90 protein-coding genes (1 of these 90 only partly in view) are annotated in these 111,780 nt (G+C 54.3%); 29 read left to right on the top strand and 61 right to left on the bottom strand.

The genetic code is table 11. The features are described from left to right. Positions 1-232: 232 nt before the first annotated feature. Together DDZ13_RS09165 and sufT are read left to right on the top strand one after the other, a co-directional pair. The gene (locus DDZ13_RS09165; protein WP_110131144.1) at positions 233-1,063 is read left to right on the top strand and encodes an MBL fold metallo-hydrolase; all 831 of its coding nucleotides are present in this window, start codon (positions 233-235) and stop codon (positions 1,061-1,063) included. An 80-nt stretch (positions 1,064-1,143) separates the two neighbouring features. Continuing rightward, a complete protein-coding gene (gene sufT / locus DDZ13_RS09160; RefSeq protein ID WP_110131143.1) occupies positions 1,144-1,713 on the top strand; it encodes a putative Fe-S cluster assembly protein SufT in 570 nt (189 codons plus the stop codon). Between the two features lie 14 nt (positions 1,714-1,727). On the opposite strand, the gene dxs is transcribed toward sufT, so the two are convergent. From dxs to DDZ13_RS09140, 4 genes are read right to left on the bottom strand one after another with little or no spacing between them, the layout of a single operon-like run. Next, positions 1,728-3,635, bottom strand: coding sequence for a 1-deoxy-D-xylulose-5-phosphate synthase (dxs, locus tag DDZ13_RS09155; RefSeq protein WP_110131142.1), 1,908 nt, complete (start codon positions 3,633-3,635; stop codon positions 1,728-1,730). Positions 3,636-3,652: 17 nt separating this feature from the next. Beyond that, positions 3,653-3,889: an exodeoxyribonuclease VII small subunit gene (gene xseB / locus DDZ13_RS09150; RefSeq protein WP_110131141.1), complete on the bottom strand. Its 237-nt coding sequence runs from the start codon at positions 3,887-3,889 to the stop codon at positions 3,653-3,655. 18 nt (positions 3,890-3,907) lie between these two features. Beyond that, positions 3,908-5,098: a phosphotransacetylase family protein gene (locus tag DDZ13_RS09145; protein ID WP_233246129.1), complete on the bottom strand. Its 1,191-nt coding sequence runs from the start codon at positions 5,096-5,098 to the stop codon at positions 3,908-3,910. A gap of 23 nt (positions 5,099-5,121) precedes the next feature. Continuing rightward, complete coding sequence (locus tag DDZ13_RS09140) at positions 5,122-6,192, bottom strand: phosphate acyltransferase (RefSeq protein ID WP_110131159.1); 1,071 nt, start codon at positions 6,190-6,192, stop codon at positions 5,122-5,124. A 137-nt stretch (positions 6,193-6,329) separates the two neighbouring features. On the opposite strand from DDZ13_RS09140, the gene murJ reads away from it, so the two are divergent. Together murJ and ald are read left to right on the top strand one after the other, a co-directional pair. Next, complete coding sequence (murJ, locus tag DDZ13_RS09135) at positions 6,330-7,901, top strand: murein biosynthesis integral membrane protein MurJ (RefSeq protein ID WP_110131140.1); 1,572 nt, start codon at positions 6,330-6,332, stop codon at positions 7,899-7,901. Positions 7,902-7,988: 87 nt separating this feature from the next. Then, complete coding sequence (gene ald / locus DDZ13_RS09130) at positions 7,989-9,098, top strand: alanine dehydrogenase (protein WP_110131139.1); 1,110 nt, start codon at positions 7,989-7,991, stop codon at positions 9,096-9,098. Positions 9,099-9,117: 19 nt separating this feature from the next. Here the strand turns inward: ald and DDZ13_RS09125 are convergent, their stop codons facing one another. The 4 genes from DDZ13_RS09125 to lepA form a co-directional block, all read right to left on the bottom strand. Next, the gene (locus DDZ13_RS09125) at positions 9,118-10,446 is read right to left on the bottom strand and encodes an amylo-alpha-1,6-glucosidase (protein ID WP_110131138.1); all 1,329 of its coding nucleotides are present in this window, start codon (positions 10,444-10,446) and stop codon (positions 9,118-9,120) included. A 68-nt stretch (positions 10,447-10,514) separates the two neighbouring features. Continuing rightward, positions 10,515-12,044 carry a 4-alpha-glucanotransferase gene (gene malQ, locus DDZ13_RS09120; protein WP_110131137.1) on the bottom strand — a complete coding sequence of 510 codons (1,530 nt, stop codon included), beginning with the start codon at positions 12,042-12,044 and terminating at the stop codon, positions 10,515-10,517. A 192-nt stretch (positions 12,045-12,236) separates the two neighbouring features. Further along, positions 12,237-13,463, bottom strand: coding sequence for a signal peptidase I (lepB, locus tag DDZ13_RS09115; protein WP_110131136.1), 1,227 nt, complete (start codon positions 13,461-13,463; stop codon positions 12,237-12,239). A gap of 99 nt (positions 13,464-13,562) precedes the next feature. Next, positions 13,563-15,374, bottom strand: a complete 1,812-nt coding sequence (gene lepA / locus DDZ13_RS09110; protein ID WP_110131135.1) for a translation elongation factor 4 — start codon at positions 15,372-15,374, stop codon at positions 13,563-13,565. Positions 15,375-15,497: 123 nt separating this feature from the next. On the opposite strand from lepA, the gene purD reads away from it, so the two are divergent. From purD to DDZ13_RS09090, 4 genes are read left to right on the top strand one after another with little or no spacing between them, the layout of a single operon-like run. Next, a complete protein-coding gene (gene purD / locus DDZ13_RS09105) occupies positions 15,498-16,787 on the top strand; it encodes a phosphoribosylamine--glycine ligase (RefSeq protein ID WP_199221092.1) in 1,290 nt (429 codons plus the stop codon). An 11-nt stretch (positions 16,788-16,798) separates the two neighbouring features. Further along, positions 16,799-17,278: an arsenate reductase/protein-tyrosine-phosphatase family protein gene (locus tag DDZ13_RS09100; protein ID WP_110131133.1), complete on the top strand. Its 480-nt coding sequence runs from the start codon at positions 16,799-16,801 to the stop codon at positions 17,276-17,278. Between the two features lie 2 nt (positions 17,279-17,280). Continuing rightward, a complete protein-coding gene (locus DDZ13_RS09095; protein ID WP_110131132.1) occupies positions 17,281-17,628 on the top strand; it encodes a phenylpyruvate tautomerase MIF-related protein in 348 nt (115 codons plus the stop codon). Beyond that, positions 17,621-19,210 (top strand): NAD(P)/FAD-dependent oxidoreductase, encoded by a 1,590-nt coding sequence (locus tag DDZ13_RS09090; RefSeq protein WP_233246128.1) that lies wholly within the window; start codon positions 17,621-17,623, stop codon positions 19,208-19,210. The genes DDZ13_RS09095 and DDZ13_RS09090 overlap by 8 nt, the downstream gene beginning before the upstream one ends. On the opposite strand, the gene DDZ13_RS09085 is transcribed toward DDZ13_RS09090, so the two are convergent. Both DDZ13_RS09085 and DDZ13_RS09080 read right to left on the bottom strand, forming a co-directional pair. Continuing rightward, on the bottom strand, positions 19,207-20,154 hold the full coding sequence (locus DDZ13_RS09085; protein ID WP_110131131.1) for a hypothetical protein: 948 nt from the start codon (positions 20,152-20,154) through the stop codon (positions 19,207-19,209). The two genes, DDZ13_RS09090 and DDZ13_RS09085, sit on opposite strands and share 4 nt — an antisense overlap. A gap of 14 nt (positions 20,155-20,168) precedes the next feature. Continuing rightward, entirely contained in the window at positions 20,169-21,059 is an 891-nt protein-coding gene (locus tag DDZ13_RS09080; RefSeq protein ID WP_110131156.1) for a ParA family protein, read from the bottom strand. 152 nt (positions 21,060-21,211) lie between these two features. Here DDZ13_RS09080 and DDZ13_RS09075 point away from each other — a divergent pair, with 152 nt between their 5' ends. From DDZ13_RS09075 to DDZ13_RS09055, 5 genes are all read left to right on the top strand, one after another. Continuing rightward, the gene (locus tag DDZ13_RS09075; protein ID WP_110131130.1) at positions 21,212-21,934 is read left to right on the top strand and encodes a phosphoadenylyl-sulfate reductase; all 723 of its coding nucleotides are present in this window, start codon (positions 21,212-21,214) and stop codon (positions 21,932-21,934) included. Between the two features lie 115 nt (positions 21,935-22,049). Beyond that, positions 22,050-22,793, top strand: coding sequence for an undecaprenyl pyrophosphate synthase (gene uppS, locus DDZ13_RS09070; RefSeq protein ID WP_110131129.1), 744 nt, complete (start codon positions 22,050-22,052; stop codon positions 22,791-22,793). A 41-nt stretch (positions 22,794-22,834) separates the two neighbouring features. After that, on the top strand, positions 22,835-23,665 hold the full coding sequence (locus DDZ13_RS09065) for a phosphatidate cytidylyltransferase (protein ID WP_110131128.1): 831 nt from the start codon (positions 22,835-22,837) through the stop codon (positions 23,663-23,665). Continuing rightward, positions 23,666-24,823: a 1-deoxy-D-xylulose-5-phosphate reductoisomerase gene (dxr, locus tag DDZ13_RS09060; RefSeq protein WP_110131126.1), complete on the top strand. Its 1,158-nt coding sequence runs from the start codon at positions 23,666-23,668 to the stop codon at positions 24,821-24,823. Then, positions 24,814-26,256: a site-2 protease family protein gene (locus DDZ13_RS09055; protein WP_110131125.1), complete on the top strand. Its 1,443-nt coding sequence runs from the start codon at positions 24,814-24,816 to the stop codon at positions 26,254-26,256. Before dxr ends, DDZ13_RS09055 begins: the two co-directional genes overlap by 10 nt. 307 nt (positions 26,257-26,563) lie before the next feature. Here the strand turns inward: DDZ13_RS09055 and DDZ13_RS09050 are convergent, their stop codons facing one another. Both DDZ13_RS09050 and DDZ13_RS09045 read right to left on the bottom strand, forming a co-directional pair. After that, entirely contained in the window at positions 26,564-27,325 is a 762-nt protein-coding gene (locus DDZ13_RS09050) for an RluA family pseudouridine synthase (protein WP_110131124.1), read from the bottom strand. Between the two features lie 99 nt (positions 27,326-27,424). After that, the gene (locus tag DDZ13_RS09045; RefSeq protein ID WP_110131123.1) at positions 27,425-28,255 is read right to left on the bottom strand and encodes an SDR family NAD(P)-dependent oxidoreductase; all 831 of its coding nucleotides are present in this window, start codon (positions 28,253-28,255) and stop codon (positions 27,425-27,427) included. Positions 28,256-28,332: 77 nt separating this feature from the next. Here DDZ13_RS09045 and hpf point away from each other — a divergent pair, with 77 nt between their 5' ends. Beyond that, positions 28,333-28,698, top strand: coding sequence for a ribosome hibernation-promoting factor, HPF/YfiA family (hpf, locus tag DDZ13_RS09040; RefSeq protein WP_110131122.1), 366 nt, complete (start codon positions 28,333-28,335; stop codon positions 28,696-28,698). Between the two features lie 153 nt (positions 28,699-28,851). Next, positions 28,852-30,279 carry a sulfatase-like hydrolase/transferase gene (locus DDZ13_RS09035; protein WP_110131120.1) on the top strand — a complete coding sequence of 476 codons (1,428 nt, stop codon included), beginning with the start codon at positions 28,852-28,854 and terminating at the stop codon, positions 30,277-30,279. A gap of 72 nt (positions 30,280-30,351) precedes the next feature. Here DDZ13_RS09035 and DDZ13_RS09030 read toward each other — a convergent pair whose 3' ends face one another. After that, positions 30,352-43,842, bottom strand: coding sequence for an Ig-like domain-containing protein (locus DDZ13_RS09030; RefSeq protein ID WP_158279859.1), 13,491 nt, complete (start codon positions 43,840-43,842; stop codon positions 30,352-30,354). Positions 43,843-44,456: 614 nt separating this feature from the next. Between DDZ13_RS09030 and DDZ13_RS09025 the strand changes: the two genes are divergently transcribed. Next, positions 44,457-47,057, top strand: coding sequence for a fused MFS/spermidine synthase (locus tag DDZ13_RS09025; RefSeq protein ID WP_110131118.1), 2,601 nt, complete (start codon positions 44,457-44,459; stop codon positions 47,055-47,057). Positions 47,058-47,060: 3 nt separating this feature from the next. Here the strand turns inward: DDZ13_RS09025 and DDZ13_RS09020 are convergent, their stop codons facing one another. The 3 genes from DDZ13_RS09020 to DDZ13_RS09010 are packed head-to-tail and all read right to left on the bottom strand — an operon-like array spanning position 47,061 to position 53,500. After that, a complete protein-coding gene (locus tag DDZ13_RS09020) occupies positions 47,061-49,955 on the bottom strand; it encodes a sugar-binding domain-containing protein (RefSeq protein WP_110131155.1) in 2,895 nt (964 codons plus the stop codon). Positions 49,956-49,992: 37 nt separating this feature from the next. Further along, positions 49,993-52,152: a glycosyl hydrolase family 28 protein gene (locus DDZ13_RS09015; RefSeq protein ID WP_158279858.1), complete on the bottom strand. Its 2,160-nt coding sequence runs from the start codon at positions 52,150-52,152 to the stop codon at positions 49,993-49,995. A gap of 22 nt (positions 52,153-52,174) precedes the next feature. Next, complete coding sequence (locus tag DDZ13_RS09010) at positions 52,175-53,500, bottom strand: sulfatase family protein (protein ID WP_343192835.1); 1,326 nt, start codon at positions 53,498-53,500, stop codon at positions 52,175-52,177. Between the two features lie 714 nt (positions 53,501-54,214). Between DDZ13_RS09010 and DDZ13_RS09005 the strand changes: the two genes are divergently transcribed. The 3 genes from DDZ13_RS09005 to DDZ13_RS15495 are packed head-to-tail and all read left to right on the top strand — an operon-like array spanning position 54,215 to position 57,092. Next, entirely contained in the window at positions 54,215-55,465 is a 1,251-nt protein-coding gene (locus tag DDZ13_RS09005) for an L-rhamnose isomerase (RefSeq protein ID WP_110131115.1), read from the top strand. Between the two features lie 41 nt (positions 55,466-55,506). After that, positions 55,507-56,925, top strand: a complete 1,419-nt coding sequence (locus tag DDZ13_RS09000; RefSeq protein ID WP_199221091.1) for a purine-cytosine permease family protein — start codon at positions 55,507-55,509, stop codon at positions 56,923-56,925. After that, the gene (locus tag DDZ13_RS15495; RefSeq protein ID WP_158279857.1) at positions 56,922-57,092 is read left to right on the top strand and encodes a hypothetical protein; all 171 of its coding nucleotides are present in this window, start codon (positions 56,922-56,924) and stop codon (positions 57,090-57,092) included. The genes DDZ13_RS09000 and DDZ13_RS15495 overlap by 4 nt, the downstream gene beginning before the upstream one ends. Positions 57,093-57,246: 154 nt before the next feature. Here the strand turns inward: DDZ13_RS15495 and DDZ13_RS08995 are convergent, their stop codons facing one another. From DDZ13_RS08995 to aspS, 5 genes are all read right to left on the bottom strand, one after another. After that, positions 57,247-58,119, bottom strand: a complete 873-nt coding sequence (locus DDZ13_RS08995) for a PIG-L deacetylase family protein (protein WP_110131114.1) — start codon at positions 58,117-58,119, stop codon at positions 57,247-57,249. A 15-nt stretch (positions 58,120-58,134) separates the two neighbouring features. Beyond that, complete coding sequence (locus DDZ13_RS08990) at positions 58,135-59,526, bottom strand: ROK family protein (RefSeq protein ID WP_110131113.1); 1,392 nt, start codon at positions 59,524-59,526, stop codon at positions 58,135-58,137. 8 nt (positions 59,527-59,534) lie between these two features. Then, the gene (nagB, locus tag DDZ13_RS08985) at positions 59,535-61,436 is read right to left on the bottom strand and encodes a glucosamine-6-phosphate deaminase (protein WP_110131112.1); all 1,902 of its coding nucleotides are present in this window, start codon (positions 61,434-61,436) and stop codon (positions 59,535-59,537) included. A 237-nt stretch (positions 61,437-61,673) separates the two neighbouring features. After that, the gene (locus tag DDZ13_RS08980) at positions 61,674-63,059 is read right to left on the bottom strand and encodes an L-serine ammonia-lyase (RefSeq protein ID WP_110131111.1); all 1,386 of its coding nucleotides are present in this window, start codon (positions 63,057-63,059) and stop codon (positions 61,674-61,676) included. Positions 63,060-63,184: 125 nt separating this feature from the next. Beyond that, entirely contained in the window at positions 63,185-64,978 is a 1,794-nt protein-coding gene (gene aspS / locus DDZ13_RS08975; RefSeq protein WP_110131110.1) for an aspartate--tRNA ligase, read from the bottom strand. Positions 64,979-65,086: 108 nt separating this feature from the next. Between aspS and DDZ13_RS08970 the strand changes: the two genes are divergently transcribed. Continuing rightward, positions 65,087-65,557 (top strand): superoxide dismutase [Ni], encoded by a 471-nt coding sequence (locus tag DDZ13_RS08970; RefSeq protein WP_110131109.1) that lies wholly within the window; start codon positions 65,087-65,089, stop codon positions 65,555-65,557. 182 nt (positions 65,558-65,739) lie between these two features. On the opposite strand, the gene DDZ13_RS08965 is transcribed toward DDZ13_RS08970, so the two are convergent. The 25 genes from DDZ13_RS08965 to DDZ13_RS08830 form a co-directional block, all read right to left on the bottom strand. Continuing rightward, complete coding sequence (locus DDZ13_RS08965; protein WP_110131108.1) at positions 65,740-66,117, bottom strand: VOC family protein; 378 nt, start codon at positions 66,115-66,117, stop codon at positions 65,740-65,742. 76 nt (positions 66,118-66,193) lie between these two features. After that, complete coding sequence (locus DDZ13_RS08960) at positions 66,194-66,613, bottom strand: hypothetical protein (protein WP_146209313.1); 420 nt, start codon at positions 66,611-66,613, stop codon at positions 66,194-66,196. A gap of 106 nt (positions 66,614-66,719) precedes the next feature. Continuing rightward, positions 66,720-67,061 (bottom strand): hypothetical protein, encoded by a 342-nt coding sequence (locus DDZ13_RS08955; protein WP_110131106.1) that lies wholly within the window; start codon positions 67,059-67,061, stop codon positions 66,720-66,722. Positions 67,062-67,167: 106 nt separating this feature from the next. Further along, on the bottom strand, positions 67,168-67,374 hold the full coding sequence (locus DDZ13_RS15945; RefSeq protein WP_110131105.1) for a type II toxin-antitoxin system HicA family toxin: 207 nt from the start codon (positions 67,372-67,374) through the stop codon (positions 67,168-67,170). After that, the gene (locus DDZ13_RS08945; protein ID WP_110131104.1) at positions 67,371-67,574 is read right to left on the bottom strand and encodes a type II toxin-antitoxin system HicB family antitoxin; all 204 of its coding nucleotides are present in this window, start codon (positions 67,572-67,574) and stop codon (positions 67,371-67,373) included. The genes DDZ13_RS15945 and DDZ13_RS08945 overlap by 4 nt, the downstream gene beginning before the upstream one ends. 744 nt (positions 67,575-68,318) lie before the next feature. After that, on the bottom strand, positions 68,319-68,576 hold the full coding sequence (locus DDZ13_RS15735) for a hypothetical protein (RefSeq protein WP_233246127.1): 258 nt from the start codon (positions 68,574-68,576) through the stop codon (positions 68,319-68,321). Positions 68,577-69,049: 473 nt separating this feature from the next. Beyond that, positions 69,050-69,481 (bottom strand): hypothetical protein, encoded by a 432-nt coding sequence (locus DDZ13_RS08930; protein WP_110131101.1) that lies wholly within the window; start codon positions 69,479-69,481, stop codon positions 69,050-69,052. A 142-nt stretch (positions 69,482-69,623) separates the two neighbouring features. Next, the gene (locus DDZ13_RS08925) at positions 69,624-69,839 is read right to left on the bottom strand and encodes a hypothetical protein (RefSeq protein WP_110131100.1); all 216 of its coding nucleotides are present in this window, start codon (positions 69,837-69,839) and stop codon (positions 69,624-69,626) included. A 415-nt stretch (positions 69,840-70,254) separates the two neighbouring features. Next, positions 70,255-70,815 carry an AlbA family DNA-binding domain-containing protein gene (locus DDZ13_RS08915; RefSeq protein WP_110131098.1) on the bottom strand — a complete coding sequence of 187 codons (561 nt, stop codon included), beginning with the start codon at positions 70,813-70,815 and terminating at the stop codon, positions 70,255-70,257. A 41-nt stretch (positions 70,816-70,856) separates the two neighbouring features. Then, complete coding sequence (locus DDZ13_RS08910; protein ID WP_110131097.1) at positions 70,857-71,360, bottom strand: hypothetical protein; 504 nt, start codon at positions 71,358-71,360, stop codon at positions 70,857-70,859. A gap of 121 nt (positions 71,361-71,481) precedes the next feature. Further along, a complete protein-coding gene (locus DDZ13_RS08905) occupies positions 71,482-71,745 on the bottom strand; it encodes a hypothetical protein (protein ID WP_110131096.1) in 264 nt (87 codons plus the stop codon). A 13-nt stretch (positions 71,746-71,758) separates the two neighbouring features. Continuing rightward, positions 71,759-72,004, bottom strand: coding sequence for a hypothetical protein (locus DDZ13_RS08900; RefSeq protein ID WP_146209312.1), 246 nt, complete (start codon positions 72,002-72,004; stop codon positions 71,759-71,761). A gap of 398 nt (positions 72,005-72,402) precedes the next feature. Continuing rightward, positions 72,403-72,876 (bottom strand): hypothetical protein, encoded by a 474-nt coding sequence (locus DDZ13_RS08890; RefSeq protein WP_110131093.1) that lies wholly within the window; start codon positions 72,874-72,876, stop codon positions 72,403-72,405. 74 nt (positions 72,877-72,950) lie between these two features. Continuing rightward, on the bottom strand, positions 72,951-73,709 hold the full coding sequence (locus DDZ13_RS08885; RefSeq protein WP_110131092.1) for a PD-(D/E)XK nuclease domain-containing protein: 759 nt from the start codon (positions 73,707-73,709) through the stop codon (positions 72,951-72,953). Between the two features lie 85 nt (positions 73,710-73,794). After that, positions 73,795-74,148 carry a RodZ domain-containing protein gene (locus DDZ13_RS08880; RefSeq protein WP_110131091.1) on the bottom strand — a complete coding sequence of 118 codons (354 nt, stop codon included), beginning with the start codon at positions 74,146-74,148 and terminating at the stop codon, positions 73,795-73,797. A 61-nt stretch (positions 74,149-74,209) separates the two neighbouring features. After that, the gene (locus tag DDZ13_RS08875; protein WP_110131090.1) at positions 74,210-74,656 is read right to left on the bottom strand and encodes a hypothetical protein; all 447 of its coding nucleotides are present in this window, start codon (positions 74,654-74,656) and stop codon (positions 74,210-74,212) included. A 118-nt stretch (positions 74,657-74,774) separates the two neighbouring features. Continuing rightward, a complete protein-coding gene (locus tag DDZ13_RS08870; protein WP_110131089.1) occupies positions 74,775-74,990 on the bottom strand; it encodes a hypothetical protein in 216 nt (71 codons plus the stop codon). 38 nt (positions 74,991-75,028) lie between these two features. Further along, positions 75,029-75,388: a hypothetical protein gene (locus DDZ13_RS08865; RefSeq protein ID WP_110131088.1), complete on the bottom strand. Its 360-nt coding sequence runs from the start codon at positions 75,386-75,388 to the stop codon at positions 75,029-75,031. A gap of 460 nt (positions 75,389-75,848) precedes the next feature. Then, the gene (gene priA, locus DDZ13_RS08860; protein ID WP_110131087.1) at positions 75,849-78,098 is read right to left on the bottom strand and encodes a replication restart helicase PriA; all 2,250 of its coding nucleotides are present in this window, start codon (positions 78,096-78,098) and stop codon (positions 75,849-75,851) included. 17 nt (positions 78,099-78,115) lie between these two features. After that, a complete protein-coding gene (locus DDZ13_RS08855; protein ID WP_110131086.1) occupies positions 78,116-78,478 on the bottom strand; it encodes a TPR end-of-group domain-containing protein in 363 nt (120 codons plus the stop codon). 1 nt (position 78,479) lies between these two features. Beyond that, the gene (locus DDZ13_RS08850; RefSeq protein ID WP_110131085.1) at positions 78,480-78,962 is read right to left on the bottom strand and encodes a Fur family transcriptional regulator; all 483 of its coding nucleotides are present in this window, start codon (positions 78,960-78,962) and stop codon (positions 78,480-78,482) included. A 62-nt stretch (positions 78,963-79,024) separates the two neighbouring features. Continuing rightward, positions 79,025-80,080 (bottom strand): Gfo/Idh/MocA family protein, encoded by a 1,056-nt coding sequence (locus tag DDZ13_RS08845; protein ID WP_110131084.1) that lies wholly within the window; start codon positions 80,078-80,080, stop codon positions 79,025-79,027. 8 nt (positions 80,081-80,088) lie between these two features. Beyond that, a complete protein-coding gene (locus DDZ13_RS08840; protein ID WP_110131083.1) occupies positions 80,089-80,877 on the bottom strand; it encodes a TIGR00266 family protein in 789 nt (262 codons plus the stop codon). 41 nt (positions 80,878-80,918) lie between these two features. After that, on the bottom strand, positions 80,919-81,563 hold the full coding sequence (locus DDZ13_RS08835) for an ABC transporter ATP-binding protein (RefSeq protein WP_233246126.1): 645 nt from the start codon (positions 81,561-81,563) through the stop codon (positions 80,919-80,921). Positions 81,564-81,591: 28 nt separating this feature from the next. Continuing rightward, positions 81,592-82,824 carry an ABC transporter permease gene (locus DDZ13_RS08830; RefSeq protein ID WP_110131081.1) on the bottom strand — a complete coding sequence of 411 codons (1,233 nt, stop codon included), beginning with the start codon at positions 82,822-82,824 and terminating at the stop codon, positions 81,592-81,594. A gap of 119 nt (positions 82,825-82,943) precedes the next feature. Here DDZ13_RS08830 and DDZ13_RS08825 point away from each other — a divergent pair, with 119 nt between their 5' ends. Then, positions 82,944-84,446, top strand: coding sequence for a DUF1800 domain-containing protein (locus DDZ13_RS08825; RefSeq protein WP_110131080.1), 1,503 nt, complete (start codon positions 82,944-82,946; stop codon positions 84,444-84,446). Positions 84,447-84,593: 147 nt separating this feature from the next. Next, the gene (locus DDZ13_RS08820) at positions 84,594-85,820 is read left to right on the top strand and encodes a DUF1501 domain-containing protein (RefSeq protein WP_110131079.1); all 1,227 of its coding nucleotides are present in this window, start codon (positions 84,594-84,596) and stop codon (positions 85,818-85,820) included. 199 nt (positions 85,821-86,019) lie between these two features. Here the strand turns inward: DDZ13_RS08820 and DDZ13_RS08815 are convergent, their stop codons facing one another. After that, positions 86,020-87,384 carry a DEAD/DEAH box helicase gene (locus DDZ13_RS08815; RefSeq protein WP_110131078.1) on the bottom strand — a complete coding sequence of 455 codons (1,365 nt, stop codon included), beginning with the start codon at positions 87,382-87,384 and terminating at the stop codon, positions 86,020-86,022. Positions 87,385-87,583: 199 nt separating this feature from the next. Between DDZ13_RS08815 and DDZ13_RS08810 the strand changes: the two genes are divergently transcribed. After that, entirely contained in the window at positions 87,584-88,357 is a 774-nt protein-coding gene (locus DDZ13_RS08810) for a M90 family metallopeptidase (protein ID WP_110131077.1), read from the top strand. A 291-nt stretch (positions 88,358-88,648) separates the two neighbouring features. Here DDZ13_RS08810 and DDZ13_RS08805 read toward each other — a convergent pair whose 3' ends face one another. After that, a complete protein-coding gene (locus DDZ13_RS08805; RefSeq protein WP_110131076.1) occupies positions 88,649-89,764 on the bottom strand; it encodes a tRNA-queuosine alpha-mannosyltransferase domain-containing protein in 1,116 nt (371 codons plus the stop codon). 261 nt (positions 89,765-90,025) lie between these two features. On the opposite strand from DDZ13_RS08805, the gene DDZ13_RS08800 reads away from it, so the two are divergent. After that, positions 90,026-90,880: a CvfB family protein gene (locus tag DDZ13_RS08800; RefSeq protein ID WP_110131075.1), complete on the top strand. Its 855-nt coding sequence runs from the start codon at positions 90,026-90,028 to the stop codon at positions 90,878-90,880. A gap of 341 nt (positions 90,881-91,221) precedes the next feature. Here DDZ13_RS08800 and DDZ13_RS08795 read toward each other — a convergent pair whose 3' ends face one another. Genes DDZ13_RS08795 through DDZ13_RS08780 form a run of 4 tightly spaced genes read right to left on the bottom strand, consistent with a single transcriptional unit; the run spans position 91,222 to position 94,190 of the window. Next, on the bottom strand, positions 91,222-92,103 hold the full coding sequence (locus tag DDZ13_RS08795; protein WP_158279856.1) for a 3'(2'),5'-bisphosphate nucleotidase CysQ family protein: 882 nt from the start codon (positions 92,101-92,103) through the stop codon (positions 91,222-91,224). Then, positions 92,094-93,095, bottom strand: coding sequence for a phosphotransferase family protein (locus DDZ13_RS08790; protein WP_110131073.1), 1,002 nt, complete (start codon positions 93,093-93,095; stop codon positions 92,094-92,096). Before DDZ13_RS08790 ends, DDZ13_RS08795 begins: the two co-directional genes overlap by 10 nt. Before the next feature lie 19 nt (positions 93,096-93,114). Beyond that, positions 93,115-93,945 (bottom strand): DUF1853 family protein, encoded by an 831-nt coding sequence (locus tag DDZ13_RS08785; protein ID WP_110131072.1) that lies wholly within the window; start codon positions 93,943-93,945, stop codon positions 93,115-93,117. 23 nt (positions 93,946-93,968) lie between these two features. Continuing rightward, complete coding sequence (locus DDZ13_RS08780) at positions 93,969-94,190, bottom strand: VF530 family protein (protein WP_110131071.1); 222 nt, start codon at positions 94,188-94,190, stop codon at positions 93,969-93,971. Positions 94,191-94,419: 229 nt separating this feature from the next. On the opposite strand from DDZ13_RS08780, the gene DDZ13_RS08775 reads away from it, so the two are divergent. The 5 genes from DDZ13_RS08775 to DDZ13_RS08755 all read left to right on the top strand — a co-directional run bounded on the left by DDZ13_RS08775 (position 94,420) and on the right by DDZ13_RS08755 (position 100,184). Further along, complete coding sequence (locus DDZ13_RS08775) at positions 94,420-94,893, top strand: hypothetical protein (RefSeq protein ID WP_110131070.1); 474 nt, start codon at positions 94,420-94,422, stop codon at positions 94,891-94,893. Between the two features lie 208 nt (positions 94,894-95,101). Next, positions 95,102-97,033, top strand: coding sequence for an ATP-binding cassette domain-containing protein (locus tag DDZ13_RS08770; RefSeq protein ID WP_110131069.1), 1,932 nt, complete (start codon positions 95,102-95,104; stop codon positions 97,031-97,033). A gap of 67 nt (positions 97,034-97,100) precedes the next feature. Continuing rightward, complete coding sequence (locus tag DDZ13_RS08765; RefSeq protein WP_110131068.1) at positions 97,101-97,382, top strand: 4a-hydroxytetrahydrobiopterin dehydratase; 282 nt, start codon at positions 97,101-97,103, stop codon at positions 97,380-97,382. A 15-nt stretch (positions 97,383-97,397) separates the two neighbouring features. Further along, the gene (locus tag DDZ13_RS08760) at positions 97,398-99,215 is read left to right on the top strand and encodes an ABC transporter permease (RefSeq protein ID WP_110131067.1); all 1,818 of its coding nucleotides are present in this window, start codon (positions 97,398-97,400) and stop codon (positions 99,213-99,215) included. Positions 99,216-99,359: 144 nt separating this feature from the next. Next, positions 99,360-100,184, top strand: coding sequence for an alpha/beta hydrolase (locus DDZ13_RS08755; protein ID WP_110131066.1), 825 nt, complete (start codon positions 99,360-99,362; stop codon positions 100,182-100,184). Positions 100,185-100,274: 90 nt separating this feature from the next. Here DDZ13_RS08755 and DDZ13_RS08750 read toward each other — a convergent pair whose 3' ends face one another. The 9 genes from DDZ13_RS08750 to pheS all read right to left on the bottom strand — a co-directional run. Continuing rightward, complete coding sequence (locus DDZ13_RS08750) at positions 100,275-101,306, bottom strand: hypothetical protein (RefSeq protein ID WP_110131065.1); 1,032 nt, start codon at positions 101,304-101,306, stop codon at positions 100,275-100,277. 18 nt (positions 101,307-101,324) lie between these two features. Then, the gene (gene gatB / locus DDZ13_RS08745; RefSeq protein WP_110131064.1) at positions 101,325-102,791 is read right to left on the bottom strand and encodes an Asp-tRNA(Asn)/Glu-tRNA(Gln) amidotransferase subunit GatB; all 1,467 of its coding nucleotides are present in this window, start codon (positions 102,789-102,791) and stop codon (positions 101,325-101,327) included. A 62-nt stretch (positions 102,792-102,853) separates the two neighbouring features. Next, the gene (locus tag DDZ13_RS08740) at positions 102,854-103,234 is read right to left on the bottom strand and encodes a GxxExxY protein (protein ID WP_110131063.1); all 381 of its coding nucleotides are present in this window, start codon (positions 103,232-103,234) and stop codon (positions 102,854-102,856) included. A 68-nt stretch (positions 103,235-103,302) separates the two neighbouring features. After that, positions 103,303-104,769: an Asp-tRNA(Asn)/Glu-tRNA(Gln) amidotransferase subunit GatA gene (gatA, locus tag DDZ13_RS08735; RefSeq protein WP_110131062.1), complete on the bottom strand. Its 1,467-nt coding sequence runs from the start codon at positions 104,767-104,769 to the stop codon at positions 103,303-103,305. 119 nt (positions 104,770-104,888) lie between these two features. Next, the gene (gene gatC / locus DDZ13_RS08730) at positions 104,889-105,182 is read right to left on the bottom strand and encodes an Asp-tRNA(Asn)/Glu-tRNA(Gln) amidotransferase subunit GatC (RefSeq protein WP_110131061.1); all 294 of its coding nucleotides are present in this window, start codon (positions 105,180-105,182) and stop codon (positions 104,889-104,891) included. Between the two features lie 96 nt (positions 105,183-105,278). Beyond that, entirely contained in the window at positions 105,279-106,382 is a 1,104-nt protein-coding gene (locus DDZ13_RS08725; RefSeq protein WP_110131060.1) for a GNAT family N-acetyltransferase/peptidase C39 family protein, read from the bottom strand. A 186-nt stretch (positions 106,383-106,568) separates the two neighbouring features. After that, positions 106,569-108,023, bottom strand: coding sequence for a RimK family protein (locus DDZ13_RS08720; RefSeq protein ID WP_110131059.1), 1,455 nt, complete (start codon positions 108,021-108,023; stop codon positions 106,569-106,571). Positions 108,024-108,075: 52 nt separating this feature from the next. Next, positions 108,076-110,535 (bottom strand): phenylalanine--tRNA ligase subunit beta, encoded by a 2,460-nt coding sequence (pheT, locus tag DDZ13_RS08715; RefSeq protein ID WP_110131058.1) that lies wholly within the window; start codon positions 110,533-110,535, stop codon positions 108,076-108,078. 262 nt (positions 110,536-110,797) lie between these two features. Next, positions 110,798-111,780, bottom strand: the 3' portion of a protein-coding gene (gene pheS / locus DDZ13_RS08710; protein ID WP_110131057.1) for a phenylalanine--tRNA ligase subunit alpha. The gene runs 58 nt beyond the window's last position; the window shows 983 of its 1,041 coding nt (coding positions 59-1,041); the start codon falls outside the window, past its right edge — the gene reads right to left on this strand; its stop codon occupies positions 110,798-110,800.

Below are 111,780 nucleotides of genomic sequence, written 5' to 3'. Positions count from 1 at the left end.
CGCAACTCGTAAACATCAGCCTTGCTAGAGACCTCGATCACTTCGTATCCTGCTAGACCTATCTTGTTAATCATCGGGGACATGGTAGCTTAATTGCTCCATGTCCCCAATCTTTGATGGAGAGCGCCAAAGTATGGGGACTGAAGCCTATCCTTTTTGACTTATTTCTTCATGCCGTGCCAATTACCCGGTTGGGTTTGAAATGGTAATGGAAGAAATCTAAGATTACACAATGAATCCGTTACCGCCCATTGAAGATGAATACCACGATGTGCTAGGAAAAGCGATGCGTGGCTTGGACATGAACACGAGTGAACTTGCAGACGCTGCCGGGATGACGACTGTAGAATGCGAGGCCCTTCTTTCTGGAGATTTTTCCGAGGAGGGCACTCGATCCATTGCGCCTGTGCTGGGCTTGAATCCGAACTGCCTTGTAAATCTGGCGAGGGGGGCCGCAGAGCCGGAGACAACTCTGCCGGAAGGGGTCAAACTGCACAATGCTCCCTTCCCGGTGCCCGGTTATGCGGCCATGACGGTCAACAGTTATTCCATCCATCCGCCGGGTGACCCAGCAAGTGTAGCTTTAATCGATGCCGGTTCCGGTTTTGAATCGCTTTCGAATGCTAACCATTGCGCCGCCTCATCCGCTTGGAAACTATTCCTCACGCATACACACCCCGACCACGTGGTTCACTATGATCAGCTGGCTCAAAAGACTGCAAATAACTATGCCCCGGCCGCTGAGCCATATGAAGCTGCGTTACCGGTCCGTGAGGGCGATCACTTTGAACTGGGGTCGTGGCACTTGACTGCGATTGAAACTCCCGGGCATTCGCCGGGTGGAACGAGCTACTTACTGGAGGGGGCGAGTCAACCGGTTGTTTTTGCTGGTGACGCGCTTTTTTGCGGTTCCATCGGAAAGGTAAACAGTGGATACAAATCGGCACTGGATCTGATCCGCGAGAAAATCCTGGGCCTCCCCGACAACACAATCGTTTGCCCCGGACACGGGCCTCCTACCACAGTAGCTTTTGAAAAGGAGCGTAACCCCTTTTTTGCCTGAACAGCATCCATCATTTCTCGGGTGCTAGCTGACGGGTTAACATAGTTTGACAGAGTCACGTTGTTTGCGATGCTCCCAGCATGAGTTTAGACGGTGAGATACAACTGATCCGCGACACCAGCGCAACGATGATTCCATCCGGCGACGAGCATACGCTCCCAGCTGGAACGCGGGTCATTATTTCCCAAGCTCTAGGTGGCTCGGTAACGATTCGCACGGATCAAGGCTTATACCGCATTGACGGCAAAGATTTGGATGCACTTGGAGACACGACCCGGGCAGCACTCAACGAACAGTCCAGTAAAGAGGCCAAGACGCCCTCCGATGAACCATTTAGCGAGGACCATGTTTGGGAAGCGATGAAAGGTTGTTTCGACCCGGAGATCCCCGTCAACGTCGTCGATTTGGGCCTCATCTACGACTTGCAGATAAGTGAGCCCGCTTCGGATGACGGCCGCCACAGCGTGCAGGTTAAAATGACCCTGACCGCTCAGGGGTGCGGAATGGGCCCTGTGATCGCAGAGGATGTCAAAAACAACATCGAGTCACTCAATAAGATTGCTGAGGCTAAAGTGGACATCGTCTGGGACCCGCCCTGGACGCCCCACATGATCTCGGAAGAAGGACGCAAGAAGTTGGGCATCGAGTAGGGCTGTAACTGCCCTCATTTACTGATGTCGACATCAGCTGAACTCATCTTCCTGAGGCGGTGGATAATACGCTCGGTAATGGCTTCATTGTTGAGCCCGTAAGCTTCTCTCAAGCTACTCACGGAACTTCCGTGTTCAACAAATTCGTCGGGCCAGCCAATGCGTAAGACCGGGCAGGACACATCCAAATCCAACAGCGCCTCGGCCAAACCTGTGCCAAAACCTCCGGTGACGACGTGGTCCTCCATGGTGACAATCAGTGAATGAGCTTTGGCCGATTCGCGTAACGCGTCGTGATCAAGCGGCTTGGCAAAGCGGGCGTTCACCACCCCGGCCGTGATTCCATGTTCGCTCAGTCGGGCGGCCACCTTTTCGGCATCCGCCAGCATGGTACCAAGGGCCCAAATATCGATATCGTTCCCGGATTGAATACGTTTTGATTTTCCGACCTCAATGGGTTCGGGGAAGTGCTTCATCGGGACGCCTGCCGCATTTCCACGCGGGTAACGGATGAATGCCGGCCCCTGCCAGCGAAGCCCCGTAGCCATCATGTCAGCAAGTTCGTCCTCATTCGCGGGCGCCATCATCAAAGCGCCGGGCACGCAGCGAAGGTAAGCAATATCAAAGACACCGTGGTGGGTCGCACCATCGTTAGGGGATAAGCCCGCGCGATCCATGCAGAAGAGTACGGGAAGATTTTGCAGGGCAATATCATGGATTATCTGGTCGTATGCGCGCTGCAGGAAGGTGGAATAGATCGCGCAGACCGGGTGTTGTCCATTCGTGGCCATGCCCGCGGCAAACAGGGCCGCGTGCTCTTCCGCGATGCCCACGTCGAAAAATTGTTCCGGTAGCTCTTTTTCCAGGATATTGAGCCCGGTTCCGGAAGGCATGGCCGCGGTTATGCCGACAACTTTTGTGTCTTCTTTGGCCAGTTTAACCAGGGTTTGTCCCATCACGTCCTGATATTTTGGTGGGGTACCTGCCGGTGAAGGTGTCCCGCGGCCGGTTTTCACATCAAATGGGCTGGCACCATGAAAGCGTTCCGGACTCTCCAGCGCGACGTCATATCCTTTGCCCTTTGTGGTCAGCACATGCAGCAGAACGGGCTGTTCCGCTTGCTTGGCGAACTCCAGGTAATGCTCAACTTGTTTTAAATCATGACCGTCGATCGGGCCGATGTAGCGGACATCAAACTTTTCAAAAAGCGAGGAGGATACAAAAAAATCCTTGGTTTCCTTTTTCCACTTGGAGCCGAAGTTGATCAGTGATTCGCCGCCCGGAACCTTATGCAGCAGTTGTTCGATATCGTCGTTAAGACGGTTGTAGACCGGATTGGTGATCAGCTCGTTGAAGTAACGGGGGAGGGCGCCAACGTTTTTCGCAATCGACCATTTGTTATCGTTCAGGATGATGATCATGCGCTTTGTCGTGCTGGCCACGTTGTTCAGCGCTTCCATGGTAATCCCACAGGTAAATGCGGCGTCGCCACAGAGTGCGACCACGTGCTCATCCGTACCGTTTAAATCCCGCGCTTTGGCCATGCCGAGAGCGGCCGAAAGTGCAGTCCCGGCGTGGCCCGCTCCGAATGCGTCATGCTCGCTTTCGTGTCGGGAAAGAAAACCACTAACCCCGTCGTTGAGACGAATTTTGTCAAAAGACTCGCCATTGCGCCCTGTGAGCAGCTTGTGCACGTAGCCCTGGTGGGAAACGTCGAAGACAAACTTATCCTTCGGGGTGTTAAATACCCGGTGCAGCCCAATCGTCAGCTCGACAACACCAAGATTTGGACCGATGTGACCTCCATTCTTCGATGTTGTGGCAATAATTCGCTCTCGAATCTCCTGAGCGAGTGCAGGTAACTCTGCGTAATCGAGCTTTTTTACGTCCTCAGGGGATTGTATCTGTTCAAGCAGTGACATATTAAAATAAGATCGCCCTAGCTTTCCTCCTCCTCGCTGCTGAATGGTTCAGGTTCACCCGTCTTCAAATTGAGCTTTTCGATTTTCAGTTCCGCCTCTTGTAGTTGTGACTGGCATTCCTTCAAAAGCTTAGAGCCTTCCTCGTATTTCGCAACCAATTCGGTCAATGGGGAACTGCCGTCTTCCATGGACTCAATCAGTTCTTCGAGGCGCTGTACGGCCTCCTCAAAAGTTGGTTTGGTTTTTTTTGGCATGATTTTATTGTTATCACGTTAAGGGTTCACATCGGGTCGCGAATCAAATGCATCTTGGATCGCCTGCATATCGATGTTCTTTTTTATCAGGTCCTTAATAATAGGAATTTTATCTTCGTCCTCGGGTTGAGTCTTTACGGTCATGTTATTGACCAGAGAAGCCACTTTATAGCTCTCATCACTGCACACAACGACGGGGATTCTCGTTTTGGCGATCATCTCCATCAGCTTGGGATGGGGGAGGACGTTACGGGTGAGGATAATCCCGGAAATCGTACGCTCTGTGGTCACTCCCTCCGCCGCGATCGCAGATAAAATGATATCCTCACGGTCCCCGGGTGTGATGATAAGTGTGCCCCGTTGCAACAGATCGAGCAGTCCTTTCGCGGCCATAGCCCCGATGATCACCCGGTTGATGCGCTCCCGGTGTCCGTGCTCGTGGCCGTTAATCCAGCGACCGTTCACTTCTTCAACAATCTGGCTTAAGTTCGGGCGGGTCAGTTGTTTTTCCACGGGCAAACATCCCAACAAGGGGATGCCCATCCGATCCAGAGCCTTTTGGCAGTATTTTTGCACGTCCTCCATTTTGCTGGGGAGCACCTTGTTTATGATCGCGCCAATCACCTCGACACCCGCAGCCTTGAATAAGGCGTTGTTCAGGGCAATCTCATCGATGGGTCTGCCGATACCCCCTTTGGCGATAATAATCACCTTGGCATCGAGTTGCCGGGCGACATCCGCATTCGAGAGATTGAAAACGGATCCGACTCCGGCGTGCCCGGTGCCTTCGATAATAATATACTCTTTTTCATAGGCCGCCCGGTCAAACGCCCGGCACATCGTATCGATCAACTTGGCTTGACTCTCATCCGGATTGTCCAGGTATTCTCGGGTAAAGTTGTGATGAATGGCGATCGGGCTCATCGCCTGTATCGGTACCTTTACATCGAAGGTTTGATTGAGAAGAAAAGAGTCTTCGTCAATCTGGTGCCCGTCCAGTTCAACGAACCGCTGCCCGACCGGTTTGATAAAACCGACTTTTTCGGTGATACTCTGAAGTGCGGAAAACAAGGCCAGACTGGTTGTCGTCTTCCCGTCGTTCATGCGGGTCGCCGCAATGAAGATGCGCTTGGTTGAGCTGTTTTTCGGAGCGGTCAGCAGCTCTTTGCGCGATGAGATAACCGCAGGTTTGTTGTCTTGCTCAGGCATACCATTCAAATTCCGTACGGGAATTAATCAATCTTGGTCACGTCCTCATTCAGTTCATCCTGGTCTGTCGGGTAGAGCAGCTTGTGGTCGATTGCCTGTGAGGCCACCATCACGGCAGTACCAAAGATATCGCTGGCAGTGGCACCGCGGCTGATTTCTGCAGCAGGTTTGCTTAATCCGGTCAGAATCGGACCGTAGTTTCTTGCCCGTGTCAGAACGTCGACAAGTTTGGATGCAATGTTTGCCGAATGCAGATCCGGGAAAATCAGCACGTTGGCCTGTCCGGCGACGGGGCCTTCGATCTTCTTGGCTTGGGCCACCGAGCTTTCCAATGCCGCGTCAACCTGTAGTTCACCGTCGATTTCCATCGGGATTCCCAGCTCCCTTGCTTTCCTGCGGGCGAGTTCCGTGGCTGCCTTCATTTTCGCCACGGTCGCGTTTTTACTGGTGACGCTCTTACTGGTGTAACTGAGGAGAGCCACCTTGGGGGGCGTATTCGTCAGGTGGTAGTTGAGTGCCGCGGTGGTGACGGCGATATCGCGCAGTTGCTCGCTGGTGGGATTGGGTACGACGGCACAGTCCGCCAGAAATAATTCCCGGTCCTTTCCGGTGTCAGGGTCTTCCAAATCAAAAATATTCAAAGAGGAGACTGTCGAAATCTCATCCTGAAGAGGGATGATCTGAAGCAATGGTCGTAGTGCGCTCGATGCCGCGCTGGTAGCGCCGGAAACAATGGCATCGGCCTGGGACACCGCCAGCATCATGGTGGCGAAGTAATTGGTATTCTCCAAATACTCGCCGATGTCTTTGCCCTTTAAGTTTTTAAATCGGCGTAGTCCGTGGAATTTTGTGACAAAGGAATCCCACTCATCGCTGCGGCGGGGCTCGATTACGCGTATCTTGTCCAGACTGATGTCGAGCTTCTCGGCGTTCGATTTAATTTTAGCACGGTCCCCCAGCAGAATGGGGATACCAAGCTGACGTGTGGCAAATTTGCGGGCCGCCTGCAGAATGCGGGGGTCGCTACCTTCCGGAAAAACAACGCGTTTTGGGTGGCGCTTCAAGCGCTCTGTTAATTTGGCAATAAGAGGCATAGGTAAAGTGGTTGATTGAAGAATTTGGAAAGCGATGAGCAGTTCCTTAATGAACTGCACAAAACAGACTAAGAGCAGAAAATATACAATTGCCAAAATTATTTGCGAAGTAGTTTCTATCACAGGCTCCGCCAAATATGCTAAAGAATTTCCGTAACATCGCCGTGATTAGCCTGAGTACCATTGGCTCCCGCGTTTTGGGCTTGGTCAGGGACATCATGATCTTCGCGGCACTGGGCACCAGTATCTGGAATTCCGCGTTTATCCTGGCATTCACCCTGCCAAATCTCTTTCGACGCTTGCTCGGGGAGGGCGCATTGACCTCCGCCGTAGTTCCGGTCTTTACCGATGTTTTGAAAAAGCAGGGGAGGCAGGTGGCTTTTCACTTTTTCAATCAGGTGTTACTGCGGGTTTGCGCCATTTTACTGGCCACAGTTACCGGCGGCATCGTGATTCTGGCTGTGTTAAATAGTTTGGGGGTGTTGAAAGGCCGTTGGATGCTCGGGGCGGACCTATCGGTGGTCTTGCTTCCCTACATGATATTCATCTGCTTGGCGGCGATCGTTTCGGCTGGTTTGAATGTGATTGGGCGGTTTGCCGCCGCGGCGCTGACGCCCGTGCTCCTCAATTTGAGCATGATCGGTTCATTGGCGGTGGCGTGGTTCTTCGGGAGTGAACACCAAAAAGTAGTCCATCTTCTCTGCGGCGGCGTATTAATGGGGGGGCTTCTGCAGTTGGCACTTCCGGCCTGGGATCTTTTCCGGCAGGGATGGCGGCCGAAATTGGCTAGAGATTCGTCGGAATCCCTGGATCAGGTGTGGGCTCTCTTTCTGCCCGGCCTGATGGGGGCGGCGATTTTACAGGTCAACATCCTGGTTTCGAGATTACTGGCTTTTAGCCTGGATGAATCATCGGTTTCCGTTCTTTACCTGGCCAGCAGGCTCATGGAGCTCCCGCTTGGCGTGTTTACGATCTCTGTGGTTACCGTGTTTTTTCCTCTGCTGGCAAGTGCCGTTTCCGATCGGGACAAAGACGGTTTTGCCATTTCATTCAACCAGGGAGTACGGCTTATCCTGGCGATTTCGATACCGGCCGGAGTCGGCTTGTTGGTTCTGGCCGAGCCGATTTTGGCGCTGCTTTTCAACTGGGGAAATTTCAATCTCGAAGACGTGGCAGCAACCGCACCGCTGCTGATTATCTATGCAGTCGGGCTTCCGTTTTATTCTCTGGCGACGTTCGCCACGCGGGGGCTTCATGCCTGCAAAGACATGGTCTCACCGGTCCGTGTGGCAGGTTTCTGCCTGGTCATCAACGCGGTTAGCGGTTACCTGCTGATGCAGTTCTTTGGCGCCGCCGGCCTGGCCGCGGCGAACATCATCGCCGCCATGGTGCAGGCCTGTTTGCTCTGGCGGGGGCTCTCACGGAGCGTGGCGGCCATACGTGTGCGTTACATGATGAAGCCGCTGCTGCAGATCGGTTCGGCGGCGATCGTCATGGCCTGCGCCGTCATTGCCAGCATATTACTTTGCCAGAGTTTTATCGTACTCGAGAACGATAAAATCATGAACGCTGTTTTGGTCGTCTGCGGCATACCTGCCGGCGTCATCAGCTATTTGACGATTTTAACGCTCCTTCGTTTCGAGGATATCGGACAGCTTAAGACTCTCCTTCTGCGAAAGACCAAGGCAGATGCACGGGTTGTGCTTTGATCATGGATGTCTGTTGACTCGATTATTACCAGCTATTGGTATTGTACCTGCTGTTTTCGGACACTTTAAACACCAGCAACGAATCCTATGAAGATCGGCGTCGCCAAAGAAATAAAAAAGCATGAGTACCGGGTTGGCTTAACCCCCGCGGATGCGAAATCCTACATGGCCCACGGGCATAGTGTATTTGTGGAAAGTTCTGCCGGGGAACAGGCAGGGTTTTCCGATGCCGCCTACACGGAAGTCGGGGCCAAATTACTGCCCAACGCGGAGGCATTATTTGCAGAAGCCGATATGGTGATTAAGGTGAAGGAGCCACAACCGGAAGAGTGCGCCCTCATGCGGGAGGGGCAGATTATTTACACCTACCTACATTTGGCCGCCGAGGAGAATTTGACGAACCTCCTTCTGGAAAAGAAAGTCAAAGCGGTTGCCTACGAAACCATCGAGGAGCACAAAACGCTGCCTTGCCTGGTGCCGATGAGTGAGATCGCCGGGCGTCTCTCTGTGCAGGAGGGTGCCAAGTATCTTGAAAAGCATTACGGCGGAGGTGGCGTCCTGCTGGGGGGTGTGCCCGGTGTGCGCCGCGGTAAGGTTGCGATTATCGGCGGGGGAGTCGTGGGGACCAACGCGGCAAAAATCGCTGTGGGTATCGGCGCGGATGTTTCTATCCTGGACGTCAACGCCAGGCGCCTGGCCTATCTGGATGATATTTTCGGTTCTTCAATCTGCACATTATACAGCACGGAAGCGAATATCGAACAGGTCCTTTCCGAGTGCGATGTGCTGATCGGTGCAGTGCTAATCCCAGGTGCCCGTGCGCCCCGTCTTGTCCGTCGTGAGCACCTGGCCATGATGCGGCCCGGTTCGGTCATTGTGGATGTCGCGGTTGACCAGGGTGGGTGTATCGAGACGATTCATCCGACTACTCACGATGACCCTGTCTATATGGTCGATAACATCCTGCACTATGGTGTGGCCAATATGCCGGGTGCGGTCGCGCTCACTTCGACCCTTGCGCTGACCGGCACGACCCTGACTTACGGTCTTCAGATCGCAGACTCCGGATTGGAAAAGGCGGTAGCCGGTTCGCGGGCAATTGCCACCGGCGTCAATACCTACGCCGGTAAGGTGACGTGCAAAGCTGTGGCTGAAGCTCACGGTCTCGCATACACAGCAATCAAGGACCTCATTTAACTCGACCGGGGATTCTTGCCTAGTCGCGCAGAGACAAGCGGTGCTTGTCGGTCAAGCCATCCAGCATCATGGTTAAAATGGTGCTGGCCATTGAGTAGTCGGGTACACCCAGCGGCTTCCCGCTGATTGAGTCATAGTGCTCACTCAGTCCGTGTTTGAGGGCATTCGAGACCGTCTTGTCCGCAATCTTTGCGGCCAAGTCGTTATGGCCGTAAGCCGCCAGACCCGATGCGATTTGATAGTTAGTTGAGGGCCAGACATCGCCGCGCCAAAATGCATTCGACTTCCAGCGGGGGTCGGTACGGTCAACCGTAGGCAAGGGGAGTGGGGTCTGCCATGCCGGAGTTGATAGAACCTCCGCCATACGATTCGCCATTGCCTGTGTCGGTACGCCGGCTGTGAGTGGTATCCAACTGCCGATCGTGGCTACCGGGATTTTCTCGAGCGTATCACGTTTGGCAGAGAGAAAGGTCCCGGCTTCTTCATCCCAAAGGTATTTCCGCATGCCCTCGACTCCTTTGTCGACATGTGCCTGTCGTCGCTTCGCCATTGCCTCATCTCCGGCCAGCCTGGCTAAACGTATCAAGCTGCGTTCGCCCATGATGAGATAGGCGTTGTTTCCGGGCACGCAGATATCCCCATACCACGGACCTTCATCCGGACCCTTGCGATAAGGGTGGGGCGTCATCTGCAGGTCGTCCATGTTGCACTCGTAATCGAAGGTCTCCCAGCGAGCGTGCTGGAGCTTCCCGGTGTAAGCGCCGACGGTGATCAGGCCGTTGTTATGCAGGTCTCGTTCGCGCCAATACCAGTCATGCCATTTTTCGAGACGACCGATACATTGGCGAACCAGTTTTTTGTCACCGCTTCTTTGATATACCCGCTCAAGGCCCCATGCGAGGATGGGGATCTGAGAGAATTGCCGTTGCTCCTGGGGCTCTGTTTTAATGGCCACAGTTATCATGTCCCGGGCATAGTCAGGTGCAGTTTGGTTCCAGCGGTCCTGAAAGTCCCAATAATTGTGAAAAACGTCACGGATGACGCCCTTCTTTTCCGGCATCAAACTCATCAAATCGACCACGAACATGGTATCCCAAATCCATTGTCCGAGATAATGCGGACCGCCGGGAGCGATCCAGGTTCGTTCCAGTGGCGGGGTCGGTTCGCGAACCTTGTCGAGGACGCATTTCTCCATCACTCGTTTCGCCAAACCTAGCAGTTGAGGGTTATCACTACGAAAGAGGGCGTCGATACTGGTGCTGGATGCGGAGCGTGACGCGCAGCCTAGGCCCGATAAATGAGCCAGACTAACACTGCCCATACTATGCATGAAGGAGCGTCGTTTCATCTTGTTCTTATCTGCCACCGGTCGACTTTTCGGGCAAACTTAGCTCAGGGACATGATCCGTGCATCAATCAACGACCGTAGCTGGAAAGCAGGTCGCGAATGTTCTGGGCTCGTTCCGCAGACAGCTCATCAAGCTGTTCGGGAAGGTAACGCCACTGCCAATTTCCCGCGGCTGAGCCCGGCTTGTTTAAGCGCGCACTGTCATCGAGCTGCATAAAGTCCTGTAGCGGGACCACCGCCAGGTTTGCCGTCGATCTTACAGCGGCACGAATGAGGTCGTAAGCGATATCATCTCCGGGGATACTGAGATAACGACGAACGTGATCACGGACGGGTTCGGATTCTGATGCATACCATCCAACCGTGGTGTCGTTATCGTGCGTGCCGGTGTAAATGACGCTGTTGGGCGTTACATTGTGAGGCAGGTAGGCATTGTCATCCTCGCCGCCAAAAGCAAACTGTAGAACGGCCATTCCGGGGAGGCCGGTCTTTTTGCGCAGAGCAGTTACTTCGGGAGTAATCACACCCAAATCTTCGGCAACGATCCGCGCATCCAGGCAGGCATCTTTAATCGCATGGAAAAGTTCGAGCCCCGGGCTTTTGATCCATTTGCCATTGCGGGCCGTCGTTTCTCCGGCAGGTACCGACCAGTAGGATTCAAAACCACGGAAGTGATCGATGCGAATGATGTCGTAAAAGGAAAGGGTGGACTGGATTCGCTCAATCCACCATTCGAAGCCGGATGCGACGTGCTTTTTCCAGTCGTAGAGTGGGTTGCCCCAGAGCTGACCGTCTTTCGAGAAATAATCGGGCGGAACGCCGGCTACTGCAGACGGCTGCAACTTATTATCGAGCTGGAATAGTTCCGGGTGGGACCAAACATCCGCACTGTCCAAAGCTACGAAAATAGGGAGATCGCCCAGAATTTGAACGTCGTTTTCGCCAGCGTAGGCCCGGAGCTTTCCCAACTGAGCGTAAAACACGTACTGAAAGAAGATTTGTGCCTCCATCGACGCCTTGAGTGCCTTTGTCTTGCGGCGTTTCCTGGCTTTTTTGTAGTCACGGTCACGCTCGGGCCAATCCAGCCAGCACGCGCCCTTATTTTCTGCTTTGATTGCCGTGTAGAGGGCATAATCCTCAAGCCAGTAGGCCTGTTTGTCGCGGAATGCCGCAATACTGCCGTAATCCAGGAGTTCATCGGCTCCGCTTTGCGCGAATGCCGCATAGGCCGCATCAAGAATGGGCCAAAACTCGGAATAGAGCCAACCGTAGTCGACCTGACCTTGCGGAAGTTCACGCAGGGGAGCTACGTCCCGGTCCGCCAGCAGCCCGGCTTCAATCAGCGGTTCCAGATCAATAAAGTAGGGGTTGCCGGCGAAGGCGGAGAAACACTGGTAAGGTGAATCGCCATAGCCGGTTGGCCCCAGGGGGCATATCTGCCAGATTTTCAATCCGGTGCTTTCCAGGAAATCGACAAATTTGTAGGCACCGGCACCGAGATTACCAATACCTGTCGAAGAAGGTAAGGAACTGACGTGCAGCAGCGCGCCAGCCATTCGTTCGTTCAACCAATTATAGAGGGGAGTGTCTGAATTCATGAATCTTTATGTGTGGTGCTATAAGATCAATGAGGGTTGTGTGCCCGGATAAGTTCGAGTCGCGGGATAGTCGATAGTTGATACCAAGAATGGTTAAACGCGAAAATATAAATTAGACATAATATATATTGTGCGTAAGATATGATGATTTGCGGGCTTGGTTAAGGACTTTCTGCCTGGCGCAGCTGAGTTTCACTCCGCAACGCCCCAGCGTTTGGTGAATGGGAAATAAATAAAGAAAGCCTTCCCGATCACAGCCTTCTCCGGGACAAATCCCCAGTAGCGACTGTCGAGGCTGTTTCCGGAGTTATCTCCCAGGGCGACAAATTTTCCTTCCGGAATTTTCATTTCACGGCCCTCAGCCAGCAAGTCCTGATTGATATACCCCTGGTATTCACCTTCGCGTCGCGCATTGCGACCAAATGCTTCAACTTCGCCGCGCGGTTGGCCATCCACCAGCAGCGTTCCGTCGCGAATCTCCAAGGTCTCACCTGCGACACCGGCCAACCGCTTGATATAGTATTTGTTGGTGTAATCGCCGCTGTGTTTGCCGATTTCCTGCTGAATGTCATCGGTACGAAAAACGAACGGCTCCCCGGCTTTTGGTTTGCGGAAATGATACGTCAGGCGGTCGACAAACAATGCGTCGCCCAAGGTAATATCGAAGCGTAAAAGATCCTCGCCGGCCTCCGCGCGTTGTTGCAGTCGCATGATGGCGTATTTGTTGTTGCCCGGCTGACGCAGCAGCTCATGCCCATCAATGTTGAAGGCGTCACGAATCACCGTGTTCATCTCGGACGCGAATTCCATCGGCACGACAACATGGTGAGGCTCGCCGTCCACAAAGATGAAAAATTTCGCCCGGGTTGTAGGGACCACCAGGAATTTGCGTCCTTTGACTGGTTCGACGTAAAACTGTAATCGTCCGTCCGGTGCAACGGCTACCGGCAGTTCGATTGGACCACTGTTTTTGGCGACGACGGCTTTGTGACGCGCCCCGAGCGTGGCGAGCCGGAAGAGTTTGTTCAAGGCGCCGGGTTCGCCCTCGCCCTTTTCATAAACTTCGGCATTCATCCCGCTGTATGTGGGATACATCGAATTCGTCGGTATGATAAAGGGCTGAAAGAAAAATGTCCGGATGCCGATCACAATGATGGCGGCGACCAGCGCCACCTCGATGTTATCGTTCAAGAAGGTCTTGGGATACATCTTGCCACCAATCTTTTTAAGCAGCGCGTCAAGGCGCTCCATGGCAGCCTTCAGCTTCAGGCTATCCTCGGCCTTGAGTTGCGACTGTACCTCATTCACGGCTTTATCCAGATCATGAAGCCGCGCTTCCGAAATCACGTCCCGCCGGTAATGATAGATCTTGCTGGCTGACTGGAGAAGCTCTTTGGCCGGTTTTCGAAGCTTTTTCATGTACTGGTTTTCGGTAACTCTTTGTGACTAGGCATGAACCGTGATGAAGCGAATCTATAATGCCGGTCCGGTATGATTTTTACGGTGCAAATCCGCTGGTTAAGAACCTCCGTCACTATTTTTGAGGATCTTGATGAAGGCGTCCTGAGGGATGGATACGTTGCCGATGTTTTTCATCCGTTTTTTACCCTCTTTTTGCTTCTCGAGCAGCTTGCGCTTTCGCGAAATATCCCCGCCGTAACATTTGGCGGTCACGTCCTTGCGGTATGCGCTGATCGTCTCCCGCGCGATGACCTGACCGCCAACACTTGCCTGAATCGCGATCTTGAACATCTCGCGCGGCAGAATCTCTTTCAGGCGTTTGCAGAGGGCGCGCCCCCTGCCCTCGGCTTTATCTTTGTGTACAATCGAGGCAAAGGCATCCACCGGCTCCCCGTTGACCATGATGTCCAGACGGCAAAGTTTGGCCTCCTCGTAACCTGCCATTTCGTAGTCCATGGAGCCGTAGCCATGGGTGATGCTTTTCAGGCGGTCGTTGAAATCGACGAGGATTTCATTGAGCGGCAAGCGGCAGACGAGCATGACGCGGGTTCCGTCGATCGTTTCCGTATGCTCGCAGAGCCCCCGTTTCTCCGAAACCAGCGCCAGGACATCACCGATGGAGGTGCTGGGGATATGTATCGAAGCGACAATCATCGGCTCCTCGATGTGGCCGATCTCGGAGGGATCCGGCAGGTAAACAGGATTATGTACCTCCAGCGTATCACCGTCTGTTTTGGTGACATGATAAACCACGCTCGGGTACGTCGAAATGACATCAAGGTCATATTCCCGGCGAATGCGCTCCTGGATAATTTCCATGTGCAGCAGACCGAGGAAACCACAACGGAAGCCGAAGCCAAGCGCGACCGAGTTTTCGGACTGATAGACAAAAGCAGCGTCATTGAGACGCAACTTCCCCATACTGGCCTTCAGTTTATTGTAGTCGCTGGTATCGATCGGATAAATTCCGCTGAAAACCATCGGACTGACTTCCTTATATCCGGGCAGCATTTCCTCGGCAGGCGTTGCAGCCAGGGTGATTGTGTCTCCCAGCTTGATCTCGGCGACGTCGCGAATGTTGGTGACGATGTAGCCCACATCGCCGGCAACGAGTTCGTCCTGCTTGGTCATGGCCGGCGAGAATTTGCCGACTTCTTTGACCTGGGCTTTCATTCCGTCGCTCATGGTCATGATCTGGTCGTTCGTCTTGACGGAACCGGAGAAAACGCGGACGTAGCATATGACGCCTTTGTACGTATCGTAGATACAGTCGAAAATCAGCACGCGCAGGCCGTTCACCTCGGCCCAGCGGGGCTTGGGCACACGCGCGACAGCCGCTTCCATGAGGTCTTCTACCCCGAGGCCGCTTTTACCACTGGTCAGAATTGCCTCTTCAGCCGGAATCGCCAGCACATCCTCGATTTGGTGCTGGATTGCCGGCACATCCGCGCTGGGTAAATCGACCTTGTTGATGACGGGAATGATTTCGAGGCCCTGCTCCACCGCGAGATGGGCGTTGGCCACTGTCTGGGCTTCGACACCCTGTGCGGCATCGATCAACAACATCGCCCCCTCGCAGGCGGCAAGACTGCGCGAAACTTCGTAGGAAAAGTCCACGTGGCCGGGAGTGTCGATCAGATTGAAGGTGTAATCTTTACCGTCTCTGGCGCGGTAGACCATGGATACCGGGTGACTCTTGATTGTGATGCCCCGCTCACGCTCAAGATCCATGGAATCCAGGAGCTGATCCTTCATCTCACGCATTTCAACAGTGCGGGTCAGCTCGAGGATGCGGTCCGAGAGCGTCGTCTTGCCATGGTCGACGTGGGCGATGATGCAGAAATTGCGCGTATGGTTCAGATCGGTCATAGATTGGTGAAACGGGCTAAAATCACGCACCTCAGGAAAAATTCAACCTTCTTCTAAAGGCTTTGAGGATATCAGAGAAAAGCACTTTACCTCCACTGCTGCATCTGGAAACTTCTCCGGCCTATGTCAGACCAATCGAAAATTAATATTTTAGTCATCGGATCCGGCGGGCGTGAACACGCCCTGGTCCAGAAGTGCCGCCAAAGCCCACAGGCGGAACGTGTCATTGCCTCGCCTGGCAATGGCGGGATGGCGGCAGAGATCGACTGTTACGATGTGGCCGTCGAGGACATCGATGGATTGGTCAAGCTGGCCGAAGAGCAGTCAATCGGCCTCGTCGTGGTCGGGCCGGAAGTGCCGCTCAGTCTCGGATTGGTCGATGCTATGCAGGACGCGGGGATTCCGGCCTACGGACCGAATCGGCTCGGCGCCCAATTGGAATCAAGCAAAGCTTTTTGTAAGGACTTCTTTGCCCGTCATTCCATACCGACTGCAGCCTACGCCACTTTTACGGAAGTGGCCCCCGCCCTCGCCTATTTGCAGGAGCATCCGGCACCGATCGTGATCAAAGCCAGCGGTCTTGCTGCAGGAAAAGGCGTGATCATGGCGGAGACCCAGGACGAGGCTATTGCCGCGGTCAAGGATATGCTGGAGGGCGACGCCTTCGGCAGCAGTGGCCAGGAAATTGTTATCGAAGAGACTCTTTACGGCGAAGAAGCCTCCATTCATGTCGTTGCTTCGGGCGAAGATTATCTCTGCCTGCCGCCGAGTCAGGATCATAAACGTGCCGGCGAGGGGGATACCGGACTCAATACGGGCGGCATGGGAGCCTACACGCCCACCAGCAAGATGACTCCTGCGATGCAGGCTGAAATTGAAGAACAAGTCATCCGCCCTACTCTCGCTGGGCTCAAGGCGGATGGTATCGACTACCGCGGCACATTATACGCCGGAGTCATGCTGACAGAAACCGGTGTCAAAGTTCTGGAGTATAACGTCCGTTTCGGCGATCCCGAGACACAGGTCCTGCTTCCCATGCTGGATGCCGACCTCGTGCCCATCCTTTTGGCTTCGGCCAAAGGTCAGTCCCTGCCGAAGGATATTACATTCAAGGAAGGTGCGGCGATCGTTGTCGTTTTGGCGGCCGGTGGTTACCCCGGCAAGTATGCCAAAGGGAATCCGATCACTTTCCCGGATGAGCTGCCGGAAGGTGCCGCCATCGTCCATGCCGGCACCAAGCGCTCCGAGGACGGGACGATTATGACGGCTGGTGGGCGGGTCCTCGGCATCAGCGGACAAGCACCAACACTTCAGCAGGCCGCCGAGATTGCTTATTCTGTTTGCGATCAGATTGAATTTGAAGATAAATACCTTCGTCGTGATATTGGATACCGCGAACTCAACCGCAGCTGATACTTGGATTTATGTCGGAACGTAACCTCATCTTAATGATTTGCACCGGCAATGTCTGCCGCAGTCCGATGGCGGAGAAACTTCTCCAGCACGCCCTGGCCGCGGAAGGTGAGCCCCTGAACCAACTCGAAGTGCTCTCTGCAGGCGTTGCCGCCGGCTACGGCGACCCCGCTTCGAAAAATTCGGTCGCCGCGTTAAAAAAGGTCCAACTTGATCTCACCAAACACAAGAGTCAGCCGCTGACCGATGAGCTGATTGAAAATGCTTTCGCGATCTTTGGAATGACGAGTTCCCATATAGATGTGCTTCATCACTACTATCCCAAACTGCCCGAACGCGTCCACCTGCTACGGGGCTTTATGGATGTGGAGCAAGGCGATCAAATTCCTGACCCGATCGGGCAGGACTTTGCCGCCTACAGCGCTTGCCGGGATGCCATGATCGAGGCTATCCCTTCCGTCGTGCAATACCTCAAAGCTGAATACAAATAACCATGCCACTCATTCAAGTTACATCGAATATTCCGCTGTCTGACGCGGAGAAAAACAACGCGCTCCAAACTCTTTCCAAAGCCGCTGCGGAGCTTTTGGAAAAGTCGGAGGATTACGTGATGACCAGCTGGACGAGTTCTAAAATGACGATGGCGGGAAACAGCGAGCCTACTGTATTTATTAACCTCCACAGTATTCGCCTTCCTGAAGATGCCACCTCCAACCTGAGCAAGGAACTATGCGAGCGGCTCAGCCTGGCGGTCGAAGTGCGGAGGGATCGAGTCTACATCAATTTCCATAACGTCGAACCGAACATGTGGGGATGGAACGGGAAGACTTTCGGTGACTGAGCGGGTCGATGCATCGCCACCGCCGGTGGTCGACGTAGTTCTGCCGCTGGAGGATTCGGAGAGCGCTGAGGCACAGAGAAGTGCCGTCGCGTCAAAGCTGGATATCCCGGTGGATCGGATTCGGGAGCTGCGTCTTCGTAAGCATTCGATTGACGCCCGCCAGCGGCAGATAAAGGTGCAGTTGCGCTACGAAGTCGGCCTTGACGAGCCGCTCGCGCCTGAAGCGGCACCAAGCTGCAACTACCCGGCCCTTTCGGCTTCTCCGGAAACCGTTTTGATTGTGGGTTGTGGCCCGGCAGGAATGTTTGCCGCGCTGGAATGCCTCGAACTCGGCCTGAAGCCGATCGTGCTCGAACGTGGCAAAGACGCCTCCGCCCGGCGCTTCGACCTGGGGCCGATTCTAAAAGAAGGCCGTGTGATCGAAGACTCCAATTATTGTTTTGGTGAAGGCGGCGCCGGGACCTTTTCCGACGGTAAGCTCTACACGCGTGCAACCAAACGTGGTCCGGTGCGAAAGGTATATGAAACCCTTGTGGCCCATGGTGCCCCCGATCGTATTCTCGTCGACGCCCACCCGCACATCGGATCTAACCTCCTTCCCAAAGTTGTGATGGCGATGCGCGAGTCCATCCGCAAAGCAGGCGGCGAAGTCCATTTTGGAGCGAAAGTGTCCGCATTCATGTTATCGCAAAATCGTGTTGCCGGCGTTCGGACCGCCGACGGGCGTGAGTTCGCCACGCGAAAATTAATTCTGGCAACGGGCCACTCCGCCAGGGATATCTACCACTTGCTGCAGAAAGAGGAGCTCCGTCTCGAACAAAAGCCGTTTGCCGTCGGTGTACGCATCGAGCATCCGCAGCCGCTCATCGACAGCCTTCAATATCATTTGCCCCGCGGTTCGGAACGCCCTCGCCTTCTGCCGGCCGCGAGTTATCGGCTGGCCACCAAGATCGACGGACGCGGCGTTCACTCCTTCTGCATGTGCCCGGGTGGCTTTATCGTCCCCGCGGCAACGGAAAACGACGAAGTCGTGGTCAACGGAATGAGCTTGGCCCGGCGCGACTCCCCCTTTGCCAACAGCGGTATGGTCGTCACGGTCGAGCCGGAAGATACGGAGGGTTTTCGCAAGGAACACGGTGTACTCGCAGGCCTTGCCTTTCAGAAAGCCCTGGAGCAAGCCGCCAAGCAGCATGGTGGAGGTGGCCAGATTGCTCCCGCACAGAGAGTGACCGATTTCATGACGGGCAAGTCTTCGCAGGATTTGCCGAAGACAAGTTATTTCCCGGGCATTCAGGCGGCAAGGATCGATGAAATTTTGCCCTCTTGGGTGGTCGCGCGCCTTCGCCGCGGTCTGGAGATTTTCGGCCGCCAGATGCACGGCTACGTGACTGAAGATTGCAACCTGGTGGGGTTTGAGACCCGTACGAGCTCACCGGTCCGCATCCCGCGTGACCAGGACAGCCTACAGCATCCAGATGTGGCGGGATTTTTTCCCTGTGGCGAAGGTGCCGGTTACGCCGGTGGCATTGTCAGTGCCGCGCTGGACGGGATGCGCTGCGCGAAGGCGGCAGCAGAAAGTTAACGACCAAAAATGCGACCGAGGAAGCCGGAACTCTTCTTCTCTTCCTCTGGTGCAAACTTAAGCCTGGCTAATTCCACCGCCATGCGCTCGATGCGCGCATCATTTATTGAGATGAAGTAGCGCTCGGGAGATCCCTCAGTGGTGAAGGTTTGCTCCAGATCGGGGACCTCGGCACTGAACCACTCGCCAACACGGCTCAACTTGTCCAGCGCGCGCTTCATCGAGCCTTCGATGTCGAGCTTGCTTGAAGAAGCCAACTTCTGTTGCTCTTCCCCGGTCAGAGTGACTCCCCCAACTTGCAGCAGATGCAATTGGGTCGACGTGTTCAAACTCCTGCAGATCAGGCCAATGGCTTCGGCAAGATGCAAACCGCGTTCCCCCCGACGGTAAGGCATATGCGTCGACATCGCCTTTTCATCCTTGTGGGCCAGGCTGTTGAGGAAACTCTTTAGGTCGCCTCCCATTACGGCGTTGCGCGCGATATTCTGCCCGAAGTGAACACACTCCATTAATGTTTTCACGTCTTCACTCTGTAGCAGTTCCTCGGTCTCTTTTGAGAAGTGCAGAAACTCCGCCGGGTAGTCCATGGGCACCTCCAGCTTTTCCAGGATGCGGTTAAATGTGTCGTCCTCCTGGCTTTCGTTTTCCACCGTGTCGACCATGTCGCCAAAGGGATCATCAAAAGCCAGCGTCTCGCGTAGGATGTCCATGAGCACTTTCACACGGCTCATCTTCCCCACCAAGCCGGGCACAGACTGTAGCTCTTCAAACTCCAAATCGATATATTTCGCCGGCGTTTCGTCTTTCCCCTTGAACGGCCAGGAAATGCCGACGTTTTGCCCAAGCTTGGCAATCTCGGTTTCGTTCAAAATCGAGTTGTAAAAGCGTTTACGGATGTAGTCCCACTCCTTTGCGGAGTATTTCTCTATTTTACTTTCGCTCATTGAATTTAAGACATCTATGATTGCTCCTGCGTTTCGCCGGAGAGTTCCTGCGCGACCATGGCGTAGTCGTCCTTGACGGACTCCTCGCCTTTCAGCTTGCCAACCAGGTGGACCGGCAAACCAAGTGTGACCGCACGTCGCACGATAATTGCATCACGTATGTGCGTGTCAAAGATTCTAGCGTCTTTTGCCACACGTCCCTGATTCTTGAATTGGTTGATGCGAAACTGCATCCGCATTTTGGGCACGTCGATGTCGACGTTACTTTTAATGGCGTTAAAGATGACACCCTTGACCTCGGCTGTCGGTTGCATCCCGGCGACCCGGAAACTCGCACAAATATGATTGAACTGCTGCAACTTGCCGATGAGGAGCGTGAAGCCAATCAAGCTGAGTGCATCCGGATTCGCCGGAACATAGATTTCGCTACTACAGAAAATACCACACTGGGCGGCATAGAGAACATTCGGCGGACAATCGAAGAGGATGAAGTCGTAATCGTTCTCAATCTCCGCCAATTGTTCCTGGAAAATGGCAAAGGCGGGTCTGCCGTCGGGCGCTTCGAAATCATGTTCCAGGTCGACCAGCGTAAAAGTCGTCGGGATCAGGTCCAATCCGGGGAGCAGGGCTTCGCCTTCCTTCCCGCGAACCACATCCTTGACCACACAGTCTTTCAGGGTACTGATCCCCGGATCAAAGACCGAAAAGAGGTGGCCGGTTTCCGCGGTATTCAGAGGGTTCCATCGGTCCAGCCGCATGAGCCAGATGCTGGAATTCGACTGGGCGTCGAGATCAACAAGTAAAACGCGTTTCCCCTGCTGGGCGAGCTGAGCGGCTAGATTGACAACCAGTGAAGTCTTTCCGACCCCTCCCTTGTAATTGATAAAACTTATTTTGCGTGGCATCTGGGACTCAAACCAAGGTATTTCTTTGGGCAACACAACCCAGTTATGGTCAATTTTGAGTAAATGAAATCAGCAAGCTAGGGTCTAGTCTCTAAATAAATGGGTGACAGCTTTTCTTGACTTATTGAGTCAAGAACTAAAGTTATACCCTGATGTCATCAGATACCAAAGACATGAAACGCAGTGCCGATTTCGATTTGGAGGCCGCCAGTGCCACCGAACGGATTCGCTGGGCCTACGAAACTTATGGTGACAAGTTGGTTCTGAGTACGAGTTTTGGGATACAGAGCGCGGTCATGTTGCACATGGTCACGACACAAATCCCGAAGATCCCGGTCATTTTTATCGACACGGGCTACCTTTTCCCGGCCACATATACCTTTGCGCAGGAACTGACGGAACGTCTGGAGTTGAATCTCAAGACCTACACACCGAAGCAGACGGCGGCACAACAGGAGGCGCTTTACGGCAAGTTATGGGAACAGGATGTGGATGGCCTGGATCGCTACAACCGGATCAACAAAGTCGAGCCTATGAACCGCGCCATCACCGAACTGGGCGCGGAGGCCTGGCTCTCCGGTTTGCGACGCAGTCAATCCAGCACGAGAAAGGAGCGCCCTTTTACCGAGCAACAGAATAAGATTTTGAAGATCTACCCGATTCTCGACTGGAATGACCGGGATATCTACACCTACTTGACGGAAAACAACTTACCCTACCACCCGCTTTGGGATCAGGGTTATGTTTCCGTGGGCGACTGGCACAGTACCAAAAAACTGGGCGAAGGAATGACTGAAGAGGAGACGCGCTTCGGCGGACTCAAACGCGAGTGCGGATTACACGAAGTAACCGGGAGTTCCGACTTTCAAATCTAGGCTGGCCCGGTGTATTCGGGCGGGAGGTCGATCGCAAGATCCCTGGCTGTGCCGCACCGGTTCATGCAATCGACTTGCACCCAGGCGATATGGTTCTTTGTATCCCCCGCTTCCTGTGAATTCCGAAACCAAGCAACCTGTCAACCTACCGAAACACGTCGCCATTATCATGGACGGCAATGGCCGCTGGGCACAGCAACGCGGGCTGCCTCGTATCGAAGGCCACCGCCGTGGCGCCGAGGCAGTCAAGCGCACCTTGCAGGCGGCCCGGGATAATGGCGTGCGCTGTCTGACATTGTATGCATTCAGCGTGGAAAATTGGAACCGTCCCAAAGATGAAGTCGATGCGCTGATGGACTTGCTGGGGAACTTTCTGGATGAGCAGCTGCCGGAATTGTTGAAGCGGGAAATTCGTCTGCGCGTGATTGGCCGCTATCAGGAACTCCCTGAAAAAATTCAGAAGCGTTTACGAGACGCCGAAGCACAGACTGCCCATTTTACGGAATACACCGCTGGCTTGGCTTTGAACTACGGCTCTCGCACCGAGATTGTCGATGCGGTCAAGTCGGCCGCCGAGGCCGCCCGTTCCGGAGATCTTGATTTGGAGACTCTTGATTACGACCGGTTGCGACCCTTCCTTTATACTGGGGAAATGCCCGACCCCGATCTGGTGATCCGTACTTCCGGCGAATGCCGCTTGAGTAATTTCCTCATGCTACAGGCCGCCTATGCCGAGATTTACATCAGCAAAGTGCTGTGGCCGGACTTTGATCAAAAAGAATTCAAGGCCGCACTCGATGATTTTGCCCGCCGTGAACGTCGTTACGGGAAAACCACAGCTCAACTCACAAAGAGCTAGACCCGCACGGTGACGGCATCTAATCCTTCCAAACACAACACATGCAACAGCGTATTTTCAGTTTCGCCCTACTTTGGACCATTATCGCGGTGTCCATCCTGCTCTTCGGTGCCCACGCAGGAGTACTGCTCGTTGCGATTGTCGCTTACCTGACACAACTTGAACTCTACCAGCTATTTGAAAAAATGGGCCTCAAGCCCATGAAGACGCTGGGGCTGGTTTGCGGAGCGGTCATTTCGCTGGGAGCTTACTATGTAAGGACGATCGATTCGGGGAACGATCTTTTTGTTCTGTGTTTTGTCGTGCTCACGCTGACGATCATTCGCCTCGACCTCCAGGCGGGACGTTTACGCAGCTTTATGCCGACGCTGTTCGGTCTCCTCTATGTGCCCTACCTGCTCCATTTCATTATCAAAATCATGAAGATGGCGGAGCTTGACGGTTACCGCGAAGGTACCGGTATTTTTCTGGCGGTGTGGATCGTGGCAGTCGCGAAGTGTGCCGATGTGGGCGGCCTGCTCGTTGGCATGAAGATCGGAAAGACCCCTCTCTCGGTCATCAGTCCGAAAAAGACCTACGAGGGTGCGGCCGGCGGCATCGTATTTTCCATGTTGATCGGCATCATCCTGGTCAGTATTTTTTCGAATTACGTACCGGAAAATTTCAGCCTCTGGCTGGCCGCGCTGATCGCGATTCCGGTTGCCATCGCCTCGATCGCTTCGGACTTGGTCGAGTCCGCTTTTAAACGTCAGGCTGGCGTCAAGGATTCCGGCAGCTTGATTCCCGGCATCGGCGGTGCCTTCGATTTGGCGGATAGTCTTATCCTGAGTGCTCCGCTGGGTTATCTGCTGTTCAAATACACGCTCTTTTAGATGTCGTCTTCACGATGCAAGAACGTCGTCCTCCTCGGTGCCACCGGTTCGATCGGCAGCAACACACTTCGTGTCCTGCGCCAGCATAGGGACAAGCTCAATCTTGTCGGTGTGGCGGCGCGGGCCAACTACAAGGAACTCGCTCAGATCTGCGCCGAGTTTGAGGTCAAACATGCCGCACTGGGGGATGCATCGCTCTATCCGGAAGCAAAATCTGAATTTTCTTCCGACGTAAAGCTCACCTGTGGACAAGAAGGCCTCACGGAACTGTCCACTTTGCCGGAGGCTGACATTGTTCTGGTCGCCGTTGTCGGGGCCTGCGGTCTGCGCCCGACGCTTGCCGCCATTGAGGCAGGCAAGGATATCGCACTGGCCAACAAAGAGCTGCTCGTGCTCGGCGGGGCCCATGTGATTGAGGCCGCCAAGCGCAAAGGGGTCCGCCTCTTGCCCACCGACAGTGAACACAATGCGATTTTTCAGTGCCTGGAGGGCCATCCTCGAAGCCAACTGGACAAAGTCATTCTAACCGCATCCGGGGGGCAGTTTCGCGATAAGCCGCTCGATTATTTAAAGCAAGTGACACCGGACGAGGCCACCCGGCATCCAAATTGGTCGATGGGGCCAAAGATAACCGTCGATTCGGCGACCATGGCCAACAAAGGGCTCGAATTGATCGAGGCTCACTGGCTCTTTGGACTGGAACCGGCACGGCTTGAGGTGGTCATCCATCCACAGAGTGTCGTCCACTCTTTCGTGCAATTGATCGACGGCTCCATTCTGGCTCAACTCAGTCCGCCCTCCATGACGTTTGCTATCCAACATTGCCTGCTCTATCCGGACCGCGCGCCGGGAGTCGAGTCGAGCACCGATTTCAAGGAAGTCTTTTCCCTGGACTTTCGCCCCCCGGATTACGAACGCTATGCCTGCCTTAAATTGGCCTACGATGCGCTGGAGACAGGTGGTGCAGCCCCGGCTATTTTTAATGCGGCCAATGAGATCGCCGTTGACCGCTTTCTCAACAAAGAGCTCGGCTTTCTTGATATTCCCAGGGTGATTGGGCATTGTCTGGGGGGTATTGCAGGGAAGTCTTCGCCGACGCTGGACCAACTTATTTCAATTGACGCTGAAACACGCACTATCGCCCGATCATGTTATTAGATATTTTTTACGTAGCAGTCGCCATCTTTGCTCTCGGCTTCTGTATTTTTATTCATGAGCTCGGGCATTTCATCGCGGCCAAGAAGCGGGGCTTGGTTGCGGACCGATTCTCCGTCGGCTTTGGTCCGCGCTTATTTGGTTGGAAATGGAAAGGCACCGATTTCCGTGTTTCGCTCATTCCTCTCGGCGGCTACGTTTCGCTGCCGCAACTCGTTGACATGGGGCGCCTTGAAGGCGGTGACGGCGAAGAGGCTGATAAACTGCCTCCGATCAGCTATGCCGACAAGATGATCGTGGCTGTCATGGGCGCGGTTTTTAACCTGATCTTCGCTTTTATTCTCTCCCTTGTGCTCTGGGGGGTCGGCCGTGAAATCGTCAAAAGTACGGAAGTCGGTTCGATTGCCGAGCAGATCGTGACTTCGGAACGCGAGACGGTTCCGGGGCCTGCCTTGCAGGCGGGCATACAGCTCGGCGATACCATCGTCTCGGTGGACGGACAGAGAATTGGTAGCTGGATGCAGTTTCAGAACGCCCTCATGACCGGCACCGGCCGTTCGGATGACGGCCGCGCCATGGCCGAGATCGGAGTTATTCGCGATGGCGAGCCGATGAGTGTGACGGTTTATCCGCAGACCATCACCAGCGAGGAGATCCGTCATATCGGCGTGTACCCCACCTCGGATGAGAATGCGGCTCCACTTATCGTGAGGCTGGAGAAGGACATGCCGGCCTACAAGGCCGGACTCAAGGAAGGTGACCGTATCTTAAAACTGGACGGTGAAGCGGTCGCGTCCGGAGGGTTCTTAAGTGCTTATCTGGCAAGCCACGGAGACCGGTCCATTGAAATTACCGTGGATCGCGACGGGCGCGAATTGGTCATTCCGGTCAAACCTCGCATCAAGAAAGGTGAGACCAGCCCGAGATTTGGTTTTCAGTACGACTACCCGTTCAAAAAGGAGCGCGTGCATTATAATCCCATCGAACAGATGGGTATCTTTGCCAATACCATGCGGATGACGCTGTTCGCCCTGCTTCACACAGAGTCGGATGTGAAAGTAAAAAATATGAGCGGTCCGGTGGGGATCGTACACGGGCTGAGCCGTATGGCTCAGTTTGGTGTCATCGACCTGGTCTGGTTCCTGGCACTGATCAACGTCAATCTGGCTATCTTCAATTTGCTGCCCATCCCTGTCCTCGACGGTGGACACATGCTCTTTGCCACCATTTCAAAGATTATCGGTCGCCCACTACCAATCCCGGTGATGGAAAAAGTGCAGGGTGCGTTTATGGTCCTACTACTCGGTATGGTGCTCTATATCACCTTCTTCGATGTCGGGCGAGTCGGGCGCGACATAGGACTGATTGAGGACGAGACGGTGACCGCGAAGGAAGAGGAGCCGACGACTGAAACGGCACCAAATCCAGCTCCGTAGAGGCTCCGCTTGCGGATGCCGGGGTGCTGAACGATCAGTTTTCAGGAGACGGCTGCATCTTATATGAGCGCCTTACTTTTTCCGGTATAAACAAATTTTCGGCAACTCGAACACCCCGCTTTACTCGAGCGTCGCCAAGGGCTATGCCGGGTTGCGCAAGCGTGGCTACGTGGCCTCAAAACTTTGTGTCGGGGCTTTGGTATGACCAGATAATGTCAAACGTTGGCATGAGCGTTCCCGATACTGTCTTTAACAGTCTTTAACATATTGATTGCATCCATGGATCCCGTATTCGCAAGCGGAGCCTCTACTGGATCAGCCCATTTTTCCTGGAAAAGGTCTGCATGTCTTCTTGAAGTGGCGCCTCGAAACTGACAGTCCCGTCCGGAAATTCAAAGTCGTAGCGGTGACAGTGCAGTGCCTGCCGCTGCATCGGCAGCATACTACCGAGCCGCTCGGTCCAGCCGTTTTCAATAAATTCGATGTAAAGCGTTTCGTCCGGGCCGTAGATTTTGTCGCCGACGATTTTGTGCCCGATGTGCTCGGCGTGGACACGGATCTGATGCTTGCGCCCGGTCTCGGGGCAAATCTTGCACAGCGTGTAATCGTTGGCGGAAGCCAGCGGTTCAAAATCAGTCACGGCGGATTGGGCGGTACGGTCGTTACTAACCTCGGACTTCACTATGACCGGTCCGCCGCGACGACGTGCAATCGAGGCATCGATTCGGCACGGCTCATTCAGTTCACCTTCAAGAATCGCCAGATAGGCCTTTCGAACGATCCGGTTCTGGATCGCCATCTGGAATTTTCGCGCGACCGAAGGGCGTTTGGCAAAAATCACCAGTCCGCTGGTCTCCCGGTCAAGTCGAGCCACGAGGTGCAGCTTTTCCGAGCCTGTATATTCGCGCACCACGCCGACCAGACTCGACATGGGGCCGTTCTTGGACGGATGGCAAACCAGCCAGCCCGGCTTGTTCACAATTAGTAGATTATCATCTTCCTGAACAATCCACTCCGGAAAAACATCCGGATCCACCAAGGGGGCTTCTTTACCGTAAGGGTCCGTCATAAAAGGTTACTCGTTGTGCGGGTCGTGAAAGGAGAGGACAGAAATGTCCTCTCTCCGGAGTGCGGACATTTCTGTCCGCCATATACCCGAAAAGACCGTTCATCCCTCTCCCAGCCTCATCTTCCGGAGCACCTTGCCACCCAAACTGGTCACGAGCACTCGTGGCGTTTTACTCCCAAGAAAGGCAATGCATTTGTTTAAAAAACCGGTCACGACCAGGGGCTTACCTTTGGCGAGCCCACGCAGCGCACATTTCGCGACCTCGTCGGCGGTCATATCCAGATATTTGTTGAAGCCACCCGCCTCCATCGGCGGGGTCTCAAAACCGGCCCGTTTGAAGAAATTCGAACGCGTCGGCCCCGGGCATATCGCCATGGCGCTAACCTTGGTGCCACGCAGGTCCTCATTCAGGGCGAGTGACCAGTTCAAAACGAAGGCTTTTGTTGCGCCGTAGGCTGCCAGATAAGGCGTGGGTTGGAAGGCTGCAGTGGACGCGATATTCATCACAACTCCACCGCGTTCCTGCATTTCCGGCAGGATTTGCAGTGTCAAATCAACGACGGCCCGGACGTTCAAGTCGATCATATTCAATTGTTTATCGATCTCCGCCTCCTGCGTGGGGCCATAGTCACCAAACCCGCTGTTATTCACGAGAAGAACCTCTCCGGGCGGCAAGTCACCTATAACACGCCTTAATTCTGCGGCAGCTGCATCAACTTGCTTCGCGTCGCTCAAATCGGTGGACAAATGCACCCCTTTTTTTCCTAAAAAAACATCAGGTTCTGACCGAGAAAGGTTGCAGATTACAGCCTCTGGCACTACGGTATTAATTGCTTTGATAATTGAGCAGCCAATTCCTGATGAACCGCCCGTCACAATGATGAGGGCAAACCGGTTCAGCGTTTCATTTAGTGGAACGGGAATTGGCATTTTTGTGTCTCAATTTGAAGAAGAGGCAGGGCCGGTCGGCTCTGTTAAACTGAACCGATAAAGGAAGGTATAAATATATGAAACAACATGACGTCATTATCTCCGGTCACAACATGGAACTGACCGAGGCGATTAAAAATATGGTTCATGAAAAGGCTGAAAAGCTGTTCGAGCACGACGATCACATCATCCGCATGCGGGTGGAACTTGACTACGACACGCACAATTCCTCGCACCAGGCTGAGTTTATCGCCAAAGGGCAACTCGAAGTGCGTGGTAACGATCACTTTGCCAGTGCCGCGACCAATGACCTGTATAAATCGATTGACGACATGGTAAGCAAACTCGACCGAATGCTTCGCCGAAGATCGCGCATGAACAAGGTGAAGCGCAAGGATACACATCCGGTCGACATTCCGGCGGAAATCCCCAAAGCGAGCTAGTTCTGCCCCGAACCTTTTCAAAAGCCCGGCTGTACAAGCCGGGCTTTTTTGTCGCCGACTATTCGGGCTTTACACTTAACTGGACGGTTCAAAGTGTCCCATATCCCCGGCTAGACTTGCCAAGGAGCGGGATGGGCGCTGATTTACTGCGTCATGAAGACTTACCTCGCAGCTACGCTAGGCATACTGATCGCACTTTCGCAGATTTCCTGCACTCACAGCAGGACGACAGCAGAAAAAGACCGGCCAAACATCATACTGGTCATGGCCGACGACCAAGGCTGGGGCGATGCGGGCTACAACGGGCACCCCTTCGTGCAAACCCCGGCGATGGACGCGATGGCGAAGGAAGGCTTTGTCTTCGACCGATTCCATGCGGCCGCACCGGTCTGCTCCCCCACCCGAGCCAGCGTGCTGACCGGGCGGCATCCCATTCGTACCAATGTGGCTAACTATGGCCATTATCTGCGTCCGCAGGAACAAACCCTGGCGGAAATCCTCCAGTCAGCCGGTTATAAAACGGGGATTTTCGGGAAGCTGCATGTTGGCTCCGCACAACCAAATACACCCTGTAATCCCGGCGGTATGGGCTTTGATGAATGGGACATCGGCCTGAACTTTTTTGACAACGACCCCTACCTGAGTCGTAACGGCACGGTCGAACACTATGAGGGCAAGGGTTCAGTCGTCCTCATGGATGAGGCGCTGGCATTCATCGAAAGGTATAAAGACGGCCCCGACCCGCTGTTTGCCGTCATCTGGTTCCCGTCGCCGCATTATCCGCATGCAGAGGTGCCGGATGGCCCAAAGCTGTATGAAGGCAAGAAACACGCGGGTTATTTCCGTGAAATCACCCTACTCGACGAACAACTGGGTCGCTTGCGCTCGGAACTCAGACAGCTCGGAGTCGCGAAAAATACCATCCTATGGTACTGCAGCGACAACGGCGGACTGCTGGCGGAAAGCTCCGGAGGAAGAGCCAAAAAAGGCTCGATTTACGAGGGTGGATTGCGCGTGCCATCGATTGTCGAGTGGCCCGGGCAGCAACTAACGGGGCGCAGCGCACTGCCTTCTTCCACCAACGATCTCATGCCCACACTTTTATCCATGGCGGGCGTCGACGCACGCCTGCGTCATCCCCTAGACGGGATTGATATAAGTCCGTCATTTGATGGCTCAATGGTGCAGCGCAGCAAACCGATGGGGTTTTGGCATGACTTCAAGGACGGAGACCTCACCCGCAGCGATCAAATCTTGAAGGCGATCATGGAAAAGCAAAAGGCTGGCGTGCCCCGACCTCACGATCCGCCGAGATTGCTCAAGGACGTCAATGAATTCCCTGATTATCCGGAGGAGTTCTCGCCCGGCCACGCCGCTTGGCTGGATTGGCCCTGGAAATTACACCGGATCGAGGGAACGACCTACGAACTCTACAATCTGGAAAGCGACCCCGGAGAGCAAACCGACCTGTCTGACGAGGAGGCTCTTCAGCAACACCTTGAGGACATGCAGCAAAAATTGCTCAATTGGCAGAAGTCCGTTGTAATGAGCCTCAACGGTGAGGATTATAACTCATACTGACTGGCTGTCATTATGAGTCTGGCAATTTGTGACCACTGCTCCAGCCAGATGGACCGGAGCAGTGGTCTAAAACTACTCGGAGAGAAAATACATCCGGTCGATGGACAGCGTGTCAGGAACGTTGTTGCCCGCCGTTGCGTCAGCATCGAGTACGATAACGTGAATCACTCCACTGGTGCCCTCTGGAAGCGTGAAACTCTGTGTGGTATTATCGTCTGAAGTCTTGGTGATCGTCAACATGTTGATGTAGGTGCCGTTCTCCCCTGTGGTGGAATAGGCAAAGATAAAGTCATCACCCTCGCTATTCGCACTGTGGTGGGCCTCGATGTTGAAGCTCACGCTTGTGCCTCCAACCACGTCGAACTCCCAGATATATTCCAGAAAGCTATGGCGCTCGGAGGGCTTACCATTGCTCTCCTCTTCGGTAATCGTCTCATAGGTATCATCCGAATCGTATGTATCGGCGATGCTGCCGCTAACCGTACCCGAAACAAGTGTTTCAGCATAAGCATAGTCCTCAGTCATGAGGCCAACAACCTCGACCGTCATTGTTGCTTCTGTGCTACCGGTGCCATCACTGGCGCTGACGACGAAGGTGTTTACACCTACATCACCGCTTCCGGGTGTACCACTCAGTGCCCCGTCGGAAGCCACGGCCAACCATGCTGGCCCGCTTACTTTCGAATAGGTCACAAGATCACCCTCGGGATCCGAAGCAGCGCTGAAGATACTGTCGCTGTAAGAGTTCCCCTCGATCGCATCCGAAGCGCTGAACGGGGCGCTGTTAAAAATCGGGGCATCGTTGACCGGGTTGATTGTGATCGAAACCGTTGCGGTGTTCGAGTCCACCGTGCCGTCATTGACCTTGAAGGTAAAGCTATCCGAACCGTTGTAATTGTTTCCTGGTGTATAGGTCAGGTTCGGGGCCGTACCACTGAGGATACCGTCCGACGGGCCGATAACTACGCTGTAGGCCAGGTCATCGCCGTCCGGGTCACTGGCGGTCAAGGTGACCGCGACGTTGACATCCTCGTCGGTGCCGACCGACTGGTCGTCCGCCACTGGTTCGTCGTTCACGGCATTGACCGTGATCGAGACCATCGCAGTGTTGGAATCGACCGTACCGTCGTTCGTCTTAAAGGTGAAGCTGTCCGAACCGTTGAATTCGGCGTTCGGCGTATAGGTTAGATTCGGCGTTGTACCACTGAGCGTGCCGTTGGAGGGACTGCTCACCACTGCATAGGTTAGAGGATCACTGTCCGCATCGCTGGCTGTCAGCGTGACGGCTAAGGCATTATCCTCGTTTGTACTTGCCGACTGGTCATCGGCGACCGGCGCTGTGTTACCGCTACCGCCGCCGCTGACACTGACGCTCAGATTGTCGATATTCGCTGAGGTGGATTGGCCAATGATTCGGACGGCAATGTCGTGCCCCAACGAGGCTTCCGAGCCATCTGCCGTGTAATTGAAAGTCACGGTTTGATAGGTAGTGCCGGAATAAGCGCCTGTCGCAGTGTTAAGCAGTGATGTTATACCTGCGCCACCGTCACCGCCGCGAACATCATTACGAGCCGCTCCATTAAATGTGACAAGAGCGACCGTATAGTTGTCGCCGGCATTAGAACCATCCGCGACCACATCGAAACTAACCTCGTAAGTGGTGCCCGATGTCAGAGCACCGATCTGGCCCTCTGACGTAGTAATACCTGAGTTGGTGTAGCGGAAAGAGTAAGCTTGCGCCCCGACCGGGCCGGTAAACTCGCCACTTGCCTCATCGTTGAGACCATGACGCGTCGCACCAAAGCCCTGAGTCGCCCTGACCCACGAAACCGGCGTCGTTCCTTCAGAATAACCAGTCACATCGGGGCTCTCAAAATCTTCACTGAAGACGACAGTCCCGGCTCCGGCCACTTCGATGGTTAGAGTTGCCTCAACCGAGGCGGCGGTTCCGTCACTCACACTGACGGTAAAGGTATTACTGCCTAAATCGGCACTGGTCGGTGTGCCGCTGAGGCTACCGTCGCTGCCGACTATGAGCCAGGTTGAACTGCTGACCAATGAGTAGGTCAGCGTGTCGCCATCCTCATCCGTCGCGTCGTCCGCAAGACTGCTACTGTAGGCGGCATCGACGGTGGCGTCGACTTCGGCGACAGGGTCACTGTTCCATGACGGAGCATCATTCACGTTGATTACATCAATCGTCAGAGTCGCTTGGGTGGTACTCATACCATCGCTGGCACTAATCGTGAAGCTGTTGCCGCCAACATCTGCATTGAGTGGTGTTCCGCTTAGGCTTCCATCGGATCCCACAATCAGCCAGGAAGCACCATCCACCTTGGCATAGCTTAGAGTCTCCCCGTCAGCATCCGTTGCACTGCCCGCTATTGTGCCGCTATATACGGCGTCCTCTGTGGCATCAGACGCGCTGAACGGATCGCTGGCGAAAACCGGCGCATCATTCACCGCATTCACCGTGATACCTACCGTTGCGACATTCGAGGCCACCGCATTACCGGTCGCCGAGAAGGTAAAGTTGTCCGTGCCGTTATAATCGCTATTCGGCGTATAAGTCAGGTTCGGAGCAGTGCCGCTCAACACACCATTGGCAGGAGGAGTCTCAACCGTATAGGTCAGAGGATCATTGTCGGCATCTGTGGCCACAAGAGTGATAGCCACCGCATTGTCCTCATCCGTGCTGACTGAGTCGTCGTTTGCGACCGGAGCGTCATCCACTGCGTTCACCGTGAGCGAGACAGTCGCGGTATTGGAATCCACTGTGCCGTCGTTGGCTTCAAAGGTGAAGCTGTCCGAGCCGTTGTAGTCAGCGTTCGGCGTATAGGTCAGATTTGGAGCTGTGCCGCTCAGCGTACCGTTCGTCGGAACAGTCACGACTGCGTAGGTCAAGGTATCACCAGTATCCACGTCGGAAGCGGTCAGAGTAATAGCCACGCCGGTGTCCTCATCAGTAGAGGCTGAATCGTTATTGGCCACCGGTGCATCATTCACCGCATTCACCGTGATGCTAACAGTCGCGGTATTGGAATCGGTCGTACCGTCGTTCGTCTTAAAGGAGAAGCTGTCGGAACCACTGAAATCGCCATTCGGGGTGTAAGTCAGATTCGGAGCCGTGCCGCTCAAGCTGCCGTTCGAAGGTGGGGGCACCACGCTATAGGTCAGCGTGTCACCGACATCCACATCGGAACCAGTCAGCGTAATGACCACGCCGGTGTCCTCATCGGTCGTGGCCGAATCGTCATTGGCCACCGGTGCGTCATTGGTATTGATCACTGTGATGTCCAGAGTCGCTTCAACGGCAGCTGCAGTTCCATCGCTGACGCTGACAGTGAAGCTGTGCGCGCCCACAGCAGAGTTGGTCGGTGTACCACTCAGCGTACCGTCGCTGGCCACACTCAACCAGGTCGCCGGACTAACCAGTGCGTAGGTCAATGTATCCTCTTCCGCATCCGTGGCACTGCCAGCGATACTTCCAGTGTAAGCCGCGTCCTCGGTCGCATCGCTGCCAGCAATGGGGTCGACCGTGAAGACCGGTGCATCATTGATGGCATTCACCGTGATGCTGATGGTCGCCGTGTTTGAGTCCAGCGTGCCGTCGTTTGCCTTGAAGGTGAAACTATCCGAACCGTTGTAATCGGCATTCGGCGTGTAGGTCAGATTTGGAGCTGTGCCGCTCAAAGTGCCGTTCGCCGGACCTGACACGACAGCAAAATTCAACGGATCCAGTTCGATGTCAGAGGCAACCAAGGTAATCGCCACTCCGGCATCCTCATCTGTGGACGCTGTATCCGAAACAGCCATAGGCGCATCATTCACTGCATTGACAGTAATACTAATGGTTGCGGTGTTCGAGTCTGCGGTACCATCATTCGTCACAAATGTGAAACTGTCGCTTCCATTGTAATCACCGTTCGGGGTGTAGGTCAGGTCCGGAGCCGTGCCGGACAAGCTACCACTGGAGGGGCCGCTCACGACAACGTAGGTCAGGGTTTCAGCGACATCCACATCAGAACCAGTGAGCGTAATCGCGACACTGGTGTCTTCGTTTGTCACAGCTGAATCACTATTGGCTACCGGGGCGTCGTTGACCGCATTGATTGTGATACTGATGGTTGCAATATCGGAATCCACCGTGCCGTCGTTCGCCTTGAAGGTAAAACTGTCCGAACCGTTATAGTCGCCGTTCGGCGTGTAAGTCAGGTCCGGAGCCGTGCCGGACAAGATGCCGTTGGACGGGGCGTCCACCACGACATAAGTCAAAGGATCCAGATCTGCATCGCTAGCGCTTAGCGTGATCGCGACACCAGTATCCTCGTTCGTTGCCGCCGAGTCGTCATTGGCGACCGGCGCGCTATTGCTTCCTTCCACCGTAATGGTCGTATCGTCAAGGATCGCAGACGTCGTCTCGAGCGAGTTGCCGGCCAGATCCTTGAGTGCCGCACCCGCATTGACCTGAAGTTGCAGGGTGCCCGAATTTGTTGGCGTCACCGCGACACTGAAGACGCCGGCAGTCGTTTCGGTTACTGAATTAACAGAGATGGTCGAAGTTCCGGCGTTGCCGAAGTCGGTCACATCCACAGTCGTGGCATCCATATCTTCACTGAAGGTCAGCGTGTAAGTAACCGAGGTATTCTCAACCACCGGACCACCCGCGGCATCATCCACGATGTCGCTGCCAGCGAGGGTCGGAGCTGTGGTATCACCTCCCCCTTCAGAGGTAATCGATACTTCAACATTGTCGATATTCGCACAGGTCGTGGCACCATCGAAACGAAGCGCAATGTCTTTGCCGATCAGAGTGGCAAGCCAGGCGGAATCAACGACTCCCCCATCGCCATCGTTATCGACGACAGGATCACCGACCACATAGCTGAAGGTGATCGTAGTATAGCTGCCGTCACCCGTTGCGTTGCCGGTGGCCCGTGCAAGCACCGCGGAACTCCCCTTTTCGCCGTATTGCAACGAGCTTCGATTGGCACCGGGATCAAAAAGTAACAGTAGCGCATCGTAAGCCGTGCCACTGTTGTGCCCATCCATGACCACGTCAAAGCTGACATCGATGGTAGTGCCGTTGGTGAGTGCACCGAGGATGCCCTCGGCAGTGGTCACGCCTGAATTAGTGTAGCGGAAGCCATAGGCCTGTTCACCCACCGGATCGGTAAAGTTGAGTCCACTATTTTCAATCTCATCGATGAGACCGTTCCGATCAGAACCAAACCCGTCACTGGAGCGCACCCACAGCGCGGTATTGGCCGACTTGCTGGTATTGTTGAGATTGTAGCTCGCCACATCAGCAGTGGTGCCACCGTATGGATTGGCTCCTGCTTCAAAATCGTCGGCAAAGACCACACCTTCAACGGGCGCGGCATTCACGGTAATGCTGACCGTGGCAATGTTGGAATCCTCCGTACCGTCGTTGGCTTTGAAGGTGAAGCTATCCGAACCGGCGTATCCAACATCCGGGGTGTACGTCAGATTCGGCTCCGTTCCGGTCAACGTACCATTAGTCGGCGCAGCTTCGACCGAATAAGTCAGCGGATCGCTGTCCGCATCCGTCGCGACAAGAGCGATGGCGACCGAGACATCCTCGTCGGTCGTGACCGAGTCATCGGAAGCGACCGGAGCATTATTTGCCGGTCCGGCATTCACCGTGATGCTAACCGTCGCGGTATTAGAATCCACCGTGCCGTCGTTCGCCTTGAAAGTGAAGCTGTCGGAACCGGAGAAGGCCGAATTCGGCGTGTAGGTCAAATTCGGAGCGGTTCCGGTCAGGACACCGTTGCTCGGAGGCGTGACTACAGCGTAAGTCAGCGGATCGCTGTCGGCATCTGTCGCCACGAGTGTGATGGCAACAGGCGTATCCTCATTCGTGCTCACGGAATCATTCTGCGCCACGGGTGGATTATTTGGCGCATCCACTGTGATGGTGGTGTCGTCGGCAATTGCTGAAGTGGTGTCGAGCGCATTGCCCGCCAAATCATCCAGTACGGCCCCAGCTGAAACCTGCATTTGCAAAGTCCCCTCAGTAGTCGGGGTTGCCTCGATACTGAAGACCCCGGGAGCCGGTTCGGAAACGGATCCGATCGTAACGGCGGCGGTACCGGCATTGCTGAAGTCAGCAGCTGTGACAGTCGCGGCGTCCATGTCCTCACTGAAGGTTACCGTGTAGGTAACCGGGGTATTGGTGAGTATGGGGCCACCTGACTGGTTATCCACGATGTCCGAGCCCGCAAGTGTCGGCGCCACTACGTCGTTCGGGGCGTCGTTAATCGTGATCTGAACATTGTCGATGTTGGCCGTCGTGGTCGCTCCATCGAGACGTATCGCGAGGTCATGCCCCTGAACCGCGGCATCCGAGGAACCATCCGAAATATATTCGAAGCTCACCAGTTGATAGGCTGTTCCGGTATAGTCGCCACTGGCGGTGGCCAGCACCATGGAGGTGCCGTTGCCCATGCCGCTTACGTCATTTCGAGAGGCTCCGGGGGCGAAGGTCACCAGACCGACATTATAGGCTCCACCGTTGTTATAGCCGTCTCCGACGACGTTGAAACTAACGCGGTAAATCTTACCGCTCTGCAAGGTGCCGATCGCACTTTCCACGGTCGTAATGCCTGAATTCGTGTAGCGGAAGGCATAGGCCTGCTCGCCTCCCGGATCCGTGAACTGGTTACTGCTTTCGTCAACGATACCATGTCGATCGGAACCAAAGGCTTGTGTGGCACGAACCCAGTTGGGGCCAGTTTGCTTGGAGGTGTCCCCTCCACTGCCACTGGCATCGACATCGGGTGAACCCGAAGCGACTTCGAAGTCATCACTGAAAGCAAGCCCCACCTGGCTGACACCGGTGGCGATGTTCCAAGTCGCTTCACTGGTGATACCACCGAAGGAATTGCCCGCCAGGTCCTCTACGGCTCCAGCATCGATCAGGATCGCATAGTTGGTCGCTTCCGCCAGATTTGAGGCCGGGTTGATGGTCAATGTCGCCCCGCTTATTGTTACTTGAGTGCCGTCATTCACATCGATCAACAAGTCACTGGAAGTATTCACATTACGCAGCGTGAGATTGCCGGTACCCGCGGCAATGTCCTCATCAAAGGTCACCACCAGGTTGGTGGCAATGTCGACATTGACCGATTCATCCGCAGGATTGAGCGTCGCGACTGCCGGAGGATTGTTGGCGGAAATACTGAAGTTCCAGGTCGTATCATCGGCAATCCCGGCAAAGGGGTTCCCGGAAAGGTCGAGGATGGCGCCGGCATCGATCTGCACGGCATAATTCTTACCTTCAGCAAAGTAGTTGGCCGGGGTGATGGTCACATCGGGACCTGCTGCGGACACCTGGCTCGAATCTTTAACATCGATCACCACCTGAGTTGAATCGGTCAGATTCTTCAGGGTAATATTGCCGGCATTGACGACCACATTTTCATTCATGGTCAAAGTCAGGTTTGTCCGGTAGGAGACACCGGACGCCCCATCACCCGGGCTCAGAGCAAGGATGCCCGGTGCCACGCTATCGCTGGTTTCGCCTGTATTGAATGTCCAGCTAATGTCGTCGGAGATACCTGCGTAGCCATTACCAGCGAGGTCGGTGATCACTCCCGGCTCAATTTGCACCGAGTAGAAGGTCAGAGAGTCCAAGTCCTCTTCCGGGTTGATCTCCAGCGTATCCCCGATGAGAAGAACCTGGTTTCCATCGATCGCATTGATCACGGTTTCAGAACCATTGTTCAGATTCTTGATCGTGATGTTACCCGCGCCGACGGCGATATCCTCGTCGAAGACGATTCTTAAATTATCAGTCACCGGGACGTTCTCGGCGTCGTCGTTCGGAGTCAGCGAGGCCACCGCCGGCGGCACCTGATCCGGTTCGTTCGGATTGGTAATGGTCTTGACGCTCACATTGTCGATAATGGCGCTGGTGCTGGCGCCCTTGATGCGAAGTGTCAGGTCCATACCGATTGCGGGGTCACCTGCGGCAACGGTGTAGTTGAAGACTACGGTCGAGAAGAGACCGTCAGTACGCGCATCTCCGGTCACCGCCATCAGTTCAATTCCCGGATCCGAAGTTCTGCAATCGTTACGAGGGTCACCCAAAGTATACGCAATCAACCTAGCATCGTAAGGCGTACCCGAGTTCGCACCGTCATCACGCACGACATCGAATGAAATCTCATAGGTGTCGCCTTCTTCAATCGCCTTCAGCGCACCTTCTGCCGTTGTAATACCTGAGTTTCCGTAGCGGAAGGCGTAAGCTTGATGGTTCGGGTCAGCGGCACTGAAGTCTCCCCCGGCCTTGTCGGACAGACCGTGCCTGGACGCATTAAAGCCCTGATCCGCACGCACCCAGTTAGCCGGTGTGGTACCCTCGGCGTAGGCAGCAACATCAGGTGCTTCAAAGTCCTCCTCTAAGAGAGTGGTTTCCAAGCCAGTCGGAGAGGTCGAGAAGTTCCAGACCGAGTTGTCATTAATCCCGGCGTATTCATTGCCCGAGGCATCCACAACGGCACCACTGGCAATGCGGACGGCATAGCTCTTGCCACCGACCAAATCCTCTGCCGGATCAATGGTCAGTACGTTCAGGTAAGCTGACACTTGAGCGGTGTCCGTTACTGAAATGATCACGTCACCACCGTCCGTAAGGTTACGAATCACGATATTTCCCGAATTGGTGAAAACATCTTCGTCAAAGGTGACATGGAGATTCGCATTCGCTTCTACGTTGTAGGCGGCATCGGCCGGGTCAGTGGAGACGACCACCGGTCCGGTGGTGTCGGGCGGAGGTCCGAGTGAAACAACCAGATCCACAGGCGACTGCCCGGGAATGCTGCTACCACCAATTGGATCCTGACTGATTACGTCACCGCCCGGTACAAGTTCGTCGTAAATATTGTTCACCGTGCCGACCACCAGGTTGGCGGCTACGATATCGGATTCCGCCGTGGTCTGCGCCAAACCCACAACGTCGGGCACAACCTCGTCTGTCAGGTTCACGGTGATCACCGTGTCATCGATGGTCGCGCGGTCTGAGTTGAATGCATCGCCCTGGGCATCCTGGATGGACGCTCCTTGGGCGACCGCAAAACGCAGCAGGCCGATGCTGGTTGGAGTGACGTCAACTGTAACCACACCAGGCGAGGTCTCAGTGATTGTCCCGATCGTGACCGAGACATCGCCGACGTTCACAAAGTCGGCTGCATCAAGCGTCGCCGCATCAATGTCTTCACTGAAGGTCAAAGTATAGGTCATCGCTGTATTGATCACAACCGGTCCGCCGGATTGGTCATCGACGATGTCCACAGATGCGAGGGTCGGGAGCGCGGGGTCCTGCCCGATGGAGATTTCAAGATCCACAGCAGAACCATAGGCGGCGGTGCTTCCTGCGGCTGGAGTCTGGCTTAAGACATGTCCGGCAGGAATCGTCAGACTGTACGCCGATGCGTCAGTGATCGTACCCACGCTAAGTTCTGCTAAGCCCAAAAGGTCCTCGGCCGAAGACTGCTCGATACCCACCAGATCCGGTACAGTGCCCCCAACGGGAATCGTTGCAGACGCCACACCGGAAGCAGCTGTCGCATTGCCGGCCGGTTGCTTGTCGCGAGCCTTAACCGTGTAGCTGTATTCGACACCCGGGGTCAGGCCGCTATCCGTATAAACATTACTGTCCTGCCAGCCGCTGTCATTGCCACCGCCGGCTGTGCAAGTGAAATAGTACTCCACTCCATTGAGGTCGAATGCAGTGGTAGCCGTCATGGTGATCGACGACGAGCTTATCGGCGTCGGTGCGACCGCGAAGGTCATCGGATCCGGCGTCGGTGCGCTGGTGTCCGGCACCATAGCGACCGTGCCCTGAATTACGCTCTGATAATTTGATCCGAAGCGAATCTCATCGATCAAGGGTGTCCCGTTACGCGAAAAGGTCAGGGTGTCGAAAGTCGACTGGTCGACATCAACCGTCAGCGTCGAGCTCGGCGCTGATGGAAGGATCAAATCTTCCCATGGCAGATAGATTTCAATCGTGTCGGAGTTTGCTCCCCAGTTAATCTTACCAACCACCAAGCGCTGCACACCGGACTTGATAGCGCCATACTGGCTCGTCCAGGTACCCGCAACTTGCCCACCTTGCGAGGAATCCCGGAAATGCGTGGCCCTCACTTCGGATTTATCAAGCCAAACCCCCAAACCGGATCCCAGTTGTGCGCCATCATCGACGATGTAGTGATTGTCGGCGGAGTTGGAAAGCTGATCATTCGCCAAAGCCATGTAGATTTGATCAACCATGCCGGGGTGCCCCAGCATCGCGCTGAACCAAAGGGTGGCCCCATCATCCAGCAAACCGTTACCTGCAAGAGCTGTCGGACTAATGGCTCGCGATGCGGCGTGCGACCGGATCGAGTCCGATGCGCTGAGTGCGCTACCATTCGTAACCAGTGAGCCGTAGTTGAGCGAACCACCGACTATGTCCATGTTGGCTTGTGCTGTCCAACTGCCGTCCAGACCAATCTCATTGACACTTGATGAGCCATTGAATCCGCCCGTCGGGTAATCGAAGGGCTCGTAGATCGCGAGACCAACATCAGTGACCGCATTTACCGTAATGCTGACCGTTGCTGAAGCCGAGAGTAAGCCCTCGGTATCCATCACCTCAAAGGTGACGCTGTCTGCACCCGTATAGGCGAGGTCCGAAGTGTAGACAAGGTCCGGAGCGGTACCGGTCAGATAGCCATTGGACGGGCCGTCGAGCACTTTGTAGATCAGGTCCTGGCCTTCCGGGTCCGAACCTGTCAGGGTGAGCTGCGTCGGCGTGCCCTGCCCGGCCGTTATCGAATCCGCGTTAGCGGTCGGCGCGGTGTTCGCTGGCAGGCTACCTCCGGATTCATTGAGAGTTACAGTCACCGTGCCATAGGCCTCGGTCAGACCTTTTTCATCGGCCATGGTGACTTCAAAAGTGTAAACACCGGCCGTGCCGTCGAACAGGACCGTAGTATCCTTGGCCTCAGCGGTACCGTTCGGAGCAAAGCTGACTTCTCCTGCCCCGTGCACCTTACGCCAGGTGTAATAAGGCGTGCCCTTAGCCAAGTCGCTCGACTGCACCCGTAGCACCGTACTGGTGGCCGGAAGAGTCAGTGATGGCTGATCCGCAAACACCCAGTCGACACTCTTGAAGGGTACGACTTGCTCGGGAAGTTGGTCCGCAGCGATCGCATCAAGAACCGCTTGAGCCGCCTCATGGTACTTTTGGCCGAAAAAGTAAGGGTCTTCAGTGCTCACTAATTGCTTACAGAACTCGATGACCTGGGGATCCGGATTCACCAACAGCGACGAAGCGGCGTAGTTCTCCAGCTCGGTCAGAAACATGCCATGGTTTTTGGTCACCTCACCATAAGCCCTGATTGCGACAGGAACCCCATCTGCATAGTTATGGGTCCGCATTGCCGTAATCGCGTCAGCCCTCTGAGAGTAACTGTTTTCTGCCGGCACTTGGTAATACGCCACATCCACCAAGACATCAGCCAATGCGTCCACATCCGCCTTGGTCAGATACGGTGCCACACTCATCGTTGGGACACGAGCGGTCACCCCCATCGGCGCCGTTGCAAGGATCCGGAAGGCTGGATAGAGCAAATTACGGTCTGCCGTATCAACACGAGTGCCACCCCAGATCCCGTTATTGCCGTCAAACAGCAGGCTGGCAAAAGCCTGCTTTTCGACATGCAGTGGGTTTTCAGGATCAAGCGGCAAGACCGGCCGATCGTTCGCCACCAGCCCATTGACAATCGTGGCCACCTCCGCGGTCTTGGCCGCCAGCGACAGTTTATTCAATGAATTGGCCGCCATGTAGCGGACCTTGCTGTCAGGATCACTACAGAGGCCGGCCAGCACCGGGGCGGTGCTGTCATCCGCAATCTGGCCCAGGGCAAAAATCGCACCGTGACGCTCGGCATAGACCGTGCTGTTTTGCGCAATATCGATAAGCGTCGGCAAAATGGTGGCATGGTCGGCTGTCCGGTTCGTCCCGATCTCCGAACTCGCGCTCCAATGGAGTTGCGGCAAAGGCGACTTCAAGTCCTCGATTAGCTCTGTAGTTGTGCGGGTCGTCGGATCATAGGTTTTGGCAAAATCAATGTGTGCGATATCGGTGGCATCGAGGACCTGGGCCGCAGCGGCGCTCTTGCCGGTAATATGGATTTGCTTGAGTGGCGCGGCGTAGGTCAGCAGCGTGGTCCAGGACGGTTTGTGGCCCTGGCCCCAATTGTCGGAAATTCCGCCGTTCTGATAATAAGGGTGATAGACGAAGTCACCGTCCCAGCGTCGCTGCAGGTCATACAACCAACTGGTGGTTTGAAAGTAGTTCACCAGTGCATCCTGGCCACCAAAGTTGGCACCCAGCGGCGTCCAGAGGTGATTGAAGAACGGACCGGTGTGACCACCATCCCGCTCGCTGGCGCCAAACACAGACATCTTACTGAAATACTTTGCCTGATGTTCGTAGCCGCTCAACATACCAAGCGCGATGGCGTTGAGTCCCGACTTGCCGTTGTTGGCAATCGAGCCGGTTTCCTTGTTCTCACCGTAGGGTACGGTGCCGAGGTCGGCGTAGTATTGAAAGTATTTCGCCGCACGTGCGATGCCGTCCAGAATCCGCTGGTCGGTCAGCCCGCACTTCTCGGCCAGGATCAGACCGAGGAAGCACGGCATGCCTGCATTGTTCACCGGGCCGTAGCCTATGCCGTAGGCCTGATTAAGTTCACCGTTCGGACCGGGCAGTGAGTAGTGGTGCCCCATTGTACCGAACATGCTCTGAGCATTCGCGATTTGGACCGCCCTCGCCCGAATTGACGGCAGCACGGTGCTGTCGCCTGTCTGCAGATAATACTCGGCCTGCGTAATCAATGCAGGCCCGATATTCCACGGCTTGCCAATCGAACGGGTCAGGTCATTGGACTCCATGTCGTCGATTTCGTCTTGAGTCAGATTGAGTTCGTAGGCCTCCGCCTGGGCACGCGCCTGCCGTGCCGCATTGTCCGGGTTGGCGGGATCATTGGCCGCCAACAGGACCGTCGGGGCAAAACCACCATACCCGGTATCGGTCACGTTGTTCATGATGTACTCGATCCCCTTCTCCAGAATTGCCGCCGACTTGAGGCAATTGTACGGCGCGGTTGCGCTGTAGCTCCCGCCCAGATACTCAAGCGTGATCGACACCTCGGTCGTCACCCCGGACCGCCAGCGAAGCAATTTTAACACCGCCGGATTATTGCCCTCGGCATCATCGATTGCATAGGCTAAGGCTTTACGGGCATCCGAAGTGAAACTTACCGGACTGGCCCCAGTACCGTCGGCCCCGAGTATCACATCGCCCACCGCAAGAATGCCGTCGGCCGGCGAACCGGCATCCACTGCCGTCACTAGAATCTGACGCGCATCGACTGTCTCATTCAGCTTGCCTGAGCCCTTGTTATAAATCCAGCCTTCCATGCCGGTTGGGCCGAGATTAATATACTCGCTATCCGTGGGCTCCCCGCCCGCTGTCAGGTCGGGCACCTGGGCATTCGCCGATGTAGCGAAGGCCAGAAAAGAGGCAGCAAATAGGCCTAGCGTTAAAGTGGTCTGTCTCGCCTTTTTCAGGGCTGAAACAGCAGACAATGGGTAACACTGTATATTCATTAGGGGGTGTGAATCTTACCGCACGTCGTAGAGGCTAAAATGCACGGCAATATCGGGCATTAGTGTTTTGTCCGGGCGTATAAACAAATCTTATTCACTGGCCCTTCCTGTACTTATAAGGACAGGCTGAAGAGGCGTCCTCAACCTAAGAGCCTTATAATATGGGGCATACCACCCAATTACGATAATTGAATAAGTATGGGCACATGAATACAGACTTACAATTTACGATTGTTTTACACGGTGGCCGAAGAAACGAAATCGTGAGGTCCTACGGATATAGCCTGCGTTCCCTCCAGATCTGCTACCCGGGCCGATGCGATTTCATCAATCACGACAAAGTGAAAGTATGCCCTGAAAACATGGAGGACCCTTCTCATTCGAATGCTTGAAAATGGCATCCATTCAAACGTGATCGGACAGCGATGACATTGCGGATAAATTCCCTTCCCAGAAAGCGGACTCAATGATCTATTGCCAGCTTGAAAACGATGACTCAGCAACCAAAGCGCAGCACAAAAGAAAAGCGGTCGGAGCCTGGCGGGCAGCAAAGCGATACGTCAATGACGCTTGCCGTCATGTGCATGGTATTCCTTTCCGGTTTTGCCAGTCTCGTCTATCAACTCCTTTGGATGCGGCAGTTGGGCTTTCTTTTCGGCAACACCGCTCAGGCGGCCTCGATTACGCTTGCCGCATTTTTCGCTGGCCTCGGAGCTGGCAGTTGGTGGTGGGGTCGGCGTGCCGGTGCGAGCGCCAAGCCGATGCAGCTCTACGCACGCCTCGAGTTTGGTATCGCATTGGCCGCATTGGCCTATTTCGGCATTCTCTATGCGTTCAGAGCCATCTATCCATTCTTCTACGAGTCCGTCTCGGCAGAGTTCTGGCTTATGTGTGTCAAATTTGGTCTGGCAGCGGTTCTGGTCTTTCCCGCCTCTTTTTGCATGGGAGGAACGATACCGGCGATCGGCCAGGTCATGATTCGTGAACGGAGTCGTTTTGGGCGGACTGCTTCATTCTTTTACGGGATCAATACTTTTGGGGCCGCGCTCGGCGTCTTGTTTGCGGCGTTTATTTGGGTGCCCTCATTCGGCTTTGGCATTAGTTACACGCTGGCTTTATCAATCTCAATCGGTGTCGGGATTTGGGCATGGAAGATTTCGGGCAAAAGCGCATCCGTGACGAATCCGCCCCCGGATCAATCGAAGACTGGTGAAAAGACTGATGCGGCCCCCACTTCCCGCTTCGGGACATTACCGCTATCACTGCTCTGTTTCTTTTCCGGTTTTGTCGTTCTGGCCCTGGAAGTGGTCTGGATGAGAATCTTCGCCCAAGTGCACGAGAATTCAGTTTATTCCTACGCCATCATTCTTGCGGTTGTTCTGGTCTGCCTGGCGATCGGTGCGTGTATCAGTTCATACCTGTCCCGTACGGTCAGACGGCCACTGCTGATACTGGGCATTCTAGCAACATCAGGCGGGGTCCTGCTCATTTTTGGCCCCGGCATGTTAATGCATGCGACCGATGGGCTTAAGCCGGTTGAGGACATCGATGCCTGGGGCGATTATATCCGGGATCTCGTCAAGATGGGGTTTGGAGGTATCGGTGCAGTCTGTATTCTATTGGGTACGGTTTTTCCGTTCTTAATGAAGGTAGCCGAGCGCAATATGCGTGTGCCCGGAGAAATGCTCGGCAAGCTTCTGGCCATCAATGTCGTCGGAGCGATCACGGGCTCGGTGGTCTGCGGATTTATCTTGCTGCCGAATTGGGGCATGTGGGGAACGCAGCAAATGTTAACCGCAGTTTATCTAATTGTGGCCATTTTGCTGCCGGTCGGATGGAAGATTTCGGGTGTAGCTTTACGGCTCATTGGATTTGCAGCGCTGGTCATGCTCTTCACGGTTTTCGACTCCTCCGATCTACCTGTCATCGCGCAAACCTCCCGGGAGAAGCCTGCCAAAATACTGGAGGTCTGGGAGGAAAGTGGCTGTACCGTATCTGCAATCGAGAAAGCCAACGGGCATCGGGCGGTGCTGGTCAACTCTTCCTACGCATTGGGCTCTACCGCCGCTTTTGAAGAACAGGCGAACCAATCCCGCATCCCGCTTTATCTCTTTCCGGACACGAAGAGCGTCTTTTTCATCGGGCTTGGCACGGGCATCTCGGCAGGTGCCGCACTCGATGAACGGTTTCCCAGCATTGAGCGGGTCGTCACCTGTGAGTTGACACCTGCAGTGGTGGAAGCTTCAAAAAAATGGATCCCTCCGACGATGACCGGCGGCTTGTTCACGGACCCACGCTCCGAGGTGCGGATTGAGGACGGTCGCCACTATCTCATGGCAAGCAACGAACGCTTCGATATGATTAACGCGGACTTGTTTTTACCCTATCGGAGAGGTGCGGGTAGCTTGTACTCAAAAGACCACTACAAATCGGTACTGGAAAGCCTGAACCCGGACGGCGTGTTCGTGCAGTGGCTGCCTATGTATCAGTTGACCGAATACGAGTTTGGAGTAATCGCGAAGACAATGCTGGAAGTCTTCGGCGACGTCACCATGTGGCGGAACAATTTTGTGCCCGGAGAAGAAAAAGTCGCTTTGATCGCACGCCGAGAGGCAGTTCCGTTCCCGGTACCTGCCGATGGCAACCGTAATGTTATGCTGAATGCGGTCCGGGGCTTACACTGGTCGATGACGGTGCCGGACATGGTGAGAGCCGAGCCCGAATCAATACCCTTCTTCTACGCCGGAAATTTATCCGAAGCGGGAACGCTCTTTGACCTGTATCCCGTCAACACCGACAATCATCCAGTCATCGAATACCAGACACCAAAATTGTTCCGCGAAGTAGCGGCCAATGATTCCGTAATTTGGTGTGTCGGCCCCAAGCTGTCCGCCTGGATTGAGCGGATTATAAAAAAATGTCCGCTCGATGAGGACCCCTCCTGGTCGGGGCACCCTGAGTCGAGTCTCCATTTGGTCAGGTCCGGAATCGCCTTCCACCGTTCGATGATCTTTAAGGCGTTGGGAGAAAGCTCGAGCTTGGAGACGGCTTGGGCGAACTTTATTCGTGAATGGAAGCTGGGTGCACGCTGACCATTACCTGGGGAACAATTTATCGAGGACATCCCGCTCGATCTCGTACCCGGGCTTGAATTCATCCGAGGCGACGTAATCTTGCAGGCTGCGCAACAACTGTCGCGCCTCGGGGGTATGTTTGATGCCCGGCAGATCGATCGCACAAACGAGCATCGATCCCTGACCCACTCGTGTCTCGAAAATCAGTCCGAGCTTATGATTTCGGTTAAAGTTATCAATCATCTGCACAAGCGGTCGAAAATCATCAGCTGTCGCGTCGAGGATTATGGGTCTGGAATTCTTGTTCAGTTGCCACCACTGCCAATTGCTGTGTGACTCAGTCGGGAAAGAAGCAAAGGCGGGCGAAGAGGGATCACAGAGAAAGCCGAGGGTGCCGGGTGCGGGGTCCTGACCACGCTTGATCGCAGCCACAGAAAACATAGGGGACCAGAAGTCGCTCTGAAACGCTCCCTCGATACTCTGAGGCAACTCATCCAGTTTTGGGATTAGCAGTACCCTGCCCCCTTCTTGCAGATACTTCTGCGTCTCCGTATCTTGAAAAGAGCGAGTGAGACGCACTCCTGGTGGAACTTGAGTACGGACGTTTTCAGGATACAGCCAGATCGGATAACGATTCACATGAGGCGTGCCGAGAATGGCGACCTTCAGGGTTAATTTGGCCGCTGCTATTTCTTCGAGGCAGCCGAATTCGAGTACATATTCGCCAACCTGATGCAAGCCGCCTGTCGGAAGATCTGCCGCTTGGAAATCTTTTTGGTGAAGTATGTTTTCTTCCCGGTCAATCAGGCTAACACGAACGGTATGCCCGCTGAGATCCCCCGGGCCGTATTGAGCGACCTCAATCCTGGCGCTGAACTGTTCGTTCTGCGTCCAGGTATATCGTTCCATGCGGATGAGCGGCACGACAGCACTACAGAACTCACGCCACTCGCTCGCAGCGATAAAGCCCTTTGGTTCCATGAAAACATTCAGCATTCCCACCAGCGCAGTCCCCTGCCCGGGAAAGTCCTGAATGTCCAGCAGGTGGAAGCCGCCGAAGCCGGGTGTCCGCAGTGCCGCTTCAATATCTTCACGATAGCAGATCGCAGCGAGTGCTCCGGAGGCCTCGACGAAGTCCTGCGCCTGGTCGAGCATGCCAGCCTCTTTCAGGCGTTCACGGAAGATTTCATAGTTTCTCGCCCGGGTCACGCCGGTGAATTTCGGAATGTCACGAAAGTCTGGATAGACCTGGAATTGCCCCGTTTCATGCCCGATGACCGGAACGGGACAGCCCTCGATCGCGTCACTGTAATCGACCATGGTCGAAGGAGGAAGATTCTCGATGTGCGGCGTCAGGCCGTGACTGAAGATCGAGTCCGAGCCGCGGACAATCCGATCGTCCTTTTCCAGCGACTTACCGGCCCAGAAGTCGTCGCCCTCGGCATAACTGGGATTCCAGTGCATGTTGTTCGAGCCTTGAGCATAGAGTTTGCGTGGGTCCAGAAACCTGAAGTGGCGGACGAATTCAAACATCGCTTCATTGCGCCCCAGTTCGTTGCCGAGCGTAAACATGCAGAAGGAAGGCGAATTACCGAAGTGACGCAGGATCAGTTCCCCCTCGCGCTTGCCGTAATCGCAGAGCGACACTTGATCCGTCGATTCGTTCCCCGCCAGTCGGTCAATATTGTGGTAGGCTGCTTCATTACTTTCCTCCGCCTTGAAGCCGCTGCGCTTGTTGGGAAGCTCGGCCTGAATGTAGATACCGAGCTCATCGGCAGCGGCAAAGGCAGCCTCGGGCGGGCACCATGAGTGGTAGCGAATATGGTTCAGCCCCCACTCCTTGTGTATTCTCATAATCTTCAGCCAGGATTTTTTATCCATGGGCGGATAGCCGGTAATGGGATAATTGGCACAGTCCGTCCGCCCTCTCAGAAAAACCGGCTTCCCGTTCACATGAAACCGGCCATCCTCACTGGTGAAGCTGCGCATGCCGAAGCGGATCGCCTTGGTATGTGCATAGTTCTTGCCCCCGCCCCTCGCTTCCAGCTTCAGATTCAAATGCAGCAATGTGGTGTTGAATTCATCCCAAAGCGGAAGCTCTTTTCCGGGGTCGTAGGTGAACTCCAGCCGGAGAAGGTTCTCACGCGTATCGAAATCGACTTTTGTCGGCCGGTATTCGACCGCGTTTTCCGTGTTTGTGGTTTCAGCTTCCACAGATAGTCCGCCTTCAATATGCTGTCCTGTATCGTTGCCGATTTCGGCCACAATCCTTATGGTGCCCGCCTCGATATTTGGATAAGCTTCGACGTGCTCGATCCAGACAGGGTCTGTCGCGTGAAGCTCAATCCGCCCGATCACCCCGTTCCAGTTGGTCTGTGTGCGTTCATCCACGGCATGGGCAGGCCCCACAGGCGGCATGATGGAATTATCGACCAGTATAGTAATTGTATGCGCTCCGGGAGTCATTGCCTCGGTCAGATCATGGATGTGTGGGGCGCTCAGGGTATCGTCCCATCCGATGAATGTATCATCCACCCAAACACGGGCATTCTTCGTCCGTTCCAGGAAGAGCGTGATGCGCTTCCCACCCCATGATTCCGGGATCATGACCTCGCGCTGATACCAGGCAGGGCCCTTCCAATACCACACCCGCGAAAGCCGGTCGGTCGGCGCTTCGTCTTTCAGGATACCTTTCTTGTTCTCGTCGGTCGTACCGGGGAGTCGAACGGTGTCCGTCAATGAGCGGTTGAACCACTTCCCATCCACACCGGCATTGGCTTCATCCAACTCAAAAGACCAAATTCCGGAGAGGTCCACCTCCTCGGCGTTCAGAGCAGCGACCGCATGAGTAAGTGCCAGAATTAATGCGGCGAATAAAAACCTGCGTCCTGGGATCTTAAAAACTGGGAGGGCCATGGAGCACTTCATAGGGGGTTACTTGGTTCGTCTGGTTTCAGTCGTTTCTAGTGCCCCAAATATCCGCCATCAATTCGAACGCGGCGGAATCGTGTTCGTTCAATTCGGCGGCTACGAAGGGGTAAAAATCATTGTGGTAGAGATAGGCTTCCGTGCTTTCGGCAAAGTATTCCTTGTGATTGGTGCAGCCGTAGTGCTCGACGTAGTCCCCGGTAAAAAGGAGCGACTCCTTGTATTTGCCGGACTCCATCGCCTGCTCGTAGGCCTTTAGGATGCGTGGCTCGTCGAAACCGAGGATCAGGTCGTGATAGGCGTGCGCCAACTCGTGCAGAATTACCGCCGGGTGCTTCAGCATCTGCTGACGCGACAACAAGTCCTCCGCCTGGGTGATGTGAACCTTCTTGGTCAGTCGCGGGTCGTGACCGTTGTCGATCAGCCACTCCTCTCCCGGGTGGTATTGCATACTACCCAAACTCGGGTGGTCGTATTCCAGCCAGATTTCACAAGTGCGCAGCTCCGCGAGCTGTTTTTCCGGAAGAAGGATGGCAATGCGTTCCAGATGGTTTTGCAGCATGGAAAGTGCTCGTTTCCCAACTTCCGCCTCCGCTCCGCCTGGTAACAGCTTGGGCTCGACGAGCACGGTCCAGCCTTCAATTTCCCGTATGACCGGATCAAAGCGAAGGGCAATGTCGTCAGGCGCAAGGAAACGCACATTCCGGGTATGCTTTTGGTAAAGGTCGAGGTCGTCCGCTGACAGGACGGGTTCCCCGGCAATTTTCAGGTTAATGAAGGTCACATCCTGAATCGTCCGTTCGGGGCTGTAACCCTGTAGGATCGAAGGCACCTTGGGCTTTTCCAGCACGGTCATGCTCCGCACGGCAACGTTACGGACCAAGCCGCGGTTGTCCTGATATTTTGGCAAATGCTCATCCAGCGGCACGAACCATTGCCAGGGATTATTCGCCATTTCAGGGCGGCGGGAAGGTGGTTCGCGGTTCGGATTGCTGCGCCGGAATTGCTCCGGGCAGTCGTCGCTGTAAATCGAGAGGCCGACATGAAAATCAAAAAGCCGCTTCACGTTCTCAATACGTATGTCCTGCAGTACGATATCTTCAATGATCGCACGGTCGCCGTTATGGATCGAGAATGCAGCGCCTCCGCGCGCGTGTATCACATCGCAGTTACGGAAGGTGATGCCTTTAATCCGGTCCACACGCAACTCGAAGCCGATCTCCAGACTCTGGGCGCCGTCCGTCCAAAAGACGCTGTCACGGACCAGAATGTCACCGATGACATCGCCCTCTATTTCGGGCACGTCGTGCTTCCCGAGGGTCTCCGGATCGATCATTTCCTGTAGCGGAACCCCCGCCACACCTCTGGGATAGAGTGCTTTGACTGCGATCGAGTCGTCGTAGGTCCTGAAGAAGCAATTGTTCACACGGACCCGGCTGGAGTATTCGATATCCAGCCCGTCGCAGTTCGCCCGCCAGGCCACCACCCGGACATTGTCGATCTCAATATCCTCCGAGCCGCTCAGGTGTATCGTCCAGCCGAAGCTATCGAGAATGATAAAATTCTCGAGCCGTGCCCCCACACACTCGCGCAGCACCAGTTGGTTGATCTTATGCTTCCGGTAACCGGCGTTGAGGATTCCCGCACCGCGAATGGAGACGTTACGCGCATCCACCGCGCGGACCACCGCATTCACGACAGCCCCCGGTTCGAGATAGAGCGTCTCTCCGTGCTCCAGAAAAATTTCATCCTCCTGGTGCACCTTGCCCGCCTCGTAGTATTTTACCTTGGGGTCTTCCCTGGAGGGCGCGTTCAACTCCTTCGGGTTGGCAAACACCAACAATGGATCGCTGATATCGCCATCGACCTCCACACTGAGATTCATCGGCCGGGGCAACTGGAACCGCAGCACCCGACCCTCGACCCTGGCTTCGATGCCGGCATGGAGCGGGCGAATCACGACGTCCTGCGGGGCTTGATCGAGTGCAACCTGAATCTCTACCGGCTCGCTCATACCAAAGTTCAAAATCGCCCCGCGCTCTGTCTGCAGGGGCTCAATCGTATGTTGGTCGACTTTGACCTGATAACGTTCACTCACCGGAAAGCTCTCCGGAAAATTGTAGGGCACCACGGTCGCCTGTAACTTCAAGGCGACGGCCAAAATAATGGTCAGTGGAAATTTCATAATCGGTACTGGATAGGCGTGCTTATTTCGCGGCGTTTTTGAGTTCGTGGAAATGCTGGCGCATTTCCTTGAGCTTCCCTGCATAAGCTTCGTTCGGGGCCAGATCATTCTCTTCACGGGGATCGGTTTCCAGATGGAAAAGCTGCTCCACCTCCTGCTCCGGCCAGTAGAAATACTTCCAGTCCAGACGCACCAGCGCCTGGGACGCCGGGATGAAGTCCGCATCCCTCAAGGTGGGATGCTCGTAGAAGAACGCGTCACGCCACTCGGGCTTCTCCTCGGCCAAATACAACGGTGACAAATCTCGCCCCTGCATGCCTTCGGGGGGAGTGATGCCCGCAGCCCTGAGGATGGTCGAGGCCAGGTCGACGTTGAGCGTCATGCTTTCATCGGTTGTGTTTCGGGTGCTGGCTTCCATGCGGGGGTCCTTGATAATCAGCGGCACCCGAATGCTTTCCTCATGCGGATACCACTTGTCCCCCAAGCCATGCTCGGCGTGGTAGTATCCGTTGTCGGTGGTAAAAACCACCAGTGTGTTCTCGAGCACACCCTGTGCCTCGAGTTCTGCCAGAATTCGCCCACTGGTCGTATCAACTTCCGTAGCCAGGCGGTAGTAGTTCTTCATCATGCTCTGATATTTTTCCGGCGTATCGAAGCGCCAGCGCCAGCGGTTGCGCCCCTCGTTTTCGGCCGTAAAGAAATCGGGCAAACGCTCCCATGATTCCCGGGTCGCATTGGGCGGCACGGGAATATGCAGGCCTTCGTAAAGACTCAGGCTCTCCGGTTGCGGTAGAAACTGCAGGGGATGGTCGTCCTGGGCGTGCGTCGCGAAAAAAGCGACTGTCAGGCAAAAGGGTTTATCTTTCGGCCGTTCGCGCAGAAACTTCATGCTATCGTTCTCGTTGCGCTGCGTGACGTGCATCAAACGCCAGTCGTTTTCTTTGCCCGTTTCATACCAATGCTTACCGTGGTAGGCGGTACCATAATCAAACTTATCTCCCGGGAATTCTCCGTTATGCCATTTACCGACATGGCCGGTGTGGTAGCCGTTCTCGCGCAGAAGCGCCGGAAAGGTCTGGTGCCAGGGCGTGTCCCACATTTTGAAACCGCGACAACCGTGACGCGACATCCACTGACCGGTAAAGAGTGATGCACGACTGACGCCGCAAATCGATGTGGTCACGTAGTTGTTGGTGAACCGCACACCCTCGCTCGCCAGTTTATCGAGATTGGGCGTCTTCACGATCGGGTGCCCCGCCACCCCGAGTGTGTCGTGGCGCCAGTCATCGGCGTAGAGAATCAGGATATTCGGCTTTTGCGCCTGTTCCGGGCGTTCGCGCAGAAACATGGCATGCAGAGAGAGCGCCTGGAGGCTGCACAGTAACAGAAATAGGTAGGATGCTTTTGGCATGGGCTATTGTGATTGAATATCGAAGCTTGAATTTGGACAGAACCGGAAAAGCTCTGCAAACAAAACAGACCTTTCTCCAAAGATAAGCTATTCTCGGATTATTGCGAAAATGCGGAGTGGATGGACGGCAGTAGGCAAGAGGGGATATGTCCAAACCTACAGCGTGTTATACCTGTGGACGCTATCGGATTGATTTATCCCCCGGCGGAGCGGCGTCGTGCTGGCGCATGGTCTGCGGGGCATCGCATCATTGCCGGCTGTGGGCTGTCAGCACAGGGTGTTATCCACACTTGCCGTTCGAATCGGGGGATAAATCACACCGACGACTTAAAAAAGCGTCTACAATACTATGCAAAGAACTTACCAGGATAGGCGATACTAACCCCGGGGGAAATTAGTCTGAATTGCTGGCATTGTGGACAGTCCTTCACCCGATTTGGTTGCGTCTCAATTGAATGCTTGAAAATAGTGCTTGAAGCCCCTCACAGGCGGCTTAGATCAGGTAGGCTTGAACACCAGTTAGTTAAAGCCTTTGTTGATACCCCAAGACCAGCCAGGGAACCAGTTGCAGAAAGAATGATTGTTTTGCCGCGGTTCTGGAGTGAACTTTTTTCATGGGGATGAACGGAGGCATCAAAAGTCTATCATTTTATGTCGTCTTCTGTTTTCAAAGAATCAATCGAGCGCTACGCCGAAATTGGCGTGGATGTTGAAAAAGCGCTCAGCACCCTTGAACAAGTCCCGATCTCCATGCATTGCTGGCAAGGCGATGACGTGGGCGGCTTCGAAAGTCCGGACGCCGAGCTCGGCAGCGGCCTGGCCGTAACCGGTAATTATCCGGGCAAGGCACGCAGTATCGATGAACTCAGGCAGGACATCGAGAAAGCCATGAGTCTCGTCCCCGGTCAGCATCGGCTGAACCTGCACGCGATTTACGGTGATTTCTCCTCCGATAAGGCCGATCGGGATGCCATCGGGGTGCAACATTTCCAAAGCTGGATCGACTGGTGCAAAACACAGAAGATCGGTATGGATTTCAATCCGACCTGTTTCTCCCACCCGAAGGCCGACGACGGCATGACCCTGGCCCACTCGGATGAGTCAATCCGTCAATTCTGGATCGAACACTGCAAATGCTGCCGCCATATCGGGGCCGAGATCGGCAAGCAACTGGGCAGCGCCTGCGTGAATAATATCTGGGTGCCGGACGGGATGAAAGACAGCCCCGCGGACCGGACGGCGCCGCGGCAGCGCCTCATGGCGAGCCTCGATGAGATTTTGAAGGAGGATTACAATACGGACCACTTGCTTGACGCCGTCGAAAGCAAGCTTTTTGGGATTGGGTCGGAGACCTACGTGGTTGGTTCGCACGATTTCTATCTGGGCTATGCCATCAAGAATCAGATCCTCTATTGCCTGGATGCCGGCCATTTTCATCCCACCGAGAGTATTGCCGACAAGATCAGCTCGGTCCTGCAGTACATTCCGGAAATCCTGCTCCACGTCAGCCGTGGCGTGCGCTGGGACAGCGATCACGTGGTGGTACTCGACGATCCGACCAAAGCGATCTTCGAAGAAATCGTTCGTGGCGACCACCTCTCCAAGGTCCATATCGGCCTGGATTTCTTCGACGCCAGCATCAATCGGATCGCAGCCTGGGCGATCGGCACCCGCGCCACCCAGAAAGCGCTGCTCCTGGCCCTCCTCAGCCCGAATGAAAAGCTGAAGCAACTGGAAGCCGCAGGCGACTACAGTGCACGTCTCGCCCTGATGGAGGATGCGCGCATGCTTCCGGCAGGTGCCGTCTGGGAAGAGTTCTGCCATAGGAACCAAATCGCCGGAGACTTCAAGTGGCTCGACGAAGTGCGGGCTTATGAATCCGAAGTGCTTTCCAAACGTTAAGCTTCGGCTCAACAAACATATCCCCTAACTAAAAACATACTGTGAAAGAAGACCCCATTGAAGAACTGGAGCATCACGCCCACGACGAGTTCGAACGCGAACCTGTCCCTGAAAAAGCCCGTTTGGGCTTCAAAAGTTTCATCGGCCAATACGCCGGCGAGCACTGTGCCGGTACCGAGCTGATGATCGGGCCGCTCTTTGTGGCGGCGGGCGTTGGCGCCTTCGATGTTCTCGTCGGCCTCTTCGTCGGCAACCTGCTGGCGGTCTTTAGTTGGATGTTTCTCTGTGCGCCGATTGCAGTTCGGGCACGGCTGACCCTTTACTACCAACTGGAGAAAATCTGCGGCAAGCGCATGGTCGTGCTCTACAACCTGGCGAACGGGATCATGTTCTGTTTTCTGGCGGGCTCCATGATTACGGTCTCGGCCACTGCGGTCGGGGTTTGGTTCAACTACCCCATGCCCGGACTGAACGATGTCGCGCCGAACAGCGTGGGCTGGGTGCTCGGCGTTCTCGGGGTCGGGGCCGTCATCTCTATTGTGGCCGCCTACGGTTACAAGACGGTGGCGCGCTTCGCCAACATCGCGGCCCCGTGGATGGTGCTGGTCTTTCTCTGCTTCGGGATCGTCGGCGTCCGGCAGTTTATCGATACCAGCGGTTCGAGCCTTGAGGAGATGGGTGGCCTCTGGGGCCTGGCCCAGGAAATCTGGAAAGGCGGCGATCCCCTGCCCGGCCAGGCGAAGTTCACCTTCTGGCACGTCACCTTCTTTGCGTGGTTCTGTAATATGGCCATGCACGTCGGCATGTCCGACCTCTCCGTTCTTCGCTATGCCAGGAAATCCTGGTATGGCGTGGCCTCCGCCTCCGGCATGTACGTCGGCCACTTTATGGCCTGGCTCTGTGCTTCGATCCTCTATGCCCTGCAGTTGCAGATCGACCCGAGCAATACGGGGGTGCTTCCGGGACCGATGGCCGAGGCCGCCTGTGGTGTCGCCGGTTTGATCTGTGTGATCGTGGCGGGTTGGACCACGGCTAACCCGACCATTTATCGCGCCGGCCTCGCCTTCCAGGCCATCATGCCTTCCGTCTCGCGTTTCAAGGTCACCCTGGCTACCGGAGCCATCGCGACCGTAGCGGGCATGTTCCCGGCCGTCGCCATGAAGTTGCTCGGCTTCGTCGCGATCTACGGCATGATCCTCATGCCCATGGGCGCCATCATTTTTGTCGATTTCTGGCTCTTCGATAAGATCGGCTTGAAAAAGAATTACGCCGAAGCCCGTGGCATCGACTTCAACTGGGTTCCCCTAGTCACCTGGATTGCGGTTTGCTCGGCCTGTAGTTGGCTGGCACTGAGCGGGCGCATGGAAATCTATTTTGTCAGCCTGCCCGGCTGGTTTGCCGCCGCAGCGCTCTACATTGTCTTAAGTAAACTCACCCACAAGAAAGAGGTCCACGCATGAAACCCGTACTCTCCATAATCTCCTTCGCCGCCTTGGCCCTGCTGACGGTTCCTTCGGTTCTCTACCTCTCCGGTGTACTGGAGCTGGAGAGCATGAAGTTGCTCATGCTCATCGCCACTGTTCTCTGGTATGTGGTGACCCCGCTCTGGATGGAGAAACAGGTTTAGGCTCTTTTGGGGAAGCCCTTATATCAGCTTCAGGACGGTGTGTCCTCGTAGATGGCGTTGCAAGAGCAAGGTCGATCGATCTGTGCGAGCGATCATCGACGGCACCGGCGTGCCATCGCTACAACCATTAAGTATCAATTTTTTAAAATTGGTATTAGGCCTTAAAATACTTCGCGACTTCGGCTTCCACGCTCTTTCGGAATTCCTCAATAAGCGGGAGGACCGCGGCAGCCGGGTCCAGGTCGTCGTTCTCTATCAGCGGCGTAAGATCCATACCAAAGCAAACCCGCTCGAATTCATCTGTGCTGTGGCTGTCAAAGAAGGTGGCATTGGCACGGCGGCGCCCTTCTACCGCGAGATCGTAGCGCTTGCCAGTGATTTGCGATTTGAAGAGACCGTTCAGCTTGGCGGCAAAATCCGCATCCTTACCGAGGTCCATGACCACTTTCTTGTCATCCGACATCCAGTCCAGGTCGCGCCATACTTCGCAGCCGATCAATTTCTCCGGTCGCTTCTCTTTCGGCAGCTTGCGGATGGCCTTGATCAAAGCGGCCGCCACAGCGATGTGTGTGCTGTGCTTATCCGCCAGATTATGCGTGTAGACCACCTTGACCGAACCGCGCTCGAGCAGGTTCACCAGATCGTTGACCAGGTTCTCCGCGGCTGCGGTATCCTTGATTTCTGAACTGGGATAATCCAGTTGCGCCATGTAGGCGTACTGCCCGAGCCGGGCCGCTTCGCGCTGCTCTTCGGCGCGAACCACCTGCATTTGCTCGTCGGTATGATTGGCAAATGGCCCCTGTCGGGCACTGCCTGCCCCGTTGGTGCACGTCACGCCGCCAAACCACTGGTCCTCATTGTCTCGACACTCGAGTATGCCGTGCAGCGCCATAAACTCGAGGTCGTCCTGGTGGGCACCCACTCCGAGATGTGTCGTCTTCTTCAATGCCGCGGAGACATCGTCCCCCTGCGGCAGATAAAGATCGGCCTTTTCGTGAAATAGCTGAAAATCTGTATTGGCGTTCATAGCTGGAAAATAAATTTAATCGATGGGTGGTAAACTGGCTGCGGCGATAGCCTGTCCGTGACGTCTTAAACGATCGTCGGGAACCGATAGCTTTATTTTTTTCGCGATTTCCGGAAACTCTTTTTCCAGGACTTCTTTGGCCTGATTGATGATCCATTCCCCTCCAGCCCCGCTCATGACCCGACCGAGAAGCAGGACATGCTTGATGGCGTAGTGTTGAGAGAACAGTGCCAGGGTATGCCCGAGATAAACTCCGATAGTGTGAAAGATCTGACTGGCGCGTTCGTTGCCCTCCTCCGCCAGTTTTTGTACCTCTTCGAGAATGACCGGCATCGACATGTCGGCATCGAAAGAGAGCCCTGCCTTGGTGGCCAGGCGGGCGACGGCCTGCTGGGAGAAATACTGTACGCCACAACCCGCATCACCGGACCATTCGTCGACCGGTCCGTCTTTCTGGAAATCGACCGGAACGAAGGCGAGCTCGTTGAGCATGCTGGTGATGCGCCGGTCATGGTCGACATAACCACAGGCCAGGCTCGTGCCCATGGAAATACCGAGGTATTCGCCCTCGCCCAGCATCATGGCCCCCGCCAGTGCTGTAATGTCACCATCGTTGGCGATTTGAAACGGCACGCCGTCCCACTCACTGCTGAAATTTCGGAAGAAGGGACGCACCTCATTCTCCAAGGCTTCCGGCGAAAGCCCGCGGAACAAGGAAGCGATGCGAGGTTCGTTATTGATGTAGATGCCGGCGGCGCTCCCCCCGATCGCATCGATTTTCGGCAAATGTTTCGCTGCGCGCTCGATGCTGTCTCGGATGCCTTCGATGTGATAAGTGGAGTCGGACTCGAAATACGGTGACCAGGGAATCTCTTCCGAAAAGACCACTTCCCCGTCAACCACGGCGGCGCACTTCCGGTCGCTACCGCCGAGGTCGAAGCCGATCCGGTTACCCCTGGTATGCCCGCCGATGTCCTGACTACTCAGGGAAGGCGCTTCCGTTCCGCCGAGTGCCGCCTTTTCAAATCGAAGCGCCTCGCCGTAAACCTGCCGGCCGATGGTTTCATTATCAAAAGAACGCTCACCGCCCTCTTGGTATTTTTCCCCGAGCGCACGCACCCAGGCCTGCGGACCGTCAATGCACACCAGCGAGCCGCCGACCTGCCAGAGCAAAAATTTAATTAGTCGTTCGACGCGAAAAAAGTTATCCACCGCATGTTCGTCGGTCTCAGGAAGACTGAGTAGTTCGATTCGTTTGCCGGAGCCGTCGGGCCTGAGAATGTCGACCAGCGCGGTATAGGATTCCGGGTGGGCGCGCGCCTTGTCCAGGTAAGCTTCTTCCCACAGGTACGGAGAAACAAAATTCGGATCAAGAGGCGGGACGATACTGAGGTTTTGAACGGTCATCGGTTCGCCTAAGCTTGCTCCTTCCAGTGTTGAAAACGCTCCAGAGCCTCGTACTCGGCCAGTCCCAGCGCGTCGATTTCCTCGGCTGCTTTTCGCCCCAAACTTCGGGCCACGTCCCAGGCCTCCTGGTTTTCGATGCCGGGCACCTGGCTGCGTTGGGTATGATAGTTGTAGATCGCCATGACCTTTTCCTGCAGCTCGTCCGGGCTGACCGGCACACTCATTTCGGTTTCGTGACAGGGCATGAGGGAATCGGAGGGGCTGTAGAGCCAGACACGGCAATCCTGCCACCAGTCGTCAGCTTTCACTTCATCGACGGCCTGCTTGAAAAGTCCAAAGCTCACTGCATCGAGCGAACTGGGGTCGGACTGGTGTCCGGTCATGTAAATCTGATGCGGCTGAATCTCCCGCAAAAGCTCAACCAGGATGGCAACATCGTCTTCCTCCGGTTTGAATCGGCGGTAGCGCCCCTTCTCATAGAAGGGAAGATCGAGGTGGCGAATCTGCTTGGACTCCAGTTTAAGCGCCATCCCCGTAGTCGTCGCTTCGTTCTTCCTCAGAAGCCCCTTGAAGGCGCGTACGGTCGGGCTGGCATCTTCGTAAGGTGATTTCTCCCTTAGTTCTTTAAGGACAGGAATTCGGGATCCGGTGCCTCCGTTGGAGTCTCCTTCCTCCGCAATCACCGAACTGGCGAACTCGGCAGCGTAGAGCGCATCACGGTCCGAAACGGCCAGATTTCCGGAGCAAAGGTGCGCCAGAGTCACTTCATGGCCCTGACTGACCAGACGGCGAATGGTCGCCCCCATGCCCATCTCCGCGATCAACGGTTCGGGGCTCAATACCAGGGAGCGTTTCTGCTTCGGCAGTGCCCGCTCCGGGCGATAGGTATCATCGGCATCCGGTTTGCCACCGGGCCAGCCGGTGATGCTGCGCTGCAGGTCATTGAAAATCGCAATATTGAGATCATAGGCGGGGCCGTAATCCGTCAAAAGTTCCGAAAGCCCGAACTCGCTGTAGTCGGCGTCACGTAACTTCAGGACCGGCTTATCGCGTTCTCTGGCCAGCCAGATCACCGCCTTGCGGATCAGGACCCGCTCCCAATCACATGGTCCCACCAACCAGGGCCGCTTGATGCGGGTCAGTTCCGAGGCAGCCGCACGGTCGATGTAGAACGTCGCGTTCTTGTGCAGTTGCAGAAAGCTGGCCGGAAGCACGCCGGTCGGCTCGGCTTCCACCGCCTTGGAGATAATCTCCGCCTTGGCCTGCCCCCAGGCCATCAGGTAGATTTTCTCCGCTTTTAAAATCGTGCCAATCCCCATGGTGATGGCGTTGCGGGGCACCGCGTTCTCCCCCTGGAAGTCACGGGCGGCGTCCTTACGGGTCAAATGATCGAGCGTGACCATACGGGTCAGGGAATCTTCGCTCGAACCGGGTTCGTTGAAACCGATGTGCCCGGTCCGGCCAATGCCGAGAATTTGAATGTCCAGGCCCCCGGCTTCCTCGATCTGCTTCTCGTAATTCTGGCAATAAGCAAAGACTTCGTCACGCGGCACCCGACCATCCGGCAGGTTGATGTTCTCCGCCGGTATGTCGATGTGGTCGAAGAGCTGATCGTGCATGAACTTCCAGTAGCTTTCCGGATGTTCACGCTCCAATCCGTAATATTCATCGAGATTAAAGGTAATGACATTTTTAAAACTCAGGCCCTCGTCGCGGTGCGCCTGAATCAGGCGTTTGTAGAGCAACAGGGGCGTCGACCCGGTGGCGAGCCCGAGCACGACCGGCTTCGATTCCTCGCTGCGCTTCCGAATCAGATCGATGATCTCACGGGCCACCTGTTCACTTGCCTCGACGGCGTCCCGGCAAATCACGGTGTTAATTTTTTCGTAAACTTGAGCTTCGGCTTTCATGTCAACTGAGGGTCAGTGTAAATTGTTCTAGAACTTTCCGCGCGTGCGGCAGTCCCGGCGTGTCGGCAAGCGTGAACTCGCTCGGTGAATGCTGTCTGGGAAAGAAAATCCACTAAGTCCGGCGGGCGTCAATCTTTGCATGCAAGTGGGCCATACAAAACATTGCGATGACTAACGCAAGCGCCCACTCCTTGTGATACGATCCAGCCGTTGATCCGGCTTTGAGCCTCCGTCGGATCAGCACTCTGTCACCGTAACAGCCAAACCGGCCAGCGATGTCTCCTTGTACTTGGACGACATCTCCTTGCCCGTCTGCTGCATTGCGGCGATACAGCTATCCAGGGAGACAAAATGCGTGCCCGAGCCGCTGAGTGCCAGATTGGCCGCGGCATGTGCCTTGACCGCGCCAAAAGCGTTGCGCTCAATGCAGGGAATTTGTACCAGACCGCCGATAGGATCACAGGTCATGCCCAAATGATGCTCGAGCGCAATTTCCGCCGCATTTTCGATCTGCCGGGCGGTACCACCGCGCACCGCACAAAAGCCGGCCGCCGCCATCGAGGCGGCCGAACCAACCTCTCCCTGACAGCCGACTTCGGCACCCGAAATCGATCCGTTATGCTTGATGATTCCGCCGATGGCCGTGGCCGTGAGCAGGTAATCATAGACCTCGGCAGGCTTGCCGCCCTCGTGCTGCATGTACGCGTAAAAGACCGCCGGAATCACCCCGGCCGCTCCGTTCGTCGGTGCCGTGACAATGGAGTGCCCCGCCGCATTTTCCTCATTCACCGCGATGGCGTAAACGCTCAGCCATTCGTTGATCGTGATGTTCCGGTCTGCCTGCTTGAGGCTTTCGTAAATTTTCTTGCTTCGCCGCTCCACCTTCAGCGATCCGGGAAGTCTGCCCTCGCTCGAGAAGCCGCGCTCCAGGGAGTGACACATGGTCTCCCAAATTTTATCCAGCCCCTCATTGAGTTCCTTCTCGCTGCGATAGCAGAGCTCGTTTTCCCGCTGAATCTCGGCAATCGACAGTCCGGTCGTGTCCGCAATTTCCAGCAGCTCCTCGGCACAATCGTAGTAATGCCGTTCTTTTTTTTCGCTGTGCATTTTTACCGGACCGGCGAGTTCCTTGATCTCCTCCTCCGTGCAGACGAAGCCTCCGCCGATCGAAAAATAGCGTTTTTCCAGCAGGACATCCTCCCCCTTCGAGAGCTGGAAGATCATCCCGTTCGAATGCTCCTCCAGGGCAGGCCCCCGGTCAAACACCACGTCCTTCTCCCGGTCGAAGGCGACGGTCGCGCCCGACTTTCCGAGCACGATACCGGGCTTTTCGAGTAAGGCTTTCAGGACTTCGGCACTGTCCTGCGTGCTGAGCTCCTCGGCCGTGTAGCCGTGCAGGCCAAAAGTCAGGGCCGAATCCGTGGAGTGGCCCTTGCCGGTGAACGCAAGCGACCCTTTCAGGATACACTGCACACGAAGAGCGTCCGATGCCTTGTCTTCGGCGCCGGAGAGATATTCGTCCATGCATTCACGAAACGCACCGGCCGCCACCATGGGGCCGGTCGTGTGTGAACTTGAGGGCCCGATACCCAGTTTGAAAATCTCTAGTGCGCTGATAAACATGTTCTTGAATAATTTTAGTTGCCGCCGTCGAACTGCCTCTCAGTCCGCAACCGTCCACAGCCAAGGAGCAACTCGCATACCATGCCAGCTGCAAACTTCAATAATAACAGGTTTATCGCCAGTGCTTAGCTCTCTTCCTTCTTGGGCAGCACAGCTTTGATGTGCAGGTCACGCAGTTGTTTCTCGGTCGCAATACCCGGGCTGGCCGTCATCATCTCCTGTCCCTTCTGGTTCTTGGGGAAGGCAATCACGTCGCGGATGCTGCTGCGCCCGCCGAGAATGGTGACCATGCGGTCGAGCCCGAAGGCGATGCCACCATGCGGCGGGGCACCGTACTCAAAGGCGCGCAGCATATAACCGAAGCGGCTTTCCACCACATCCGGTTCGATCTTGAGCACGTCCTCAAAGACTTTCTTCTGCACTTCCGGCTGGTGGATACGGATGGAACCGCCACCGAGCTCGACACCGTTGAGCACGAGGTCGTAGTGCTGCCCGCGAACGGCCTTCGGGTCGCTGTCGAGCAGCGGAATATCTTCTTCCACCGGTGCGGTGAACGGGTGGTGCGAGGCCACGTAGCGGCCGGCTTCCTCATCGAAAAGCATGAGCGGAAATTCGATCACCCAGAGGAATTTGTAGTCGGCCGGATCGATGGTCAGCTTCTCGCGCTTGACCAGGAGCTTGGCGGCATCGAGCCGTACCCGCCCCAGGATGGTGCAGGCCTGCTCCCATTCGCTGGCGGCGAAGAAGACGATATCGCCGTCCTCAATCTGGAGGCTCTCCTTGAGCGCGGCCTTCTCCTCATCCGAGAAGAACTTGAGAATGGGCGACTTCCACTCCCCGCCTTCGGACTTGATGAAGGCGAGCCCCTTGGCCCCCAGTGACTTGGCGGCATCCTCGAGATCGCGAAGCTCGCCTTGCGTGAGGTCGGCCAGGCCCTTGGCATTGAAGGCCTTGACCGCCCCACCCGAGTCGAGCGCACCCTTGAACACCTTGAAGCCGGAATTGGCAAAAATCTCGCCGCAGTCCTGTAGCTCCATACCGAAGCGCATGTCCGGCTTATCCACGCCGAATCGGTTCATGGCATCGTAGTAGCTCATGCGGAGAAAGGGCGTTTCGAGATCGACATCGAGCACGTCCTTCCAGACGCGCTTCATCAGTCCCTCAATCAGGGCATACATGTCCTCACGGTCGATGAAAGAGAGCTCGATATCGAGCTGGGTGAACTCGGGCTGGCGATCGGCGCGGAGGTCCTCGTCGCGGAAGCAGCGGGCCAGCTGGTAGTAGCGCTCGACTCCGGCCACCATCAGCATCTGCTTGTATTGCTGGGGTGACTGGGGCAGCGCGTAGAACGCACCGGGGTTCATCCGGCTCGGCACCAGAAATTCACGGGCGCCCTCGGGCGTGCTCTTGAAAAGCATCGGCGTCTCCACATCGAGAAAACCCTCCTCATCCATGAAGTTGCGGATCGACTGGCTGGTCTTGTGGCGCAACTTGAGCAGCTTGAGGTTGGAGCTGCGGCGCAGGTCGAGGTAGCGGTAGGTCATCCGCAGATCTTCCCCGACCTTGTCGGCGGAGTCATCCATGGGGAAAGGCGGCGTCTTGGAGATGTTCAGGACCTTCAACTCCGTGGCATGCAGCTCAATGTCGCCGGTGGGGAGATTCTTGTTCACGGCATCGTTGCCCCGCTCCAGGACCTTGCCGCTGACCGATATGACCGATTCCGGCTTAATGGAGCCAAATTGCGCCTCCAGTGCGGGGTTGCCCGGATCGAGAACGATCTGGGTCAGGCCCTCGCGGTCGCGAAGATCGACAAATAGAATACCGCCGTGGTCACGGACTGAGTCGACCCAACCGCTTAAAGTAGCAGTCGAACCGGCATCGGATTTGCGGAGTTGAGAACAGTTGTGTGTGCGCTTCATGAGAAAACGCGCTAGAAAAACAGCTTCCCTTGCCAGAACAAGCATGAAAACCGCCTACAGTTTGCTCTCTTGGTTTGCATTCTCAATTAAAGCCTTAGAATTTTAACTATGACTAAAAAACTACTTCTATCGCTTCTTCTCTCTCTGGCTGCAGCCGTATCCGCCAATGCCCACTGCCAGGTTCCCTGCGGCATCTATGGCGATGAGCTGAAATTCGGCGAACTGGAGCAGCATGTCGAAACCATCACCAAAGCCGCCACGCAGATCCGTGAGCTCTCGGACAAGGACGAACTGACCGCCCAGGATCACCAACAGCTCGTTCGCTGGGTCAATAACAAGGAAAGCCACGCTTCGAAAATCATCGACGAGGCCGCCAACTACTTCCTTGCCCAGCGTATCAAGCCCGACCAGGAGCACTACAAGGACAAGCTGGAGCTGCTCCACCACATCATCCTCTACTCCATGAAGAGCAAGCAGTCTTCCGGCGCGGAAGCTCCGGAAACACTGGGCAAGAAAATCGCCGCGTTCAAGGGGCTCTACCTCGACCACGACCACAGCCACCACGGCCACAAGCACTAGTGCTGGCTTCAAACTTTATCATCGAGGGCTGCAGTTTGTGTCTGCAGCCCTTTTTTTGCTCTGCACGGAGTGCGACGGGTACCGACGACGGCACTCCCCTGCCATCGCTACGATCAAACCACCGAACCAACCCCTTAAAGCAGGTATAAAGAACGCCCCCAATCGAGGACCAGAAATTCGACCTATTTAAACTTCCTCTCGAAATCAATATTCAGGAGATCAAACAGATTGCCGTCCGGGTCCCTCACAGTCACAACGCGACCACCCCATGGCTCCTCCCGGACCGCCCCGTTGAATTGGACGCCTTTTTCTTTCAACTCAGCGTAAAGCGCGTCCACGTCCCGGACATAGAGCTGCAGTCCGGTGTGGGCTCGATTAAATGCTTTCTTCCATTCGTAGACATGGATCTGTAGGCCCGGACAATCGAACCGCGCGAAGCGGGACAACCCGTCCTCGCCTTCTTTCAGCAAAGGCAGACCCAATTGATCGCGGTAAAAAACCACTGAGGCCTTGAAGTCAGCTGCGGGGAAAGCAATGAAGCCTGCTTTTTCAATTTTCATAGATCGTAAAGAAGTCTCAAGGAGTGAGCGACGCAGGCGCGAACAGAATGTGGCGAGCGCCCTCTTGGTTCTGCCTTTATACAGTTTGGAGCAGGTTCTGCATCAGCTTGCCGGGGTGATAGCATAATGCCCGGTACACAACGACCGGAGGAAAGATCATCCAACAAAAGATCACCGCAAAAAAGATCAGCCAATATTTTGCGAAACCATAGACCTCGATCTCAAAGCACACCCGCGAACCATCGCCGTCCGGTTGAACCGTGATCTTTCCCCTCTTGGGCATCATGGTAGCAGTTTGAGTCAGATAGGTCCCATGACGAAAATCGATTCTTTCATTTTCTCTTTTCTGAATCTCGAAGTTCCCTCCAGCCATGGCGATGGCGAGACGATCGATTACCTGGCTCGGTGAAAGTGAGGATTTTTTGGTTCCTGTTATCATGCTTTTGCTGAACGGGTAAATGTATTGCGGGGCAAGCGACGGTAAAGCGAAAGACACGAAAAAGAGAAGCCACAGTGCTGGGGGAGGAACCGTTAATGAACGTTAATTAACGTCAATTAACGGTTATAGGTGAACCCATGCGTCTAGAGACGACCGACTGTTTCTAGTTTGGTTTTCTTGGGTCTGGCCCATCAATTGGGTGCTTCGAGATCACTCTGGGATCATTTGAATTGTGGTTCAGTGGGGTAAACTCAAACGGCTCATCTGTATGGATATCTGACATGTTGGAGTTCCCTTTATTCAACAGTAGATGTAAGCGAAATGCCATGTAGATCCCCGCGATCGCTTGATAAGCGTTAAATATGTATCCTGCTTCTTTCCCATCTTTCCCTGCTGCGACGACAGCAACTAATCCAACCCCCCACAGCGCAGTCATGATGGCCGCCTCTTTTTTGGTTCCCCAGATCGCAATTGCTGCAACAAGACCTATGTAAATGAAAAGCATTATTTTCTAGAACGATGAGGTGCCTCCAGACTGTAGTGCGGCCTGTCCGCCGTAGCCTTGGCGAAGGTGGGAGCGCAAAGGTGTTGATAGCTGCGGCTGGATGGCATCAGAGTTCGCTTTCTTGGATGTCCGCGATTTTCATTTGGACTTTAAGCAGGCCCAGCTTCAGAGGTTTATTCCCATGGATGGGCACCACGATTCTTTCTCTTTTCCCCTCTTTTACAAAGATGTGGTGGCTCCCGCTCACACGCTTCAGTTTCCACTCTCGCGACTCAAGAAGCTTGCAGAAGTCTTTTCCAGAAATCTGCTTCACACTGCGACTTCTAGAATTCTATCCGTGCTTTCTGGCTCAATTTCATCCTCGCCAACATCCAACCAGAGGGCAATCGCATCTTTGAGATTCTCTGTCAGCTCTTCCAAGGTTTCGCCTTGTGTCGAGCAACCGGGAAGTGCCGGGACTTCAGCCCAAAAGCCGCCTTCTTCGGCCTCGTGGATAATTGCTTTGATTTTCATGCCGTGAATCTGTCTGACGACGTGGAGTGATTCAATTCCTTTTTTCTGCCATCGATGAGGACTGGCAACCCAGCCAAAGTGTTTAGTAGTCTAAGTGGTTATCGATTATCCGGCGGCGTAAATGGGGTTGACCAGTTCCGAATGGATGTAGTCCAGACTGGCCAATCGGTGTCCCATGGTCGAGTGCCTTCTCTCCCGTCATCCCTGTTTTTTTTTTACCACACACTCCCTGCGGTCGTTGGAGGCACTGAGACACAGAGTTTTGATTTTTCCTTTTCTTCTTCGTGCCTTCGTGTCTCCAGCGAAGCGGGTGGTTGAATTTATTTATTATTTGCTACATCGTAGAGCACTATCGCGACTGCAGCGCGGAGCGCGAAAGGAGTTGATAGCTGCGTCTGGATCTACATTCAGGTTGGCCAGCCCATCCAAGTGCTGCAACCGCTAGCTAAGATTGCGAATGCAATCATCAATAGTAATGGGATCATTTTTTTCATTTTTATTCCTTTTGTTTCTAGTTTGTCTCGAATCCTGAAAACGGAAGAAAAAATTTTATCTATTCATTCGAAGGATAGTCTTTTTGTGAGTTTCGTCTCAACAGATTCTTCTACTTCTGTAGATCGTCGAGGTGTCTCAAGGCTGAAGCGCGGAGCGCGAAAGGAATTGAGACCACTGGCTGGTTCTACCCTTGATTGTTTGTGGATCGTAGTTGGTCAATTGTGGCATACTACTTCTTTATTCGTTCTTTTAGATGAAGTTCGTTACGATGATTAGCTCAATCAACACGATGCTTAGGCAGGCGAGGAAATACATTCCTGTTTTATTTTCTCCGCGCCAGTCATCTGAGATCTTTCCTGTGAAGAATGAAAGCCAATCGGGTATAAAATGCCATTTGAAGCAGCTCAGGAAGAATGACCAGCTTCCGAACATCGCTCTCCCGATCAGTAGGAAAATGGGGATGTTCAGAATAATCAGGATGATTGGTATCCACTGATTGGTTGTCATTTTTTTATCGTAGAACGATGAGGTGTCTCAAGACTGTAGCGCGGCCTGTCCGCCGTAGCCTTGGCGAAGGTGGGAGCGCAAAGGTGTTGATAGCTGCGGCTGTATCTACGCTTCATTTGGTCGGTTGGTTGTGGTTGGGCAAATGCCTTACTTCAATTTCCTTCTGATGAATTCTATCAGCCCTAGGACTAGAGCCGAGATAACCCAATCGACTAAGGTCATCGACTCAAAAATACTTGGCCAGTCGGCGTTAAAGACATAGTAAAATCTAATTCCGACAGCCACTAAAACAAGAATAACAGCAGCGAGGATCGCATAATCGATTCCAGTGAACCGGAACTTCCCTTTTTCTGTTTTCTTCAATTTTTTGTAGATCGATGAAGACTGGCATCCCAGCCTGCGGGGTTCTTGGTTCAAAGTGTTCTCGAATTTTCAGGCGGCGTTACTGGGATTGTTCAGCTCTGACTGGTTATTTATTCTTCATCTGGTCTCTTCAACTTCACAATATCCGGAACCACCGGTTTTCCGTCCATCAAAACGACAACCCTCATTTCAGGGACAGGCCCATCAACGACCCCTGGCGGATGAAAGCCTATGAAATGAATCACGTATACCCATTTTTCTTCATCTTTTATCTGACTCAGAGTTATGTTTATTCTCTTCCATCTCTCCGGTTCTTTAACCAAACGGGTCAGTAGTTCACGAGCGGCTGAGTCAGCCTTTCTGGGTGAAAGAGGTGGATATGCTTCATTACTGCGCCATGAGGGTGCCGATTCCAAATCTTCGTCGATAACGCTAAAGTCATATCTGTAGTCTTCGACGTAACTTGAGAATGTTGATGCCAGAGAGATTAAATTTCCTGCACTTAGAGCGATTATCAATGCTAGCGTTTTGATTAGTTTCATTCTTTTAAATAACGTGGAGATCAGTAGATACGAGCCAACTGATTTAGATTAACACTGGCGGCGTTAATCGCATTCGCTGCATCGACTGGTTCGAAATTAAATCTTAACTTTTTTGGATGCTTAAATACCGTCCCAATCCAGTTTATTTTTTCAAGAATCCAGTTATGAGTAAAATGGCACCGCTTAACATCAGCATGGCACCAGGAATAGTATCATCAAGAAGCTTTCTGCCAAGATACCACTGAACATTTGGCTCGGAGATACTTAAATTTCTGGGCCAATCACCCTGAGTAACAATAAAACCTATTATCAGCAATGTAGCTCCAGTGACTAGTGGGATTTCTTTTTTCTCAAGCATAGTGATTAATATTTTTCGAACGTAGAGGATGAGCGACGGCGAATGCCGTTGCTCACTCCGGCTGGTTCTGCCTTTCAGTATTAGATGTGTTTAAGATCCCACCAATAAGAATCAAACATGCGGGTAAGACGATTATTCTGTAGTGGTCTTTAATGTTCAGAGAAAGGTCACGCATGGCACTAGTTGCTTCGATTCTTTTTATTTCGCCTTTTGATTCTAAACTCTGCGAATGATACATCCATGCGGTGTGGTGGTAAGAACTAAAAGCTATGCCGAGTATCCAGATAAAGCCTAGGGACATCAACGAATAGGATATTACTTTCTTCATTTTATTCGCAGAACGATGAGTGCATACGCGGAGGCTAGCGCGGAGCGCTGGCCAGAGTGGTATGGCACGACTGGTTCGGCTTTATCATTATCCCAACATCAAACTGATCAATCCTCCAGCGAGTGCACCGCCAATGGTCCAGCCTAGCTTAGGCCAAAAGGAATTCGCTGACTTCAGTTCTTTTCTTAGTATTTCAATTATTTCGGTTTGTTGCTCGATAGAGTCGGCTAGTTTCATCACGGACCTTGCATCTGATCGCATACTTAACTCGATCTCTTCGGATTTCATGGGACGCGTCGTAGCTCCAGATCGGGCATAATAAGAGCCGTTTGCAGATACGAGTTCCGGGCTCTTATCAACGACAACCGCTACGACTATCTTATCATCGATTTCTATCTGTTCCAATCGGTGCGTAATCTGTGGTGACAACGCACGCAAAGACGCTTCAACGATCGCTTTTGTTCGTATGGGATCAACTCCTGCAATATGTGCCGACTCTTGAATTCCGAAGAAAATCGTGCCACCAGCGGTGTTAGCGAAGGAGGCTAAGTGCCTGCCAATGACATCTTGCTTGGGGATTCGAGCTTTGAATTCAACCTGCTCGTTTTCGCCAGATGCGATGATTTTTCGGAGTTCTTCTGTATTCATGTTATTTGCCTAACGTAAGACCAGACAACCAGCCTAAGGGCTCAGTCGTCCAGTTGATTTTTAGAGTTTTCGGGCGGGTTAACTGGGTTGTCTGCGTCGACTGGTTCGCTCTCCATGGTCGCGATGGTGAAATCTTCGTAGATGCCAATATATCTTAGTTCTTTTCTGCTCCCGTTATTCGTTCTTACCGTGACGGGAATCGGCTGATCCACCAGAAAAACAATTTCATTTTCTGTGTGGCTCTGAGGTCTAATATATCGGATGTTGATCGTTTCTTTTGTCCCTGTGAGTTTGAAAGAAAGACTTGGCGCCTGCCGATTCTGACTGGATGACCATTCTCTCACTTCGCTCAAGTCATCCGGTATCCTGTAACGAGGGCCGTGAGTGGTGTAGCTGGAATACCAGATAAACACCTCTTTCAATTTCGTCTCAGCTTGGATTCGCGGGGAAGCAGGATCCACTAATCGACCCGTGCGTGGAAACAGGATAACAACGATGCCAACGATGGCGGCAGTAAGGACTGCAACTGCCATTAACTTTTTCATTTTTCAGCGAACGTAGAGCTCTGGCAACCCAGCCATAGAGCTTGGTCGTTTAAGTGATTCTCAGATTTTCGGGCGGGCTAATGGGATTGTCCAGAAGCGACTGGTTATGATTATTTCATTCTCAGGATACATACAATTCCTTCAGTCGTTTGATGGCCCAGAATCCATCGTAATAGGCAACCTGATAGGCTTGCCCAAATCCATTTAAAGGCCCGAAGGCGCAGTGAACCTCTACGACTGCTGATATTGTTTTTTCTTTTCCAGCCACGAGCTGGGAATAAGTGATTATGTTGACCGTAACAATGACTTCATCCGCCTTTCTTTCTACTTCCATCTCCGAGTCTTCAACGTAGCCAACTGGCTCAATTTCGATGCTTGGGAACATATCTTTTAGGTCCCTAATGACTTTTTTTTTCCGGTGATTTTAGCTTTTCATCGAGATAATCGCCGAGTCCTACTAAGACCGCCTTTGATTTGTTCTCTTCAGATCGTAAGACATGTTGATCGATCACATATGCGAGCATGTAGGCCTCAAGCTGATTTCGAGCAACATTCTCTTTTGTTTTTGTTTCAGAAGCATGGCCGATTGAGATGCCAAAAATAACCAACGCGATAATTAAGCTTCGAATTATTTTACTTCTCATAACGTCTAGGATGAGCGCGACATGGAGGCGCAGCCGTAATGTCGTTGTCTCACTCCGACTTGTTCTAACTTATTATTTTCAGTAAGCCTTACTACTAAATTAATGTGAGTGAACCTCGACAATCGCAGTTCTAGCTCAGTCCTATTCCTTGTTTTCTTTATCGATTATACATTTGATGCCGGAAGATGCTAATATGAAACCTCCGACCCCTAGCACGATCCCTGTGCTAAAGTCCTTCATATAGTTAAATTCACTCAGGTATCCTGTCCTTTGGAAATTAATTAAAATTAGGCTTAAAACAACAAGTGCTGTCCCGAGCGCGATTAGAGAGGTCACTAGTATTTTCTCTTTTTTCATTATTACTTAGAACGTAGAGACCAGACAACCAGCCTAGGGGCTCAGTCGTCCAGTTGATTTTTAGAGTTTTCGGGCGGGCTAGCTGGGTTGTCTGCGTCGACTGGTTCGCTCAGTTTAGGCCTGTAGTAGGTAGATATCGCTTCGTATAAATCATGGACATCCTCGAAGTATTCTTTCTGCATTTCTCTTGCCACGCTGTAAGTGCCTTCAAAGTGGCTGCGTCGGTGCATTTCAATTCTAGAATTTCGCAGGGACTCTAAAGTTATTCGTGCGTAGGAAGCTTTTCCATAATCTTTAGTATAGGAGTGCTCATTATCTGTTAGTGTGTATGAATTTGAGGATGCCCATTCAGAAACAATATCGAGAAACTTCTCTTTCTCTTCCTCTGGAACGAAATTAAAGCCGGTAGCTGAACCATTTATTTCAACATTATCAGATTCTAAAACTTCCTCATCTGTGCAAGAAAGGCACAAAAGTAAGAATGATAATGCTAAGTAGCTTAACGCCTTCTTCATTTAATTTGCGAACGTAGAGGTGCCACTCGGAGGGGGCGCAGCCCCCGGAGTTGTGACCACCGACTTGTTGGATATTATTGTTTTACGATTACTAGTTGAATGTCTCCATTTGAAGTTTCTAGACCAGACCTGAACTCTGCCTCATCCTGTATGGTGCCTAAGTCGTAGATGATGAATATGATAGTTGCGTATGCTTTGCCGTATGCTTGAATATCAGCGTTGATCTCGTCTACTATCTCTTTACTCTTGGTCTTAGTCTTCGATAACTTTACTTCGATTGCTAAGTTAAGCTTAGGTAGTATAAAATCGGGTATTGTTTCCTTTATGGAAACCTTAACGCGACCTTTCTCTCTGTCGTAATCTGTCGGTTTTTGGAGGCCTTTTCCAATCAGCAAGGATTCGACTGCATCTTGGACTTCCATCTCTTTGCTTGGAATAGAGAAGATAGATCGTCTTAGGTTGGCTTGGAAAAAATCACGGAGAGCAGTTCGTTCGTCATGTTTCGTATCCAGATACTCCTCAAGAAAAGCTACCAGCATGGACAAATTCGCGAAAACAGAATCAAAGTAATTTTTTTGGGTGTTCGCTATCGTGCTGTTGCCATCCGGAACTTTCTCCAAATCCCACTTGCCGCAAGGCACATCAATGTGGCAATCTCTTAAGACATGGTCTACCAAAGAGTTGTATCTTTGCATGTAGATCTTGTAGCTCGAAAACCGCCAAACGTCAGTTATTTGAATACCTGTGAGTATCACGCTTTGTTTCATTGCCTCCATCAAAGCACGGCCAGCAACCAGTTGCGTCTTTAGGCGTTTTCGTTGATCGTTAGTCATTTTGTTTTATCCAACGTAGAGATGTCACATGAAGTGAAGGCGGAGCCGTAACGTAATTGTGACCATCGACTTGATAGAACCCTGTTTATTTAAGCGTGAGTTTGGCTGTTCCAGTGGTGTTGGGTTTCATTTCTTCACCCTTCCATTCGAGGACAAGATGCTCTCCAGCTGTGAAAAGGACATCCACCGGTTCATCTACTTCTAAAGTCGTATTGTCTCCATCGCCCAATGTGCCCCGAAAAAGCTGCTCGTTGTTACTTTTAGTTTTCACCAGCACGTAAACACTTCCACTTGCTCGGATCGTAAGTGTTTCCACCTGCTCGACCTGCTGTAGGCTTGAGTTTACTTCTTCAGTTTCGGTGGTCTGCACTTCGGGTGTTGTCGCGCATCCGACCAAAAGGCTTAGCACGGCAAAGAGTGTGATTTGTTCGATTTTCATTTTTTTTCTATCGATGAGGTGTATCGCGTAGTGGAGCGCGGAGCGCGTAACGGAGTTGATACTACCGACTGGTTGGCTCCTCGGTTGGTGGTTCAGACCCACTAGAAATCAAGTAATCAAATTCAAAGTCAAAGAAGTCGAATAGACGCCCTGGCTTCTTATTCACGAAAACCGGAATATTTCCTTTCTGATCGTTATAGTTGTAGAGGGTGATGATCTGTCTGTTCCCAAATCTGTAATATCCATTTGTAGGTGGATGCTTTGTCAGCCTCAACTTGAAGTCACACGTTTCCTCATCGAAGTAATCTGAATACTCCTTAACTGCGTCCTTGATCAGGTTCGCGACCTCCTCTTCTGTTTTTCGATAACGAACTGAAAAATGCTTTAAAAGCTCCGCGTCACGATAATCCGGCAGGACTATTCTTACTTTCGATCCGGCTCGCTTCGCAACTTCCCTTAATCGTATTTCATTGGACCCTCTCCAAGACCTCCCGTAGGTGATGAACAAATCGAATTCAGTGCAGTTCTCGAATAGTTCTTTCCAGTCGAGCTCGTCAAAGCGGAAATGGATACTTTCTATCCCTGAGCTTTCAATGTTTTCGGAGAGCTTGATGTAATCTAAAATTTCATTTGTGAAACTTCTTTTTTTGAAAGAGCTCCCAAATCACCGCGATTGCTACAGAAGCAAAAAGCAGTGATCCAACTGAGGTGAAAAGTGACTTCCACGTCGGACTGGTGTCGGGGATTTTTGCGCCGCCAACTAGGCATAGAAATGCAAGGACTGATACGACAAGGACGATGATGATCGTTCTGAGGTTGGTGTTCTCCTTGATTTTGTTCATTTCATTTTAGCCAACGATGAGATGTGACGATGGCGGCGCTAGCCGACATTGTCACCATCGGCTGGTTCTGACTCGTATGCTTGTGATCTTTTTAGAATGCCTAAGATTAGGACTCTCTCTGGATTACCTTTCCAGTTTTTTAGGGTCATGCCGATTAAATAACCAGTCATTCCGCAGAAGAAATAGAGCATGGGAATGGCTGCTGAATAGATTACAGCCTGCATCTCCAAACTTTCTTTGTAATTCTCTGGGATGTCACCTAGGAGGTTCATAAACCAGACGCCGACCGCAACCATTACAACGCATTCAACTACTAGTATTTTCTTCCATTTTTGAAATTGGAGTTCTTGTCGCTCAATCTTTCTGAGGGCTAATTCTTCTGCGGGAGTGAGTTTCATTTCTTTCTCAGAACAGTGTTAACAGCGTCATTGAATGACGCATATCATGGGATGGGGTTTTCTGGTATTCATAAGCGATGAACCGTAAGACTTTGCGGGCGATAGCTTGTATGGCCAGTAAAAATGGGGATCAGGGTGATTTTTATCCGGTTGTCCAAGACTGGAAAAACTAATTTCTCAGCCTTGGTATTTCCACAAAATGCGTCATTCAGAAGCTGATTTCGGGACGAATGACGCAATATCAGGAAAAGTCCCGATGGCTCCGGACGGACTGGACGTGTACAAGCTACTGAAAAACAATAACTTGGAATCTCTCTGTACACATGAGCAGCGTGATATCAAAACAGCAAATGCGTCATTCGTGTAAAAAAGTTCATCTTCGATCATCCGTCTGGCGAGGCCGGGACTGCCACTAACGGCACCGAATCATCCGTCTGACGAGCGGATGCTACGGGCGCGCTCAACTCATATTCATTGGATCGACGTCGATCAGGTCGATGACGTCTTTATCCATCTTGAATCCCTGGCGCAGCTGACGAATCGGGCCGATGACTTTTGAGGCGCTCGGAGCGAAGTACCAGAGCTGGAAGCGGTATTCGTCCCGGATTTTTTCGATCGGTGCGGGGGCCGGGCCCCGGATTTCAATTTGCTCGCCCAATTCGGCCTGCACTAGTTTAACCCATTGCTCGACGAAGAAGGTGATCTTGTCGGGATTGCGACCACGAAAGAGATGGCGGATCAGGTGGCGGAACGGTGGGTAGTTGAATTCCCGGCGTTGCTCCAGCTCTTCCAGAAGAAAGCCCTCGAAGTCGGACTGGCGGGCAAACTGAATCGGTGGTGCGTGGGGCGTGTGCGTTTGAATGACAACCTCCCCTGCCCGGTCGCCACGTCCGGAACGTCCGGAGACCTGCACGATGAGCTGGAAGGTGCGCTCGGCGGCGCGGAAGTCCTCCACATGCAGCGAACGGTCGGCGTCAACCAGGCCCACCAGGGTAACGTTGGGGAAGTCCAGCCCCTTCGCAATCATCTGCGTGCCGACCAGCAAGTCGATCTTACCAATTCTGAAATCATTGAGAATTTTTCGGTACAGGTTCTTTTTCGACATGGAGTCGGCATCCATCCGGACGATTCGGGCCCGCGGTAGAATTTTCTGCACCACATCCTCAATCTTTTGTGTGCCCAGTCCCCGCTTGCGGATGTTGACCGAGCGGCACTCGGGACACTTATAGGGTGCCGGCCTTTCCTCCCCGCAGAGGTGGCAGTGGATTTTACCGTCGGTGCGGTGAAAGGTCATGGGGAGGCTGCAATGTTCGCAGCTCATGACATGACCGCAGTCCGGGCAAAGCAGGCTGGTGGAAAATCCGCGGCGGTTGAGGAAGAGGATACTCTGCTCCTTCTTTTCGAAACGGTCGATCAGCATATCCGCCAGCGTACGCGAAATCGGCGAAGCGCCCTTCCCCTGCAAATCTTCGCGCCGCATATCGATGAGATGTATTCTCGGGAGCTCGCGGTCGTCCACGCGGTTGAGAATTCGGTCGACGCCATATTTTTTACGTTCCACGTTGTAGAGCGATTCCAGTGAGGGCGTGGCCGAGCCGAGGATGCAGACCGCCTGATTGATCAGGGCGCGATAGACCGCGACATCCCGCCCGTGGTAGCGGGGGCTGTCTTCCTGTTTATAGGAAGGTTCGTGTTCTTCATCCACGATCAACAGCTTGAGGTTTTGCACCGGGGCAAAGACGGCGGATCGCGCGCCCACCACGACATGGGCCTCGCCGCTGGCGAGCGCCTTCCAGGCATCGTAACGTTCGCCCCCCGAGAGGTGGCTGTGCCAGACCACGGTATGCACGCCGCGCGCCTCCAGTCGGGCGCGCACCCGGCCCACCGTTTGAGGTGCCAGTGCGACTTCGGGCACGAGAAAGATAACACCCCCACCCTCGGCCACCACCTGTTCGACGGCATTCAGATAAACCTCGGTTTTTCCAGAACCGGTCACGCCGTGCAGCAGACGGGTGGAAAAACCGCCCTGATCAATAGCTGCCTTGATGGAACAGACCGCGGCGTTTTGTTCTTCGGTTAAATCATGCCGCTCCTCGGGCACCACCGTCTCGGCCTCCCCGAGTTCGTCCTCGTAGGCGATGCGTTCTTCTTCGGTCTCGGTCTCTCTCAGGAAGCCCTTGGCAACCAGGCCGTCGCAGGCGGAAGCGCTGATTTTCATCCGCTTGAGGATGTCGGCACGCGGCAAAGGTTTGAGCTGCTGTCGAATGAAGCGCAGGAGCTCGGCCTGCTTGGGTGCCCGCTTCTCCAGAGCCTCCAGCTCCCCGGCGGTCGGTGCTTTTGCCGCCACGATGTAGCGGCGGGTCTTCGCTTTCATCCCGCGGCGAATCGCCACCGGGATCATCGTCTCCAGGACGGCCTCTGGTGTGGCGCTGTAATACTCTCGCACCCAGTGGTAGAGCTTCATCAGATCCGGCGGCAGCACGGGGTAAGGCTGCACCACTTCGAAGAGCATCTTGAGTTTGCCCGGCGGCACCACCTGATCGGTGCCGAAGCGCAGCACCACCCCGAGCTCACTGCGGCGACGCAGGGGGATGCGCACCAGTGAACCGACATCCAATTCCCCGGCGCAGGTCGGGGGCACCGCGTATGCCAGAGGCGTGTCAAAACCTGACAGCGCAATGACTTCGACAATCCTGGTGTCCGTCTTCATCGGCACGTGTGGATTGATTAATTCAGGACTTCCTGAAGCAGGGACTGGTAGGCGGGATACTCCTGCAGGCCCGCAAGATCCGGGTCATGCTGCATCCATTTAAAATCGCTGTAGCCCAATGTGATGGCCGTGCGAAGCGCTTTGACGGCATCCGCCTTCCGCTCCTTCAGGGCGAGGCTGCAGGCCAGATTGTAATGCGTGGTCGGATCCTCCGGTTGCAAGCGGGCCAGCTTGCGGTCCATCTTCAGGCCTTCGTCGATCCGTCCGGTTTGCGTGTAAAGGTGAGCGAGAATCGACACCACACGGACATCCGAGGGCATGCGTTTGCGAACCTGCTCAAAGAACCCTACCTCGAAATCGTAGTTCTCCCGTTGCGACATCTTAGCTCGTTTTTCCTCCGCGCTGACAGGCACTGTTCGGATCTCCCCCGCAACGTGCGGAAACCTGCAGGCGCTGGCTTTCCACGTTGAGCCCGAGTTTATCCGCAACGGTCTTACCATACCACTCCATAAAAGGGGCATCGATTTCGTAGATTTTATCGCAGTCGAGGCAGATGACCTGTGCCTGAAAGGTGGTGGCGTTCTTGTTCGCCATGTAGAACTTGTAGTCCTTACCCACGTCCACTTCCCGAATCAGGCCGCTCTCCGTGAGGATGGGCAAAGCACGATACACCGTGGCCCGCGAAACCGAGTCGTCGATCTCGCGCGCATGCTCGAGAAGATCCTCTGCGGTAAAGTGGTCCGAGTTGCCATAAGCAGCGTCGAAAATGGCCAGACGCTGGTTCGTTACCCTCAGCCCCTTACTGGCGAGAAAGTCTTTAAAAGTTTCGCGGATATCACCGGTTTGTGTGTCTGTGGTCGTCATTTGCTTATTGAGACTTAAATGAGACTAAACAGAAGCCGATGCAAGCCCGCTTTGTCAGTGGACTAATTTTTTGGCCAATTGATTCGCTGACCAGAGGCCTCCAGAGACTGCGCCACCATCTCCGTAAAAGTCATGTAGCGCACACCTTGCTCGAAATGGGTGCGTTTGACCGGAGTCCCTTCACGGATGGAGCGGACAAAGTCCGCCTCGACCTGCCAGCCGCGGCACTCCTCCCGGGAAAGTGTAATCTTCCGCTCCTCTGTCGAGCCGGCCTCGGCAAACAGAAGCCGGGACTGAGACGCATCAAAACGCAGTGCTCCTTTCGAGCCGTTCAAACGAAATTCCATACGCGGCTTGCCCGACTCCAGTGAACTGAAGTGGTAGACCATGCGGGCCCCACTCTGTGCAAACCGACCCAGAATACTGATGCTATCGGGAATTTCGACTGCGGTGGGCTTAGATTGCCCGGCATAGAAGCGTTCTTTCTGATACGTGGCCCCGTCCGCCAGAAGCCAGGCCGGCTCGTCTTCCAGCCAACGCTGCACAATCTCATGCATGATCCCCATGCTGAGGACGTTTTTGCCGCTGTACGCCATATCCTGACGCCACGACATGGGCGCATCTGAGCTGGCGGCCTGACCACCGGTGTGCACCACGCGAACCTCCAAAAGATCACCGATCTTACCCTTGCAGATCAGCTCGCGAATTTTCGCATCAAAATCGAGCGAGAACGGAGCCGGAACCAACTGCGCCACCAGGTTCGGGTGTGCCACAGCTGCAGCCTGCATGCGCTTGGCCTCGTCCAGGTCGGAGGCCATGCGAGCCTCGCACAAGACGTGCTTCCCCTTTTCCAGCGCGGCGATCGTGGCCTCGGCATGCAGGTAGGGCCAGGTGCCGATGCAAACCGCGTCCACTTGTGGATCGGCCACCACCTCCTGCCAGTTCCCCGCGACCCGTTTGATCCCGTCCCGCCTGGCGACATTCTCGGCTGATTCGACACTGCGATTCGCGACGACACTGAGCTCGACGTTCTCCAGTTTTTGAAAACCGGGAATGTGCATCTTGCGGGTATTGGCACCCGCTCCGATAAATCCGATCCGTAGTTTTTGCGCAGTCATGAAATCGCTTAATCTCCGTCCATCATGCGATAAATGGAACCAAGTGCTGAACCTTCTCCTTTTTGTTCACCACCACTAGAGGGGGCGTTGGCGAGAATGCGATCAGCGAGACGTGAGAATGGCAGGCTTTGTAATAACACATAGCCGGTACCGCGCAATGTTGCCAGAAACAGCCCCTCACCTCCGAAAAACATCGATTTTAAGTTGCCGGCACGAGCGATATCGTAATCCAGCCCATCCGAAAAAGCGACAATACAGCCCGTATCCACACGAAGCGTTTCCCCTTCAAGTTTCTTGGTCACCACCGTGCCACCTGCATGCAAAAAAGCCCGGCCATCTCCGTTCAGTTTTTGCAAGATGAAGCCCTCGCCACCAAACAAGCCCGCTCCGAAACGACGACTGAATGCAATGCTGACTTCGGTACCCTTGGCTGCACACAGAAAGGCGTCTTTCTGGCATAGCAGGTTGCCTCCGAAATCACCAAGCTCGAGAGGAACAATTGAGCCGGGGTAAGGTGCAGAAAAAGCTACCCGACGCTTCCCGACGCCTAAATTAGTGAAGTGGGTCATAAAAATAGATTCACCGGTCAATGCTCGCTTTCCAGCACCGATCATCTTACCGAGAAAGCCTTCGGCAGAGTTTGATCCGTCCCCCATCTTAGCCTCAAACTCGATATCTTCCTCCATATAATTCATGGCTCCAGCCTCGGCAATGCAGGTTTCACCCGGATCCAGCTCAACTTCGACCATCTGCATGTCATCGCCGATGATTTCATAATCAATTTCGTGACTTCTCATAATTTCCTGAGGTTAGTGGGTTCAGTAACAGAGTGAGGTGCCTAGTTCAATTGACCGAGATGCAGTGCATATTGCTTCTCGGTACGCGCGGCAAATTCGGCGTTATGTGTCACCAGCACCAGACTCTTACCCGTACCGGTGGTCATTTCCAGAAGCAGCGCCATCACGGCCTCAGCCGTGGTTTCGTCGAGGTTGCCTGTCGGCTCGTCCGCAAAAATCATTTCCGGGTCATTGATCAGTGCCCGGGCCACGGCCACCCGCTGGCGTTCGCCGCCCGATAGCTTGGTCGAGCTCTGGCGGATACGGTGCCCCAGTCCGACTTTTTCCAGCAACTCTGTGGCGCGCTCTCTGGTGCGATTATTCAGCCGACCGGCAATGCGAGCCGCCAGAAGCACATTTTCCAGTGCGTTCAGTTCCGGTGCGAGATAGTAGGCCTGAAAAACAAAACCGATCCGGGAGGCACGTCTTGCCGCCAGCGACGACAGCGACAAGCCACTCACTCGCTGCCCCGTCCAGTGTAAATCGCCTGAATCCGCAGTTTCCAAGCCCGACAAAACATTGAGCAAAGTCGATTTGCCGCAACCGGATTCCCCGCGAATACTGACGCTCTCCCCGTCACGCAGGCTGAAGTCAACTCCGTCGAGAACGGAGATCGGTGCGTCGGCGCCGGGAAAGGTTTTTACCAATCCCTTTGCTTTAATTAATGGAGCGGAGCTATTCACTTCGGAGGGCATCAGCGGGTTTGAGACGGGCGGCGCGGAAGGCGGGCAAGAGCCCGGCGAGCGTGGAAATCCCGATGGCAAAACAGGTCACCGTGATAAAATCACTCGCCAGATAATGCACGGGAATTTCGTAAACATCATAAACGCCGAGGAAATTAACCTCGGACTGGGTCAGTTTCGAATAAGCCGTCAGGATGGGACGGCGATAATGCAGGCAGACCAGCGCCATGAGGATGCCGCAGAGTGTGCCGATGCTCCCGATGACAAAGCCCTGGAAGCAAAAGCTGTATGCGACCTGACGGGGTCTCGCCCCCATGGCAACCAGTAGCCCGATCTCCCGGGTTTTGCGGATGACTGCCATCATCAGGGCAATCGCAATGGAGAATGAGGCCACGAGAATAATGAAGATCAGGATAAAGGAAATAATCCGCTTCTCCTGCTCCACCACGAAGAGGAAGTCCCGGTTCGACTCGAGCCAGCTGACGGCCTCCAGTCCCGGGCGTAGAAGATCGCTCTCCAGTTGGCGCGCGTACTGAAACGCATCCACTCCCGGCCGCAGTCGGAGCAGTATACCGTGTACACCGTCGTCGAGTCCGTAAAGTTCCTGCATCACGCGCATGGTTGAGATCATGGTGTTGCCATCGACCGCGGGTGAGCCGGTGCGGAAGAGTCCGACGACCTTGAATTCGCGCGGTAAAAGTACTTCGTCCTCTTTAAGTCGCTCGAGCATGAGCGGCGTAAAGACCTCCACGATGGAGCCCGGCCCCGCACGCAGCGTGTGGGCCAGCCCCTCCCCGAGAAAGACCCCGCCGTCATCGAACGCCTCAATATCGCCCATGGTAATAAACTTCTCCAGCGGAACCACCTGCTCCTCCTCCAGCGGATCAATCCCGCGTATGGCGGGGAACTGCGGGCGGTTCTGATGCTGCAGCATGATGACACCCTCCGCGAAAGTGGAAACCGTTACCACCTCATCCTGGGCCTCCAGTAGGTCGTAATACTTCTCCCAGTCATAGATGACTTCGCTTGAGCGGATTCGGATATCGCCTTCGGTTTCGACCAGGCGTTTTCGAATCCCTTCGCCAAAGCCGTTCATCACGCTCTGCACGATGATCAGCACGCAGACACCCAGCATCACCCCCATGATCGAAACCAGGGAGAAGAAGGAGAAAAAGCGCCCGGAAGGGAAAAGCTGCTTCAGGGCATGGTAGAGATACCAGGGCATGCCTTTAGTTCTCAACGATCGGTCCGCCGAAGCAAAGCGAAAATAGACTTATCTCGCAGATTCTACTGACTTTTCCTGAAACTCTTTAATGCTACGGGACGATACAAACCATTGATACGATGGACGCCCACGCACCTACCCCGGAGAATTTCAAAGTCGAAGACGCCTGGAAGCCTCTGCCCGCGCACGTCTGGGACAAGGAAACGGCCGCGCACCTCTTGCGGCGGATCGGATTTTCCGCGACACCGGAAGTTATTCAGGACGCATTGCGTCATCGTCCCGCCGAGGCCATCCGCAATGCTTTTGTTTCGGCAGAGCCACTGGCCATGACGGATGAACTCTCAAAGTTCACGAAGACCGCACACGAGGCATACCGTTCGATCTATCGGGAGATTCGAGATCCCGAGAAAAAACGTGAGAAAAGAAATGAACTCAGGCAGCAGGACAACGAGCTCTTCCGTGAGTTTGCCATGTCCTGGTTTCAACAGGCATTAAAACCGGAAAACAGTGCCAACGAGAAATTCGTGCTTTTTCTTCAGGATGTCTTCGTGGTGGACCGCCGGACGGTTCGGGATACGCCCGTCCTCTTTTCCCTGATGAAAATCCTACGGGAAGGGATCAGGATCAAATATCCCGACCTGTGCAAATGGGTCAGCCGAGAACCGGCCATGATCCGCTACCTGAATCTGGATAAAAATACCGCGCGTAAGCCGAACGAGAATTTCGCCCGTGAACTCTTCGAGCTCTTCACACTCGGCGAAGGTAATTATACCGAAACCGACATCAAGGAGGCCGCAAAAGCGTTTACCGGTTATAGGACACGGGAGCGTTACGAATTCCATTTCCAAAGGCGCTTGCATGATTCAGGCCTGAAAACGGTATTTGGCGAGGAAGGCACCTGGGACGGCGACGAGGTGATCGACATCACCTTCAAACAACCGGCCGCGAAAACTTTCCTCATCCGGGAACTGATCAAGTTTTACCTCACCGACGAGGACATCCCCGAACCCTACATTGAATCACTTGGCGAGCAATGGGCCGCCCATAACTTTGACCTGACCTATCTGATCGAGACCTTTTTCCAGAGTCGCCTATTCTTCCACCCCGCCTATCGCGGGAACCTCGTCAAAAGTCCGATTCAATTTTATCTCGGACTGTGCCAGGACCTGCGTCTCGACCTCATCCCCTTCCAGGGGCGCCTTCTTAAGAGTATGGATGTGATGGGGCAGTCTTTCTATAATCCGCCCAATGTCCGGGGCTGGCTCTACGGCGAACATTGGATCAATTCGACCACCATCAGTGCGCGGCGCCAGTTGGTGGATTACCTCTTCAGCCCGCTCAACGAAAAGCGACTGAACGGCAACGATCAGCGCGACCTGAAAGCGGCGCGTCAGGAACAGCGTGGTGAGTTTCTCGTTACCCAAGAACGCCTGGAGCCACTACTAAAACTGGACCCTTCGAAAATCGCAGAGCATCTAACGACCTACTTCATCACCCCGCGCTCAAGGCCCGCCTACCAACCGGTGATGGAAGAAATTGTCGCAAGCTCCGATCATCCGGAAAAAGCGCTTCGCTACGTCATCACCGCCCTGCTCCAGTCACCCGCCTATAACATCTGCTAGGGCAGAGAGTTCATCAGTTTCCGGTCCTCCAATTCTATTTTTCCGCACCCCAACGACGCATACCCCTAACATGCCACACCCTAGCCCAAAAGGACGGAGGTGGACACCATCCACGACTCAACAACTCAACGACTCACCACCCACACTATGCTCCCCCTAACCCGTCGCGAATTTATCCACCGCTCTGCCGGTGGAGGCCTCGGCTTCCTCGCCTTCACCGGTGCGGCCCCGTCTTTTCTGGCGCAGAGTGCGCTCGCCCAAACCCCCGGCCCAGAACGTGATCGTACCATCCTGGTGGTCATTCAACTCGCGGGCGGCAACGATGGCCTCAACACGGTCGTCCCGCACACCGACGACAATTACCATCGCCTTCGCCCGACCATCGGCCTCAAGGAGGACCTCCTGCCGATCAATCACGACCTTGCCTTACACCCCTCCTGCGGAGCCTTACACGAGCTTTTCAATGCAGGACAGCTTTCGATCATTCAAAACGTGGGCTACCCCAACCCCAACCGCAGTCACTTTCGCTCGACTGAAATCTGGGAAACCGCCAGCGGCAGCGACGAAGTCAAACACGAGGGCTGGCTGGGACGTTTTTTTGACAACACCTGTTCCGGCGCACCGGAAGAAAATGCCGACCCGTCCGGCGTTCACATCGGCGACATCATCCCACAGAGTTTTCTGGCGGCGCGTTCGCACTCGGTTTTCGGCATGCGACCATGGGGCCGAGTGGACAAGGGCAGAGATCCGGCCGAGGTGGCCTATGAAAAACTGCTTCAGGCCCAGCACATGGAGGGCAATGCCAGCTACCTACAACATACGATGATGAATACCCTCGTCACGGAGCGGCGGGTGGAAAAAGTCATCGCGGGCTACAACCCCATGGTCGACTATCCGCGCAACAAGCTTTCGCAGTCGCTCAAGCGTATTGCCGCACTGATCCACGCGGACATGGAGACGCGGATCTATTTCGTCTCGCAGGGCGGATACGATACGCATGCCGGCCAGCAATGGAAGCATGCCAAGCTGCTCGCCGAACTCTCCGGGGCCATGGGAGCCTTCCAAAAAGATTTGGTGGCCCATAAGAAAGACGACCAGGTGCTCACCATGACCTTTTCCGAGTTTGGTCGTCGCCCCTCTGAAAATGGCAGTCAGGGCACCGACCACGGCACGGCCGCTCCGCTCTTCGTTATGGGCTCACAAACCAGAGGCGGTCTCCTCGGCAGCGCACCCAGCCTCGACCTCGGGCACAACAAGGACCTGAAATTCAGTACCGACTTCCGCAGCGTCTACAGCTGCGTACTCGACCGATGGCTCGAGGCGGATGCCACCAAAGTCCTCGGCGAGTCATACGAACCGGTGCCGTTTATCTAGAGCCCTGTGTTTGCAATAATCGGAATAACCCGCGCCGAATTTCAATCACATTGGGATAGCACGAACGACAGTGATGCCACGATCATCCTGAAACATATCGGAGTCAGGACATTCTTGTCCTGAAGTCCTGTAGTTTACGGTAGCTTATTAAAGATGCGGACAGGAGAGTGTCCGCTCTCCGCCTGGGCACGCTAAAAACCTAGCGCGAGCGGTTGCGCTTGAAGGGGCGTTTGTTCCCGCCGGACGAAGCGCCGGCACGGGCAGTTGCTTGCCCGCTGCGGTGACCTCCGCGGCGAGGACCACCGGGGCCACGTCGTTTTCCGGAAGGTCGATTGCCCTGGCGTTGTCCGCCTCCACCCTGTGGTGGCTTCTTTACGGGGCGACCGCTCAGGTGTAACTCCATGGCGGATTCATCATGATGATCGTGATCGCTGTCGACCGGGACCGAACGCTTGATCAATTTTTCGACCTGACGCAGCAGGGCGACTTCTTCCTCCGAGCAAAAGCTGACCGCATGGCCACTTGTGCCCGCCCGTGCCGTCCGGCCAATGCGGTGTACGTAGGCATCGGCTTCCATGGGCAGATCAAAGTTCACCACCAGGGTGATGTTTTTCACATCGATCCCGCGCGCCGCCACATCCGTGGCCACCAGAATATCCAGCTCACCATTCCGATAGCGGCCGAGTGTTTTTTCACGTGCCGACTGTGATTTGTTGCCGTGGATCGAGTCGGCCCGAAAGCCCTTCTGGTCCAGCTTGCGTGCCAGATTCTTGGCACCATGCTTGGTCCGGGTGAAAATCAGGCTGAGCTCGTTCGATTGATTCCGGGCGCGGTGCTCCAGAAGCTCAAGGATGCGGGCTTGTTTTGCCTTCTTATCGATAAAGCAGACCGATTGGTCCACTTTCTCCGCTGTCGTGCCTTGGGGCGCGATACGGATCTCCTCGGGATCATGGAGCATGGATTGGCCCAGCTTGGCGATTTCGGGTGCCATCGTTGCGGAGAAAAGCAAGGTGTGCCGCTTCTTGGGCAACTTGCTCTCGATTTTTCGGATGTCGCGGATGAAGCCCATATCGAGCATGCGGTCCGCTTCGTCCAGAATGAAGGTTTCGACCTGGGACAGGTCGACATGTCCCTGCTGAACGAGGTCGAGTAAGCGGCCCGGGCAGGCCACCAGCACGTCCAGCCCCTGGAAAAGTTCCTTGATCTGTGGCTTTTCCGAAACTCCGCCGTAGATCATGCCGGTACGGAAAGAGACATGCTTGCCGTAAACTTTGAAGCTTTCGGCAACCTGCCCGGCAAGCTCGCGCGTGGGTGTCAAGACGAGGTGACGCACACCGCGACGAAAAGTCTTGCGGGGGTTCTCCGAAATGCGGTGCAGCAGCGGCAAAGCAAAGGCGGCCGTCTTGCCGGTGCCGGTCTGCGCACAGGCCAGCAGGTCGCGACCTTCCAGTAAGACCGGAATGGCCTTGGCCTGAATGGGTGACGGCGTGGTGTAACCCTTGTCATTGAGGGCACGTTGAATGGGTGCGGACAGCGGTAGCTGCTCGAAGGTGAGTTCGCTCATAGTCTATTTATGGCGCCATCTTGGATGGTCGTAACGGGCGCCGCGTTATCGATGACGTTTCTTAATTCCTAAAACAATCGCTCATCGATAACAGACCGCGTCAGGTGAGTGACAGACACTCGTAACATGCGCCATAAGGTGTGGAATTTTATTTTAAGCAAGCACAATCCGATACATCTTCTAATTCCAACCCGAAAACATGAGCATCTGGAATCAACTCAAAGCCCTCTTCGAAGAGAAAAAAGAACCCTTTGTTTTTAAAGACGAATGGATCGACTATCTGGGGAACAACCTTCCCATCTACGAACGGTTGCCGGAAGCTCTAAAGGAAAAGCTCCACCAGAAGACAGGACAATTTATCCGCACGACATTCTTCGAAGGCTGCAACGGTCTGGAGTTGGACGATGAAATGATTCTCACGGTCGCGGCACAAGCCAGCCTACTGGTTCTCAACCAGGAAGGTGCGCCCTACCCCCGCCTCAACACCGTCCTGCTCTACCCCTCCGCCTTTGTTTTCTCCAGCACCTCGGCGGGACCCGGAGGTACGATCATCGAACGCAAGGTCACCTGCCTCGGCGAGTCCTGGGACAACGGCACCGTCATCCTCGCATGGGATTCCGTCCGACGCGGAGCGGACAATATCTTCGACGGGCACAACGTGACGTTTCACGAATTCGCCCATCAACTCGATTCCCTGGACGGCGATACCGACGGCGTCCCCCTCCTGCCCAGTCGCGAGGCCTATCAAACCTGGGCCAATGTATTTGCCGGGCAATGCGAACAGCTCATCGATGAAGTACGGCGCGGTAAAAAGAGTCTGCTCGATCCCTACGGCGCCACCAATCCCGGTGAATATTTTGCCGTCGCCACCGAGACCTTCTTCGAAAAGCCGCGCCAAATGAAAAAGAAACAACCCGGGCTCTACGCGGAGCTGCAAGGTTTTTACCAGCTGGATCCGGCCGAATGGTTTTAAAGGTGTGAGGTCATCCGCTCCGGCAGAAAAAACGAAGAACGAACCGTGTCGCCTGTGGATGTAGTGTTCACGTTTTTGTGTGGTCGCTCTGCTTCAGCCGTGCGACTCGATTGAAAGTTGCGGGTGCTCTTGCCTGTACGGTCAACCGGCTGAAGCGGGTCGACTACGGATAAACTAGTACCACTTCGATTTAATTGTGGTTTGTTAGGATAGATGCTCTGTTCCTACAGTTAGACAAGAGGATGGCAGAAGCCCGCCTTCATTGGATTACGCCGGGGCGCGCTGCCATAGCTACACCGCTCCGATCAACTTCTTAATGCGTTCCGCATAGGCCGCTTTCCATTCCGACCAAAGCGGAATTGTGGCCAAGGATACCGGCTTCGGTTTTCCGGCGATCAGCGCAGCCCGCAAGGCTTCTTTAAGATCGGCGATATCGACAGCTTCGTCTTTGGAGGAGCCCGGGTAAAAATACGCGCCGGGAACACACTCGGGATAAGCCACCCGCTTGGGCAGCACCACCGTAGCTCCCGCCTGGGCGGCTTCCAGTACGGCCAATCCCTGAAAGTCATGCTTGGCACAGGACACTCCGATCCCCGCCCGACCGAGGTACTCACGATAACGCACCGGTTCCGCTTCGCCCCAGTGCACAATCGAATCGCCCAGCGCGTCGCGCTCAGCCTGAAAGCGTTCGTCGCCTGCGCAACCGGAACCCAACATCGCTAAGCGTAAGCAGACGCCTTCCTGTCTCAACTCTATCAGAGCCTTCAACAGTCGCTGGGGTTGCTTGTCCCACTCCCAGCGGTGGTTCCAGACGACAAGCGATGGATCTTTATCGAGCTTTCTCATCTCAGTGAAGGTATCCGTCAAAGGCACGGGCATGACATCCGAACGTACCTTCAGTTTTGCCACCGGCTTGTTCGGAAGCCTTTCGGGCATCCGTTTCAGCATAGCTCGCAGGCCCTCAAAAAAAGTATCCCGATTAAACGCGGTGTTGAAACTGACCCAGTCGCTGCAGAGTGCATTTTGCAAACTGGAGAACTGCCAACCGATTTGATGGTCACCCGACTGTCGTTTCTCCAGAGGGTGCGCGAACTGATTTTCATGAAAATAAACCCAGGTGGGTGTCCGGGCGAGGTTCGGGCGAAGCGCTTTTAATCCGGCGAGCCCGCTCAGACTGGTCGCAATGATCAGGTCATATTCTCGCTCGAAATCGGCATCGTCCTGTAGCCCCCAGATCCATTCGGACGCCCGTACACGCCAGCTGAAGTGGCGGGGCAATTGTGTCTTGAGTGTCCAATTGTAATTCGGCAGCGCCGCCATTAAGCCCTCACACCAATAGGCGTGGCTTCTGGAATGATAAGCACTCAGCAGGAGAATACGCGAAGGCTTGCCTGGAACGAAGGACATACAAAAGAGCAAACCACTCTCGAGGCCGTGGTCAACCAGTTGAGTTCCGCCTTTAGGCGGTTATACCACATACATTTGCCGCCTGAAGACGGGACGCCAACCTCCACTCGAACGACCATGCGTCGTCGCGCAGCCTTACGAAATTTCGTAGTCATCGCCTCGACGGCGATGGGCCGTTCGCTAGGGAAGGCACTACAGAGTCAACGCGAGTCCCGCCAAATGAACACTTGTGCTTTCTCGCGCATCAGCGACCCTCCTACCATGGCAGAAATCGGAAAATTCAATGAGTTAACCATCGTCGATGCGGTCGATCACGGGCTCTATCTCGACGGCGGAGAACTCGGCAATATCCTTCTGCCGCAGCGTTACGTCACCATGGACATGCTGGTCGGCGGGACCGTTGAGGTATTCATCTACTGCGATTCAGAAGACCGCCTGGTCGCGACCACCGAAACACCCAAGGGGCAGGTCGGCGAGTTTGCCTATCTCGAGGTCATCGGGGTCAAGCCGAACGTCGGCGCCTTTCTCGACTGGGGCTTGAGCAAGGACCTTTTGCTGCCCTACCGCGAACAGGGCAACTTCTCGATCAAGACAGGCGACGGACTGGTCGTGGCCATCTATCTGGACGAGCACACAAATCGAATCGTTGCCTCGACGCGACTGCATCGCCACATCTCACCGGAACCGCCGGAATATGAGGCGAACGACCCCGTCGATGTCTTGATTTACGGGGATTCCCCGCTCGGCTATAAAGCGATTGTCGACAAGAAACACCGAGGGCTGCTCTACCATTCGGAGACCAACGACAAGCTGGAAGAAGGCGACCGCTTTACCGGCTACGTTAAAAAAGTGCGCTCGGGTGGTAAGATTGATCTGCGCCGCGATCCTGCCGGTTATAAACGGGTGGAGCCACTGGCCGAGCAGATTTTAACACAGCTGGAAACGGCCGGCGGGCGACTCCCCTTCAATGACAAGAGCAGCCCGGAGTCGATCCGCGAGACATTCGACTGCTCGAAAAAGGCCTTCAAACAGGCCATCGGCGCACTTTACAAACAACGACGCATCACCATCACCGAACAAGGCATCGAGACCGTCGCGGCAAACGAGACGAAATAAAGCTTCCCCAGGACATCGTGGACGCGTTCCTGAGTCGTCGGGTGGATTCATCCCCCGACTCGTGAGCCTAGCGCTCCAGCACAGCACAAACCACGCACGATTCTGCAGATATGCTCCGGATCGACTCACGTTCGTTGCTTAAACTACGCCGGGTCGTGTGATCCGTCTTCGTTAGACTACGCCGTGACATGTGAATCCCCCGACGACGGACGAACACTGGGGCGATCTTCAGAATATCGATGGTTACTGCAGATCCGATCCTTCCACAGGAAAATACGAATAGCCAACTCTGTTTCTGGGTTTCATCTCACCGATAAAAGAGGGTCACAGGTATCCGCCACCTAACTAAAAAAAGCGCCCAGCTTTGCCGTCAACCCGGACTCGGTGGTAAAGCAGACACCGCAATGGTTGAAAAAGCTCCGCTTCGGATCGTTCAACTCCAGTGTTCGACCTGAAAAATCACTGACCTGCGCACCGGCCTCGTTAAAGAGACAGGCCGTTGCCGCAAAGTCCCAAAAAGAGCCGCCCCCGGTTTTCGCCTTGGGACGTTTAAAATAAACTGCCGGTCGATGCAGAAGGACATGGCAGGCATTGAGAACCGCCCCGCCACCGATAATGACTTCACCGGCTGCATAGCCTTCTGCTTTGGCGAAGTCCCGCATCTGTCGACTCAGGGATTCCCGTTCCGGATTTTCTTCGAAGGTGCAATCACAGTAAAAGCGCAGCACTGCCCCGGATCGGGGCTGGGGCGAAGTTAGCTGCCAAACCTCCCCGTCGATGAGAACACTCTGACCGTGGACTGCCTGATACAAACGCTTTTCCACCGGATCATAAACCACTCCGATCATAGGACAGCCGTCACGAGCTACCAGGGCGATGGCGACTGAATAACCGGGCGTCCCTCTGGTAAACGGAAGCGTGCCATCCATGGGATCGATACACCAGAAATAGTCCTTTTTCAGGCGACTGCCGTCGTCCTGCAGTTCCTCCGTCAACAGGGCGAGGTCGTAGTCCTGAACGCTCGATCTAAGTTCTTCCAGAATGATCGACTGGGCGAGTTCGTCTACTTCGGTGACAACTTGTGAGGCAAGACTGTCTCCACCCGACTTATGCATAACTTCGACCTCACGTTTGGCATAATCCGAGATCAAGGCACCGGCCTTACGTGCCGCGCTTGCCGCGTATCCCGAAAGATCCAGCAATTGTTCTTCGTTTAATCGCATGGCAGGTTTCCTTTCTTCCATTCTTCCACAACCTCCGAAGCCAGACGCTCACTGTAACGATGCAACTTCCAGTGCCCGGGGCTCCATCCTTTCAGAAAGCGGTGAAAATCAGTCCAGGCGACCGGATAAAGCGAGCGCCACTCCGACTCAAGCGCATCAATATCCCTCTCTATGCCACGCTGACGCATCGCTGCACCCAAGGCCGAAAAATAAAGGTCCAACAAAACGGATTCTTTTGCCGCGCAGTCGTCCTCCCCCAGACAGCTGCCGATAAAATAAGCCACGTCCTTCATCCCGCAACCGCCGCCGACATACTGGAAGTCAACCGCCGCCACGGAAGCGTCATGGGGTGAAAAGCAAAAGTTCGCCAGTTTGGCATCGCCATGAACCAGCGTCTGAAAGCGCGCGGCCCGGAGCACCCGATCAATACCTTCCGCGGCTTCAGCCAATCCGGCATCTTCTTGACGAAGGACTGCAAGCTCATCGGGGCGAGTTTCCAAATGCCAGTAGGTACCAACCGGCCACAAGCCATCTGCTGCCACATGCAGAAAGGTCGCATGAAAATGAGCCAACCAGGATAAGCATGCCGCCAATTCATGATCGCTGACACGAGTGCGCCGGTGACCGAAGCCGGCTGCGTCCAAATCTTCGAGCACGAGCAGCAACTCATCGCCATCCTGTTCCACCGCCAGGCAACGGGGCACACGACAGGACGCCTCACAACTTTCGGAAAAATTACGATACCACTCGGCTTCAACCCGATAAGACTTCAGTTTGCGCTGATGCGAACGATCCGTGTTCCACCCGCGTGGATGTGCCCCACTCTTCGGCGGACTCACCTGCTTGACAATCGCGGTGGCGCAACGCGCTTCCTCCAGCTCATAGCGTATGATGGATCCGTAGCCACTCCAAAGGCTTTGCAGCTGCTCCGATCCGCCGACTCGCCGGGCGCCCGTTGCCTCTTTTAGCATGGATTCAATCTTGGAAGTCATTACTCGTTTCTTGAGCGATTCATCCGTGAATGTCAAAGTCCCGGCCCGGCCAATGGTCCGGAACCAGAAAGACGGGCGCCGCCGAATCTGGCAGAATAAACATGACGCAACGTGCCTGCGCCTTTGCTTCCAGTTCGGCAACCGTCACCCTGGGCATTGTTTGCAAGAGCGCTTCGCTGACCTGGACCGGCCACAAGGCCTTGGGCAACAAGTGGACCTCGCTCAAGGAAGGTAGCATTTGCGCCCGCTGATTGACATAGAGCCAGCGCCCCAGTGATGCCTGCGGCGAAAGTAAGTCCGGCATCGGACAGTCACCCCGATCGAACGGGAGAAAAAGGCGACCGTAAATGAGTTGCTGTACGGAGACCGTTTCAATCTCGTAACGATTACGGAGAATTTCCTTCGCGACCGCCAGCTTGGAAAGTTGCAATTGATGGTCCCGCATACGCTCGAGCTTACCGTACCAATCGTCTTTGGGGTCCGGGCCCGGATAGCTCCACCCGGTAGCGGAATGATGCGCGAGATAAAACTTCACTGCCAGTTCGAGGTGAATGGCTCCGGAATTGGCCCGGTCGCGAAGCAGGTAGTCCATTTCGCCCAAGGTCCGCCCCGAAGCATCCACCACCTGCAGGGACGAAGCGAGAAGATCGACCTTTCGTGACTCACGCAACAAGGCCTCCAAAGCCGACTCGTAGAGATGTCCCAGCTTTTGTTTGGCATTCAACTCAAGTGTGCTGTCGACAGGACCCAACATCCTGCGATCGAATTGCGCCGCTTCGGGCAGATTATCCACAAGCAGTGGTGCCCGTTTCAGGCAATCGGTTAAAGCATGCGACCACAAGGGGTTCATCTTACTATCGCGCCACTCAGAAGTTAACCGTAGGTTTTCAGCGTGTAGACGAAAAGGTCTTCCACCTTCTTCCTCGCCCAGGGTGTCTTTCGGAGGAACTTCAGGCTGCTGTTCACCGAAGGATCAAACATGAAGCAGCGGATGGGTATTTCTTCGGCGAGATACTCCCAGCCATAGTAATCGGACAGGCTCACCACGATTTGTTTCAGGGTGTAGCCGTGCAGAGGATTGTTGGGTTGCTCCATGAAAGACCAATAGGAATCGTTTGTTCCTAAAAGAGCAAACCTGCATCAGCCAATTTGTCAGTTTCAACGACAAAACAGCATAGACCGTGGAATAACATCGCTGCTGTAGCCACGGCAGTCCTCTGCCGTCATCTTACCTCATGTATTACGACGATCCTGAATCCTCTGCGGAGAGTTCACAGGTTCCGGTGATGTTGACTTTAAGCCATTTTACAATAACGTCTTGTTCATGCGTTATATTGGTCTATTGCTCCTCCCCCTGTTTCTTTCGCCCCTCCCCGCAATCGATGCCAAAGAGTCGATACTTGAGCAGCTCTCTCTGGTAAAAACCGATTTTAAATTTACCGTCGATAACATCCCCCTGGAGATTCGCACCCAGGGGATCACATTGCGTGCGGTCGAAGTTCAAAGGGAGCATAAAATCAGTAGCGAAACAAAGCAGATCAATGATTTTGCCTATCGCGCCTACCATTTGGAGTTTTCCTTCGAAAGGGAATACAAGTTTCCCGCTGGTTTCGATGTGGTCGAGTTTTACAGCGGTAATGATTTGATCCGGAGCATCTCCCTCAAAAGATCAGGCCGTAAATTCACGGCAGCCGAGGGCCGCCTCCATGAAGATAATTTTATCGCCATCAATCTAAGAGGAGTGCCCCTGGCCGTGCTGGATTCAGTGGATCGCGTCAATTTTCGCGGCGCGAAGTAGTGCCGGATTAGAAAAGGTTTGATCATTACCGATCGACTGTAGCGATGGCACGCGAGTGCCGTCGATTCGCATTTAGAGAGGAATTTCGACCTTGCGGGCGCAAGTTCGCGACAGAAACCTGCGTTTTCAATGGAGATCAAAATTGCTGTTTTGAAAAGTGGACAAGCACCTTGTTCAGTCGCAGCGTCGGCATCCATGATCCAGTCGGATGCTTCACCGACCTATCCTTCACTCTTTATCCAACGTGCTTCTAAGCTATCGCAATCTCACCGTCTCATTCGGCGGCCCCAAGTTACTTGATGACGCCGGGCTCACTATCGCCAAGCGCGAGCGCATCTGCCTGCTCGGGCGCAACGGCGAGGGCAAGTCCACCCTGCTCCGTATTCTGAACGGGGAAGTTCAGCCGGATAAGGGTGAAATTGAATCGATCCCCAATCTACGTGTGGGCAAACTTGAACAGGAGGTACCGACGGCACTTGACGGCACGGTTTTTGAGATCGTCGCTCAGGGGCTCGGACAGGCGGCCGAAACCATTGCCCAATACCACCATCTGCTGCACGAGATCGGCGAGCGCCCGGAGGATGAAAACGTTGCCGCACAGCTCGACGATTTACAGCACGAGCTCGATCAAACCGATGGCTGGGCCCTGGAGCATAAGGTGGAAAACATTCTCGACCGCGTCGAATTGGACGGAGACCTGGAATTCGCTTCGCTTTCCGGCGGCAACAAGCGCCGCACGCTGCTGGCCCGGGCGTTGATCGCCGAGCCCCATATTCTTCTGCTGGATGAACCCACCAACCACCTTGATATTCCGGGCATTCAGTGGCTGGAAGAATTCCTGCGTAAGACCGATATCGCCCTCCTCTTTGTCTCGCACGACCGCGCATTCATCCAACGCGTGGGGAACAAGATACTCGACCTCGACCGCGGCCAGCTGACCCGCTGGGAGTGCGACTATGATACCTATCTGGAACGCAAGGCGGAACTCCTGGCTGGAGAAGCCAAACAACAGGCCGTCTTTGACAAAAAACTGGCGGAAGAAGAGGTCTGGATTCGAAAAGGCATTCAGGCCCGGCGTACCCGTAACGAGGGCCGCGTGCGCTCCCTCAAAAAGATGCGGGAAGAGCGCGCCCAACGTCGGGACCTGCAGGGCAAGGCCAAACTCGACCTCAGCGACGCACAGCTCTCCGGGCGCAAGGTCATCTCGGTCGACGACATTAGTTATACGTGGAACGACCAGCCACTTATCGAGAACTTCAGCACCACGATCTGGCGTGGGGATAAGATCGGAATCGTCGGCCTCAATGGCTCGGGAAAAACCACCCTACTCAACCTCCTGTTGAAGGAAATCGACCCGGGCAGCGGCACGGTGACCCACGGGACGAAGCTCGAGGTGGCCTATTTTGATCAGCACCGCGCTCAATTGGACGAGAAACTAAGCGTGGCAGAAAACGTGCATCCCGCCGGTGAGATGGTCTGTATTAATGGCAAGCCGCGCCACATTCTCTCCTACCTTCAGGACTTTCTCTTTACCCCACACGTTTCCCGGTCGCCCATCACCAAACTCTCCGGTGGCGAGCGGGCCCGCCTCTTACTGGCCAAGTTGTTTCTTCAGCCTGCCAACGTGCTCGTGCTCGACGAGCCAACCAACGACCTCGACATCGAAACCGTGGAACTGCTGGAAGAGCGCTTGCTGGAATATAGCGGCACCCTACTCATGGTCAGTCACGACCGAAGCTTTTTGAACAATGTGGTCACCAGCACGATCGCGCTTGAGGGCGACGGGCGCATCGAAGAATACGTCGGTGGCTGTGATACCTGGCTGGAAAACCATCGCGCGAAAGTCGGCCAGCCAAAGAAAGCGAAGGAAAAAACGGCTCCGTCACCACAAGCAGCCACGCCGGACATACCCAAGCGCACACTTTCCAATAAAGAACGCGAAGCTCTCAAAACCCTGCCTGCAGAAATCGAAAACATGGAAGCAGAGATGAACGCATTATCAAACCGCATGGCTTCAGCGGAATACTACCAAAGCTCGGACAATGATCCGTTGGCGGATGCGAAAAAACTGGAATCACTGGAAAATCAAATTCTGGAGGCTTACGAGGAACTGGAACAGCTCGAGGAATTGACGCGGTAGGCTGTGACAAGAGCCCTCTCCCGGATCCTCAATTTGACTCCTTCGCTTTCTCTTCCACGATAGACGAATGCATGCACTGACTGAAACCGAACTCGAAGTGGCCCTAAGCGATCTGGAGGGCTGGGAAATTGAAAAGGACAAGCTGACCAAGCTGTTCACTTTCGAGAGTTTTCGCGATGCGATGAGCTTTCTCATGCGCCTCGCCTTCGAGGTTGAAGAGATGAACCACCATCCGGAAATTGAAAATGTTTACAACAAGGTTCGTTTTAGCCTGACCACCCACGATGCCGGCAGCAAGGTGACCGAGAAGGACGTCAAGCTGGCTCGCCAGATCGAAAAACTGTACTAGGCGACTCCGCAAACGATGCCGGCTTCCAACCATGCCATTCTGCAAATTCGCGGCCTGTCCAAGCGTTTCGGTGACTTTACCGCGCTGAACGATGTCGATTTGGAAATCGCGCCGGGAGAAATCTTTGCCCTGCTTGGCCCGAATGGTGCCGGTAAAACCACTCTGATCGGCTGTGTTACCGGACTTGCCCGTAGCTTCGAAGGCTCGATCAAAGTGGGCGGGCACGATGTGGTTAAAGAGCCCAAGCTGGCGCGTCAGCTGATCGGCCTGGTGCCTCAGGAGCTCAACTACGACGGCTTTTTCACAACCCGGGAAACCTTGATCTATCAGGCCTCCTACTTCGGCGTGCCGTTTAAAAGCCCGGTCCACGATGAATTGCTGCGGGATTTCTCGCTTCTGGAAAAGTCAGAGGACAACTCCCGCTATCTGTCCGGTGGTATGAAACGCCGCTTGATGATCTGCAAGGCCCTGGCCCATCGTCCTGCCATTCTGTTTCTCGACGAGCCCACTGCCGGCGTCGATGTCGACCTGCGTGACAAACTCTGGGACTACATCCGCGATTTGCGGGATGCCGGCGTCACCATTGTCCTGACCACCCACTACCTGGAGGAAGCCGAGCAACTGGCCGACCGAATCGGCGTGATTGATCAGGGCCGCCTGGTGGAAATTGATTCCAATGCCGGACTGCGTCGAAAATACGGGGCTTCGCATCACGTGCTTGAGCTCTCCAGAACCTTATCGAATGCCGAGGCAGAGGCACTCGCCGCCCACGACGCGATCGCTGAAGCGGAAGCAAACCGCGTCGTGATGGTGACCGGTGCGACCGGTGGTCGACGTTTGTCCGCCGTGCTCGAGCGCATCGGGACGCTGCCGGACTGTCAGGTCGCCCATGTCGAGACGGTTCGCCGGTCAATCGAAGCTATTTTCAAAAGTATTGTCGCGGAGAATCGTGCCGCCGGGGATTCAGAGCATCCGCTCAAACCAGACGTCACAGCGCCCTCGGTTAGCACCGAGCTTCAACAAAAAGGCTTGGAGAAACTGAACGAAGTGCGAACGCAGGCGAAAAAGAACCGCGGCATTTACGGCACCTACGGACTCTTCAGGCGGGAGATTTCACGATTCCTCAGCATGTTCATGGGCTCCATCCTCAGCCCTGTCCTTACCACCGTCCTTTGGTTTCTCGTCTTCGGTTATTCACTGGGAGACCGGCTCAAGGAAATCGAAGGCGTTCCCTACGCCGACTTTCTGGTCCCGGGGCTAATCATCATGTCCGTGGTGATGAACGCGTTCATGAATTCCGGTTTTTCCTTCCTCCTGAACAAGATCCACGGCTCGATCACCGACCTGTTGGCCTCCCCGCTCTCTCCCCTTCAGATTACGTTCGCCTATATTGCTTCGGCCTCGGTTCGCGGGTTATGCATCGGTTCGACGATTTGGCTGGTGGCGACTTTGATGGGCGCAAGCACCTTGGCCAATCCTCCGCTCACGCTGTTGATGATCCTGCTCGCTTCAGCCAGCTTCGGGGCGCTGGGACTTTGCGTCGGTATCCTCGCCACCGGATTCGAACAGGTGAACTTGCTGCCCAACTTTATCATCCTGCCGCTCACCTTTCTTGGCGGCGTATTTTACTCGATCAAGATGCTGCCGCCTCCCTGGGATACGGTGGCCATGTTTAATCCGCTTCTCTACCTGGTCAGTGAACTGCGTTACGCCATGACGGGATACGCCGATGTCCCGGCGGGAGCCGGCTTCTTCGGCGGTCTGCTCTTTCTCATTTTTGGTACGATCTTTTCTTATATTCTTTTGAAAACCGGTTATCGTGTTCGCGACTAGGCTAAGATACTCGGTCAAACCTAGCCGAAGCCCTTCGGCTTTGGTCGATAGGGCAAGGCAGGTCCGTAAGCGCGCGAACCAAAAGCGAAGGCTTTCGGCTACCCGAACAAGTCGAATATTTGCATTTTATAAACCTATTTTCACATGCCAACTCATGTACTTCCACTTTCCATCTCCGGTTTCGCCCTGCTCCTGATGACTGCCTGCGCCACGACCAAACAAGTACCCACTCCACAAACCGATATCCCTTACGTGGACGACGGGGGAATTCGCCAACAGGGCGACCTTTACCTGCCAAGGGGCAACGGCCCCTTTCCTGTTGCGGTCTTAATGCATGGCGGCGGATGGAGCAACCGCGACCGGAGTGATATGACCGCAGTCTCCAAGCAACTTGCCGAGTCGGGTATCGCCGCCTTTAACATCAACTACCGTTTGGCACCGAAGCATCACTACCCCGCCCAACTCAATGATGTCCACGCCGCACTCCGGTATTTGCAGGACAATGCCGAGCACTATCGCCTCGATACCAGTCGTTGCATTACCTTGGGATATTCGGCCGGCGCACACCTCGCCCTCCTTGCCGCCGAAATCCCCGATCCGGAAGGCCCGAAAATTTCGGTCGTTGTCGCCGGCGGGGCGCCCGTTGACTTTTCCCTTTACCCGAAGAGCCCGCTTATTACCCCGTTCATTGGCGGTTCACCCCAGGAATTTCCCGAGGCTTGGAAGGAGGCCTCACCGATCAACCATGTCACACCAGAACATCCCCCTGTCTTTCTCTACCATGCGCGGCTCGACATACTCGTCCAACACAAGAATGCCCGCATGATGAAGGCGGCGCTGGAGAATGCGGACGTCCCGGTACAACTCGATACCGCCTGGTTCTACGGACACCTGCTACAAGGGGCCCACCAAGGCCCGGCAATTCGTAAGGCAATCGACTTTGTCAAAAAGCAGTGGCAGTACGGTTAAGCATTTATATCTGCGTTTTCCGACAAAACTTATGAAGCATAGGCAGTACACTTCATGTCTGTATATACCATTTTAATAAATAAGACTTAACTAATAACCAAAATACATCACTTGGTTGATTCGAAGCACATCATCATGGATTGAACATGTAACTTGGAAGCCACCCTCAAAAAATAGCAAATAACCATTTTCCAATACCTTCACACGTTCAAGAGAACTCCGTGCACGCTGTCCTGTGACAACATAATCCTTTTGGAAATTAATTCTTCCTACCTTACCCAATGCGTTAACTAACGACGAGAATTCTTCCTCATTTAAACCATCACCAACAACTACTCCATTAGGTCTTAGTCCAGAGAGATATGAAATATGAACCTCAGAACTTTCCATAGATAGAATCTCTTCTCTCACAACATTCGATTCGTAAAGATTGGACCACCTTTCTTTTGAAAATCTCAACCAACCCTCATTAAGTTTCCAAAATCCCCTATCTCGATCCCACTTGGGGCCGTAAAGGACGTATAAGGCCCTTCCACTCTGATTAGCCTTTTTCTGGACCGAATGTAAAGACAGCTCGGGAAGTATTTGTTCCCAGTCATTTATAAGCTGAATAACTTCACTATCATCCAAACCGATAAATGAAGGTGGCCCTATTTCATGCGGCATTGGAAAGCCTTCTATGCGAATCTGTTCAGAAGCACGATTATTTCCTCGCAGGTAGGCATTTGTCTTAGATATCAGCCTGTACTCTAAAATACCCAGGTTAGTAGGTGTATTCGTAACCTCGATGACTCCCAAATTTTCCTCTCCAGCTTTTATCGCCTCGTACAGTTCTCTTTGCTTGTGATAGACCAAACTAGCACCATCAACTCGACAAAAAGGAACTCCTAGATTTTCCAACCAATCTATCATGGAAAGGTCATCTTTGCTAAGTTCCTTCCAGTGCTCTGGGTTGCCCTCCCCTTCGGAGTGATTGAGTTTCTTTTTACTCGAACTTACAGGATCCAAAGAGATTAAGTGATAGTAGTTTACGTCAAACTGCTTGGTTTCCAACTGCGCAAAAGAGTAACAAACCAAAGTAGTAAAACAAACTACTACAGCTAATAGACGCAAAGGCTTCATCGGCGATCAATTAATTCCCTACCCCTCGTCGATCAGCTTCTTCAGCAACTGGTCGAGCATCGCCGGGTTCGCCTTGCCCTTGGTCGCCTTCATGACCGGCCCCTTGAGGGCGTTGATCGCTTTCTCGTTACCGTCCTTGTATTGGTTGACCGCCTTCTCGTTGTTGGCAATGGCCTCCCGACAGAGCGCTTCGATCTCGCCGGAATCGTTGCTTTGTTTGAGTCCCTTCTTTTCCACGATAGCGTCAGGCATCTCTCCGGTGGCAAACATCTCGGTAAAGACCTCTTTCGCGATCTGTTTGGAGATGACTCCTTCATCGATGATCTTGGCGAGTGTCCCGATGTGGGCCGGTGTGAGCTTGCACTCGCTGACTTTCAGGTTCTGTGAGCCGTGGTCGGAACCAGCGGAAAGTTCGCGCAGAAGATCGTTGGCCACGTAGTTGGCCACCAGCTTGGGTGAGTTGTGCGTTTCCAAGGCCGTCTCGAAGAACTCGCTGAGTTCACGGTTCGGGCAAAGCACCGTGGTCACCGTATAAGGCAGGTTGAATTCCTTCTCAAAACGGCGCTGCTTATCGAAGGGGCGCTCCGGCAACTCGGCCTTCAAGGCATCGACACGGGCACGGTCCATTTCGACCGGCATCAGGTCCGGATCCGGAAAGTAGCGGTAGTCATGGGCCTCTTCCTTGCTGCGGAGCGAGAAACTGATCCCCTGGTCGACATCCCAGCGGCGGGTCTCCTGAACCACCAGATCGCCCGACTCCAGCACATCCGTCTGGCGCTCGATTTCGTATTCGATGGCGGCCTTGACATTGGAGATCGAATTGAGGTTCTTCATCTCGGTGCGGGTACCGAGTTCTTTGCTTCCCTTCGGACGGAGCGAGACGTTGGCGTCACAGCGTAGCTGCCCCTTCTCCATATCGCAGTCGGAGATACCGGCGTAGATGATAAGATTGCGCAGTGCGTTAAGGAAGGCGACCGCTTCGGCGGAGGAACTCATGTCCGGCTCGGTCACAATCTCGGCCAGCGGCACGCCCGCCCGGTTGAAGTCGATCAGGGTATCGAAGGATTCGTGGGTCAGCTTGCCGGGGTCCTCCTCGAGGTGGATACGATTGAGCTTCACCCAGCGGTGCTCCCCGGCGGCATTGCGGGCGGCATCGGCCAACTCGATTTCGACCTCGCCACCGAGGCAGAGTGGCTGATCGTTCTGGGTCAGTTGGTAGTTCTTGGGCGAGTCCGGATAAAAATAGTTCTTACGGTCCCACTTGCAGACCTCGGCGATCTCACAGCCGAGCATGAGTCCGAGTTTGGCACACTTCTCGATCGCCTCGTGATTGAGCACCGGCAGCGTGCCGGGCAATCCGAGCACGACCGGATCGATCAGCGTGTTGGGCGCCGCGCCGTATTCGTAGGGCGCGGCGGTGAACATTTTCGTGCGGGTTTTAATCTGCACGTGTATTTCAAGTCCGATAACTGCTTCGTAGTCCATGAATGAAGAGAATATTTTTTAAACCGCAGAGTTCGCGGAGAGCGCGGAGGAGAACAGGAGCATTAGAGTTCTGTATGATTGTTCACGACACGTTTGATGCCGTTTTTCAAAAGTGGCACGTTAAAGTTAATGAGGTATCCAAGAGAACAGCCGGAAAGCTTTAAATAGGTCAGCAATTGGGCGAGGTGAATATCGTTGAATTCATCCACTACTTTTAGTTCCAGAATGATCTCATCTTCAACGATGACGTCGATGCGATAGGCTTCATCGATCTCTAGTCCTTTGTAATAAATAGGCTGCTTTTTCTGACGAACAGCTTTAATCCCCTGCAAGTTTAACTCATGCGCCAAGCAAGCCTCATAAGTGCTTTCCAGAAGCCCAGGCCCCAGTTCTCGGTGCACCTCAATTGCGGCTCCGATAATTGTCTCACTTAATTCTCCCATAGTATTACCTTCTCTCTACTCCACATCTCTCTGTGCCCTCAGCGAACTCTGCGGTTAATCAATTCCTTTTAAAGATTAGGTGTTTGTTTGTGGTAGTCATGGCCTTGTTCGAAGGCGTGGGCCACGGCGAACATATCGGCTTCGCCGAAAGCTTTTCCGATGACCTGCAGGCCGACGGGCAGCCCGCTTTCGGTAAAGCCACTGGGCACCGAGATCGCGGGCAGACCTGCGAGATTGACGGAGATCGTGTAAACATCGCTGAGATACATGGCCAGCGGATCGTCGGCCCGCTCGCCTCGCTTGAATGCGGGCGTCGGCGACGTCGGTGTCAGGATGGCATCCACCTGCTCGAAAGCTTTTTCGAAATCGCCGAGGATTAAGCGCCTCACTTTTTGCGCCCGCTTGTAGTAGGCATCATAGTAACCCGAGCTGAGGACGTAAGTGCCCAGGATGATACGACGCTTCACTTCATCGCCGAAGCCCTCGCCCCGACTCTTGGTGAACAGCGTGAGCGCGTCCTTGGCCTCTTCGCTGCGATGGCTGTAACGCACCCCGTCAAAACGGGCCAGATTGGACGAGGCCTCGGCTGTCGCCACAATGTAATAGACCGGCACCGCCAGGTCGGAATGCGGAAGCGAGATGTCGACAATCTCGCAGCCCTGCGACTTGTACCAGTCGATCGCCTGTTCGATATTCGCCTTCACTTCAGGATCGATTCCCTCGCCGAAAAATTCTCGGGGCACGCCCAGCTTCCAGGGCCCCTTCTTTTCCTTCAGCGCGGCCGCATAGTCGGTGTCGCCCTGCGGCGCAATTGAGGTGGAATCGAGATCATCCTTGCCCAGCATGGCCTCCAACAGGATAGCGGCGTCCTCCACCGTGCGGGCGAAGGGCCCGACCTGGTCCAGGGAGGAGGCAAAAGCCACAAGTCCGTAACGGGAAACCATGCCGTAGGTCGGCTTCATCCCAACCACCCCGCAGAGAGCCGCCGGCTGGCGAATCGAACCGCCGGTGTCGGTACCCAGGGTGGCGATGGCCTCGCCGGCTGCCAGCGCCGCCGCACTGCCACCGGAAGAGCCGCCGGGAATGGTTTCCAGGTCCCAGGGATTGGCGGTGGTTTGATGGGCCGAATTTTCCGTGGAAGAACCCATGGCAAACTCGTCCATGTTGAGCCGCCCCCAGATGATCGCACCGGCTTCCCTGAGCTTGGCCACACAGGTCGCATCGTAAGGCGAAACGTAGTTTTCCAACATTTTCGACGCGCAACCAAGCGGTTGATCTTTCACTGCGAGTACGTCCTTAATCCCTACCGGAATACCGTCGAGCTTGCTGAGGGCCTTACCGGCAGCGCGGCGCTCATCCGAGGCCTTGGCCTGGGCGAGTGCGTCTCCAGCGTCGTAGGACAGAAAGGCTTTGACCTTTTCGTCGACGGCGGCAGTGCGGTCGATGACGGCCTGAGTAAGTTGAACCGAAGTCAACTCCCCCGCTTCCAATACGGCGGAGAGTTCGGCGATGGTTTTAAAATAAGTTTCGGGCATGTTTCGAGATGCGGGATACGTGTGATAGTAATGCTTAATCGTAATCTTGCTCTTAATCGTAATCCCCACCCTATTCTTTAGATTAAGAAAAAGAGTAAGATTACGATTAAGACGGGGGGTTACTCCACGACCTTCGGCACGACCACTTGGTTGTCGCGTGACTCGGGGGCCATTCCGGTTAACACTTCAGGGCTGTAAGTGGGCCCGGGCTCGTCGCCCTCGCGCCAGATATTGTTTACGGCGTGGGCATGCGCCAATGGCTCGACGCCGTCGACGTTTACCGAATTCAGTTTTTCGAAGTAGCCGAGAATATCGTCAAGCTGGCCGCCCAGCTTCTTCTTTTCTTGGTCGGAAAGTTCGATGCGCGCCAGATTCGCAACGTAGTCGATATCGATATGTGGTGTTTCGCTCATAATGGTGAAATTGAGCGGGAAAGATCAAAGGCTTCTCCCCTCCACCGCAACCCCAGACTTCAGAATAGAGCACAGGGAAACCTTCCGTAGTTTCTATCAACGGTGCAGAACGACTGCCGCGCTGTAACGGTTACTGCCATAAATCAGCATCTTGCCAAAGTCCTGTTTTGCGATGGGGATATCCTGGCAGTCAAGGCTGCTACGAGTCAGTTTTTCCACATCCGGATCGTGCAAATAGAAGCAAAGCTCATCCTGTGCGGTAACAACAACCCAATGCGGTGCCTTGTCGTTATTCAAGCGATAGCTGCTGATTAGAACCATGACCAGAGCCTCTTCTGTCAACCAGCTTTCCAGTTGGGAAATCGAAACCGCCTCATGCACGATCGGCAGACGTGAGGCACGACCGCGTTCCATAAATTGCTCGTGAACCAAATCGAGGACCTCTTTTTTATGAGTGGCGCGAACACCCTCCAAAAATGGAGTACTGAGAAGGCTTAAGCGCACCTCTGCGTGGAACCCTCGCGCTTGCGCGGCAAGAGCCAATCCCACCGGGTGGCAGCCGCCATGGCCCGAAGTCATGTAGATCGTGGTCGCCTCACGCCAGAGGTCCAACTCCAGTGCACGGCTGATTTCGATCTGTGGGTCCGCCGCCGACATCAGCATCAACAAGCATGCCGGACCGCAGGTAAAGGAAGTCGATTGGGCAAACCAGGGAATGCGCGGTTCGTACCGGGTGTATTCCGGAAAGCGAATGCGTTTTTGCATCCGTAGAGCATCGGAATGGTCCTCATAGTAGTCCTCCCACTCATCAAAAACCGAATAACCAAGCTTTTCGTAAAGCCGGACCGCAGCGGAATTTTCCTTGGCGACTTCCAAGCGCATGAAGAAACGATCCTCGTCTTCTGCCGCTTCTTCCAACTTCCCGAGAAGCTGCTGTGCAATTCCCTTGCCACGAACTGCCGGAGCCACAGCAATCGAATACAATCGTGCCAAACGAGTGCCACTGTGAAGCAAAACCAGGCCGTAGCCGACCAGCGCATCTCCCGATGTTGCTACGTGAAAAACCGAGTGCTCCCCTTTCAGCCACCTCTGAAAAGATCGTCTGCTGAGACGATCCGTAGCGAAACAGGCGTTCTCCAGTTCCACCAAGGCGTCTAGGTCATCCCGCAAGGCCTCGCGAATCACAATCCCCGTTCCCATAACAAATAGTGCTTCAAATAAGTTTTTCTATCGCATTTCCTGCGTCGCCGAAGGCTTTATCCGCAAAACTCCGATAATTAGCCAACACACAACCAGGACTAAGGACTTCGGCGCTCCTCTTCGAAAGCCCAGGAGGGGACGAGACTCTGAAAAAGCTAAACGAAAGCTTCACTTTAAATCCCTCTTTCAATTGCGCCCACGCTGCTCCAGGCGGTCGGCAAACTCCTGCATGATCATCATGTAGAGCTCGTCGCCCAGATAACGGTCCTCGATCCGGTGCTCGATACTCGGATTGTCATTCACCTCGATAACATAGACCTGTTTATCCTGCTCCTTGATATCAACGCCGTAAAGACCGTTTCCAATGATGGAACAGGCTTTTAGTGCAGCCTTTAAAACTGCCCTGGGCACCTCAAACGTTGCGATCGTCTCGAATCCCCCGGATTGGTGGCGAGGTTGCTTGCTGCTGTGGTTGTAAATCTGCCAGTGCCCGCGGGCCATGAAGTATTTGCAGGCGTAGATCGCCCGCCCGTTGAGCACACCGATTCGCCAATCGTAATCCGTGTAAAGGTATTCCTGAACGAGCGCGAGCGAGGAGGTCTCAAGCATAGACTCCAGTTTCACTACGAGATCGGCACGGTCCTTAACCTTAAAGACTCCGGCCGAAAATGAACTTTCCGGCATTTTCAAAACCATGGGGTATGCCATCTGACTCTCGATGCGTTCAAGTGTCGTCTTGCCGGCATCGGCAATCACGAGGGTATGTGGCGCATGGACTTTGTTGTAAGAAAAAGCGTCGTGCAGGAAAATCTTGTTACAACAACGCATAATCGAAGTCGGATCATCGATAACAACGAGCCCTTCCTTTTCAGCCCTACGGGCCAGACGATACGACGGATGGTCGATAGAAGTGGTCTCGCGAATAAAGAGTGCGTCATACTGCGCAAGATTCACCGCATCACAGGAACGGATCGTCCCCGCCTCAATCCCGACCTTGCCCGCCGCACGAATAAAGCGCTGAATCGCCTCTGCATCACTCGGACCCATTTCCTCTTTCGAATCATAGAGAATCGCCATGTCCCAGCGGTATTGCCGGCGCTTTGGGCTGCGCCAAATTTTTTCTGTGAAATTCTTCAGCCGCTCGTAAAACAATTTATGCTCACTCTTCGGCAGTTCACCCGGGCTGAGATTTTCGACCGAAAACCCATGTTGATTATCCGGCATAACCACTTTCAGGGCCGGAGCCGGAAAACGATCGAAAACCGCGCGCCCAAATACCAGCCATTCGGCTTCCTCCACCTGTCCGAAATAAATAAACAGCCGCCTCTTTGTTTTGACATCCTTAGGTACAAGAGGCGCGAGGCTGCTCCAAAGTAAGCGCAACTCTTCCGCATCTTCCAACTGGCGCAAGTCGTTGATCGTATTGACGCTTGGCAGAGCCTGGTGCTTGCGTGATTCCGCAAGCAAGGAACAATAATAGCCGCGGCTCAGGTAGCGCTCCGTGTCACAGAGATTAATGATACGCGTCCTTGGCTCTCCGAGCTTCGGATAGTCAGCAAGATACTGCTCGAACGGAATCACTTTCAAGTCGACCTCAGACAGCTCCGTTCCGCTGTCCGTAACGACCAGTGTGGTATACATTTATAAGACGGCTATGACCGCTCGCCAAAACAAAGACAAGCCGGGAAAACAGCTACTTACGAACCTGATAATCCGTCTTTTCGCCGATCATCTTCTGTATCGCCTCGAAGGCCGTGTTCACTTCCTTGTCATTGAGGGTGCGGTCGGCCGCACGGAAGGTCATACTGAGCGCAAGGCTCTTTTTCCCCTCGGGCAGACCCTCACCTTCATAGATGTCGAAGATGCGGACATTTTCGCAGTTAAAACCTTGTGCGGCCTTCTTGGCGAACTTCGCGATGTCGCTTTCCACCTGTCCCCCAAGCACGGCGCGGTCGACAATCAAGGCCAGGTCTTTGGTTGATGCGGGTTGATTGCTGAGTCCGGCGTGACGCCCCCGCTTACCTTTACGCTCGAAAAACTTCGGCGTCATCAGGATCGAGCCACCAATCACCGGACTGGTGATGTCCCAGCGCTCCTTGACCAGGGCGACATCAAGCATCCCCGCTGTGGCAAGGAAGCCCATCTTGGTAAAATCACCGCACTCGGCGGTTTGGCCCGGCTGCCAGAGTTTGCACTCGTTCAAAGGCTTAAAGTTCAACTTGGCCGCGGGTTGCCCGGCAAGCTCGAGAAGGTTTTCGCAGATGGTACGGGCAGTGTAAAAATCAGCCACTTCACGCTGGCGCCATTCCCGGCTGACCTGATCCGCCAGAATGACAAAACCGATGGAAACCAGCTCGACCATCTGCCCGTTAACTTCTCGGTAGACATGCCCACGCTCGAAGAAGCGGGTCGCGCCTGTGCTCCGGGAGATGTTCAGTTTAAGCACATCCAGCAGTCCCGTCATTAGTGTGGGGCGCAGGTGGCTCTGGTCGCTTTGCAGGGGATTATCGAGAGCCAAAACCTTGTGGCTGGCTTCGCCGAAGATGGCATCCACTTCCTTGGGGTCGCGCAGCGAATAAAGAAAAGCTTCGTCGAAATTCTGGCCGGTGAGATAACTCGCCGCCGCCTCATTGACTGTATATATGCGGTGATCATTTTCGCTGATGCCACGGGCGACCACCTCGGACTCAGGAATTTTGTCGGTACCGTAGACACGCACGATTTCCTCGATCAGGTCGACCTCGCGCTGCAAATCGCCACGGTAGGACGGAATGCTCACTTCCCAGCGCTCCGTATTATCGGGATCGTTGTGAATGGAGACATTCAGATCCAGGGACTCCAGTACGGCTTGCATCGCATCATTGCCAATGTCGAAGCCGATAAACTTCCGTACGTGATCGGGGCGAAGCGTCACCTCTGAGATCGTTGCCGGTTCGGAGCCTTCGGTGATCATATTCCCGTCCACTTCGCCTCCGGCGACTTCGAGGATGAGATCCACCGCGCGCAAGGCGGCATAGATCGTGCCCCTGGGGTCGATCCCGCGCTCGAAACGGTAAGAACTATCGGAAGACAGACCGAGCTTACGGGATGTGGCCCGTACGGAAGAAGGATCAAAATAAGCGGATTCCAGAATCACGTCGGTTGTGCTGTCATCCACTTCGGCATCGACAGAGCCCATGACACCGGCGACGACGAGCGGGCGCTCCGCATCGGCAATCACACCCATGCTGGCATCGAGACTGCGCGTTGCATCATCCAGCGTGGTGATTTCTTCGCCCTCGCACGCCAAGCGGACCACCAATTTGCTTCCCTTGATTTTGGCGGCGTCGAAGGCGTGCAGTGGTTGGCAGGTCTCGTGCAGGACATAGTTGGTCACATCGACGACGTTGTTGATCGAACGTTGCCCGGTGGCCTCGATCGCGACTTTCAGCCACTTCGGGCTCGGACCTACCTTGACGCCCTTAATGCATATGGCGGTGTAATGCGGGCAGAATTCCGGCGCACTGACTTCCAGCGCAGAAATGAGAGGCTCGCCTGAAGTTTCATTTTCCGTGCTCGATTTCACTTCCGGATACTTCACAGGGAGCCCAAACCGGGCGGACAGCTCACGGGCCACACCGAGGTGGCTGAGCACATCGACACGGTTCGGGGTAATTTCCAGGTCAAAGACGGTATCGCTGTCCTTATAGAGCTCATTCAGTGGCGTGCCCAGCTTTACCTCCGGATTGAGAACCATGATGCCGTCATGATCCTGTCCGATCTTCAACTCTTTCGCCGAACACATCATCCCTTCCGAGGGCTGGCCGCGGAGCTTGGACTTCTTGATTTTGAAGTTTCCGGGCAACACCGCACCGGGTAGCGCTACCATCACCTTGTCACCCGCTTCGAAGTTTTTGGCCCCGCAAACAATCCTGTGCGGTTCGTCCTCCTCCGCCGTCCTGACAATGCAGCAACGCAGACGGTCGGCATCCGGGTGTTTGTCGTAGCGAACGACTTCACCGACGACGACGTTTTCAAGCGGGGGCGGGCCAAGCTTCTCGTATTCCTCGATATCAAAGCCGAGCAGCGGCAACACTTCGGCCAATATTTCAGGTGAGTGCTCGGTCTCGTTTAGATCGATGTAATTTTTAAGCCAGTTGTAGGAAATTTTCATAACAATAAAATCTGATTTACCGCAGAGTGCGCTGAGCGCACTGAGAAGGAAAGAGAATCGGTTAAACCGTTAATGAACGTTGATGCACGTTCATTTTGAAAAATGAATTTTGATGATGCAATGGGTGTTCATGGTCGATGGGTTGTTTAAACTTCAGTTCTTCGGGAGCGTGCTTGTGCTTATTGACGTTAATTCAGGTCCATTAACGATTTCCAAAATATGCCATGCGCTCTCGACGAATTCTGCGGTCAATAAAACCCTCTTAGGCGAACTGCTTGAGAAAGCGGACGTCATTCTGGTAGTAATAGCGGATGTCATCAACGCCCTGTAAGATCATGGCGATGCGCTCAATCCCCATGCCGAAGGCGTATCCGGTGTAAACGTCAGGGTCGATATTGACTGCTTTGAAGACCTCGGGGTCGACCATGCCGCAGCCCATGATCTCCAGCCATTTGTTGCTGAGTTTTCCGAGATCCGGTGAAAAGAAATCCATCTCGAAGCTCGGCTCGGTGAACGGGAAAAAACTGGGACGCAGCCGCGTCTTGGCCTTCGGTCCGAAGATGGTTTTGACGAAGTGATCGAGTGTCGCCTTGAGATCCATGAGGCTGACATCCTTGTCCACATAGAGCCCTTCGATCTGATGGAAGTTGGCGCTGTGGGTGGCATCCGGCGTGTCGCGACGGAAGCAGCGACCGGGTGCAACGATGCGAATAGGCGGCTCCTCCTCCAGCATGGTGCGGATCTGCACCGTGGAAGTGTGCGTGCGGAGCAGGTACTTTTCGTCGACATGCTTGCTGACGTTGCCGACCTTTAATTCCTCCGGCAAATAATAGGAGTCCTGCATGTCGCGGGCCGGGTGATCCGATGGAATATTGAGCGCGTCGAAACAGTAATGCTCGGTTTCGACTTCGGTCGCTTCCGCCACGGAAAATCCAATGCGGCGAAACAGGTTCACCATCTCGTCGCGCACCTGTGCGATCGGGTGAATCGTGCCTCGATTCAAATCCGGCGATGGCAGTGATGGATCAATGTCCGGGCCCAGCTTGGCGGCCAGTTCCGCTGCTTCCAGTCGTTCGACCACAGCCTTGAATTCCGCTGTGACAGCGGTCTTGGCTTCGTTGATCAGCTTACCCATGGCTGGCTTGTCCTCTTTCGGGACCTTGCCCATGCCCTTCATGACCTCGGTCAGCGAACCTTTCGGGCCAGAAATGGTGGCCTTGTAGGACTCAAATTCCGCGCGCGTGG

Source organism: Coraliomargarita sinensis (assembly GCF_003185655.1).
Classification (GTDB): domain Bacteria; phylum Verrucomicrobiota; class Verrucomicrobiia; order Opitutales; family Coraliomargaritaceae; genus Coraliomargarita_B; species Coraliomargarita_B sinensis.
This window is presented reverse-complemented; position numbering and strand designations above follow the sequence as displayed.

Bases quoted from the DNA above. Each gene is read 5' to 3' on its own strand.
- murJ (WP_110131140.1), top strand. From the start codon at position 6,330: ATGCTAAAGAATTTCCGTAACATCGCCGTGATTAGCCTGAGTACCATT.
- gatA (WP_110131062.1), bottom strand. From the start codon at position 104,769: ATGCCCGAAACTTATTTTAAAACCATCGCCGAACTCTCCGCCGTATTG.
- DDZ13_RS08800 (WP_110131075.1), top strand. From the start codon at position 90,026: ATGGCAGAAATCGGAAAATTCAATGAGTTAACCATCGTCGATGCGGTC.
- DDZ13_RS08755 (WP_110131066.1), top strand. From the start codon at position 99,360: ATGCCAACTCATGTACTTCCACTTTCCATCTCCGGTTTCGCCCTGCTC.
- DDZ13_RS15495 (WP_158279857.1), top strand. From the start codon at position 56,922: ATGAAACCCGTACTCTCCATAATCTCCTTCGCCGCCTTGGCCCTGCTG.
- DDZ13_RS08795 (WP_158279856.1), bottom strand. From the start codon at position 92,103: ATGCGATTAAACGAAGAACAATTGCTGGATCTTTCGGGATACGCGGCA.
- gatC (WP_110131061.1), bottom strand. From the start codon at position 105,182: ATGAGCGAAACACCACATATCGATATCGACTACGTTGCGAATCTGGCG.
- priA (WP_110131087.1), bottom strand. From the start codon at position 78,098: ATGAAGACGGACACCAGGATTGTCGAAGTCATTGCGCTGTCAGGTTTT.
- DDZ13_RS09010 (WP_343192835.1), bottom strand. From the start codon at position 53,500: ATGTTTCTGCGCGAACGCCCGGAACAGGCGCAAAAGCCGAATATCCTG.
- purD (WP_199221092.1), top strand. From the start codon at position 15,498: ATGTCAGACCAATCGAAAATTAATATTTTAGTCATCGGATCCGGCGGG.
- DDZ13_RS09015 (WP_158279858.1), bottom strand. From the start codon at position 52,152: ATGAAATTTCCACTGACCATTATTTTGGCCGTCGCCTTGAAGTTACAG.
- DDZ13_RS08870 (WP_110131089.1), bottom strand. From the start codon at position 74,990: ATGAACAAAATCAAGGAGAACACCAACCTCAGAACGATCATCATCGTC.
- DDZ13_RS08840 (WP_110131083.1), bottom strand. From the start codon at position 80,877: ATGAGAAGTCACGAAATTGATTATGAAATCATCGGCGATGACATGCAG.
- pheT (WP_110131058.1), bottom strand. From the start codon at position 110,535: ATGAAAATTTCCTACAACTGGCTTAAAAATTACATCGATCTAAACGAG.
- ald (WP_110131139.1), top strand. From the start codon at position 7,989: ATGAAGATCGGCGTCGCCAAAGAAATAAAAAAGCATGAGTACCGGGTT.
- DDZ13_RS08905 (WP_110131096.1), bottom strand. From the start codon at position 71,745: ATGTTCCCAAGCATCGAAATTGAGCCAGTTGGCTACGTTGAAGACTCG.
- DDZ13_RS09140 (WP_110131159.1), bottom strand. From the start codon at position 6,192: ATGCCTCTTATTGCCAAATTAACAGAGCGCTTGAAGCGCCACCCAAAA.
- DDZ13_RS08865 (WP_110131088.1), bottom strand. From the start codon at position 75,388: ATGAAACTCACTCCCGCAGAAGAATTAGCCCTCAGAAAGATTGAGCGA.
- DDZ13_RS09125 (WP_110131138.1), bottom strand. From the start codon at position 10,446: ATGAAACGACGCTCCTTCATGCATAGTATGGGCAGTGTTAGTCTGGCT.
- DDZ13_RS09095 (WP_110131132.1), top strand. From the start codon at position 17,281: ATGCCACTCATTCAAGTTACATCGAATATTCCGCTGTCTGACGCGGAG.
- dxs (WP_110131142.1), bottom strand. From the start codon at position 3,635: ATGTCACTGCTTGAACAGATACAATCCCCTGAGGACGTAAAAAAGCTC.
- aspS (WP_110131110.1), bottom strand. From the start codon at position 64,978: ATGAAGCGCACACACAACTGTTCTCAACTCCGCAAATCCGATGCCGGT.
- DDZ13_RS08900 (WP_146209312.1), bottom strand. From the start codon at position 72,004: ATGAGAAGTAAAATAATTCGAAGCTTAATTATCGCGTTGGTTATTTTT.
- DDZ13_RS08965 (WP_110131108.1), bottom strand. From the start codon at position 66,117: ATGAAAATTGAAAAAGCAGGCTTCATTGCTTTCCCCGCAGCTGACTTC.
- DDZ13_RS08740 (WP_110131063.1), bottom strand. From the start codon at position 103,234: ATGGGAGAATTAAGTGAGACAATTATCGGAGCCGCAATTGAGGTGCAC.
- DDZ13_RS08995 (WP_110131114.1), bottom strand. From the start codon at position 58,119: ATGAACGCCAATACAGATTTTCAGCTATTTCACGAAAAGGCCGATCTT.
- DDZ13_RS08765 (WP_110131068.1), top strand. From the start codon at position 97,101: ATGCATGCACTGACTGAAACCGAACTCGAAGTGGCCCTAAGCGATCTG.
- DDZ13_RS08720 (WP_110131059.1), bottom strand. From the start codon at position 108,023: ATGTATACCACACTGGTCGTTACGGACAGCGGAACGGAGCTGTCTGAG.
- DDZ13_RS08845 (WP_110131084.1), bottom strand. From the start codon at position 80,080: ATGACTGCGCAAAAACTACGGATCGGATTTATCGGAGCGGGTGCCAAT.
- DDZ13_RS08725 (WP_110131060.1), bottom strand. From the start codon at position 106,382: ATGGGAACGGGGATTGTGATTCGCGAGGCCTTGCGGGATGACCTAGAC.
- DDZ13_RS09145 (WP_233246129.1), bottom strand. From the start codon at position 5,098: ATGCCTGAGCAAGACAACAAACCTGCGGTTATCTCATCGCGCAAAGAG.
- DDZ13_RS08850 (WP_110131085.1), bottom strand. From the start codon at position 78,962: ATGACGACCACAGACACACAAACCGGTGATATCCGCGAAACTTTTAAA.
- hpf (WP_110131122.1), top strand. From the start codon at position 28,333: ATGAAACAACATGACGTCATTATCTCCGGTCACAACATGGAACTGACC.
- DDZ13_RS08925 (WP_110131100.1), bottom strand. From the start codon at position 69,839: ATGCTTGAGAAAAAAGAAATCCCACTAGTCACTGGAGCTACATTGCTG.
- DDZ13_RS09165 (WP_110131144.1), top strand. From the start codon at position 233: ATGAATCCGTTACCGCCCATTGAAGATGAATACCACGATGTGCTAGGA.
- DDZ13_RS09005 (WP_110131115.1), top strand. From the start codon at position 54,215: ATGTCGTCTTCTGTTTTCAAAGAATCAATCGAGCGCTACGCCGAAATT.
- DDZ13_RS08790 (WP_110131073.1), bottom strand. From the start codon at position 93,095: ATGACTTCCAAGATTGAATCCATGCTAAAAGAGGCAACGGGCGCCCGG.
- DDZ13_RS09100 (WP_110131133.1), top strand. From the start codon at position 16,799: ATGTCGGAACGTAACCTCATCTTAATGATTTGCACCGGCAATGTCTGC.
- DDZ13_RS09065 (WP_110131128.1), top strand. From the start codon at position 22,835: ATGCAACAGCGTATTTTCAGTTTCGCCCTACTTTGGACCATTATCGCG.
- DDZ13_RS09085 (WP_110131131.1), bottom strand. From the start codon at position 20,154: ATGAGCGAAAGTAAAATAGAGAAATACTCCGCAAAGGAGTGGGACTAC.
- DDZ13_RS08785 (WP_110131072.1), bottom strand. From the start codon at position 93,945: ATGAACCCCTTGTGGTCGCATGCTTTAACCGATTGCCTGAAACGGGCA.
- DDZ13_RS09020 (WP_110131155.1), bottom strand. From the start codon at position 49,955: ATGGCCCTCCCAGTTTTTAAGATCCCAGGACGCAGGTTTTTATTCGCC.
- DDZ13_RS08930 (WP_110131101.1), bottom strand. From the start codon at position 69,481: ATGAAACTAATCAAAACGCTAGCATTGATAATCGCTCTAAGTGCAGGA.
- lepB (WP_110131136.1), bottom strand. From the start codon at position 13,463: ATGAAAAAGCTTCGAAAACCGGCCAAAGAGCTTCTCCAGTCAGCCAGC.
- sufT (WP_110131143.1), top strand. From the start codon at position 1,144: ATGAGTTTAGACGGTGAGATACAACTGATCCGCGACACCAGCGCAACG.
- DDZ13_RS08910 (WP_110131097.1), bottom strand. From the start codon at position 71,360: ATGAAAAAGTTAATGGCAGTTGCAGTCCTTACTGCCGCCATCGTTGGC.
- DDZ13_RS08945 (WP_110131104.1), bottom strand. From the start codon at position 67,574: ATGAAAATCAAAGCAATTATCCACGAGGCCGAAGAAGGCGGCTTTTGG.
- lepA (WP_110131135.1), bottom strand. From the start codon at position 15,374: ATGACCGATCTGAACCATACGCGCAATTTCTGCATCATCGCCCACGTC.
- DDZ13_RS08760 (WP_110131067.1), top strand. From the start codon at position 97,398: ATGCCGGCTTCCAACCATGCCATTCTGCAAATTCGCGGCCTGTCCAAG.
- DDZ13_RS09050 (WP_110131124.1), bottom strand. From the start codon at position 27,325: ATGACGGACCCTTACGGTAAAGAAGCCCCCTTGGTGGATCCGGATGTT.
- DDZ13_RS08750 (WP_110131065.1), bottom strand. From the start codon at position 101,306: ATGAAGCCTTTGCGTCTATTAGCTGTAGTAGTTTGTTTTACTACTTTG.
- DDZ13_RS08855 (WP_110131086.1), bottom strand. From the start codon at position 78,478: ATGTCGCAACGGGAGAACTACGATTTCGAGGTAGGGTTCTTTGAGCAG.
- DDZ13_RS09025 (WP_110131118.1), top strand. From the start codon at position 44,457: ATGACTCAGCAACCAAAGCGCAGCACAAAAGAAAAGCGGTCGGAGCCT.
- DDZ13_RS08990 (WP_110131113.1), bottom strand. From the start codon at position 59,526: ATGACCGTTCAAAACCTCAGTATCGTCCCGCCTCTTGATCCGAATTTT.
- xseB (WP_110131141.1), bottom strand. From the start codon at position 3,889: ATGCCAAAAAAAACCAAACCAACTTTTGAGGAGGCCGTACAGCGCCTC.
- DDZ13_RS09035 (WP_110131120.1), top strand. From the start codon at position 28,852: ATGAAGACTTACCTCGCAGCTACGCTAGGCATACTGATCGCACTTTCG.
- DDZ13_RS09045 (WP_110131123.1), bottom strand. From the start codon at position 28,255: ATGCCAATTCCCGTTCCACTAAATGAAACGCTGAACCGGTTTGCCCTC.
- DDZ13_RS15735 (WP_233246127.1), bottom strand. From the start codon at position 68,576: ATGACAACCAATCAGTGGATACCAATCATCCTGATTATTCTGAACATC.
- DDZ13_RS08815 (WP_110131078.1), bottom strand. From the start codon at position 87,384: ATGAGCGAACTCACCTTCGAGCAGCTACCGCTGTCCGCACCCATTCAA.
- DDZ13_RS08775 (WP_110131070.1), top strand. From the start codon at position 94,420: ATGCGTTATATTGGTCTATTGCTCCTCCCCCTGTTTCTTTCGCCCCTC.
- DDZ13_RS08970 (WP_110131109.1), top strand. From the start codon at position 65,087: ATGACTAAAAAACTACTTCTATCGCTTCTTCTCTCTCTGGCTGCAGCC.
- DDZ13_RS08820 (WP_110131079.1), top strand. From the start codon at position 84,594: ATGCTCCCCCTAACCCGTCGCGAATTTATCCACCGCTCTGCCGGTGGA.
- nagB (WP_110131112.1), bottom strand. From the start codon at position 61,436: ATGAAAGCCGAAGCTCAAGTTTACGAAAAAATTAACACCGTGATTTGC.
- DDZ13_RS08780 (WP_110131071.1), bottom strand. From the start codon at position 94,190: ATGGAGCAACCCAACAATCCTCTGCACGGCTACACCCTGAAACAAATC.
- DDZ13_RS09075 (WP_110131130.1), top strand. From the start codon at position 21,212: ATGTCATCAGATACCAAAGACATGAAACGCAGTGCCGATTTCGATTTG.
- DDZ13_RS09080 (WP_110131156.1), bottom strand. From the start codon at position 21,059: ATGCCACGCAAAATAAGTTTTATCAATTACAAGGGAGGGGTCGGAAAG.
- DDZ13_RS08980 (WP_110131111.1), bottom strand. From the start codon at position 63,059: ATGTTTATCAGCGCACTAGAGATTTTCAAACTGGGTATCGGGCCCTCA.
- DDZ13_RS09055 (WP_110131125.1), top strand. From the start codon at position 24,814: ATGTTATTAGATATTTTTTACGTAGCAGTCGCCATCTTTGCTCTCGGC.
- DDZ13_RS08810 (WP_110131077.1), top strand. From the start codon at position 87,584: ATGAGCATCTGGAATCAACTCAAAGCCCTCTTCGAAGAGAAAAAAGAA.
- DDZ13_RS08770 (WP_110131069.1), top strand. From the start codon at position 95,102: ATGCTTCACCGACCTATCCTTCACTCTTTATCCAACGTGCTTCTAAGC.
- DDZ13_RS08825 (WP_110131080.1), top strand. From the start codon at position 82,944: ATGGACGCCCACGCACCTACCCCGGAGAATTTCAAAGTCGAAGACGCC.
- DDZ13_RS08805 (WP_110131076.1), bottom strand. From the start codon at position 89,764: ATGTCCTTCGTTCCAGGCAAGCCTTCGCGTATTCTCCTGCTGAGTGCT.
- DDZ13_RS08955 (WP_110131106.1), bottom strand. From the start codon at position 67,061: ATGCTTTTCATTTACATAGGTCTTGTTGCAGCAATTGCGATCTGGGGA.
- malQ (WP_110131137.1), bottom strand. From the start codon at position 12,044: ATGAATTCAGACACTCCCCTCTATAATTGGTTGAACGAACGAATGGCT.
- DDZ13_RS08830 (WP_110131081.1), bottom strand. From the start codon at position 82,824: ATGCCCTGGTATCTCTACCATGCCCTGAAGCAGCTTTTCCCTTCCGGG.
- DDZ13_RS08890 (WP_110131093.1), bottom strand. From the start codon at position 72,876: ATGAAGAAGGCGTTAAGCTACTTAGCATTATCATTCTTACTTTTGTGC.
- dxr (WP_110131126.1), top strand. From the start codon at position 23,666: ATGTCGTCTTCACGATGCAAGAACGTCGTCCTCCTCGGTGCCACCGGT.
- DDZ13_RS08885 (WP_110131092.1), bottom strand. From the start codon at position 73,709: ATGACTAACGATCAACGAAAACGCCTAAAGACGCAACTGGTTGCTGGC.
- DDZ13_RS08915 (WP_110131098.1), bottom strand. From the start codon at position 70,815: ATGAATACAGAAGAACTCCGAAAAATCATCGCATCTGGCGAAAACGAG.
- gatB (WP_110131064.1), bottom strand. From the start codon at position 102,791: ATGGACTACGAAGCAGTTATCGGACTTGAAATACACGTGCAGATTAAA.
- DDZ13_RS08880 (WP_110131091.1), bottom strand. From the start codon at position 74,148: ATGAAAATCGAACAAATCACACTCTTTGCCGTGCTAAGCCTTTTGGTC.